Here is a 115,343-nt window from a genome sequence, read left to right on the forward strand (position 1 = left end):
ATTCATTTGTTGAAACGTGAAATTAATCATACTTACGTAAACCATGGAGGATTGACCAAATTGTTCAATAAAAAAAAGAAACGTTTTGTCGTTTTAGACATAAATGAATATGTTATCAGAGCCATTGTCATGAGTACTTCAAATGTGAGTGAAGGAGAGGTTTTTGAGTCTAGTATACCACCTGGAATTATTGATGGAGATGTCATTAAAGATGAAATGGCTTTGTTTGAATTATTAAAAGAGCTTATCCAAAAATGGGGGATAAAAAAGGCCGATGTTCGTTTTTTTGTTCCAGATAGCTCTATTATGATGAAGACATTTGAGCATCCGGGAGACATGGAATCCTCTAGGTTAAAAGGATATGTGGAAATGGAGCTTGGCCGTACAATACATCTTCCCTTTACGCAACCTCTTATAGATGTGTACGATGATACACCGAACGATGGAGAAGCTACACTTTTTGCAGCTCCCTCTGAGGAAGTGACTAAAATGGCAGGCATTTTAGATGATTTGTCTTTGCATCCAACTCATGCAGATATAAAAGCCCTCTCAACTATTCGCTTTTTGGATAAAAGTAAAAGTTTTGTAACAGGTAAGATTTATCTAATTACTGATTGGTCGATTAACGGTATAAATATTTCTATTTATACTCCTGGTAAGCTTGAATTTTTACGCTACCAATCGATAGAAACCTCAATACTAGATTGGAAACCTAGTGAGCAGACGGAGCAAAATCTAGAATTTTATTTTGATGGTGACTTGGAAGAATATCGTGCACAGCTGATCGATCAGATTGCAGAAATTGACCGTATATTAAACTTCTATCGTTTTTCTTTATATAAAGGAGAAAAAGAAGTAAATGAAATTATTATTTTAGGTGATTCTCCGGAAATGGATTATATTGTTTCGCAAATGCGTGTTAATTATGATACTCCTATTCGATTTGTAGATGATAGTAATGTTCAAGCGATTTACCCAAATCTGAAAGCAAAATATATATCTCTTATCGGACTTGTACATAAGGAGGCATTATAATGGTTCCTGAAATTAATTTATTGCCTCCAATAGAAAGACGAAAATCTAGTAATCTTTTAGTGATCATAGGAGCTATCTTAGTAGGATTACTCTTAATTTTTCTATGCATTCAATACTTTTCTTTAAAGAGTGATTTGAAATCTTTGAGTAGTAAGGAAACAGAGATTTCTGTGGAAAGGGACTTGCTGAGCTCTGAGGTTGATGTAATGCAAACAGGAAATCAAGGAAGTCTTTCTTCTTCCGTTACCTTTGTAGAGAGTGTTTCATACCCTGTAAGTCCTTTAATAGATGAAATTCAATCCTTACTAGTAGTAAATACTTATTTGCGTAATTATGAGTTTAATGAAGAAGGAGTTTTACTAAAGGCAGATTTTGAAACAATAACTGAGATATCTGCTTTTATTGAAAAGCTGTTAAATAGCCCTTATTTCCATGATGTTAAGGTTGAAAAACTTTCTAGCTTTGAGCCCTTAGGAGAACAGGATACGGAAAGTGAAACGATTGACTTTGATGCACAATGGAGAAATTCTGTGATTTTATATTTAGAAATCGAGAATGTTTATTTACGAGAAGGGGGTCCCCAAAAGTGAATGAATTAGTAAGTAATAAACAGACAGGATATCTTCTGTTAGTTGCTCTAATAGCAGTATTACTCGGTGCCTTATACTTTTTTCTCATCAATCCATTGAAGGAAGAAAAGGAATCTAAAGAAGTTATTATCAGCAATGTCCGTAATGAAATAGACTTGCTTAGTACGCAGCTAAATACATCGGTAGTGGAGGAAGAAAATACTTTTCTTTTAGAAAAAAAAGTTCCTCTTACACGTGAACTAGATAGGCTTGTTCAATCAATTGAAAAAGTTGAACTAATTAGCGAGGCAAGGATAGCGTCGATTGATTTTAATAATTATGATGAAATCGTGGCAGATTCTTCATTGGCAACTACTGAAACAGAGGTACCTTCAAATGAACCAGTTATAACAGAGGAGGAACTTTTAGATGGAGAGTTAGCGCCTGATACACCAGTCTCGCCAGTAGCTAATACTACACTCCCACCCCAATTAAAGTTAATCACATTTAAAATTACGGTGTTGGCGAAGGACTATGATCACCTAAGTACATTTATCAAAGAGATTGAAAGCTTAGAGCGTATTTATCGGATAGATGAAATTGAATTTTCACTAGCTGGAGAAGAAGAACTCTATGATAGAGATACTCAGGAGGCTGTAAGTGCAACTATTCAAGTCACCACATTCTATTATGGGGATGAATAATTTTACCTTCTTCTTGTTTAAATCTTATCTTCTCTCATTTTAATAGATAATAAAGCATGGATTGGAAGAATATATATGTCGATATCTCAAGTGTGTATTTATATAGCTGTATATATCTTTCCGGCCCTATTTTTGTTTGGTTTAGCATGTGTCGTAATGTCCCGGCAGTCAAGGCGGCTGGAAAATAGATTGGTAGCTGCCATTTTGACAACCTACAGTATCTTTTTTTTCATCGAGTTCTTTCGGCATCTTCTCCCCATTGAATATAGCTCTCCAATATCGGGGGTTGTTTTTAGCCTTATTGGTTTGTTAATAGTGGGGTTCTCCTTTCATTTGTATATCCATGTTGCCAACATACAAAAGCGGTTACATAAGTTTGGTTATCCATTTATCTTTTATTTCCCTCTTTTATTGATACTGGTTGTTCAAGTTCTTTTATTGGGAGAGCTTCCTTCTTTTATACATGAGCATAAAGGTATTTGGTATGTGCCTGTATTTAACGGTGTATATTACACCATGTTGACCTTTTCAGGTATCTTGAATATCTCGATGTTAGTAATTTTATTACTCGGGTTGCGTAAGGCGAAGAATATACAGCGACACAAAATGTTACATTTCTTGATAGTTTGCACGGTATTATCTCTTACAATAAAGATTGGGCTGGGATATCCAAATTTTGGAGAGTATATACCACCTTATCCGTTTCTCTACGAAGGAATCGTATTTTCTGTTTTTATCGCATTTTCCTTCCTGCATAATGATTTGTTACCGAATATATCGAGGCGTTACCGAACACTGTTCGATATTAGTCCTATTCCTATCATAATTGTAGATGGAAACTTAGATATATTAGAGATTAATAAACAAGGCAGATTCCTCCTTAATATGAGTGATAGTATAGATAAGAACTTGCTGAAATATGCTCAGACGGATCATAACAAAAATGTAGTTCGGAGGCTAATTTACGAACTTCAACAAACAGGAACGCTTCGAGATTACCCCTTAGCATTAGATAATCTATTTATGGATGGAATCTTACATTTTTCTATAGATGCTAAGTATGTAGTCACGGGTAAGGAAAGAACATACTACGCTATGCTTCGAGATGTAACTAGCGAGGTTGAAAAGGAAAAGATGATTATGCATATGGCCTACCATGATGTGCTTACGGATTTGCATAATCGGGCATTTTTTGTCACTCATATTAACAAGAGACTCATAGAGTTATCAAGAAGACCATCAATTGAGGCATATTTTATTTTGCTAGATTTAAATCATTTTAAAACGATTAATGATAGCTTTGGTCACAATATTGGGGATCAGGTGCTCCAATATACTGCGGAATTATTAAAAGATGCAGTAAGTGAAAGAGATTTAATAGCACGTTTTGGTGGCGATGAATTTGTATTATTTTTAGACAATTTTCCATCGCGTGAAGTATTTGACGCTTGGCTCTTGAGATTGCGTAGAACATTTAGCGAAAATAAATTTACATATAATAATATTCAGATTGAGATAACACCAAGTATCGGAGTATCCTTTTGCCCCGATCAAGGAGTAACTTTTGAGGATCTTTTTCACGAAGCTGACTTGAATATGTACGAAGATAAAGAAAGCTTAAAAAGCAGGAAATAGGGTGTTTGGATGGAAATAGTAATTGCAGTGTTGATTTTTGTATATGGATTGATTTTTGGCTCCTTTTACAATGTGGTTGGTCTAAGAGTACCTAAGGGTGAGTCTATTGTTCGGCCACCTTCTCATTGCACTATATGTAATAGAAATTTAACAGCAAGAGACTTAGTGCCTGTATTTTCTTATGTCTTTTTGAAGGGGAAATGTCGAGGTTGTGGAACTAAAATCCATTGGGTATACCCTGTTATTGAGCTTTCTACTGGCCTATTTTTTACCTTTGCTTATATTCAGCTTGGTTTTACATGGGAATTGCTTGTTGCTCTTTTGTTTATTTCGTTATTAATAATTATCACCGTTTCAGATATCGCGTATATGCTTATACCGGATAAAATCCTTTTGTTCTTTTTAATACCATTGGTGATTGGTAGGTTTTTTTCACCTTTAACGCCGTGGTGGGATAGCATTGTTGGAGCGGTCATTGGGTTCGGGATTTTATTTTTAATCGCTATTGTGTCGAAAGGAGGAATGGGCGGTGGTGATATTAAGCTGTTTTTCGTCATCGGCCTTGTGTTAGGAACAACTCCTACTTTAGTGACATTATTTTTAGCCTCTATTATTGGAACTGTGGTTGGGGTTATCACGCTTCGAATCTCTAAGCAAGGTAGAAAAACACCTATTCCATTTGGACCGTCTATTGCAGTTGCCGCTATTATTTCTTATTTTTATGCAGAGTCAATTGTCGATTGGTATATCAATTTGTTTTTTTAACTCGATAAATTTTAAGGACAGGCCGACAAAGGTCTTGTCCTTTTTTATATGGTGAATGGTAAAGTGGTCAAAAAGAGGTGATTGTATGCCATTTAGAAAAAAAAATCCTAAAAAAATGGTTTTGCTGGCAGGATTACAAGGACTTGTTATAGGTGTGGTAGGTGTTTTATTGTTTGGTTTATTTTTGAATATGGCTAACGATCGAAAGTTAGAGGGAGAGGGAAAAGAAAAGAACGAAACAGAGACCCCAGTAACCGGAAAGGAAAATGCACCCGAGGGAGATAAGATAGATGTATCTGCAAATCCATCGCTGACTTTCAAGGCTAGGCAATATGGAATGTTTTCCACGAAAGAAAGTGCAATTTCCTTTATGGCGGTTGAGCCATCCTTAGAAAGAGCAGGGATAGTTCAAGCAGAGGGACAGTTTTACATTTGGAGTGATTTATATGTGAATGAAGCTTCAGCAGTAAGTTCAGAGGCATTGCCTTCATTTGTAAAGAATTTCTATGTATCTACTAGTGCGTGTGAGAATCCAAAAGTTAAAAATTTAATGACTCTATTAACAGAAGAAAACTTATCTAAAAATTTTTTTGATTCTATTGCAAGCAAGGATAAATATCCTGAAGACCTAGCAACAATCGTGCAAGCGGTAACAACGTTTTCAGACAATCCTTCAGTCATCCGACTGCATGTTTTTACACATTATTTGGAACAAAATAATTGTGTAAAATTAAGTTTTGAAGCCTGAAAACAGTTCAAAATGAAATAGTCGCGTTTTTTATACAATTTTCATTTTCTCCATTATTTTGTATGCTTAGAAAAAGGAGGAGATACAATGAAAGTTATTGCAAACAATAAAATTATATTAGCTAGTGAGTCACCGAGAAGAAAGGAGCTTTTCTCTCGATTAGGAGTGCCTTTTGAGGTGAAGGCGTCAGGTATAAAGGAGGAAATCGAAGGGGAATTACCACCAGAGGAATTTGCTCTAGCAATTGCTACAAAAAAAGCTGATGAAATAGTACAACGAAATAAGGAAGCAATTGTGATTGCAGCAGACACAACAGTTTACTTAGGAGAAACGTTATTATCTAAGCCTGTAGATAATAATCAGGCGAGAGAGTTTCTTCGGGCTCTGTCCGGCAAAGAGCATAGGGTAATTACAGGTGTGTCTATTCGCGGAGCAGGTCTGTCAATCGGCTTTGCAGAAACGACAACCGTTACATTTTATGAGCTGACAGATGATCAAATTGATGCTTATGTTGCTACAGGAGATTCTCTTGATAAAGCGGGGGCTTATGGGATTCAGACGCTGGGTGGGATGTTTGTAGAAAAGATTAATGGAGACTACAATAATGTGGTAGGTCTACCACTCAGCCGATTGTTCCATGCACTTCTTACTTTAAACGTTATCCAAATAGATAAGGAGGATTTTCTATGACTGTAAATACTCCGCCTTCTTTGATGATTAGGGATGTACATATTGCCGATAGGCCTAGAGAAAGATTGATCAGACAGGGTGCAGAAAGCTTATCTAACCAAGAACTGCTAGCCATCTTGCTTCGTACAGGAACGAAGCAAGAGTCTGTTCTACACCTAGCCAATCGTGTACTTGGTTTTTTTGAACAAATTCAAGAATTAAAAAATGCTACGATGGAAGAAATGATGACAGTTAAAGGCATAGGCCAGGCAAAGGCTGTTCAGTTATTAGCGGCAGTTGAACTAGGAAAAAGATTGTCTCAGCAAAAAACAAATGAAAAGTTTACTATTAGGTCCCCGAAAGATGCAGCCACTTATTTGATGCCCGAGATGTCCTCCCTCACTCAAGAACACTTCGTAACTTTGTTTCTAAATGTCAAAAACCAAATATTACACAAGCAAACCATTTTCATCGGCTCATTAAATGCTTCCATTGTTCATCCAAGGGAAATATTTCGAGAAGCGGTAAAACGTTCAGCCGCCTCCATTATTTGTGCACACAACCATCCTTCAGGTAACCCGTCTCCTTCGACAGAAGACATCGATGTGACTAAGCGTCTCATGGAGGCTGGAAGGCTGATGGGCATTGAACTTCTTGACCATGTAATCATTGGAGATCATCAATTTATCAGCTTAAAAGAAAAGGGGTATATGTGACACTGTGCATTTTCCTTTCTTTCCGTTATAATAAGTGTTATTACTTAAAGAATAAGTGAAACTTGTTTGGGATAGAAAGGGAGTAAAAAATAGTGTTTGGATTTGGATCAAGAGACGTAGGAATAGACTTAGGAACAGCGAATACGCTTGTTTTCATTAAGGGGAAGGGCATTGTATTAAGAGAGCCCTCCGTTGTAGCTAAAAACGTACAAAATGGTGATATTGTAGCAGTAGGTAATGATGCTAAAAACATGATTGGCCGTACTCCTGGTTCTATAGTGGCGATTCGCCCAATGAAGGATGGGGTTATCGCTGACTTTGATACTACATCTGCAATGATAGAATACTACTTAAAAAATGCGATGAAGGCATCTGGAATGTCTTGGAGTAAGCCAAATGTCATGATTTGTGTTCCTTTTGGCATCACTTCTGTAGAACAACGTGCAGTTATTGATGCTGCAAAGCAAGCTGGAGCTCGTGAAGCTCTAACAATCGAAGAGCCGTTCGCTGCTGCGATTGGTGCTAATTTGCCAGTTTGGGAACCTACGGGAAGTATGGTCGTTGATATAGGTGGGGGAACTACAGAAGTTGCTGTTATTTCTCTAGGCGGTGTTGTTACTAGTGAATCTGTACGTGTTGGCGGAGACGCAATGGACCAAGCAATCACTAGCTATGTACGTAAAACTTATAATTTAACGATTGGTGAACGTACTGCTGAAGCTATTAAAATGGAAATCGGTTCTGCACGTGTGATGGAAGCAGAAGAAATGATGGATATTCGCGGACGTGATTTAGTAACAGGCTTACCAAAAACTATTGAAATTTCCTCCAAGGAAATTGCTAGTGCTTTACGCGAATCAATTGCTTCAATTATCGATGGAGTGAAAAAAACGTTGGAACAGACTCCTCCAGAATTATCTGCGGACGTTATGGAGCGTGGAATCATGCTAACTGGTGGTGGAGCATTGCTACGTAACTTAGACAAGGTAATTAGCGATCAAACGAATATGCCTGTATTTATAGCTGAAAATCCGTTAGATTGTGTTGCAATTGGGACTGGTAAAGCGTTAGATCATATGGGATTATTAAAACGTCAACAAACAAAAGGTTAAGGGGAAGTGAGATATGCCACAGTTTTTTTCAAATAAGCGATTAATCTTGCTACTTGTAGGGATGATTTTTCTTGTGGCACTCATCAGCTTTTCTTTGCGCGATCGAAATCATGCATCATTGCCAGAGCAATTGATCAAAGATGTAGTCGGTTTTGGACAAACAATGTTTTCCAAGCCGACTCAGTATGTTTCTGGTATTTTTAATAATGTAGATTCTTTACTCAATACATATGATGAAAACCAAAGATTGAAAGCAAGATTAGAAGATTATGCCTCCTTACAAGCAGATGTTAATTCCTTAAAACTTGACAATGAAAGATTACAAGAAATTCTAGACAAAAAGGACGATCTACGAGACTTCAATCCGATCCAATCGACGGTAATTGCTCGTAATCCCGATCAGTGGGAAGAAAAAATTATTATCAATAAAGGGGAAATTCATGGTGTCCAGCCTAATATGGCTGTGATGACTGCCAAAGGCCTTATAGGTAAAGTAATTTTAACTACTCCTTACACGTCAACCGTTGAACTTATGTCTACTCAAAATCCTAATTACCGGGTCTCAGCAGTTATTGCTAGCCAAGAGGGAGAGGTTTTTGGACTAATCGAAGGATATGATGAAACTAGAAAAGAATTAATACTGAAAAGAATTGATTCAGAGTTTAAAGTGGAAAAAGGGCAAAAAGTTACTACTTCAGGTTTAGGTGGAATATTCCCGAAAGGAATCATAATAGGTGAGGTGACTGAGGTTACCACCGATGATTACGGTTTAACAAAACTTGCTTATATTAAACCTTCGGCAAGCTTCTCTATATTGGAACATGTAATCATTGCTAAGCGTTCTATCAATCCGGTAGACGGTTCGGATGGTGACAATACAGAGGCTGACTTGACGGAAGAGGCAGGGGATGGCTCATGATAAGATATCTAGTAGTGATCATTTCGGTTCTATTATTTTATATGGAACCGATTTTTGGTCTTTTCTCACCGATTGAGCTGAACGATCAACTTTATACATTAGTTCCAAGATTTTTAATCATATACTTGATTTTTGTTTCCATTTATTACAATAGAAAAAGAGCAATGTTATATGGTTTATTGTTTGGCCTCTTGTATGATGTCTTTTTCATTGATATTATTGGATTATATTCTTTTATTTACCCTCTAATGTGTTTAGTGGCAAGCTTTATCGTAAAATTTATCCATCAACATCTGATAGTAGCTACACTTCTCTCATTAGTTTTGGTGGCAGTAGTAGAAACCTTACTGTTCTTTTTCTACACGGCCATCGGTATTAAATTCATGACATTTACAACTTTTTATCAACATAATCTCATCCCAACGATGATTGCGAATCTCATTTTTATTTTGATGTTCGGGTGGGCTTTTAAATATATTCTTCTATATCGGTTTAATCAAAAAGCATTACTTCTTCAAAAATAATTGTTTTTGGTTGACAGTAGATCTGAGGTGACTTGATTGACAAAAAAGCAGTTAATATCGATTAAAGGGACGAAAGAGGGCCTTGTATTACGTTTAGACGATCAGTGTTCATACACAGAACTTTTAGAAGAATTAACGAAAAAGGTTTCTGATGAAGGTTTTGAAGGCCAGGCAGAAGTACTCTTACAACTTGGATATCGATATTGTAATGACGAGCAGGCAAAAGAAATTATCAACTGTGTACAACAAACAGAGCATCTTCGCGTTTCGAAAATACAGAGCGAGGTTATGGCTGTTGAAGAATGTAATAGAAGATTAATAGAAAATCAATCAGAGACTTACGTCGGAATAGTACGTTCTGGACAAGTTATCAAAGCAGAAGGCGACCTCGTTGTCATAGGGGATGTCAATCCGAATGGACGAGTAGTTGCAGGTGGTAATGTTTTTGTACTTGGACGATTAAAAGGAATCGCGCATGCTGGTTCAAATGGTAACAGAGAGGCTGTCATCGCAGCATCTTGGCTAGAGGCAACCCATCTAATAATTGATAGTGTTATAGAAACGATGACAGATGAGTTAAGTGTCTTATCTGAGCAGCCTGAAATGGAATGTGCTTATTTACATACTAATGGCTCTATAGCTATCGATCGCTTACAGGAGCTAAGATTAATAAGACCAAATCTATCAACATTTAAAGGAGGAAGCTAATGTGGGAGAAGCAATCGTAATAACTTCAGGTAAGGGAGGAGTCGGTAAAACGACGACCACTGCTAACCTTGGTACTGCATTGGCTTTGCAAGGTAAGAAAGTTTGTTTAATGGACACAGACATAGGTCTAAGAAACTTAGACGTAGTTCTTGGACTAGAAAATAGAATTATTTATGATTTAGTAGACGTAGTAGAAGGTCGCTGTAAAATCCATCAGGCGCTTGTAAAAGATAAGCGTTTTGAGGACAAGTTATACCTGTTACCAGCAGCACAAACTACGGATAAAAATGCAGTGACACCAGAGCAAATGAAAAATCTTGTAACAGAACTAAAAAGAGATTATGACTATGTTCTCATTGATTGCCCTGCTGGTATTGAGCAAGGCTACAAAAATGCTATTGCCGGAGCAGATAAAGCAATTGTTGTCACTACACCAGAAATTTCGGCAGTGCGTGACGCAGATCGAATTATTGGTCTGTTGGAGCAAGAGGATTCCATCGATCCACCAAAATTAATCATCAATCGTATCCGGCAGCATTTAATGCAAAGTGGTGATGCTTTAGATATTAATGAAATCACTACACATTTATCCATAGACTTACTAGGAATTATAGCCGATGATGAGAATGTCATTACCTCATCTAATAAGGGAGAGCCAGTAGTAATGGATCCTTCCAACCGCGCAGCGCTTGGATACAGAAACATAGCTAGACGAATTCTAGGAGAATCCGTTCCGTTAATGTCAATGGATACACCTAAAAAAGGCGTCATTTCGAAGATAAAATCAATTTTTTCTAAATAAAAAATGACTAAGCTATTTATAAAGATTGTATAAGGCACTTTCTGTTCGATTTGAACAGAAAGTGCCTTGTTTACATTATCTATTTCTTATTTTTGTGTTACCTTGCCACTTCAAATTGAATCTGTTGGCTTGAATATAGTCCAGTCCGCTTATATTCCACTGTAGCTTGGAAGGTGTCTTTCATGTTCTTTGATTTCAAACTTTCAAGAAAAAATACCCTTACCTCTTTTATTCATGAAATGGGACAGATAGTCATATATTTTTTTAGGGGGAATGTTATGCTATCGAAAAAAAAATGGATGCTTGCAATTCTATTAGTATTTCTATTCATCGTTATGGACAAATTTGAAAAAAATGATGTGCTATCTACAAACTATTCAAATACACTTTTAGCACCTCAAAAGCCGACGGAAATTTATCAAAAAGTTAGGGAATGGATTACCCCAAATGAAGACGTGGTGACGGTTAGTGCACCCCTTTTAGAAAATCCAGTGCTTGAGTACAGTACCATCCAACCATATGGTCAAGGAGCAGTGCTTTCAATCAGTGCTTCCCAAAAAATTGGTGCTTCTGAAAATGGTTTAATTATATTTACCGGCTACACGAAAAAAACTGGGAAGACTATTTCTATTCTATATGACAATGGAGAAACGGTTACTTATGGATTTGTGGAAGAATTCTATCAACTACCATATACAACCGTAAATGCGGGAGACATATTTGCATCAGTGAAAAGAGACATTCTGTATGTTCAAGTAGAGAAGGATGGAGAAACTTTAGAGACAACGGATATTGTCGACTGGCTTGCAACAAATTATGAAGAGTAGGCTTTTCAGAATTCATCCTATTATGATTCCCTTTCTTTTATTTTTTTACCTTTCTGGCGAGATTGCAGTGTATGCAATTGTTTTTGGATCCTTAATCATTCATGAGCTAGGCCACCTAGTTGCGGCAAAAGCAGTTGGAGGAAGGGTTACGTCCTGTACTATACTTCCCTATGGTGGGGAGATAAAGATTGAGCAATTTGGAAAGTGGGGAAAAAGAGAACAGCTTATAGTTATTTTAGGAGGACCTTTCTTTACTTTGGTGGTTCTACTGGTAAGTAAGGTAGTCGATTTTCCACAAGTAGAGCTGTTAACCTATACTCAGCTAGTTATTCTTTGCTTAAATCTACTTCCGATATATCCTCTTGACGGAGGGCGAGTAATTAATTCATTATTTCCAAACTTTTATATCGAGTTAATCAGTTTTTCCTTATTGATCAGTTTGCTAATTTTTTACACAAGTTTGTACTATTTTCCTAAAGGATTATTTGTCTCGCTAATCTTTTTATTTATAGCATTGCAAAATTTATCTTTTTGGAGATTTAGAAGGTACAAGCTAGCATTTGATCGTATTACGAAAAATGCTTGACTCGATTTTTTATATGTGTTAACATTTTAATGTTATTGTTTGTAGCAGCACCCGTTGCTACAACCGCTCTGAAAAGGTTTTAAGTATTCAGTCTACTGAATCACCTTTTGGAAGGCGAGTCTTAGTCTAAGAGGAGGTGCAGGTAAATGTACGCAATTATTGAAACTGGTGGTAAACAAATCAAAGTTGAACAAGGGCAAGAAATCTACATTGAAAAATTAGATGTAAATGCTGATGAAGTTGTAACTTTTGATAAAGTATTATTCGTAGGTGGAAATGATGTTAAAGTTGGTGCTCCATTCGTGGAAGGTGCTAAAGTTACAGCTAAAGTTGTAAAAAACGGCAAAGCTAAAAAAATCATCGTTTTCAAATACAAAGCTAAAAAGAACTATCGTAAAAAACAAGGTCACCGTCAACCATACACTAAATTAGTAGTAGAATCTATTAGCTTATAATATGATTAAAGTGACTGTTACAAGAGATCAATCAGGTCTTATTCATTCCTTTGAAATGAAGGGACATGCTGATTTTGCCGAGCATGGGAAGGATTTAGTATGTGCTGGTGCTACTGCTGTATCGTTTGGTGCAGTAAATGCCATCATCTCACTTACAAAAATTAATCCTATTATTAAGCAAAAGGGTGACGGAGGGTATTTATACGTTGAAGTACCTAGCATTGAAAGCTCTGAGAAAGCTGCGAGTATGCAGTTGATATTGGAGTCAATGATTGTATCTTTACAAACGATTGAGCAAGATTACGCTAAGTATATAAAAATAACCTTCAAAAAGTAGGAGGTGGAACATATGTTAAGATTAGATCTTCAGTTTTTCGCATCGAAAAAAGGAGTAGGTTCGACTAAAAATGGTCGTGACTCTCAATCGAAACGTCTAGGCGCTAAACGTGCTGATGGACAATTCGTATCAGGCGGATCAATTTTATTCCGTCAACGCGGTACAAAAATTCACCCAGGTGAAAACGTTGGCCGTGGTGGAGATGACACACTTTTCGCGAAAGTTGACGGTGTAGTACGCTTTGAGCGTTTCGGCCGCGACAAGAAAAAAGTAAGTGTATATCCTGTAGCTCAAGAAGCTTAATTTACAAATAAGAGGACTGCATTTATGCAGTCCTTTTTTATTTTTAAAAATAGTTAAAAAGTATTCTTCGTTCTACGCAAAATAATTCCTTTCCTGTTATACTAGAAAGGATAGTAAACGTTGGAGCGTGTATACTAATATGAATCCTAAAAATATATCAATTAATGAAGTACTTCGTCATTCTATGCATGATTATTTAAACAATATGCATTTGATTCAAATGAATTTGGATATGGGTAGACAAGAAGAGGCTAAGCAATTAATTCGTATGTATTCACAGAAGTGCGCTCAATTCTTCGATTTAAACAACATAGGATTGTTAAAGACGAATGAATGGCTGCAGACGTTTCCGATAACGTATGGTCATATGACATTAGAGGTCCAAACAACTATAGAAAAATACGGTGCCAAAAAGTATGACACTGCTTTAAATGGTATATTGGATCAATTTGTACAATCTATTTATCCACGACTACAAGGATATCAGGAACAAATACTAAAAGTTCATATCAGTTCGACTGAATTACTAGAGATTTTAATTGAGGTTCAAGGAGATTGGACTCCTTATTCTTGGATAGACGATTCAGGAAATGAATTATTTAACATGGAAAGACTAAGCAACAGAGAAGGAAACCTGCAATTTAAGTTGGTTGCAAAGGAAAGATTGGAGTGAAATAAATGTTTGTCGATCACGTTAAGGTGTATGTAAAAGGCGGTGACGGCGGAGATGGTATGGTTGGTTTCCGTCGAGAAAAGTATGTCCCAATGGGTGGCCCCGCTGGTGGTGATGGAGGTAATGGTGGAGATGTAGTCTTTGAAGTAGATGAGGGACTGCGCACACTAATGGACTTCCGATATAAACGTCATTTTAAAGCAAATCGTGGAGTTCACGGTGGAAGTAAAAATATGCACGGAGCAAATGCGGATGATTTAATCGTAAAAGTTCCTCCTGGCACAATAGTTATGAATGAAGAAACTGGACAAGTTATTGCAGACCTTGTAGAGCATGGACAACAAGCAGTTATTGCCAAAGGTGGTCGTGGAGGACGTGGGAATTCACGTTTTGCAACTCCAGCAAATCCAGCACCAGAGCTATCTGAAAAAGGTGAGCCAGGTAATGAATTAAATGTAACATTAGAGTTAAAGGTTTTAGCGGACGTTGGACTTGTTGGATTCCCAAGTGTAGGTAAGTCTACATTATTATCAGTAGTATCAGCAGCTAAACCTAAAATTGCTTCTTATCACTTTACAACAATTGTACCGAACTTAGGCTTGGTTGAAACGGAAGATCATCGAAGCTTTGTAATGGCAGATCTACCAGGGCTTATCGAAGGAGCACATGAAGGCGTTGGACTAGGACATCAATTCCTTCGTCATATAGAGCGCACGAGAGTTATTGTTCATGTCATTGATATGTCTGGTATGGAAGGCCGCGAACCTTACGAGGACTACGTTACAATCAATGAAGAGTTAAAACAATATAATCTTCGCTTAACAGAAAGACCACAGATTATTGTAGCAAATAAAATGGATATGCCAGAGGCAGAAGAAAACCTTGAGCTATTTAAAGAGAAAGTAGGAAAAGATACAAAGATATTCCCTATCTCAGCTGTGTCTCGTCAAGGCTTGCAAGAATTACTATTTGCAGTAGCAGATATTTTAGAAGATGCACCTGAATATCCATTAGAGCACATGCAAGAAGAAGAGACAGAGACATCTGTAATGTACAAGCATGAGGCTTCTAAGGATGACTTTGTTATCTCAAGAGACGATGACGGAGCATTTGTATTATCTGGCGGAACTGTAGAAAGATTGTTTAAAATGACTGATTTCAGTCGAGAAGACTCTATTCGTAGATTCTCTAGACAGTTACGTGGTATGGGTATCGACGATGCACTTCGTGAACGTGGAGCGAAGGACGGAGATACTGTACGATTACTACAATTCGAGTTTGAATTTATCGAATAGGAGGAAGGGAACCGCATGAAGGATGTTACAAGCCAGCGCTTTTATCTTGTTAGAGAAGATGTGCTGACAGAAGCAATGCAAAAAACTTTAGAAGCAAAGCATCTTCTTCAATCGGGGAAAGTTTCCTCGATTTGGGATGCAGTGAAAGAAGTAGATTTGTCTCGTAGTGCTTTTTATAAATATCGTGACGCGGTTTTTCCGTTCCATTCGATTGTACAAGAAAGAATCTTAACTGTTTTTTTACAGCTAGAAGATCGAGAAGGAACGCTTGCGCGACTACTTTCCTTAGTGGCAGATTCTACATGCAATGTATTGACGATTCACCAGACAATTCCAATTCAAGGAAGAGCTAGTGTCACGTTATCATTGGATGTGACTGCTATGAATAAGGAATTGGACGAGTTTATAAACGAAATGAAGCGACTAGACTTTGTAGAATCAGCTGAAGTAATTAGCTCTGGTGCTTTGTAAGGAGTGTATGGTTTTGACAAATTTACAGATTGCCTACCTTGGACCGGAGGCTTCTTTTACTCACTTAGCAACACAGGCGTTATTTCCAACGGATTGTTTACTACCAATACGAACAATTCCAGAGTGTATTGAAATGGTTAGTAACGGACAGGTTGAGGTAGCAGTTGTTCCACTTGAAAATGCTTTAGAGGGCACGGTGCCTTTAACGATAGATTATTTATTTCATGAAGCTGAAGTAAACGTAATTGCAGAAATTTTGTCACCGATTGCTCAGCATTTGATGGTTCATCCAAATAATATGGAAAAATGGGAAAAAATATCAACTATTTACTCCCATCCACATGCATTGGCTCAGTGCCACAAATATTTGTACTATCGATTTGGTAAGGTGCCATTAGAGCAATCTTCCTCAACTGCAGCAGCAGCAAAGTATGTGTCGGAACGAGCAGATGAATGTATTGCTGCAATCGCAAATACATCCGCAGCAGCTGAATATGATTTAAAAATCGTTGAACATAATATTCATGATTTTCATTTTAACCATACTCGGTTCTTCGTGCTTTCGAAAAAGAAAAGATGTATAGAAACCAAAGGACATAATGGACAGGTTAAAACTACTGTAATGATCACACTACCAAAAGATGATCGATCAGGAGCTCTTCATCAAGTCCTTTCTGTATTTGCATGGCGTCAGCTTAACTTGAGTAAAATCGAATCTCGACCTTTAAAAACCGGACTCGGACAATATTTTTTCATCATAGACGTGCTCGAAGATGAGAAAGCTCCAATGATGATAGGGGCAATTGAAGAGTTGAAGGCTTTAGGTTGTGAGGTTAAATCACTTGGCTCCTATTATACATACGAAACAAAAGCGGAAGTACCCTCTGAATAAATTACCCTTTATTTAATAGACCAGAAATTTTATATATTAAGAATGCCATGAACTCTCTGTTCATGGCATTCTTGTTAAATACAAAGAAAAATGTTGGATATTGCTCTTTGCAAATAGAAGATGGTAAACCAAGCAAAGTAACCAACGAAAAACTTTTGAAAAGTATACGTATAAAACAAGTTTGTATTGATTTTCAAATTTTGAGGTTTCATTTTATTCAAAAATAAAAAGCTCCTAAACCAAACTAATTTAGAAACTTTACTATGTTCTTAAGCATTTTAAATCAAAAATCTAGTGGGCACTTTAAGAGGCTTCAACTACCCTTTAATTTTGCTCATCCATTATATACCCTTTTTTTCGAATAGCCTCTATTCCTCTTTCTAATATCTCCTCACTTGGGGCAGATAACCGATGAATGTGAACCCCTGAAGTTAGCTCTAGTAAAAAGGAAGCTTCTGTTTCTCGTACTTTTTTTAAAAATATTTCCACATCATGTCGATTGGAAACCATAATAGATGAGGTAATTTCGCCGTATACCGGGTGTTCTACAGTTACATTTTCTACTGTAACGCCAGCATCTACTAATGTTAATAACTCCTCCTCAGTCTCCTCTGATTTATGGATACATACTACACTTTTTTGGACAGAACCAAAGTCTTCGCGGTTAGGTAATAAAATGTACCCTTGGTTAGTAGACATAATAGGATGATTGGTGGCCTTCAGCAGGGTAATATCGTTTACTATTACCTGTCTACTCACATTTGCTAATTTAGCAAGCTCAGACCCTTTAATAGGTTGGTCTTGTTCCTTGAGATAAGAACAGATCCAAGTTCTACGCTCTGCCCCTTTTAATTTTTTCATAAGTAAATTCCTCCAACCTTGCATAACAGTATAGTTGCTATTCATAAGTTTATCATGAAGGGAACTATCAATGTTTTAAAATCTGTGACCAATTTTTGTTGTTACACATATTTTAAGGTGAAGGAAGGAGGAAGACTGTGCAAATTCATATTGTTAAAAAGGGTGATACCCTTTGGAAAATATCAAGAGAGTATGGAGTTTCTTTTGATGATTTAAAAAAGATAAATGCTCATTTAGCTAATCCCGAATATATTGTACCAGGAATGAAAATCTTCATACCAGAAGCGAGGAAGACAGAAAGTATGGTACATCCTTATGGGGAGAATCGCCCAAACAAGAAGGGGATGATGGGTGATGGAACAGCTCAGCCATACGATGGCAACCTTAAACAAATTCAAAAGGCTCAGCCCATACCAAAAGCGCAACCAATTCCACAAGCTGCACCTACACCAAAAGCTGTACCTATACCAAAAGCCCAACCTGCACAACCAATGCCACCAATTCAGCCAAGTGTACCTGCTCCAAAAGAAAAAATTATTCAAAAGTCGATACCTGTCCCCGTACCTGTACCAATTCCGATAATAGTACCTGAATCTAAACCAGCACCGCAGCCAAAACCAGTACCAGTACCAAAACCAGTTCCTGTGCCACAACCAGCGCCAAAGCCAAAGCCAGTACCTCAAGCAAAACCGGAGGTAAAACCACAGCCTAAGCCCGTACAACCAATTCCGATTCAACCAGTTCAGCCTAAGCTAATACCTGTTCCATGTCCACCAATGCAGCAGCATCCTATTATGTACCCTGTTCCTTGCCCGCCTATGCCTTGTCCACCTATGCCATGCCCGCCGGATCCATGTGCACACGTTCACCCGATGCATTATATGCAGCAAAATCACCCAATGGCTATTCAACCAACCCATTTTGCTCCAATGCAAATGATGCCATCGCCAGAATATGATATGCCTTCACCAAATAGTTGGATGCTTATCGAATCTTCCAATATAGACGTAGAAGAGCAGGTAGAATACAGTGTTATGCCTAGTCATCCTCGTATGCCGGCTGTAGAGACTCTAGCGACGCAGATGACAGAAATGATGGTGGAGGAACCTTCTTCTGCTTTAGAAATGGCTAACGATTATATGCAAAATGATTATTTTCAGCAATATCAACAGCAGAACGCTCAACAGGCATATATTCAACCGCATTATGAGCAAACCCCATGTGCATCATGTGGCGATTCACATATGAACTATGCTCAGCCACAAATGTATAGTCATAATCCGTATCACGGTGGTTATCCTTGTCCTCCACAACCATATTATCAACATGTATATCCGTGTCCACCATATCCGCATCAGCACTTTTAAATGTGGATACTTATATAAAGCAGATAAAGAAAAATGTATGGAAGTGGAAAAACGAAGATGGTATTTTTTCTGTAAAAAAATACACTTCGGGAGAGCAAGCTGCAAAAATTCGTTATATCCATGATGAGCTATACCGTTTAGAAAAACCTTTTGTATTACCTATAATTCCTTCAACACAGCAGGATTATATAATTCAGCCATGGTTTAAAAATAATCGTACAGTGAGTTATAAAGACAAAAAAGATAGATCTGAGACTTATTCTTTACTTAAGAGAATGCATAGCACTAGAAAAAAGATTGAATGGGAAAAGAGTAATTTGCTTTATCCTTTTAATTTAATTTCCAAGTGGCAAACTAGATTTCTAAAAGTAGATGAAATAGCTCCTTTTATAGAATCCTATATTGGTTTTAATAAGACAAAATTGCTAGTGCAATATGGGGATATGGCACTTCAAAACATTCGACCATTTAGTATGAAGAATCCGACACTATTGCATGGGGATGTCGTACATCATAACTTTTTAGCCAATGACTTTACTTATAAAATAATTGATTTTGACTTGGCGGTGTTAGGACCTAGGGAGACGGAGTACATCCTTTGGATTCATCGGGTTTTGCCTGAAATGGAGTATGATATTGAATTGTTCCTAAACGAGTTTCCTGAGTTAGAGAAAACTGTTGCAAAATATAAAGAAGCAATCATGTACCCAAATGAATTGTATAGAGAATGGTTGTATGCGTTTGCCTTGCCCGGCGAGAGGAAACAAAAGTTTATTAACCAGCTTATTCCGTATACGAACAAAGCTTTAACAAATTGGCCTAGTTTATGCTATAATTTAAGTCAGCTATAATAGTTTAATGGAGGATGGTCGCTCAAGCTATGGGCGGCCCTCTTTGTTTGTTATGCTATAATGATTGTATGGAAATGGTGGGAAGCAAAGTATGTATGATTACATAAAAGGGCAGGTCACTAGAGTGACTCCTGAATATGTTGTTTTAGAGCAACAGGGCATTGGCTATCAATTGTTTACGCCAAACCCATATGCATTTAGAAAAAGTGAAGAGATAATACAAGTTTTTACTTATCTTCATATAAGAGAAGATGCTCAGCAATTAATGGGTTTTCCTACACTTGCACAGAGAGAGCTGTTCCGAAAGTTAATACTTGTTTCTGGTATAGGTCCTAAGGGAGCACTGGCTATACTTGCAAGTGGGGAGCCTACTCATGTAATTCAAGCAATAGAAAGGGAAGATGAATCATTCTTAGTAAAATTCCCTGGAGTAGGTAAAAAAACAGCAAGACAAATGATATTAGACTTAAAAGGAAAGCTAAATGACTTAATCGATATTGAGTTAATGGAATTCGATAATGACGAACCTGGCCTATTTGTTGAAAATGAATCGGATCATGAATTGGAAGAAGCTATTCTAGCTCTAACAGCACTAGGATACTCTGAACGGGAGCTTTCAAAAATACGCCCATTACTTAAGTCAAATAATGATTTACATACAACGGACGAATTTATGAAAAAAGGATTGCAGCTATTATTTTCAGGTAAATAAGAAAGGAGGGGCTTTGAATGACAGAACGTGTGATTTCCAGTGATGTTTCTCCATATGATGAGCCATTTGAGCAATCACTTCGTCCACAGTTATTATCACAATATATTGGACAGGATAAAATAAAGCATAACCTGAGTATTTTTATCGAAGCGGCAAAAATGAGAAATGAGAGTCTGGATCATTGTCTTCTATATGGACCTCCTGGACTTGGTAAAACTACACTTGCCGCAGTTATCGCAAACGAAATGGATGTACAAATGCGGATGACAAGCGGTCCAGCTATTGAGCGACCGGGTGATTTAGCTGCGATAGTTAGTTCGCTTGAGCCGGGCGATGTACTATTCATCGATGAGATTCATCGATTAAATCGTTCTATTGAAGAAGTACTTTATCCTGCTATGGAAGATTTTTGCTTAGACATCGTTGTAGGGAAAGGGCCGGCTGCCAGAAGTGTACGCTTAGATCTACCACCTTTTACATTAGTGGGAGCAACGACAAGAGCAGGTGCATTATCTGCTCCGCTCCGTGACAGGTTTGGAGTACTGCTTCGTTTAGATTACTACGATGAAGAGGCGCTAACGGCGATTGTTGTAAGAAGTGCAGAGCTATTTAACGCTACAATCGATCATGAATCTGCGGGAGAAATTGCTCGTCGCTCAAGAGGGACTCCTCGTATTGCCAATCGTTTGCTAAAACGGGTGAGGGATTATGCGCAAGTTAGAGGAAATGGTAAAATTACTTTAAGTATTGCGAAAGATGCATTAGAGTTATTACAAGTGGATCCACTAGGTTTGGATCATATAGATCATAAACTCATGAACGCAATGATTGAGCGTTTTAGAGGTGGTCCAGTTGGATTAGATACGATTGCAGCTAGCATAGGAGAAGAATCTACTACAATAGAGGATGTATATGAGCCATATTTAATGCAAATTGGTTTTATTCAACGATCTCCACGTGGAAGAATTGTGACTCCACTAGCATATGAACACTTAGGAATACCATTGCCAACTGATACAAACAACTAAAAAAGGAAGTACTTATTAATGAGAGTAGAAGATTTTGATTTTGAATTACCAGAAGAGTTAATTGCACAAACACCATTAGCTGATCGCACGAGTAGTAAACTTTTAATAACGGACTATCCAAATAATAAGCTTGAACACAAAAGCTTTGCCATGATTATTGATGAATTGAATGAGGGTGATTGCCTAGTTTTAAATGATACGAAGGTTATGCCGGCTCGTTTAATGGGCGTCAAAGAGGACACAGGAGCAAATATTGAAGTACTATTATTGACTCAAATGGAGGGTGATGAGTGGGAAACACTTGTCAAACCAGCAAAACGAGTAAAAATTGGTACAAAAATTGTATTTGGAGAAGGCTTGTTGACAGCTGTATGTACAGGTTTAAAGGATCACGGAGGAAGAATTTTCCGTTTTGAATATGATGGAGTATTTTTTGAGGTATTGGACAAGCTTGGAGAAATGCCACTACCACCTTATATCCATGAAAAGCTAGATGATAAGGATCGTTATCAAACAGTTTACGCAAAGGAACAGGGTTCAGCAGCAGCACCAACAGCTGGACTTCATTTTACAACGGAATTATTGGAAGCAATAAAAGAAAAAGGTGTTAACATTGCTTTTGTGACACTTCATGTTGGTTTGGGCACATTCCGACCAGTAAGTGTGGATTCCATTGATGATCATGAAATGCATGCGGAATTTTACCGTATCACAAAGGAAACAGCAGATTTAATCAATGGAGTGAAGGCAGCTGGTGGAAAGATCGTTGCGGTGGGTACAACTTCCACTAGAACACTTGAAACTGTTGCTACTAGATTTAATGGTATTCTTCAAGAGGATAGTGGTTGGACATCTATATTCATTTATCCAGGCTATGAATTTAAATGTATTGATGGAATGATCACTAACTTCCATTTACCAAAGTCTACCCTTGTAATGCTAGTGAGTGCTTTAACATCAAAAGAATTTATACTATCTGCATACCAAGAAGCTATCGAGCAACGTTATCGTTTCTTTAGCTTTGGAGATGCGATGTTCATAAAAGGAAGGAATTATTAAATGGCAGCAATTACGTATGAGTTAATAAAAAAAGATAAACAAACAGGTGCTCGTCTTGGTATTGTACACACTCCACATGGATCGTTTGAAACACCGACATTTATGCCGGTTGGTACACAAGCTACTGTTAAAACAATGGCGCCCGAAGATATCAAAGAAATGGATGCGGGTATCATCTTAAGCAATACTTATCATCTATGGCTTCGTCCTGGCCACGATATTATTCGTGAAGCTGGTGGTTTGCACAAATTTATGAATTGGGACCGTGCAATTTTAACAGATTCAGGGGGCTTCCAAGTATTTAGTTTAAGCGATATGCGCAAAATAGAAGAAGAAGGGGTACATTTCCGTAATCACTTAAATGGGGACAAGCTATTTTTAAGCCCAGAAAAGTCAATGGAGATTCAAAATGCACTAGGTTCGGACATTATGATGGCTTTTGATGAGTGTCCGCCTTATCCAGCTACCTTTGAATACATGAAAGCTTCAGTAGAGCGTACATCTCGTTGGGCAGAGCGTTGCTTAACTGCACATACGAATACCGAAAAACAGGGCTTATTTGGTATTATTCAAGGTGGAGAATATGAGGAGCTTCGTAAACAATCTGCTAAAGACTTAGTGTCATTAGACTTCCCGGGATATGCGATTGGTGGATTGTCTGTAGGTGAACCAAAGGATGTCATGAACCGTGTTCTTGATTTTACTACTCCTTTAATGCCTGAGGACAAGCCTCGATACTTAATGGGAGTCGGTTCACCAGACTCACTTATTGACGGCTCTATTCGTGGAGTGGATATGTTTGACTGTGTATTACCAACCCGAATTGCTCGTAATGGTACTTTCTTTACACATAAAGGACGTCTAGTAATTAAGGGAGCAAAATTTGCTCGAGATTTTGGCCCAATAGATGAGAAGTGCGATTGCTATACTTGTAAAAACTATTCTCGAGCATACATTCGTCATTTATTTAAAGCAGATGAAACCTTTGGATTGCGTTTAGCTTCTTATCATAATCTACATTTTTTAATGAAATTAATGGAGAATGTTCGCCAGGCAATTAGAGAAGATAGACTGCTTGATTTTAAAGAAGAGTTTTTTGAAGAGTATGGGTACAACAAACCAAATGCAAAAAACTTCTGATTCTTGTATACTGTATAAAGAGGAAAAGGAGGGGAAATATTAGTGGATTTAGTAGGTTTATTACCAATTATTGCTATGTTCGTCGTAATGTGGTTCTTTATCATTCGACCAGCGCAAAAGAGACAGAAAACTACAGCTGAAATGCAAAGCAATCTAAAGCGTGGAGATCATATTATCACTGTTGGTGGATTACACGGAAAAGTAGATGCAGTGGATGACCAAACTATTTTTGTAGTAGTAGCAGATGGTACGCGTTTACAATTTGAACGCGTTGCAGTTGGACGAGTTGTAACGGATTCAACAATCTAAAAAAAATAAAGAGCTTACTCTTAGGAGTAAGTTCTTTTTTTATGGGCAATCTAATAGTGAGGTGAATTTTGTGAACGAGATTCTCATTATTATTTTCCGTACGATAGCATTATATTGGATCATACTAGCTATATTAAGAATGATGGGAAAAAGAGAAGTCGGTGAGTTGAGTATTTTTGACTTAGTCGTCTTTTTATTGATAGCTGAAGTTGGAGCAATAGCAATAGATGATCCAAGAAGTGAATTTATGCATGCTTTACTACCAATGTTGACGTTATTGATCATTCAGTTAATTGCTTCTTATACTTCCTTAAAAAGTAAAAAATTTAGAGATATGATGGAAGGCCATCCCTCTATTATTATGAAGGATGGAATTATTGTTGAAAAAGAGATGAGGAAACAAAGATATAATATGGACGATTTGCTTCAACAGCTTCGGGAGCAACAAATAGGCTCTATCCGTTCGGTTTCCTATGCGTTCTTAGAGCCCTCTGGAAACTTATCTGTTTTTAAGAAGGATGAGGAACAATTTATTTTCCCTTTGATTACTGATGGCGATATACAACTAGAACACCTTACACGAATTGGTAAAAGTAAGGAATGGTTACTAGAAGAGCTTGAAAAGAAAATGATTTTGGATCCCACCAAGGTGTTTTATTGTAGCTATGAGGACGATGAACTATATATTCAATTAAAGACATCATTTTAAAAAGATAGAAGAGGCTGGGACATAAGTAGATTCATGCTACGTAAAAATGTTGTGAGTAGATTCTTGTTATAATATTTAAACAAGAGGATACTTCATTCTGAGTGAATTTTGTTTTGTAGTGCCTGAAATTATGTACAGTTTTCACTTGATATCCTAGAAAATTCTAGTTTTTCGGAGCGAAGGCGGCGACTCCTAGGGGACAAGCGCGTGGGAGAGACTACGGGCTCGTCCCATGTCCCCACCCAGGAAAGCGTCCGCTGTAGCGGAGAACATTGACTATGAGCAGAAAAAAAGTCCAGAAAATTTACTAATCGGTAAATTTCCAGGACTATTAAATTTCTAAGGTGGGTTTTGTCCCAGATTCTTCTTAGTCACTTCATAATTTATTTATATTAAAATTTATTTTTAGTTGTTTTTGCAATTTTAAAGATGACACTAACTTCTTTTCGTTTAATTTGTCCAAATAGCAATAGACCAATAGTTAAGTAAACCAAAGTTATCAAACAATCTACTATTAATGGCTGACTCCCTATGGATATTACCATTGGACGGGTAATAATAGTGGCGATAAAAACTACATATGGCAATGCGAAGAAAGAGAATCCGATTTGGGCTTCTTTCTTTTCTTTAAGTGAAGCGATATGTAAAAACGAAGTGATGAGAACACCAAATCCTATCGCGACAATTGCTCCCTTTTCTTGAATGGATACCTGAGAGGCAAGGAAAAACAATAATAATAATTTCCCTACTCCACCATACAGAGAGTTTAAAAAAGCACTGTTCGAACTATTCAACGCCTGTAGGATGGAGAAGAGTGGGCTTTGAATATAGTAAAAGAAAAATATCGGTGCAAGTATTTTCATATAAACTGTTGCGTTTTCTACATGAAACAATTCATAGACAAGTTCGCCTCCATGTAGATAGAATAACGTAGCTGCATAACAACCAGTTAAAGTAGAGAACTTTAATGAAAGATGTATTCTCTCTTTTAATAAGCTATAATTTTTCCTTGCATAGGCGTCGCTAACAGCTGGTATAAGGACGATAGACAAGGCAAAAGGTATGAATGATGGGAAGAGCAACAAAGGAACTAAAACACCGGAGATGACACCATAAAGAGTTGTAGCGGCTACGGCACTAATTCCAGTAATGGCTAAAGCTTTAATAAAAATGATAGGCTCTAAAAACCAAGTGAACGATCCAAAAAGCTTACTGCCCGAAGAAGGCAGTGCAATTGCAAATAATGGTGATAAGGGATATGCTTTTTTAGATTTCTTATACGTCTGGCTTTTCTTCCATTTGTTATATCTCCACTTCAGATAAAGTAAAGAAGCGGCCTCTGCTAATAAGGCTAAGAACATGGCGTAAGCAGCAGCTTCCTGTGGAGTTGAGGAAGTTAAAAACAATGGTAATGCAAAGGTAATCAGTAAAATACGCACAATCTGTTCAATAAGTTGGGCTATTGCTGTTTCTTCAAGTCTCGCAATACCTTGCAAGAATCCCCTAAGAATTCCACCTGCTGCAGCAATCGGGACAATTGCAATTGAAACATAGAGAGTCATTGTAATAGCATCGTTCTTTAGCAAGTTACTAGAAATTAGAGGAGTAACAAAGATAAAGAGGGGAGTAAAAGCTATCATAGAGACTACTGTGACAATTACGGATGTTCTCATAACGGTAAAGTACTCTGAAATAGCGTTCCTCGTTCGTAACTCTGCTACTATTTTAGTAATAGCTATAGGTATACCCAGTTGGATCAGCGAAAGAAAGAATATGAATGCTGGATAAGCCGTGCTGTAAATTCCAACAGCCTCTTCTCCCGTCAATCGAACAAATTGCATACGATAAATAAAACCTAGGAACTTGGACAAAAAAATGGCAAACATTAATACAATAGACCCTCTTAAATAGGTTGACAATTAAACACTTCCTTCTCAAATACAGGAACTTCGTTTACAATAATAATATGCAAGCTACTTACCACATTATTCTATAAAGAGGTGCAGTATTTTGGAAAACTCATACAATCATATCTATACACACGTACTACCTGCTCTAGAGAGCAAAAAGAGTGAGTTTAAAGTTTATCAGTACGAAACTGTAACAGAAGCAGATATTTGGAAGTATTGTGTAGAAAAGAAATGGAGAAAGCTAGATGTTCTTTCCTTATCTCTTCATAAGATTGTTAATGACGTTCTTTCCATAACACCTGCCGAGTATATGACCTACGAACAAATTGAAAATTCTCGAACATCTAATTGGTTCTCGGAAATCAATCAAGAAGAATTACAAATCTTATTGAATCCTCAAACAGAGGAAAAATAAGCAAAGAGTCATTTGACAGTAAGGGGTATCGTGTTTCATAATAAACATGTTGCATTTTTTGGAATTAAAACAGATAGAATATTACGTAATTGTTTTTAGCAATAGTCTTTCTGACGAAGGAAGTCTGTGGTTATTTTTAGGAGGAAGTACATATGAAAACAAGAGGACGCATAGTTGCGTTTCTACTGCTTCTAGTGATTTTTGCCGGGACTATAAGCCCGACAGTTAGTGGAGTATTAAACAATATTAAATTAGGTCTAGACTTACAAGGTGGATTTGAAGTTCTTTATCAAGTAGATGAACTCAACAAGGGACAAAAAATCACAGAGGAAGTAGTAGCTGATACTGCATCTGCTCTTACAAGCAGAATTGATGTTCTAGGAGTAAGTGAGCCTAGTATTCAGATTGAAGACGGAAATAGAATTAGGGTTCAGCTCGCTGGAGTAGAAAATCAGGAATCAGCGCGGGAATTACTTTCTACTCAGGCTAATCTGTCTTTCCGAGACTCAGAAGATAATATCATGCTAGATGGTATGGACTTAAAAGAAGGCGGAGCAAAATCTGCCTTTAATCAACAAGGACAACCGATTGTTACATTAGAATTAAAGGATGCAAATAAATTTGCAGAAGTAACTGAACAAATAGCTGCTAAACCAGCACCTGACAATGTGCTAGTTATTTGGTTAGATTTTGAAGAAGGAGTTGACTCCTACGCTGCTGAGGTGTTGAAGGAAGAACAAAAATTCATTTCCAACCCTCGTGTTACACAACGAATCAGTTCAGAAAGCGTAGAAATCTCTGGAGCATTTTCAGTGGATGAAACTAAAAACCTTGCGGGAATTCTAAATGCAGGAGCACTACCAGTTAAGCTTACCGAAATTTATTCAACTTCTGTTGGAGCTCAATTCGGTGAACAGGCATTGGATAGCACAATTCTAGCAAGTATCATTGGTGTTTCAGCTATATTCTTGTTTATGATTTTCTATTATCGCCTTCCAGGTTTTATTGCGGTAATTTCATTGGTTGTTTATATTTTCTTAATCTTAGTAGTTTTTGATTGGATTAATGGGGTACTTACGCTGCCAGGTATCGCCGCAATTGTTCTCGGGGTAGGTATGGCGGTTGATGCCAACATTCTTACCTATGAACGTATAAGGGAAGAGTTGCGTGTAGGTAAGTCAGTGAAGAAATCTTTTGAAAGCGGAGCAAAGGAATCATTTACTGCTATCTTTGATGCTAATATCACGACACTTTTAGCTGCAGTCGTATTATTCTATTTTGGTACAAGCTCAGTAAAAGGTTTTGCAACGCTTTTAATCATTAGTATATTGGTTGTATTCATTACAGCTGTTTGGGCTTCACGTATTTTATTAGGTCTTTTAGTGCATAGTGGGTATTTTGACAATAAACCAGGTTGGTTTGGGATTCCGAAAAAACGTATTCATGCTCCTGAAGAAGAAGTAGATACATTAGATTTAACAACAAAGTTTGATCGTATAGATTTTGTTCATAATCGTAAAATTTTCTATATCGCTTCTATTGTGTTAACGGTAGCAGGGATTGTTATTTTAAGTGTATTCAAATTGAATCTTGGAATTGACTTTTCATCTGGTACACGCGTTCAAATTGAGTCAAATACTCCATTAACGCAGGAAATAGTATCGGAGAAATTGGATTCTATCGGGTTATCTACTGAGGATATTGTAATTTCAGGAGAAAATGCTGATGGAGCTGTAGTTCGATATAAAGACGAATTTTCTCAAGAAGAAATTAAGACTTTAAAAGCAGATATAAACGAACAATTTGGTGCAGAACCACAAGTAAGTACTGTGTCATCTACGGTTGGTAAGGAACTTGCCGCAAATGCAATGAAAGCTTTGCTATTCGCTGCTATTGGAATTGTAATTTATGTGGCGTTCCGATTTGAGTGGCGCATGGGTGTTGCTGCCATTGTTTCCTTATTACATGATGCATTCTTAATGATCGCGATATTTAGCATTCTTCGTTTAGAAGTCGACATTACATTTATTGCAGCTGTTTTAACTATTGTAGGTTACTCGATTAACGATACAATTGTAACGTTTGACCGAATTCGAGAAAATCTTCACCGTAGTAAAGCAATTACTACTGAGGAAGAGCTTGCGACAATTGTAAATAAATCACTTCGTCAAACATTAGGACGTTCAGTAAATACTGTGTTAACCGTTGTTCTTGTAGTAGTGGCACTATTATTGTTTGGTGCAGAAGGTATTAGAAACTTCTCTATTGCATTATTGATCGGTTTAGTTGCAGGGACGTATTCATCACTGTTTATCGCAACTCAATTATGGTTTGATCTAAAAGCTAAAGAGCTTCGTAAAACAGGTGGTATAAAAGTAGAAAAAGAAGAGAAAAAATGGGGTTCAGACGAGCCTGTGGTATAACAGTAAAAAGAGCAGAGTATTCATTCTCTGCTCTTTTTTTCTTTTTAATATGGAAAGGCAAATGATTTATGTAGAATTCTAGGCTATTGGAAAAAGAAGGACTGACTTTGAAATGTTAGTTACTCAGACACTTTTGTTAAAGTAAAAATATTAATCCCTCAAGGTTTTTACGTTATAATAAAACTTAAGGAAGTGAAATAAAATGATACAATCTCAAAAAAGATGGAGAATCTCTAGACCTAATGATGATTTGGTTACAACCTTTGAACAAGAACTCACGATTCCAAGAGTCTGTGCTAAAGTACTAGTATCTAGAGGGTTTAATAGCGTAGAGGAAGCTAAAAGCTTTATATATATTACTGAAGATAACGTTCATGATCCTTTTCTCTTTGAAGGAATGGAAAAACTGGTAGAAAGAGTCCATCAAGCGATAGATGCTGGAGAAAGAATTATGATTTACGGTGACTATGATGCAGATGGAATAACAAGCACAACTGTCATGATGAAAACATTGGAAGCTATGGGTGCAGATGTTATCTTTAAAATTCCTAACAGATTTATAGATGGTTATGGACCAAGCGAGCGCTTATTCCAACAGGCCTTTGATGAAGGGGTCAAACTTATTATTACAGTAGACAATGGAATATCCGGCATACAGCAAATTCAGTTTGCTAAAAACTTAGGAATGGATGTAATAGTAACGGATCACCATGAACCTGGTGAGGTGCTTCCCAAGGCAGATGTAATTATTCACCCTGGTTTACAAGATACAAAATATCCTTTCTCGCATTTGGCTGGTGTAGGGGTGGCATTTAAAGTTGCTCATGCTTTACTAGGTGAAATACCGAAAGAATTATTTTACCTAGTAGCCATTGGGACAATTGCCGATCTCGTATCGTTAAAGGGTGAGAATCGTTATTTTGTCCAACAGGGTATTAAGCAGATGAAGAAAAATGATTCTGTTGCAATTGAGGCTTTGGCAAATGTAAGTGGAGTTGAAACAAGCGCTATAAATGAGGAAACTATCGGTTTCGCTTTTGGACCGCGTATCAATGCTGTAGGGCGTCTTGGAGAAGCTTCCCCGGGAGTTGAGTTGTTTTTAACAGAAGAACCAAATAAAGCACTTGCTCTAGCTAATATGTTGAACGATAAAAATAAAGAACGACAAGCTATTGTAAAGCAAATCACGGATGAAGCGATTGAATTAATCGAACAACAAAACTTAGACTTAAAAGGTCCAAGTGTTATTGTAGTTGGTAAAGAGGGATGGAATCCTGGCGTATTAGGAATTGTTGCATCAAAATTAGTGGAAAAATATTATCGTCCTTCAATAGTTCTTGGGTTTGACGTAGAAAAACAAATTGCTAAAGGTTCTGCACGTAGCATCGAAGGATTTCATATGTACAATGAGCTAGCTAAGAATAGCGATATAGTAACTCATTTTGGTGGTCATCCGATGGCAGCAGGTATGACCTTCCCTCTCGAACATGTAGAAGAATTTAGAAACAGACTTAATGAACAAGCGACGGCGTGCCTGACTGAGGAACAGTTAATACCTGTTGTATCAATTGATGTGCCACTGGAAATGCATGAAATATCCACGGAATCCATTCAATCCATTCAAATGCTTTCTCCTTTTGGTATGGGTTTTGCTAAACCTGTATATTGTTTAGAAAATATAGAAGTGAACTCAGTAAGGAAAATTGGCTCTGCCCAAAACCATGTGAAGATGGAGCTAATGCAGGGTGCTGTTTTGTTAGACGCTATCGGATTTGGAAAAGGTGATCTTGCTGATGAGATTGCACCGGCAACCAAATTATCCTTTATTGGAGACTTGCAAATCAACGAGTGGAATGGGCGAAAAAAACCACAGCTTATGATTCAAGATGCAAAAACGAATCAGTGGCAGTTGTTTGATATAAGAGGCATTCGCCAGGTGAATAGATGGCTGCCTACTATACCAGAGGGAAATACTACCTTTGTCTGCTTTAACAAAGAATCTTTAGCTCATTTTGAATCTATTATTTCTGGCAAAATATGGTTTCACAATAACGTAATAGAAGAAGGCATTGTTTCCGATTGTATTTGTTTACTAGATCTACCATTAGAGGAGCAAGATTTAATAAACTTGTTAGAACACCATGATTGGCAACGAATTTATGCTCACTTTTTTGCAAACGAGTCTACTTATTTTGAAGGATTACCAACCCGAGAACAATTCAAATGGTATTTTTCTTTCATTGCTAAAAGGAAAAATTTTGCTTTAAAACAGCATATTCACGAACTATCCAAACATACTGGATGGAGTCCAAACACAATAAATTTTATGTCAAAGGTGTTTTTTGAGTTAAATTTTGTTAGAATAGAGGGTGGCACATTGGTATTGAATGAAAATCTCCCTAAAAGAGATTTATCTGAAGCGCCAGCCTATCAACAGCGTACAAAGCAGATAAGTTTAGAGCAAAAGCTTTTGTATGCACCATATAAAGAGCTGAAACAATGGTTTGAAGAGCGAAGAGCAGCACAAACCGTTCCTGAGGAGGAGCAAAAATGGATTTAAAGAAATATGTAACAATTGTAGAAGACTGGCCTAAACCAGGTATTCGATTCAAGGATATTACAACAATTATGGACAATGGAGAAGCATACAAATATGCGACTGACCAAATTGTTGAATATGCAAAAGAAGTGGATGCAGATATTATTGTTGGACCAGAAGCACGTGGATTCATCATTGGATGCCCTGTTGCTTATGCTTTAGGCATAGGTTTTGCACCAGTTCGTAAGGAAGGCAAGCTCCCTCGGGAAGTAATTCGTGCTGAATACGGATTAGAATATGGGAAAGATGTTTTAACTATGCATAAGGATGCAATTAAACCTGGTCAGCGTGTACTTATTGTAGATGATTTACTTGCAACAGGTGGAACGATTGAAGCAACCATTAAGTTAGTAGAAGAACTTGGCGGTGTAGTGGTTGGTTGTGCATTCTTAATAGAGTTGTCTTATTTAGAAGGACGCGACAAATTAAAAGACTACAATATTCGTACGTTAATGCAATACTAATATTATTCATTTTCTATATAGACATAATTTGTGTATAATAAGAAAGTAATCGACTATACAGTTTAAGGGTGGACTTTACAAGTCCCTCTTTTTTTTTATAAAATATAGCCTATATACTATTTTTGAAAATTAACGAAAACAGGTGAGTTAGCATGGCAAAAGATCAGGTGAAGACAGCAGAAGATGTTTTTGAAACACTTTCTACTTATATGAATAAGGAACATGTTGACTTCGTTAAAAAAGCATACGAGTTAGCAGAACATGCCCATCGAGAACAATTTCGTAATTCTGGCGAACCGTATATTCTTCATCCCATACAAGTAGCAGGTATTCTTGCTGATCTTCAAATGGATCCGGAGACTGTTGCTGCTGGCTTTTTGCATGATGTAGTAGAGGATACCGAGTATACAAGAGATGATATTGTTCGAGAGTTTAACGAAGAAGTTGCTCTTTTGGTTGAAGGAGTGACCAAGCTAGGTAAAATTAAATATATGTCTAAAGAAGAACAACAGGCAGAAAATCATCGCAAGATGTTCATAGCAATGGCGCAAGATATTCGGATCATCCTGATTAAACTTGCTGACCGTTTACATAATATGCGTACTTTAAAGCATTTACCCGAAGAAAAACAACGTAGAATTTCAAATGAGACGCTAGAGATTTTTGCACCACTTGCTCATCGTTTAGGGATATCCGCAGTGAAATGGGAATTAGAGGATACAGCTTTACGATACTTGAATCCGCAGCAGTATTATAGAATTGTCAATTTCATGAAGAAAAAACGCACGGAGCGTGAATCATACTTAAAAGATGTAATGAATGATATTTGTAAACAGTTGGACGAGATGGAGGTAGATGCAGATATATCCGGAAGACCAAAGCATATATACAGCATCTATCGAAAAATGGTAGTCCAAAACAAACAATTCAATGAAATCTATGATTTACTAGCAATGCGAATCATCGTCAATAGCATTAAAGACTGCTATGCGGTTTTAGGTGTGATTCATACGCTTTGGAAGCCAATGCCAGGTAGGTTTAAAGATTATATTGCGATGCCAAAGCAGAACCTATACCAATCCTTACACACTACAGTAATTGGCCCTAATGGAGAGCCATTAGAGGTTCAGATCCGTACAGAGGAAATGCATAATATTGCTGAGTATGGGGTTGCTGCACACTGGGCCTACAAAGAGGGCAAAAAGGTGGAGACTGGTAAGCAAACAATAGATTCAAAACTTACATGGTTTAGGGAGATACTTGAGTTTCAACAAGAGTCATCCAACGCAGAAGAGTTTATGGAATCTCTGAAATTTGATTTGTTCTCAGATATGGTCTACGTTTTTACCCCTAAGGGGGACGTCATCGAATTACCTGCTAGTTCTGTTCCTATTGATTTTGCTTACCGAGTACATTCGGAAGTTGGCAATAAAACAATTGGTGCTAAGGTAAACGGAAAAATGGTTCCTTTAGATACAAAGCTAAAAACAGGAGATATTATAGAGGTTCTGACCTCTAAGCAGTCCTTTGGTCCGAGCAGAGACTGGATTAAAATTGCTCAATCCTCTCAAGCAAAAAACAAGATTAAGCAATTCTTTAAAAAACAGCTTAGAGAAGAAAACATTATCAAAGGTAAAGAGTCAATTGAAAAAGAAATCAAGGCACAGGAATTTGAAATAAAAGAGGTCTTGACTCTCGAAAATATCAAACGAGTTTGTGAAAAATATGCATTTGCTGGGGAAGAGGACTTATATGCCGCTGTGGGCTTTAATGGAATTACCGCCCAGCAAGTCGTTAACCGATTAGCAGAAAAAATGAGAAAAATACGCGACCAAGAGGAAGCGTTAGAAAAAATTAATACAGAAATGAACACTCCACCTACCAAGAAAACGACAGAATCAGGAGTAGTCGTCAAGGGGATAGACAACCTTCTAATACGACTTTCTCGTTGCTGCAGCCCCGTTCCTGGGGACGCTATTGTTGGATTTATAACCAAAGGGAGAGGTGTATCTGTTCACCGAGCAGATTGTCCGAATGTCCAAAATGACAATGCTCATTCACGCATTATAGAGGTTGAATGGGAGCAAACTGATTCACCTACCAAGAAGGATTACCAAGTTCATATAGAAGTGTCTGCATTTGATCGGACAGGTCTTCTTAATGAAGTTCTTCAAGTAGTAAACGAATCTAAAACGAATATTGTTGCAGTAAGTGGCAAATCGGATAATGATATTGCCTCCATTCATCTGTCTATTCTTATTTCTAATATTGCTCATCTTCATAAAGTGGTAGATCGTATTAAGCAGCTGCCAGATGTGTACTCTGTTCAGCGTATTATTAATTAAAGCTAACAACAGCGTATTATTAAAGGAGTTATGGTATATGAAGGTTTTGTTGCAGCGATGTAAAGATGCAAGTGTTACTGTTGACGGTGAAGTGACTGGTAAGATAGACAACGGTTATTTGTTGTTAGTAGGAATCACGACTACAGATACTGAAAAAGAAATAGAATATTTAGCGAACAAAATTGAAGGCATTCGTCTCTTTGAAGATGAAGAAGGCAAAATGAATCTTTCGATTAAGGAAGTAAATGGTTCTATTCTTTCTGTCTCACAATTTACCCTATATGCTGATACTAAGCGTGGCCGTAGACCAAGCTTTATAGAAGCCGCTCGGCCAGAAATTGCAAAGCCCCTTTGGGAGCTATTTAATGAAAAGCTACGTTCAAAAGGTTTTGTAGTAGAAACCGGCACATTCGGTGCAATGATGGACGTGGCATTTACAAATGATGGTCCTGTGACAATCATGCTAGAAGCATAATTTAAAAGCAGTGCTACTATTTTTAAGTGGCACTGTTTTTATTTTGGTATCGCATTATCTTACTACAATCCTCGTTTATAGGATTAGTAAGGTTTTTGCTTGTCCAACAGGAGGAGGGAGATAGATAAGACATCACACACGATGCGCAAGCGGCGGTGATGGCGTTCCCCCTGCGGAAAGCGTCCGCTTTAAGCGGAAATCAGCTGTACGCTTCAAAAGCCATATATGAAAAAGGAGGGAAGTCATGACATGAGTCACTACTTCCCTCTCTAAAATAGCATTTATAGTTATTTTGCTGTTTCTTAACAATTTTTATTTCAATTGACTATCAAAATAGTCAATAATCCCGTTGTATATTCCGTGTGTTGCCTGTTCTCTAAATCTCTGGGTAGTGACATTCTGTTCCTCTGTTGGATTGCTCAAATACCCTAACTCTATTAAAATAGCAGGCTGTTTATTTTCTCTCAATACTAGATAATTGCCTGGTTGAGTCCCTCTATCCTTCAGAGAAATCATATCTCCAAGACCATCATGGACATGCTTTGCTAGCTCTTTCTGATAGCTATTCATGTAATAGGTTGTAAAACCTCGAACAGAGCTATTATCGATAGCGTCATAGTGTAGGCTTATAAATGCGTCGGCTCCAACTTGATAACCTATTGAAACTCTTTTTCGTAAATCTACATATTCATCTGATTGTCGGGTCATCCTAACATTAGCGCCTGCTGCTTGAAGCTTGGAAGAAAGTAACTCTGCAGTTTTAAGGGTAATATCTTTTTCATCTGTTCCAAGAGCACCTGTTGTCCCACGGTCGTTGCCTCCGTGCCCAGGATCGATAACGATAGTAACTCCATCTAGAGTTCCTTTTTTTCGCTTAGAATTTTCCTTCTTTTCCCCTTCTTTAACCGTACTTTGTGAAGTGGAGTCCCCTGTATTTGAAACTACCCAGCTTGCAAGGTAGCCGATTTTACCGTTTCCTAAATCCACCTTATACCAATCATCAATAGTTTCTAAAACAGCAAATGATTCGCCGGCAGAAGCTCTTTTTAAAACCTCGCTATTAGTGCTTTTATCCGAACGGATATTAGTTCCACTATATAGAACAGTTATCGTATCCGATGCTGGAATAGAGGAATTAGATTTTACAGCATTAGAGAAATTCCCGTAAAAACTATAGAGCCATCCTTTTTTTCCATTTTTAAGCTCTACTTGAATCCATTGATGATCTGTTGCAAGCACCTTAAATTCATCGCCTTTGTTCACTTGTCCAATCTTTTTAGAAGACAAATCTGGATTGGCTCGGACATTTAATACATCAACTGAAATAACAAAGGTTCTTTTCTCAGTTGTGCTGGATGGTGTAGAAGTTTCCACTGGTGTTTGATCAACTATTGTAACGTATGTATTATTTACCCATCCTTTTTGCCCGTTGAAGTCAATTTCAATCCATTCTTTCTCCGAACGAGATGTTAAATATTTGTCTCCTTCGTTTAGTTGTCCAATGACAGCTGAGGATACTGAAGGTGCTGTGCGGACATTTAATCGGTTTACCTTGGAAACAATTTGCTTGTTAGCTAAATCTGATGTTTCCTCAGTTGTATACCAACTTGCAACCCATCCAGATGTATTTTTGTATTTTACTTTTAACCAATCGTTTTCTTTAGAGATTATTGTCAACTTTTCGTTCTTTTGTACCGATCCAATTGCATCGTAAGTGAGGCCTGGACCAGATCTGACTTTTAAAGAATCCACATTGACCACAGCTTGCTGTTCTTGAGCTTGGACCTCCATCTTTACATTAGGGATTATTAGTACAACTAAAAGCAGAAATATTGCCAATTTGTGGACTAATTTGTTATTCATTGGATCACCTCTAACTATATTGTAAATAGTCAAATAAAAAATTACTACCTTTTCTTTAAAAAGGTTGACTTATTTCATTTACGTCATTATGATAAAGTATAATTAAAAAATATAACAAACCGATGACCGAAAAAGTAACTGTTTGAACGGGATGACAAGAGAGGGAAAGACGTGGCTGAAATCTTTCCTACATACGCCTACAGTGAACAACATTCGAGAGGATTTTTGTCGAAAGAGTTTTCTTTAGTAGGCAAAAACGGATCTGGCCGTTATCCAGCGTTGAGAGGGTTAATAGATGTATTAACCAACTAGGGTGGAACCGCGGAAGCTTATAAAAGCTCTCGTCCCTTGCTATATGCAAGGGATGAGAGCTTTTTTTTATATGGATTTGAGAGGAGTCTATGGAAATGGATATTAAATTACCAAGAGGAACACAGGACATTTTGCCATCAGATACAGCAAAATGGCAGGTAGTAGAGGAATTAATAAGAGAGCAATGTCGTATGTACCACTACAAAGAAATCAGGACACCTGTTTTTGAACATACAGAGCTTTTTACAAGAGGTGTAGGAGATACAACGGATATTGTTCAAAAAGAGATGTATACATTCCAAGATAGAGGAAATCGTTCCCTAACATTAAGACCAGAAGGTACAGCATCTGTAGTTCGGTCGTTCGTTGAACACAAGATGTTTGGCTATCCGGACCAACCAGTAAAGTTATATTATATGGGGCCAATGTTCAGATATGAGCGTCAGCAAGCAGGTAGATATCGTCAGTTTGTTCAGTTTGGTATGGAGGCAATAGGTAGCTCAGATCCAGCGATTGATGCAGAAGTAATCTCACTAGCAATGTCCATCTATAAAAGAGCAGGCTTAAAAAGCTTAAAACTAGTGATTAACTCATTAGGTGATACTGAAAGTCGTATCGCTCACCGCGAGGCTTTAGTTAATCACTTTGAGCCACATATTGAAGAGTTTTGCTCAGATTGCCAAAATCGATTACAAAAAAATCCACTTCGAATTTTAGACTGTAAGATAGACCGAAACAATCCATTGATGGAAACGGCTCCTTCATTAACAGATTATTTAAATGAAGAATCTGCAGCTTATTTCGCAAAAGTAAAAGAATATTTAACAATGTTGAATATTGATTTCGAGGTAGATCCTAATTTAGTACGTGGGCTAGACTATTACAATCACACTGCATTTGAAATTATGAGCACTGCAGAAGGATTTGGTGCCATTACTACACTTGCTGGTGGGGGAAGATATAACGGACTAGTAGCAGAGCTTGGTGGTCCAGATTCTCCAGGAATTGGCTACGCAATGAGTATTGAACGACTATTACTTGCAATGGAAGCAGAAAAAATTGAGTTTCCAGATACTACATCATTGGACGTTTACTTAGTAGCAATGGGTGAGGAAGCAAAGAAAAAGGTAACAGAGCTTACATTTGAGCTTCGTAAGCATAAAATCTCTGCTGATATGGACTATTTGGAACGCAAAGTAAAGGCTCAAATGAAATCAGCTGACCGCTTAAAAGCGAAGGCAGTTATTGTAATTGGTGAGGATGAACTAGAAAAACAAAGTGTCATGTTAAAGGATCTATCTACAGGAACTCAACAGCTTGTACCTTTTACATCCTTAATAGATGAAGTAAAAAAGTTAACGGAGGCAAAATAACAATGAGTAGAACGCATACAAGTGGACAACTAAACGAACAACATATAGGAGAATCCGTTCAATTAATCGGATGGGTTCAGAAAAGAAGAGACTTAGGTGGATTAATATTTGTTGATATGAGAGATCGTTCTGGCATTGTGCAAGTAGTATTTAACCCAGAGATTTCAGAATCAGCAATCCAGGTAGCAAATACTTTAAGAAACGAATTTATCATTGAGGTAAAAGGGAATGTTGTAGCGCGAGCAGAAAATCAAATTAATCCTAATATTCCTTCTGGTGCTATCGAGGTTCAAGCATTAGAGATTTCAATTATTAACGAAGCAAAAAATCCTCCTTTTTCTATCGAAAATCAAACAGATGCAGGGGAAGATATTCGTTTAAAATACCGTTACTTAGATTTAAGAAGACCTGTTATGTATGACACATTTAAAATGCGTTCAGATATTACGAAAACTGTTAGAAGATTTTTAGATGATGAAGGCTTCTTAGAAGTAGAAACACCAATTTTAACAAAATCTACGCCAGAGGGAGCGCGAGATTATTTAGTGCCAAGTCGAGTGCATGATGGAGAATTTTATGCGCTGCCTCAATCCCCTCAGCTATTCAAACAATTGCTTATGGTGGGTGGATTTGAAAAATATTATCAAATTGCTCGTTGCTTCCGTGATGAAGATTTACGTGCTGACCGTCAGCCAGAATTCACTCAAATTGATATGGAAATGAGCTTCCTATCAATGGATGAAATTTTAGAAATGAATGAGCGCATGATGCAAAAGATAATGAAAGATGTTAAAGGTGTAGAGGTTAGTATACCATTCGCTCGAATGGACTATGACGAAGCAATGGCTAGATTTGGATCAGATAAACCAGATGTTCGATTTGGTTTAGAGTTAACAGATCTTTCAGATCAAGTAAAAGATAGTGCCTTTAAAGTATTTACTTCAGCAGTTGAAGCAGGTGGCCAAGTTAAAGCTATCAACGTCAAGGGAGCAGCCGATAACTATTCTCGAAAAGATATTGATGCGTTAGGAGAATATGCTTCTCGCTATGGTGCTAAAGGTCTTGCTTGGTTAAAAGTTGACGAGGAGGGCATAAAAGGTCCTATTGCTAAATTCTTTGAAGGAGAAGCGGCTAGCACACTTATTAAAACTTTAGATGCTAATGCGGGAGATTTATTGTTATTCGTAGCAGACAAAAAGTCTGTAGTAGCTGATGCCCTTGGAGCGTTACGTTTGAAATTAGGTAAGGATTTGAATCTTATCGATGAAAGTCGTTATGCTTTCCTATGGGTAGTAAACTGGCCATTATTCGAATATGACGAAAAAGAAGGACGTTATTATGCTGCACACCACCCATTCACACGTCCGGCTGATGAGGACCTACCTTTAATGGAAACAGATCCAAGTCAAGTAAAAGCACAAGCATATGACCTTGTACTAAATGGCTATGAACTTGGTGGAGGATCCCTGCGTATATATTCAAGAGAAGTACAAGAAAAAATGTTTGAGATTCTAGGATTTTCTGACGAAGAGGCAAAAGCTCAGTTTGGGTTCTTAATGGAAGCATTCGAATACGGAACACCTCCACATGGTGGAGTAGCCTTCGGGTTGGACCGTTTGGTCATGCTGCTATCTGGAAGAACAAATCTTCGTGATACGATTGCCTTCCCTAAAACAGCTAGCGCAAGCTGCTTACTGACTCAAGCACCAAGCCCAGTAGCAGAAGCACAGCTAGATGAATTGCACTTAAAATTAAATAAGTAAGAACAATAATAATTAACCACCTTTTATGTATGTTAGGTCATACAATAAAAGGTGGTTTTTGAATAAATTGAATCTAGGAGAGGTTATAAAATAATTTAGAAGGAGCTAACATATACTCTATATAAATGATTGATAATTGGAAGGATGATCGAAGTTATAGAAAAAGCATTACTCTTTATTATTTTATTAAGACTTCTTTCAGGAAGTGTAGAAATCACTGCAGCAATGTTTATGCTGAAATTTAATAACTTGGAAAAAGCATTCTATATTAATTCCATGCTAGCTCTAGTCGGACCATGTATTTTAATCGTCACAACTGGTATAGGTTTAATGGGCCTAGCGGATAAAATATCTATGACTCGAATAATATGCTTATTTGCGGGTATTTTATTGATACTGTTCAGCGTGAATTCTAAATAGAGTTTGAAGAATTTAGTTTATAGTTTTGACAAAAAAATGAGCACCTGGATTGCCTCTACTTAAAGATAGAGGGAGTAGGTGTTATTTTTTTTGCTATGTTAAAGTTTGCGATGGATACCAAGCTAATATAACTTTAGGGGAGTTACAGGTATTAGCTAATAATTGTCATGAATGGTTATATTAATTAAATTAAATAAGTGACTCCGTAAAAAAATAATAAAAAGACCGATAATGCGAATGCAAATTATCGGTCTTTGTCGTTTTTATAGTATTGACGTATAATCTTCTAGGCAATTTCATTCTCTGTCTTCTCGATCTCCTCTATTTTAACTAGCTTAAAGACAAGAAACATAAGTAGTATGCCAAGAACACCACAGCCGATATAAAATGGATTTAAATAGTTTTTCATGACAAGTGAAAGTATAGGTGGTCCTGCTGCAACCCCTATAAAACGAGCTGAACTATAAAAAGAAGAAATGGTGCCTCGCTCTTCTTTTTTTATATTTTCTGTGATAATTGTGTCTAAGACAGGGAGTATGGCTCCAATAGCTATACCAAGTATACTTGTAACTATTAACAACAGAATGAGTTGTTCCTTGACAAAACCAATAAACACGACACTAGCCGAACTAATAATAAGAGATATGATCATCATTCGTTTAATCGTTTTGAGCTTTCCTTCAATTTTTCGGCCAGTAAGAAAAGAAGATATACATAAAAACAAAAGGGGGATTGCTAACACAAAACCTTTCTTAACACCTTTAATATCATGAATTTTTTCTAGTATTTCTGATAAGTAAAACAATACTCCGAATAATACGAACATCGCAAAGATACCATTTAAAAATACCGAAGTCAGCCACTTACCCTCTGCTTTAAAGGTTTCCTTTACTTTACTTAAAAATTCTTTTATTTTGTCTGGCTCTTCATTGTCCCCTTTAGGAACTTTGACAAAGAAAAATATTAAAACGAAAGCAATGGCACTAAAAATAGAGATTGAAAAGAATGGAAAAAACCATAGTATTGCTGCAATCGCCGAGCCTATAATAGGACTTAACACTTTCCCAAGCGTATTAGATGTTTCAATAATACCTAAGGTGGAGCTAGTTTTTTCTGAATCATCTTTAAAAAGGTCTCCGACTAGTGGTAATACAATCGGCATTGCTCCTGCCGCACCCATCCCTTGTAGAATTCTACCAATAATAATAGTTGTGTAAGGATTCTCCATTTTCCAAGAGGCAAAACCAGCAATTAGTCCACCTATTAAAGCAAGAAGTAAGCAGGGCAAAATAATTTTCTTTCTTCCTAATCGATCCGATAAATAACCAGCCACTGGAATGAGAATAATAGCAGCAATGGAGTAACTAGTTATAATCATACTCGATTGAAAAGAACTGATATCCACCTTTTTTTCTAAGATTGGCAAAACTGGAATCAGCATAGAGTTCCCTAACGTCATAACTAAAGGAATGGAAGATATGCTTATAATACACATCTTGCTTACTGTATTATTTTCATCTTTCTTACCCAACCTACACACCTCAATTTTAATTATCAATTAAGGGTATGTTCTCCTTGAGGAATTGTTTTATGCATTCATCAAAACAAATGTCCTCTAACAGTTAATTATTATGTATAAGGAAAAATCATTAACTTAAAATAAGGAATAGTAGGCCTGAATGCCAAAGTAAATTCCAAACCCAATCATTGATAATGATGAAATAATGGACACCGTTTTTAGAAGAGAAGTTGATAATAATTTTCTTGAACCACTTGAGATAGTAGCCATTGTTAAATCTACAAGTGTAATACCTAATAAGATAGTAATACTATATAAAATAACTTCTAGTCCAGATAACGAGCCACTAGCGCCACCGACTAGTATGGAGCCATAAATCCCAAGCCAAAATAAAATAGTCAAAGGATTCAATAATGCCATGAGTAGCCCCGATAAAAAAGAATGTCTTAAACGTACTACTTTTCGATATTTTGCATCCATAGATATATTATTGACCGTAAGTAAATTCTCAATGCCGGTATACATTAGAACAAAAAAGCCAAAAGACCATAAAAAAGTTTTCATCATTGGACTGTCGATAAATTGTCCCACTCCAAAATACACCATAAGCATATAAAGTATATCTGTTGCAATGGCACCCAAACCAAAAAACCATGCATGAAAAAATCCGTTCTTTATACCGGTATTAAGTAGGGTAGCCTTTACAGGGCCAATGGGTGCCGCTAAAGAGACACCAAGAATAAAATACGTCATTAGTGAATTCACAAATAGACCTCCGTTAAATGTCTTGTCTATGAATAATATTCACATGTAGGGTCATCTAGGACTAGTTTTCAATAGAATTTTTAAGTGGTGACTTTAATCATAAATTAAAGGAAATAATTATGAGTATGAAAATTTTACTATAAATCATTATTCAGAATAGTTAAATTATAGTGTGGTGTTTCATTTGAAATTCATTAATATCTGTGATAATATATAAGTAATACGAATCCTGATGTGTTCGCAAAATGCCAATCAGTTTTGACCGAACAATTATATCGTCGGGAGTCTAACTTTTATTGTTGATGACATGCCCTCTAGTCTAGGGACTTCAAAGACAGTAAAGAGGACACCCACCTGCTCTGTGCGGGTTCAAAACGATAAGCTCTATTAGTCGGCACGATTGGGATTCGTCTATCTTTAAACAGTCAGCCTCCTGCATCTTTGTAGGAGGTTTTTTTCTGCGCTTTGAGGTCGGCACGTGACCCAATTCTTCAATTGTATTCAATAATAGTAATCTCTATTTGAGCAAAAAAGAACAAGAAATGAATATATCTTTTTGTAATACGTTTACCTATCGTTAGACCTCACATTACAATCATCGACTTAAAAGTTGCATTTAGTTTATAATATGGGGGCATGGGTACAACAGCAATAAATTTAGAATGTACTAGCGTAGGCATAATGATTTTGTTAATATTTGAGAAGTGAAAAGATAAAACCAACTAATCTGATATAAATGGAGTGTTTAGTATGTTACATCAATTTTCTAGAAATGAACTTGCTATCGGTAAAGAGGGTGTAGATTTCTTAAAAAATACAACTGTTGCAATTTTAGGAGTCGGAGGCGTCGGTTCATTTGCAGCAGAAGCATGTGCTCGCAGTGGAGTGGGGCGTATTATTTTAGTTGATAAGGATAACGTGGATATTACGAATATCAATCGTCAATTAGTAGCCTATATGTCTACTATCGGGCGGTCAAAATCCGAAGTGATGAAAGAGAGAATAGCAGATATTAATCCAGAATGTGAAGTAATTGACATGCATATGTTTTATACCGAAGAAACTTATGAACAATTTTTTACGATGAATATTGATTATGTAATTGATGCATCTGATACTATTGTATATAAAATTCATCTAATGAAGGAATGTTTAAAACGAGGCATTAAAATTATTTCTAGTATGGGAGCAGCAAACAAAACGGATCCAACTCGATTTAAAATTGTAGATATCTCTAAAACACATACCGATCCAATAGCAAAAGTGATTCGTACTAAGCTTCGTAAGGAAGATCGAATTACAAAAGGTATCCCAGTAGTCTTTTCGGATGAAAGTCCTATCGTAGTAAGAGAAGATGTAGTAGAGACAGTAGGAAAACCAGATGCAGCAATTCGTAAAGCAAAAATGCCACCATCATCTAATGCTTTTGTACCGTCTGTGGTTGGATTAATCTGTGCTAGCTGGGTAATAAATGATATCACGAAAAATATTACAGTGAATCGAGTGCAGTAATTGGTTGCAGTTTTTTCCACATCACTTATACTAAAACTAATCACATTTCAAACGAGGTGGAAACTTATATGACAGAAACAACAAATCAAGAAGAGCCAAAGAAAAAAATGACTCTTCAAGAAGCTGTGAAACAAAAGCTTGAAGAAAAGAAAAATCAAGCTGGTGGCGGCAAAGCAAAAGGAAACGGCCCAGCAGCCAACCAAAAAATGAAAAGCCAGCAAACCAAGAAAGTAAGTAATACACGCAGAAAAATGGGTGTGTAATTACTAAATTCGAAGGTGCGCACCTTTTAAGTTTGCGAACAAAAAACGCTACCGATTTTTTCGGTAGCGTTTTTTCATGGTAAAGCAGTATAATTTCTCTATTTCTCACATTGCCATCAGGCACAAAAGCTATTCTTCTACTTTTCCTTCTTAAATTTCTCTAATTTATTATAAATCGCAGAAAGACGTTTCTCTTCTCCTGCATCTATTGGATCGTAGAATCTCGTTCCGACTAAATTATCTGGAAGATAGGTTTGATTTACCCAACCGCCAAAGGTTCCTATTTTATGATCATGAGGGTATACATAGCCACCATGTCCAAGCTCCTTGGCTCCAGAGTAATGATTATCCTTTAAATGACTTGGGATTTCGCCTGTTTTACCTGAATGTATACTACTAATAGCCTTATCAAGCGCTACATATGCCGAATTGGATTTCTCTGATAAGCACATTAAAACTACTGCATTGGCAAGGGGAATACGTGCCTCAGGAAGTCCGAGTCTTTCTGCGGATTGTATAGCGGCTAATACTTGTGGACCTGCTGCAGGATTGGCAAGTCCAATATCTTCATAGCTCATTACTAATAATCTTCTACTAACAGCTACCAAATCTCCGTTTTCTAATAGATGGGCAAGATAATATAATGCTGCGTCCGTATCACTACCCCGAACTGATTTTTGTAGTGCAGATAACAGATTATAAAAGTGTGAACCTTTTTTGTCTCCAAATACGCCTACACGATCGATAAGACTATCCAGAGTGCCATTCTCCACTACAGTCACGCCATTTTCTTCAAAGCTGGCAAAAACGGTAGATTCTAATAGAGTCAATGCCTTTCGAGCATCTCCATTAGAGGCATCCGCTATCTTTAGCCGTTGATCATCGGTGATTTTAATAGGAGTTTTGCCTAGTCCTTTGTCAGGATCCTCTAAGGCTCTTTTTAGAAGAACATCTACATCCTCAGTAGTAAGACGCTTTAACTGCTTTATTTCTCCACAGCGAGAGCGAATCGCTGGATTTACATCGTGGAAGGGATTTTCTGTTGTAGCCCCGATAAGAATTATAGAACCGTTTTCAACATGGGGCAAAAGTGTATCCTGCTGTAGCTTGTTGAAGCGATGAATTTCATCTAAAAACAAAATTACTTTTCCGCTAATCCTAGCATCTGCTACGACATCCTCGACATCTTTTTTTCCGGCCTTAGTTGCATTTAATGCAATAAAGGGTAGTTTGGTTGTCCCAGCAATCGCAAAAGCTAAAGAGGTTTTGCCCACACCAGGATCTCCATACAGAAGCATAGATGGTACATGACCATTCATTATCATTTTATATAGTGCAGTATCCTTACCGATTACATGCTGTTGACCAGCAATTTCATCTATTGTTTGAGGTCTCATTCGATAAGCTAAAGGTTCATTTTGCAAAATGATCTCTCCTTTTTATTCGTATTTGAAATTCTGTTTTTGAAGAGAGGATTAATTGTAAATAAATCATTTGAGTGACTTTGATCTGGCACCTGGATTACATTTAAGACACTCAAGTGCGAATGTCTATTACATATTGATTGTACTCGAACGTGTTCGTCAAAAGATAATCATTTACTTATCAGTGCAGGTACAAGCGAATGTGCTTTGGTTATACAAAACGTACATTTGTTCCTTTATTATATAGAAGATGAGACAAAAAGTCATTTTGAAGTCGTTAGCCCTATGAGTTATGCTATACTAGGGAAAGAATTTTTTTACCTATGAAGTTAATCTAAATAGAAACAATCTAAGTCCTATAAATACTTTTATAGTGAAATATAAGAATGAATGGATAAAAGAAAAATGAGGTGGGACAGTTGAAATTTTCAACAAAGGGCCGTTATGGTCTTACAATTATGGTGGCGCTAGGTAAGCAATACGGAGAAGGACCTCATGCGCTACGTCAAATTGCCTCTGAGCATTCCTTATCGGAAGCATACTTGGAGCAAATCGTATCTCCATTGCGCAATGCTGGATTGGTTAAAAGTGTTAGAGGAGCTTATGGAGGCTATATGCTTTCTAAAGCGCCAAATGAAATTACTGCAGGCGATGTCATTCGTGTGCTTGAAGGTCCCATTCAAATAGTTGAAGGAATCGAAGAGGAAGCTCCACCGCAGAGAGAGTTATGGATGAGAATTCGTGATGCGGTCAAGAATGTCCTCGATACAACTACTATTGAAGACCTAGCAAAATATTCGGAAGAAAACCCTGATACAAAAGGGTATATGTTTTATATATAAGGAGTTAAGAGTTCATCATGAATAGAATATATTTAGATCATGCTGCTACAACGCCAATGGCAGAACAAGTGGTCAACACATTTGTAGAAGAAATAAACCAAGTATACGGAAATGCATCTAGTATTCATCAAACAGGTAGAAGCGCTAGGAAAAAACTAGACGATGCTCGAGCAATTCTAGCTCACTCTATTGGCTGCCATGAAACAGAGATAACTATTACGAGTGGTGGGACAGAAGCTGACAATTATGCGATATTTGGGACAGCATATGCCCGTAAAGATGTAGGTAAGCATATTATTACTACACAAATAGAACATCACGCTGTTTTGCATGCCTGTGAACAACTTGAAAAAGAGGGCTTTGAAATAACCTACCTACCCGTAGACAGTTCAGGCTTAATCAGTATTGAATACTTGAAAAAATCATTACGAGAAGATACTATTTTAGTTTCTGTAATGTTTGCAAACAATGAAGTAGGAACGATTCAGCCAATTAAAGAAATTGGAAATCTCCTAAAGGATCACCAAGCATACTTCCATACGGATGCCGTACAGGCCTACGGCAGTGTCAAAATAGATGTACAAGAGTTCCATATTGATATGCTAAGCGTATCAAGTCACAAAATTAATGGACCTAAAGGAATTGGTTTTTTATATCAACGAAAAGATATTTATTTAAAGCCATTATTCTATGGTGGACAGCAGGAACGAAAAAAACGAGCAGGCACCGAAAATGTCCCTGCAATTGTTGCATTTGCCAAAGCGGTTGAGCTTAAACAGCAAAATATAGAGGATAACAATTCGCATTATCGTAAGCTAAAGGATGCTTTTGTCAAACAGTTGGAGAAAAATGGAGTAGATTTTAAAATCAACGGGACGCAGAACGAGGTTCTAACCCATGTTGTGAACTTAAGTATTCCGAAAACAGATGTAGAGACATTCCTCGTCCAATTAGATTTAGCAGGAATCGATGCCTCAAGCGGCTCAGCTTGTACAGCAGGCTCTATAGATCCATCCCATGTGCTAGTTGCTATGTACGGAGAGAGCTCTCCAGAACTAAGAAACTCAGTACGTTTTAGCTTTGGGCTAACCAATACTAAAGAAGAAGCTGTAGAAGCAGCTAACAAAATAAGTAAAATTATTCTTGGATAACTGAAATGAGTGAGTAATGATGAAGAGAAAAGAAGATACAAGAGTTGTAGTCGGTATGTCAGGAGGAGTTGATTCCTCCGTTGCTGCCTATCTTTTAAAAGAACAAGGTTATGATGTAATCGGGATTTTCATGAAAAACTGGGATGATACAGATGAAAATGGAGTTTGTACGGCAACAGAGGATTATGAAGATGTTATTAAAGTATGTAACCAGATTGGTATACCTTATTATGCTGTTAATTTTGAAAAACAATATTGGGATAAAGTATTTTCATATTTCTTAGAGGAATATAAAGCGGGACGAACACCAAATCCTGACGTAATGTGTAACAAAGAAATAAAATTCAAAGCATTTTTAGAGCATGCATTGGCACTTGGGGCTGATTATCTTGCAACGGGTCATTATGCTCAAGTAGAAGTGCGAGACGGCCAAACGAGGATGCTAAGAGGCAGAGATAATAATAAGGACCAGACCTATTTCTTGAACCAATTGAATCAAGAACAGCTTGAAAAGGTTATGTTCCCAATTGGACATTTAGAAAAGAAAAAAGTGCGGGAAATTGCTCTGGAGCAAGGACTTGCGACAGCTACTAAAAAGGATTCCACTGGAATTTGCTTTATAGGTGAGAGAAATTTCAAAGAGTTTCTAAGTCAATATCTACCAGCTAAACAAGGTACGATGGAAACAATGGACGGAAAAGTGATGGGCAAACATGATGGCTTAATGTACTACACTATTGGCCAACGTCATGGCTTAGGCATTGGTGGTTCAGGTGATCCTTGGTTTGTTATAGGAAAAGACTTGAAAAGAAATGTTTTATTAGTTGGACAAAATATCAATAATGATGCCTTGTTCTCTACAAGCCTTACTGCTACTGATTTATCCTTTACAACTACATTAGACAAGCCAGCATCTTTTGATTGCACAGCTAAATTCCGTTATCGTCAAGAAGATGTAGGAGTTCATGTAGAGCTACTGGCTGACAATCGTGTTCGTGTAATATTCGATCAACCAGTTCGTGCGATAACTCCTGGTCAAGCAGTTGTTTTCTATCAAGGGGATGAATGCCTTGGGGGAGCAACAATTGACGAAGTATTTAAAGATGGTCTTAAACTGGATTATGTAGGTTAATGGAGGTAATGGATTTGAATTATAATGAACTAGGAATCCAAGCGATTCAAGAAGAAAATTATGAAAAAGCAGCAGAGTTATTTACAAAAGCAATTGAAGAAAACCCAGAAGAGTCAATTGGTTATATTAATTTTGGCAATTTACTAGCTTCTATGAATGAGAACGAACGTGCGGAGCGTTTCTTTCAAAAAGCAATTACTTTAGACGAAAATGCTGCAACTGCTTACTATAGCTTAGCAAACTTGTATTTTAATGCTGAACGCTTTGAAGAGGCTGCCAAGTTATATGAAAAAGCAATTACAAATGGTATAGAAGGCCCAGATGCTTATTTTATGCTTGGTAAAAGCTTTCAAAAAGTGGACCAAACTAAGCTTGCCCTTCCATATCTTCAGAGAGCATATGAATTGGACTCCCAAGATATTCAGATTAAGCTAACATATGGCATAGCACTTGCAAGTATAGAAATGTTCGATGTGGCAGAACCAATCTTCAAAGAAATTTTAGCATTAGATCCAGAAAATGCAGATGCTCATTACAATATGGGGGTATTATATGCCGTGTCTACTTCAGACACAGAAAGTGCCCTTAAGCATTTGAAAGAAGCTTTTACCATTCAACCAAACTATGATCAAGCAAGATATGTGTACGATATGATTTCTCTACGTAATTAAGAAAAAGTTAGGAGGCGGTTGTGATGACAAATGAAATGATTAATAATGAAAAGCAATTTATTGCTGGTCGACCAATCGTCTCTATTTTTCATAATCCCCAAAACCTATTCTCCATCATTAAATTAAAAGTAAAATCAACAAATACCGTATATAAGGAGAAAGAAATAATTGTAACTGGTTATTTTCCTCCATTGGTTTTGGAAGAGGCATATAAATTTACTGGTTATATTAAAAATCATCCTAAGTATGGGGTTCAGTTTCAGGTAGAAACTTTTCAAAAAGAAGTTCCTGCTACTGAGACAGGTATAGTCCATTATCTTTCAAGTGATATGTTTCCTGGAATAGGGAGAAAGACTGCTGAGCAGATTGTGAAAAAGCTTGGAGAAAATGCTATCAATCGAATTTTAGATGACCCTTCTGCATTGGATATTATTCCAAGGTTGGCAGAGGAAAAGAAGCAGACAATCAGAGCTACCTTAGAGCAAAATCTAGGCTTGGAAAAAGTAATGATTCAGCTAAATGAATGGGGCTTCGGTCCGCAAATAGCGATGAAAATCTATCAGGTCTATAGAGAAGAAACAATCTCTAAACTAACTGATAATCCATATCGTTTAATAGAGGATGTGGAGGGTGTTGGTTTTGTTCGTGCTGATGAGCTAGGCTATAAGCTTGGGATAAAAGGAAATCATCCGGACCGCATAAAAGCTGCTATCTACCATTTACTTCAATCATCTTCACTGAGTGAGGGACATGTTTTTCAATATGCTGAGCAACTTCTTGAAGACGTTAAAAGAATGCTTGAAAATGCCCAAAGAGAAGAAATCTCTTATGATGCTATAACCAAATGCTGTATTGAACTCGCAGAGGAAAGCCGTATTGTTGGGGAAGTTAACCGATTTTATATTCCTTCTCTATATTTTTCAGAGGTGGGTATCAGTTCGAAAGTGGAAACCTTGCTAACAGAAAAGGACCTTCATCATTTTCCGTTGTCGGAGATTAAAAAGCATTTAGGGGCATTAGAGGAGCGCTTAGGTGTTCAATATGCAAAAACACAAATTAAGGCGATTGAAACAGCTCTGAACTCTACTATAACTCTTTTAACGGGAGGGCCTGGAACCGGGAAAACGACTGTTGTCAGAGGAATCGTAGAGCTCTATGCAGAGCTACATGGACTTTCCTTAGATCCAAAAGAATGGGCGAAAGAACAAAAGCCGTTTCCTATTGTCCTGGCAGCTCCTACAGGGAGAGCTGCAAAGCGTTTAAGTGAATCGACCGAGCTACCAGCTATGACGATTCATAGACTACTCGGTTTTAATGGGCAAGAAGATAATGATACAGAAGGCAAAGAGATTGAAGGTAGATTAGTAATTATCGATGAGACTTCCATGCTAGACACGTGGCTAGGGCATCAGCTCTTAAAGGCAATCCCCAAAGACGCTCAAGTCATATTTGTAGGTGACCAAGATCAGTTGCCACCTGTTGGTCCGGGTCAGGTATTAAAGGATCTACTGGCTTGTAAAAGGATACCTACAGTGGAGCTTGTCGATATTTATCGTCAATCTGAAGGGTCCTCAATTATTGAGCTAGCACACGAGATGAAAAAAGGAAGTGTGCCTGCAACTCTAACTGCGAAAACTAAGGATCGCTCATTCATCAAGGCTTCTCCGGAACAAATTCCTAAAGTAGTAGAACAAGTCTTGAAAGCAGCATTATCGAAGGGACAATCCATCCGAGAAATTCAGGTTCTAGCTCCTATGTATCGTGGACCGGCTGGGATTGACACGCTAAATAAGATGATTCAAGAAATGGTCAATCCAAATCCAGACGGTACAAGAAAAGAGATGACCTTCGGAGAAACTATTTATCGGATAGGAGATAAAGTACTTCAGCTGGTCAACCAACCAGAAAGTAATGTCTTTAATGGTGATATGGGTGAGGTAGTGGCTCTTTTTAAAGCAAACGAAACAGTGGAAAAGAAAGAGATGCTAGTCGTATCATTTGATGGCAATGAAGTAACATATGAAAAAAATGATTTGAATCAAATTACTCTTGCCTATTGTTGCTCTGTCCATAAGTCACAAGGCAGTGAATTCCAAACGGTTATTATGCCGGTTACTAGAAGCTATATGAAAATGCTTAGACGCAATTTGTTGTATACAGGTATAACAAGAGCAAAAAACTTTTTAATTCTTTGTGGCGATCCGGAAGTTTTTACTTTTGGAGTGAAACGAACGGATGATTTACAGCGTTTAACAACGTTAAAGGAACGTCTTGCGGACGAAGAAACAGTAGAAGATGCAAAATCAATAGCTGAAGAAATAGAAGCAAAAGAAGTTACAAGTCAATCTACGCATGATGATTTAGTCACTACTTATTTATCCTCAGACAATTATCATTCGATTGACCCAATGATTGGCATGAAGGGTATAAATCCCTATCAGTTCTTAGATTCGGATTGACAGAGGACAAATAGTTACTTATAATCAGAATTGTATATATGAAAATGTAGACGGAGAAAGTACTATTGTTAGCTGATTAGAGAAGGGTTCCATGGCTGAAAGAATCCCCAGATTATAACAATTAGGAAAGCTACTTCTGAGTGCAGCTAATACCTGCCGTTTAACCGCGTTAAGGTTTCTTGAGAGACATGGCAGAAATACACTGCTATGTAACTAGGGTGGTACCGCGAAATAATAGCTTTCGTCCCTTTTAGGGATGAGGGCTTTTTTTATTTTATTTTTTTAGGAGGAATGAAAGATGAAACAGTTAACAGGTGCACAAATTAGACAAATGTATTTAGATTTCTTTATCGAAAAAGGCCATACACAAGAGCCTTCAGCGCCACTTGTACCCATTAATGATCCATCATTATTATGGATAAATAGTGGTGTTGCAACTCTAAAAAAATATTTTGATGGACGAGTGATTCCTGATAATCCCCGTATCACCAATGCACAAAAATCAATCCGTACGAATGACATTGAAAATGTGGGAAAGACGGCAAGACACCATACCTTCTTTGAAATGTTAGGGAATTTCTCAATTGGAGAATATTTCAAAAAGGAAGCTATCCAATGGGCGTGGGAATTTCTAACTGATGAAAAATGGATGGCTTTTGAACCCGAAAAACTATCAATTACGATCCATCCTGAGGATGAAGAAGCATATGTTATTTGGAGAGATGAGATCGGCATTCCAGAAGAAAGACTTATTCGATTAGAAGGGAATTTCTGGGACATTGGAGAAGGTCCAAGTGGTCCAAACTCCGAAATATTCTATGACCGAGGTGAGTCCTATGGCAATGATATAAATGATCCTGAGCTATATCCAGGAGGAGAAAATGAACGTTATTTAGAAATTTGGAATTTAGTTTTCTCTGAGTTTAACCATAACCCTGATCATACGTACACTCCACTTCCAAAGCAAAACATTGATACAGGCATGGGCTTGGAGCGTATGGCTAGTGTGGTGCAAAATGTTCCAACCAACTTCGACACAGATTTATTTATACCTATCATTCGACAAACAGAACAAATTTCTGGAAAAGAATATAGACTAAATAGTGTAGACGACGTTGCATTCAAAGTAATTGCAGATCACATTCGAACTGTTGCTTTTGCGATTGGAGATGGGGCTTTACCTTCAAATGAGGGAAGAGGTTATGTACTTAGAAGGCTACTACGCAGAGCAGTTCGTTTTGCAAAACAGCTAGGAATCGACCAACCATTTTTATTTGAACTAGTGCCTGTTGTAGGAGAAATTATGCAAGATTTCTATCCAGAGGTTACAGAAAAGAAAGATTTTATTATGCGAGTTATTAAAACGGAGGAAGAAAGATTCCACGAAACGTTACATGATGGACTTAGCATTTTAGAAAAGGTTATCGCAGAACAACGAGCTAAGGGAGAATCATTTATTCCTGGTACTACAACCTTCACGTTGTATGATACTTATGGATTTCCTATTGAATTGACCGAAGAATACGCAGAGGAAGCTAATATGACGGTTGACCATGAAGGGTTTAGAGCGGAAATGGAAGCACAGCGTTCTAGAGCACGTGCTGCTCGTCAAAACGTAGATTCCATGCAAGTTCAGTCAGAGGTATTTAGTAACCTTCAAGATGCTAGCGAATTTATAGGCTATGATACTCTTAGTGTAACAACAAAAGTTTCTTCTATAGTTTTGGGGAAAGATCTTGTAAAATCTGCACATGAAGGCGAAGAGGTAAAAGTTATATTAACGCAAACGCCTTTCTATGCTGAAAGTGGTGGGCAGATCGCAGATCATGGTGTAATCGAAAATGATAACTTCCGAGGCTTTGTAAAAGATGTCCAAAAGGCTCCAAACGGACAGAATCTTCATACTATAGTAATTGAATCAGGAGAAATGATTGTTGAAGCAGAGGTTGTGGCAACAGTGGACCAAAAGCTAAGAGGCCTGACGATTAAAAATCACTCTGCTACACATATTTTGCATCAAGCACTAAAAGATGTGTTAGGAAGCCATGTAAACCAAGCGGGCTCATACGTTGGACCCGACCGACTTAGATTTGACTTTTCTCACTTTGGACAAGTTACAAAGGAAGAACTTGAAACAATTGAGCGTATAGTTAACGAGAAGGTGTGGGATAATATTCCGGTAGTAACTGGCTACCATAATATCGATGAAGCTAAAAGTATGGGCGCAATGGCTCTTTTTGGTGAAAAATACGGGGATATAGTTAGAGTCGTTCAGATGGGAACTTATTCTTTAGAGCTTTGCGGTGGTGTACATGTTAAAAATACATCAGAAATTGGCTACTTCAAAATTCTCTCTGAAAGCGGTATTGGAGCAGGAACGCGACGAATTGAAGCTGTTACTGGAAAAGGCGCATTTGAGGTTGTCAAGGAAGAGGAACAACTTCTTTCGGAAGCAGCATCATTATTGAAAGCTCAGCCAAAGGATATAGTTATGAAGGTTTCCCAACTACTATTAGATTTAAAAAATATACAACGAGAAAATGAATCCTTATCTGCAAAAATTGCAAATAGTGAAGCAGCATCTGTGTTGTCATCAGCACAAACAATTAACAATGTTACCGTGTTATCTGTTAAAGTAGAAGCAAAAGATAACAATCAACTGCGACAAATGATGGATGATCTAAAACAAAAAATGGATAAAGCTGTAATAGTTCTAGGAGCAGTGGATGGGGAAAAAGTGATGATTTCTGCAGGTGTGACAAAAGATTTAGTGGGCGGGAACTACCACGCTGGAAATATCGTCAAACTAGTAGCAGAACAATGTGGCGGTAAAGGTGGGGGGCGTCCAGACTTCGCAATGGCTGGGGCTAAAGACGCAAGCCAACTTGAAACCGCACTTAACTCAGTTTACGAATATATCAAATCAGTTTAAACTTATCCGAAAATAGGGTATACTTAACAAATAACTAAGCAAACTTCATTACCAAATTGAAAGCGAGGTGCTGATCATGAGCTCATTTGATAAAACAATGAAATTTAATTTCCCAGAGGAATCGATGGAACAAGAAGTAAAACATGTGATGCTTCAGGTCCACTCTGCGTTAGAGGAAAAAGGGTATAACTCTATCAATCAAATTGTTGGCTATTTACTTTCTGGTGATCCAGCTTATATTCCTCGCCATCAAGATGCTCGAAATATGATCCGTAAATTAGAACGTGATGAAATTTTAGAGGAGTTAGTCAAGTTCTATATTAAAAAGAATAATGAGGCGTAATTATGAGAATAATGGGTTTAGATGTCGGTTCTCGCACCGTGGGTGTTGCTATAAGTGACGCTCTCGGGTGGACAGCCCAGGGCATAGAAACAATCAAGATTAACGAAGATGTGCAAGAATTTGGGATAGAGCGGATTGATGAATTGGTAAAACAACATCAAGTAAGTGAATTCGTGGTAGGTTTTCCTAAAAACATGAATAACTCGATTGGTCCCCGAGCAGAGGCATCAGAGCAATTTGCCAAGCTGTTAACTGATAAATACAACTTTCCTGTTACATTATGGGATGAACGATTGACAACGATGGCTGCAGAACGTATGTTAATAGATGCGGATGTTAGTCGAAAAAAACGCAAGCAAGTTATTGACAAGATGGCAGCTGTAATGATTTTACAGGGATATCTTGATAGAAAAAACAGATGAGGTGACCACAAATGGACCACGGACAAGAAAATATCACAGTAGTTGATGAAAACGGGAACGAACAGCTTTGTAACGTACTATTTACATTTGAATCAGAGGAATTTGGTAAATCTTATGTACTTTATTATCCAATCGGTGCTGAAGAGGATGAAAACGAAGAAATCGAAATTCATGCTTCTTCCTTTACTCCAAATGAAAACGGAGAAGACGGAGATTTACTTCCTATCGAAGATGATGCTGAGTGGGATATGATTGAAGAAATGTTAAATACGTTTTTAGATGAAACAGAAGAAGACGAAGACTAATTCAAGCTTAAAAAGGATGGACTGAGTATTCTCAAGCCATCCTTTTTCTTTTTGTACAGCATCATGTATAATAAGGGAGAAAAAAGGGGCAAGCCCGTGGAAAACAAATCTAAAAAAGAGATAATGTTTAATCGAATGAAAAACAAAAAAAAAGAAGTAAAACTTGTTAGAAGAATTGTATTAGTAATCGCCTTATTCATTATACTAGTTGGAGCTATTGGCGGATACATAGGTTATAACTATGTTAAAGGAGCACTTTCACCGATGGATCCAGATTCGACGGAAAAAGTAACGGTGGAAATTCCTATTGGGTCTGGCATTGATAGCATTTCTTCTACACTTGAAAAGAATGGTATTATTAAAGATGCTAGGATATTTAAATACTATGTAAAATTTAATAACCAATCTGATTTTCAGGCTGGCACGTATGATTTATCTAAGGATATGACTTTAGATGAAATTATAGAAAGCCTAAAAACTGGTAAAATATACAGAGAACCACTATTTTCTTTAACAATTCCAGAAGGTTTAACTTTAGAACAAATTGGAGAAGTAATTGAAAAGAAAACAGGGAACTCTTCAAAGGAATTTTTTGAACTAGTTACTAGTGATGAGTTTGTTGAAAGAATGATGGCAAAATATCCTGCATTGCTTACAGAAGAAATTAAAGGCGAAAACGTCCGTTACGCATTAGAAGGTTATTTATATCCATCGACTTATCCTTTTTTCGAAGAAAAACCGACTAATGAAGAGATTGCAGAAATGTTATTAGCACAGACAGATAGAACTATGGCACCTTATTATGAGTTATTACAAGCAGAAGAAAAATCTGTTCACTGGCTTTTGACTTTTGCTTCATTGTTAGAAGAGGAAGCTACTGCTCAAACAGATCGTCAGAAAATTTCTAGTGTGTTTTACAACCGATTAGAGATTGATATGCCATTACAAACAGATCCAACTGTGCTTTATGCTCTAGGCAGTCATAAAGAGCGCGTTTTATATGAGGACTTAGAATATGAAAACCCATATAATACTTACACAAATAAAGGATTACCGCCTGGTCCAATTGCAAATGCCGGGAAGTCCTCCATTGAAGCTGCTTTGGACCCAGAAGATACTGAGTATTTTTATTTCCTAGCTGATAAAGAAGGAAAAAATTATTTCTCCGTCACATATGAGGAACATCTTCAAAAAATTGACGAACATTTAAAATAATAAGCATGCAGGAGAAGGAAGGTTATCGCTTTCCTTCTCCTGCTATGTTATTATTAGATGGGTTTTTTCATTGACCCTGTAATATTAAACAGTTGAATATACTTGTCTATAGGAGTAGAATTTCGAGAAAGTACAAAGACCCTATACACTACATAAGGAACCAACCTGGCATCTAAAAGGAGTAACAAAGCAATGAACATTAGTGAAGACTTTATGAAAAATCTTATTAAACCGAGAGAGTCCATATTAATTGAAATGGAGCAATATGCACTAGAAAACCATGTTCCGATAATGCAACTGTCGGGGATGGAAGCATTACTACAGCTTCTCTCTCTTCAAAAGCCTTCCTCCATTTTAGAACTAGGAACAGCGATTGGTTATTCCTCTATGCGCATGGCTATGAAGCTAGAAGCTACTGAAATTGTTACTGTAGAGCGTGATGAGCATAAGGCAGAACTCGCGAAGGAATATATAAAGCGAGCCAATTTGGATAATCGCATTCAAGTAGTTATTGGTGATGCGTTAGAAATAAATGACGAAGATTTAAATAACCAAAGGTTTGATGCAATATTTATAGATGCTGCAAAAGGACAATATAAAAAATTCTTTGAAAAGTACGCACCTTTGTTAAACGATAGAGGTGTTATTTACTGTGATAACATTTTGTTAAATGGCCTTTCAGAGCTTCCGATGGAGGATGTTCCTAGAAGGAAAAGAACGATGGTGCGCAATCAGCATCAGTTTTTAGAATGGCTATTGCAGCACCCAGATTATGATACAGCATTCTTCCCAGTAGGAGATGGAATGCTAGTCAGTATAAAGAGGTGACATTTATGGATAAAACAGAATTATTAGTGACTCCAAAAAATATTGAGCATATCCGCGAGCTAATTCAGGCAGGAGCAGATGCTTTTTTAGTTGGTGAGCAGTATTTTGGCTTAAGGTTAGCAGGGGAGTTTTCTGTTGAAGAAATAGCTGAGGCGACTAAACTAGTAAGAGAACATAATAAAAAAATCTATGTTGCAATGAATGATATATTCCATAACGATAAAGTAGATGAGTTAGGTCCATATTTGCAAAAAATGCAAGAAATCGGTGTAGATGCAATAGTATTTGGTGATCCAGCAGTAATCATTGCCAAAAGAGAAGCAGAAGTAACTATACCTCTTCATTGGAATACTGAACAAACAGCAACTAACTTCTTTACCGCAAATTATTGGGGAAAACGTGGAGCAACACGAGCAGTGTTGGCTCGCGAGCTTAGCTTGGAAGAAGTTATTGAAATTAAAGAAAACGCTGAAGTAGAAATTGAGGCACAAGTACATGGAATGACATGTATGTTTCAATCAAAACGTTCATTAATCGGAAACTACTTTCTTTTTCAAGATAAAGCAATGGAAGTGGAAAATCGCTCTCAAAACAATAATATGTTTTTACATGATAAAGAGCGTTCGAATAAATATCCTATTTACGAAGATCAAAATGGAACACACATCTTTAGTCCAAATGATATTTGTATGATTGATGAGCTAGATGAATTTTTGGATGCAGAAGTGGATAGTTTGAAAATTGATGGTATTTTTCACGAGGCGTCTTATGTCACAGAAGTAACTGGCTACTACCGTCAGGCAATTGATGCATATTACGAATCACGAACTGCATACAAGGAACTTAAAAAAGAATTACTCAAAAAAATCGAAGCTATTCAACCGCCGCTTAGACCTTTGGATACCGGTTTCTATTTTAAAGAAACAGTATATTAATTGCTTAGCTCGTAGCTGAATTGTATTTTCAGTTTAGAAAGGAAAGAATACATGTGATAAGCACCAGAATAGATCATATTAGTGAATTAGTCGACGGTAAACGTGTTATTACCAAAAAGCCTGAGTTATTGGCGCCAGCAGGAAGTCTAGAAAAGTTAAAAATTGCTGTTCATTATGGAGCAGATGCAGTTTTTATAGGTGGTCAAGAGTTTGGTTTGCGCTCGAACGCAGGTAACTTTTCTATTCAAGAAATGCGCGAAGGGGTGGAATTTGCCAAACGCTATGGGGCAAAAATCTATGTAACGACTAACATTTTTGCTCATAATGAAAATATGCAAGGACTTGAGACATATTTAAAGTCTATAGAAGATGCGGGAGTTACAGGAATTATTGTAGCCGATCCATTAATCATAGAAACATGTAGAAATGCGGCTCCTAAGCTTGAAATCCATTTAAGCACTCAACAATCGCTTTCAAATTGGAAGGCGGTTCAATATTGGAAGGAAGAGGGCTTACATCGCGTTGTTTTAGCTCGTGAGACTAGCGGTGAAGAGATTAAACTAATGAAAGAAAAAGTGGATATAGAAATTGAGACATTCATCCATGGTGCTATGTGTATTGCTTATAGTGGTAGATGTACACTTTCTAACCATATGACTGCTCGTGATTCTAACAGAGGTGGTTGTTGTCAATCATGTAGATGGGATTATGATTTATATGAGACAGATTCAAATAGTGAGGAAAAAGCGTTGTTTGAGGAAGAAGATATTCCTTTTGCAATGAGTCCGAAAGACTTGAAGCTTGTTGAATCTATTCCTAAGATGATCGAAATGGGTATTGATTCCCTCAAAGTGGAAGGACGCATGAAGTCTATTCACTATATTGCCACGGTTATTAGTGTATACCGTAAAGTAATCGATGCGTATTGTATTGACCCGGCGAACTTTGTAATGAAGCAAGAATGGTTGTACGAGCTTGAAAAATGTGCAAACCGAGAAGCAGATACAGCTTTCTTCGAGGGAGAGCCAGGCGTTGAACAACAAATGTATGGAGTTCACGACAAAAAACTAGGATATGATTTTGTAGGATTAGTGCTTGATTATAACGAGGAAACACAAGTTGTGACGTTACAGCAAAGAAACTATTTTAAGCCTGGAGATGAAGTAGAGTTTTTTGGTCCTGAAATTGATAACGTACGTCTAGTAATCGAAGAGATTAAAAACGAAAAGGGTCAGAAATTGGATGCGGCAAGACATCCTTTGGAAATTGTTCAATTTTATTGCCCTGTAAAATTATATCCAAACAACATGATGAGAAAGGGGTTAAAATAATGGCTAAACGCACTCCGCTTATCATTGGTATCACTGGTGGTTCCGGTTCCGGAAAAACTAGCGTTACCCACGCAATTAGTGAAGTTTTTAAAGACCATTCTGTAGTAGTTATTGAACAAGATTATTATTATAAAGACCAAAGCCATTTGGCATTTGAAGAAAGACTAAATACAAATTACGATCATCCCTTCGCTTTTGACAATGACTTGCTTATTCAGCATGTAAACGATTTGTTAAACGACAAAGCTATTGAAAAACCAATTTATGATTATGCTCAGCATACTCGATCAAGTGAAACAATCTTAATCGAGCCAAAGGATGTTATCATTTTAGAAGGAATTTTAGTGTTAGAGGACGAGCGTTTAAGAAATTTGATGGATATAAAGTTATTCGTAGATACAGATTCCGATTTACGCATTATTCGAAGAATATTACGTGATATTCATGAAAGAGGCCGTACAGTAGAATCTGTAGTAGAGCAATATTTAACGGTAGTTCGTCCGATGCATAATCAATTTATCGAACCAACTAAAAGATATGCAGACGTAATCATCCCTGAAGGTGGTCAAAATGAGGTGGCCATCGATTTAATGGTTACAAAAATAAAAACTATTCTTGAAACTAATGCTATTGTATAATATGATGATGAAAGATTTACAAATATTTCATTAAATTCATATCAAATTAACTTAATGCATATGAATAGGAAATGTATGTTTATAAAGAGGGTATTTAAAGGAGTGTATGGAAGTGTCAACTGAGAAACAATTTCCGATGACCGTTGCAGGTAAGCTTAAACTAGAAGAAGAACTAGAAGTATTGAAAACGGTAAAACGTAAAGAAGTAGTAGAACGTATTAAAATTGCTCGTAGCTTTGGGGATCTATCTGAGAATTCAGAATATGATTCTGCTAAAGAAGACCAAGCATTCGTAGAAGGAAGAATTTCTACCATTGAATCCATGATAAGAAACGCTGTTATCATCGAAGAGGAAGGCAATAATGATATCGTTTCTTTAGGAAAAACGGTTACTTTCGTTGAAATACCAGATGGTGATGAAGAAAGCTATACAATCGTTGGATCTGCAGAAGCCGATCCTTTAGAAGGACTTATCTCAAACGATTCACCAATTGCTAAAGGCCTTTTAGGAAAGAGCACTGGAGATAAAGTGAAAATCATTACTCCGGGTGGAGAAATGGACGTAGAAATCATCTCTATTTCATAATTGGAAGATATTTTATACAAGAGGGGGTAAACAATTTATGTTTGCCCCTTTTTTGCCGTCTTGATAGTATTAAAGTTGATAGACAAAAGTGGGTAATTAAAATGAAACTTAAACCTTTTATTCGCGTCTATTAAATTATAGTTCTCTATCTTTAAAAGGAGGAAGAGTATGCCAGACCAAAACCAAAGAGTTAATTCGCGCTTAAACAATCGAAAGAAAAAAAACAATACAATTTTGAATGTGTTAATCGGAATAGTACTTCTGTTAATTATTGTAGTTATAGTTAATTTAGTGACAAGTGATGATGACAAAAACAACAGTGCAACAGGGAAAGAGGATACTGAATCTGTTTCAGATATCAAAGACTCTGAAGAAGTGCCAGAACAAGATAAAGAATTGACTACGGAAGAAATTGAAGAAGATAGTGAACAAAATGAGCCCACAACGGAAGACAATGATTCAGCTAATGAACCAGATTCTTCTACCAATAGCTCTCTTGTAACGACAGAAGAATCAGGAGATCCCAATGTTGAATCTGTTATGGTAGACTCGTCCTGGGAGCCCATCGGCACGTCACAAGCGGGTGAACATGTTTCAAGCTATGACAAGGATTCGGTAGATTGGAAGGAAAAGGTCGATGCTCTAGCTTACGCTGCAAACTTAGATCCTTCTAGTATGTATGTTAAATTCCTAGGCAATGGAGGTAGCCCTCAAAAGTCTATAGGAACTGTTACATCTAAGGATGGTTCTGAAATTTATCGAATATCGTTAGAATGGGTTGAAGGACAGGGATGGAAGCCAACTAAAAAAGAAAAGCTCAAAGCTGTAAAATAACATTATAAATTGGGAGCGGTACTTGACTAAAGTGCCGCTCTCCTTTACTTTAAAAGAAGTACTTTTTGAAAGGGGTTATTATTATGAAGATTGCAGTAATCGGAGCAATGGAAGAAGAAGTGGAACTATTAAGAAATACGATTGAGAATTCAGAGACTAAAGAAATTGCAAATAGTGAATTTACAACTGGTACATATAAAAATCATGAGATTATATTGTTGAAAAGTGGAATTGGTAAAGTAAATGCAGCGATGTCTACAGCTATTCTCTTGAATGAGTATAAGCCCGACTATGTGATCAATACAGGTTCAGCGGGTGGATATGACCCTCATCTAGAAGTAGGAGCAATAGTCATCTCAGATGAAGTGAGATATCACGACGTAGACGTTACTGCTTTTGGATATGAAATAGGACAAGTACCTCAGCTACCACCTGCATTTAAATCCGATGAGCGTTTAATGAAGCTTGCAGAAGATGCTGTAAATGAAATTGGTGAACACCAAGCAGCTACTGGCTTAATTGCGACAGGTGATACATTTATGCATAACCCAGACAAAGTTGAAATTGTTCGAAACTACTTTCCTAAGATGAAAGCGTGTGAAATGGAAGCGGCAGCTGTTGCACAGGTTTGTCACCAATTTTCAGTGCCTTTTGTGGTAATTCGTGCATTATCTGACATTGCCGGTAAAGAATCATCAATCAGTTTTGATGAGTTTTTACCTGTAGCAGCAAAGCATTCGACAGAAATAGTATTACAAGTAATTGGGAACATTTAAGTTGTCATTATTTTGACAAACTAAGGCATAGAATACATATAATTTGCATTTCCATTATATGCTATGATGAAGGTATCAAAACGCTTTCACATCAGTCTAGGGGGAGATCAAATGGTTTTTATTATGGCTATGTCTGTTTTAGTTACAGCTGTTTTAGCATTTGTAATGATTGCAGAAACAAGTGAAGATTAAGTTCCTCTAAGCTCTTTTGGTGTTTGATGCATCAAGAGAGTTTTTTTCATGAACATAATATTGATATAATTTGACGAGTGCACGCTTTTCTATTCGTGAGACATAGCTTCTGGATATTTTTAATTGTTTGGAAATCTCTTTTTGTGTCATCGGCTCATGACCTAATAGTCCATACCGACGCACGATGATATCAAGCTCTCGTTTTTCTAACTGAGATAAGTGTTTATATAATCGATTTGTATCCTCCTCTTCAACAAGCTGTTCGTCAGAGCTTTTGTCTAGCCCTTGCAGTAAATCAGTTATTTCTAAGGAATGACCATCCTTATCCATTCCGATTGGCTCATGTAAAGAAATATCCTTTTGTACTTTTTTTAATGAACGTAAGTACATTAGAATCTCATTTTCAATACAGCGTGCTGCATAAGTAGCTAATTTTGTTTTTTTGGTAGGTGTATAGCTATTTACGGCTTTCATCAGACCAATTGTTCCTATTGATATATAGTCGTCTAAAAGCTCGTGTTTAGGGTGAAATTTTTTTACTACATGCGCTACAAGACGCATATTACGCTCTATTAGTTCATCTCTTGCTGTAAGGTCTCCATCTAGAAAACGTTGAATCATTACTTGTTCTTCTTCCGGGGAGAGTGGTTGATGGAACGCCTGCCCTTTCAAATACCCTAGCACAAGTGGCAAATCGATGACAATGTTTATAAATGCGGTTAGAAGACCAGAAATCTTTTTCACCTCCATCTAGTTATACATTCAATATATGTGCAAATCCGACAAAATATGAAAAAAACGACTGCATTTGCAGTCGCTTCTAGAAAATATTATTTCTTGAAATTGTATTAAACTTTTCTCAATGTAAAAGTGCTAATCATTAAAAGTGCAAGTATAATAAATAAGAACATAAAGGTAACAGGTGGAACTAAGTCGATTGCAAAATAGGAAAGAGTCAGAATAACTCCGGCTACGGTAATCGGAAGACCTGTAAAAAATCCATTTGACTCTGAAATATTGAAGCGTGCCAATCTAAAAGCTCCACACGCGATGTATATAACAGTTATAATCATTCCTGCAACACTAAAATTTTGTAATACTAATGAGTACATTAAAAGTGCGGGTGCTATTCCAAAAGAAATAATATCGCTCATAGAATCTAATTGTTTGCCTAGCTCGGATTCCAAGTTGAATCTCCTAGCTACCATTCCGTCAAAACGATCTAATAAACCTGCTATAAATATAAATAATACGCTAAAAGAGTAGTATTCATTTACTGTAGCCATAATAGCTGCTCCACCAAACGCTAGATTGCCAATCGTAATCATATTGGCAGCTTGTGTTTTCAGTTTTTTTAATGTTTGAGTCATAGCATTTTGTAAATACATTGCAAATCACTCCTTTACAAATAACATATTTGTTCATTATACTTCGAGTAAACAAAAATTGTAAGTAAATCTTTATAGGGAGACCAAAATGAAAGAAAAATTATACCAATCTATGATTGAATTAACAAATGGTAGATGGTCATCATCTTTAATCAAAGGTTTTGCCCAGTCTAATCTTAGCAAAAAAGTTATACCCGCTTACATTAAATATTTTAATATAGATATAGATGAAATACCATGTCATGTCCATGAATTTTTGACATTACATGATTTTTTTATTCGTTCATTAAAAAAAGATAGTAGAATGATAGATCAAAGTGAGTCTGGAATAATAAGCCCTGTCGACGCAACCATTGAAACTTTTGGTGATATAACGTATGATGGAATTTTTCATGTTAAGGGAAAAGCGTATACGCTTTATGATATGCTCGGCTCCACAAAAATAGGTAAAGAATATGAGAATGGTAAGTTTATGATCTTATATCTTAGTCCTGCTGAATATCATCGCATTCATGCCCCGGTAGACGGTAAGGTTACTCGGCAATATTTGCTAGGAAAGAAATCTTTTCCAGTCAACAAATGGGGCTTAGCATATGGAAAGGAAACAATTAGTGGAAACTATCGTTTGTTGACTGAGCTCCAGATGCCCAATGAAAAGCACTGCTTCCATGTTAAGGTGGGGGCTATGTTTGTGAATTCCATCGAACTAACAAACAAAGGCACCGAATGGAGAAAAGGAGAGGAAGTGGGATATTTTTCCTTTGGCTCGACTGTTGTCTTATTGTTTCAAGAAGGCAGTATCGAGTTCTCCAAAGAAATTGGTCCAGGAAAGTTTGTTCAAATGGGTGAGAAAGTCGCAAATATGCTATAATCGTTAAAGAAAAAGTGTCGAATTGGAGTGTTCGTCTTTGTATTCAAATTTTATACCAAGTGAGTTCGTTAGAAGTGTATTTCATATAACACCTGAAATGTTGAAGGAAAAAGGTGTTAAAGCAATTATTACAGATTTGGATAACACATTAGTAGAATGGGATCGTCCAGATGCAACCCCTAAACTAATTGAATGGTTTTCTGCGATGAAAGAAGCTGGAATTCAAGTAACCATTGTTTCAAATAACAATGAATTACGAGTGAAATCGTTCGCAGACCCATTAGGGATTCCTTTTATATATAAAGCGAGAAAGCCTTTAGGAAAGGCTTTTCGTCATGCGCTGAGTATAATGTCTGTAAAAAAAGAGGAGGTTGTAGTTATCGGAGACCAACTCTTAACAGACGTTTTCGGAGGAAATAGACAAAAGCTCCATACTATTTTAGTAATACCGGTTGCAAAATCAGATGGATTTGTTACCAAGTTTAACCGGATGGTTGAAAGAAGAATTTTTAGTTACTTGGACAAAAAAGGACAAGTTACATGGGAGGAAGAAGCGTGACAGAAGCACCAAAGTGTATCGGTTGTGGAACAGTTATCCAAACCGAAGTTGTAGGAGATCCGGGATACGCTCCTGTTTCATCCCTAGAAAAAGAAGATATTATTTGCCAACGTTGTTTTCGATTAAAGAATTACAATGAATTACAGCCTGTATCATTAACTGACGATGACTTTTTAAGAATATTAAATGGCTTAGGCACGCAAAAAGGTTTGATTGTTAAAGTTGTTGATATATTTGATTTTAACGGAAGCTGGCTACCAGGCTTACATCGTTTTGTCGGGAACAACCCTATACTATTAGTCGCAAATAAAGCAGATTTATTACCTAAATCAGTTAAGAAAAATAAAGTAATCAATTGGATGAAACAAGAAGCTAAGAAATTAGGCCTTTCTCCGATCGACGTTTTGTTTGTTAGTGCTCATAAAGGTACGGGAATGCCTGAAGCTATGGACGCAATTGAACATTATCGTAAAGGTGAAAATGTCTATGTTGTAGGATGTACTAACGTCGGGAAGTCTACTTTTATTAACAGAATTATTAAGCAGGCCACTGGAGAAGATGCAGTAATCACTACGTCACATTTTCCCGGAACAACTTTAGATATGATTGAAATACCTTTGGATGACAAAAAAGCACTTTATGATACGCCGGGGATTATTAATCATCATCAAATGGCTCATTACTTAGATCCGACTGAACTTAAATTCATCACGCCTAAAAAAGAAATAAAGCCTAAAGTTTTTCAGCTTAATAACGAGCAAACTCTTTATTTGGGTGGATTATCCCGTTTCGATTTTATTAAAGGCGATCGTTCAGCATTTACTTGTTATATAGCAAATGATATTCCAATTCATCGTACTAAGCTGGATAACGCTGAAAACTTATGGAAAGAGCATCGAGGAGAGTTATTGTCACCTCCTTCGGAGAAGTTTACAGATTTACTACCTCCATTAGTTCGCCATGAATTCAAGATTAAAGAAGACAAAACAGATATCGTGTTTTCAGGACTTGGATGGATTACTGTGCAAAAAGGTGGAGTAATTGTAGCGGCTCATGCACCTGCAGGAGTAGAAGTGTCCATTCGTCCATCTCTTATATAGGGGGAAATACTATGAAGAAATGGTTTGCAGTTATAGGAAATCCGATTGCTCATTCGTTATCTCCATATATGCATGATTATTGGCTTTCGTCACAAAATATTAATGCTAGCTATATTCCCATACAAGTCGAGGATGGAAAGCTTGAGCAGGCTGTACAATCTTTAAAGCTACTAGGCTGTAGTGGTTGGAATGTTACAGTGCCATATAAGGAGGCAATTATTCCTTTTTTGGACCAAATAGATGAGTCAGCCGTAGGAATCGGTGCAGTTAATACAGTAGTAAAAACAGAGAGTGGACAATTTGTAGGCTATAATACCGATGGCTTAGGATTTATACGTTCTTTGGGCCAGACCGAGAACACAAATCGTATATTAATTCTTGGTGCGGGAGGAGCAGCGAGAGGTATCGTTTATGCCTTTAAGCAGCTTGGCTATCAAAAACTATCTATTGCGAACCGTACGAAAACCAACGCAGAAAAACTCGTACATGAGCTCCAATTTGGACAAGCTATAACTTTTCAAGAGGCAGAGGAACAATTGCAAACATTTGATATTGTGATTCAAACTACACCTCTTGGCATGAAAAATAACACTAAAACGCTTCCCATAAATTTAAAGGGGATAAAAGGGAATGCAATTGTTGCTGATATTGTATATAATCCTTTAGTTACCCCTTTTTTAGAGGAAGCAGAAAAATATAATGTTCGAACAATTAATGGACTAGGTATGCTTGTACATCAAGGTGCCCTAGCCTTTTCATATTGGAACGGAAGTTATCCGAATACCAATGATATGATTCAACGATTGACAGAGCAATTAGGAGGATAATATGTTAACAGGTAAGCAAAAAAGATTTTTACGTAGTCAAGCGCATCACCTTTCACCAATATTCCAAGTAGGTAAGGGTGGCGTTAATGATGCAATGACAAAGCAAATAAGTGAAGCTTTAGAAGTGCGTGAATTGATCAAGATCAGTATCTTACAAAACTGTGAGGATGAAAAGCAAGAAGTTGCAGAAGCTCTTGCAAAAGGTGCTAGAGCAGAGCTTGTTCAGTTAATTGGTTTAACGGTAGTTCTTTATAAGCCTTCTAAAAACAATAAACGAATTGAGCTTCCTAAAGCGAGTAAGGCATGAAAAAAAAAGTAGGGATATTGGGAGGAACATTTAATCCTCCACATATTGGCCATCTAATCATTGCTAACGAAGTGTTTCATGCACTGGGTTTACATGAAGTGAGACTAATGCCAAATGCAATTCCCCCTCATAAGTCAAAAGATATACGCATTACCTCTGAACAACGCTTAAAAATGCTAGAAATTGCTGTTACTGATATTGCTTATCTGGCTATAGAAAAAATAGAGCTTATTCGAGGTGGAACCTCTTATACATTTGACACTATGAAAATTTTAGCAGAACGGGAAGCAAATACTGATTTCTATTTCATCATTGGTGGGGACCAGGTAGAATATTTACCAAAATGGCATCGTATAGACGAGCTATTAAAAATAGTTCAACTTGTTGGTGTTGCAAGACCAAGCACCTCTATAGAGACTGCATATCCTATTACTACACTAGATATACCCCAAATCGATATATCTTCTTCTGTCATACGAAAACGTTTGGAAAACGGAGAAACGACGAGGTTTCTTCTCCCGGATAACGTAAGAGATTACATTGAAAAGGAGAAGCTTTATGAGATTTGAACATATTCTAGAGCAAATGAAAAATCGTATGCCGGAGCGACGTTATATCCATACAAGAGGTGTTGCAGAAACTGCTATTCAACTAGCGGGTAAATACGGAGCAGATACTGAAAAGGCAGAAATTGCCGGAATTTTACATGACAGTGTGAAATATGCCGAAAAAGAGTGGTTGAAAAGTATAATCATATCTGAAAACATGGATGCAAAATTATTAGAATTTCACCATGAATTATGGCATGCTCCGGTAGGAAGCTACGTAGCGAAAAAAGAATTTAATATCGATGATGAGGACATACTAAATGCCATAAAATTTCATACCACTGGCAGAGCTGGAATGTCTGATTTAGAGAAGATAATTTATATTTCCGATATGATAGAACCTAGTCGTAATTTTCCAGGAGTAGAGGATTTACGAAAAATAGCGAATATAGACCTAGAAGAGGGCATGCTAAGTTGTGTGCAGCATAGTATGGCATTTCTAATAAAAAAAAGACAGCCGGTTTTTCCGGATTCATTTCATTGTTATAATGACTTGATACAAAAGAGAGGAAAAGTGAAAGAATGACTTCAAACAAAACATTAGTCGAGATTGCTTATAAAGCTGCCGATGACAAAAGAGCAGAGGATATTGTTATATTAAATATGCAAGGAGTATCATTACTTGCTGATTATTTTCTTATTTGCCACGCTAACTCTGATCGTCAAGTTCAAGCGATTGCAAAGGAACTTTTTGACCAAGCGAGCAAAGAAGGATACAACGTTAAACGCATGGAAGGCTTTGATGAAGCACGTTGGGTATTAGTGGATATGGGCGATGTAGTAGCTCACGTATTTCACAAGGATGAGCGTTCTTATTACAACCTAGAGCGCCTATGGGGAGATGCTCCTATGATCGAAGTAGGGCAAGATGCTTAATGTCTACTTATGATCAGTTTGCCTTTATCTACGATTCGTTGATGTCAGATATACCATATGACAAGTACGCCGAATGGGTGCAGGGTAAAGCACCAGTTTCGGAAAATAAACGACTAGTTGATATAGGCTGCGGCACAGGAGTACTAAGTGTAAAGTTTGCAAAAGCTGGCTATGAGGTTATCGGCATTGATTTATCTGAATCAATGCTGACTGTAGCCCAAAACAGAAGCCTTGAGGAAAACGTTAACATTTCTTTTTTGTGCCAATCTATGGCTGAGATAGATGGGATAAACGATGCAGATATAGCAGTAATAGCTATAGATTCTATCAACTATCTAGAGACCTTAGAAGAGACAGAACAGACCTTTGCTCGAGTGTATGATTGTTTAAATGATGGAGGTCAATTGTTTTTTGATATCCACTCATTATTTAAAATGGATAATATATTCCCAGAAGGACCTTTTACTTACGAGGATGACCAGGTGGCATATATTTGGCATACAGAGCAAGGCGAGGAAGCTCATTCTATCTATCATGATATAACCTTTTTTGTACGTGGAGAATCTGGCTACTATGAGCGATTTGAGGAATCTCATTATCAGCGCAGCCACCCTTTAGAAATATATTTCGACTTACTCCAAAAGAGTGGGTTTTCTAACGTCTCTGTTTCAACCTCTATTTTTGGCGAACAGTCAGAGGATGAAGTAGAGCGGTATTTTATTCATGCAATAAAATAATACTTTTCAAAAAGAGGTAAATTTAGTATATTTTGTATAACTCCATATATTTACCTCTTTTCGAAAGAGGATGATTGCATTGAATTCCAAATTTAAATTGATACACATTAAGAAATTTCTGCTCCCAATAATAGTTTTAACCTTTCTCCTGTTTATTTTAATCCAAAAGCAATTTAACTCAGCAAACCCCTCCGCTGAGGAAATTCAACCTTCCCTATTAACTAAATCTAATTTCCCTGAAGAAGAAACAACTGAATACGAAGAGAATACCACTATTTTTGTCGAGATTAAGGGCGCTGTTTCAAGGCCTGGAGTCTATGAGCTAGAAGTTGGTGACCGTGTTTTAGAGGCTATCTCACTTGCTGGAGGTTATAAGCCAGAAAGTGATAGTAAAATGATTAATCACGCTCAAAAAGTGGAGGATGAAATGATTATTTATGTTCCTGAGTTAGGTGAAGTAATGGAAGACTCATTTAACATCTCCTCATCCAATTCTTCTGACCAATTAGTTAATATTAACAAAGCAGATGTACAAAGTTTAACTACTCTCCCAGGAGTTGGCCCATCTAAGGCTGCAGCTATTATTACCTATAGAGAGGAGAGTGGGGGCTTTAAGGTAAAAGAAGACTTGTTAAAGGTGACAGGAATAGGTCAGAAGACTTTTGAGAAAATAGAACCCCATATCAAAGTGAATTAAATGACCATATTGAAGTTTAGCCACTAAAGCACTAAACTTAAAGAAGTACTAGTATGGGAGGTATTTATATGGAGCGAATCACTTGGGACCAATTTTTCATGGCACAAAGCCATTTACTTGCTTTAAGAAGTACATGTACTCGGTTAGCAGTTGGAGCAACGATTGTTCGAGATAGACGTATTATGGCTGGAGGCTATAATGGTTCAATCTCTGGTGGAGAACATTGTATTGATCATGGATGTTATGTAGTGGACAATCATTGCGTTAGAACAGTACACGCTGAAATGAATGCGTTATTACAATGCGCAAAATACGGTATTACTGTAGGCGGCGCAGATTTATATGTTACTCATTTTCCATGTTTACCATGTACAAAATCGATTATTCAAGCAGGCATTTCAAGATTATATTATGCACAAGACTATAAAAACAACGACTATGCGATTGAATTACTTAACAAAGCTGGAGTAGAAATTATTCATGTTCCTTTCGATGAACGCAAAATTGATTTTTTGAGTGATGAAAAGGTAAACCTATATATGGAGCTAATTGTAAAGCTTAAGGAGAAGGGCGCAAGTGAAGAAGAATTATTGCCATATGAAAGGAAGGTGGCTGAATTATTTGGATTGGAGCAATCCGAGGTAATGTAATATATTTTGCAATGTCGATTTTACTGGCCACTATAGCTGCTTTTGAATCGACATGGCTATTGTTCTTTTTTGTAATCCTATTTTACTGGTTTCTTTATAAGCAAATTCCTATTCTTTTATCTTCTAGTATAATAGCTATTGGGATTTGTACATTTTTCCTTGTAGAACTCGTTAATCCTGAAAATATAACTAAAAACGATGTAAACACTATCACATGGACAGATAATTATCGTATTAATGGTGGCTTTATAAGAGGTTTTGCAGCTTCTGATTCCGGTCAAAAGTGGTATGTACAGCTTAAAATATCAGATGAGCAGGACAAGGTTTTTTTCTCAAACTATTCTCTAACTGGATGGGAGCTTCAAGTCAAGGCTAACTCACCGTTGGATCAACCCCTAGCTCATCGATATGCGTTTGACATGGAATCTTATATAAAAAGCCATGGAGCGGTTGGTCAATTAAATATTGATGAATACGAGCTGGTAAGTAAAAAATATAGTTTTCGAGTTTATATGGCTGAGCAACGATATAGGATTAAGCAGCATATTCAAAGGACCTTTCCAAATTCTCTTCAAGCGGAGGCTGAGGCTCTATTAATTGGCAGTAGAGAAAGTATGCCACCTGAACTTCAAGATGCCTATCAAACATTAGGAATAACTCATTTATTTGCTATCTCAGGCCTCCATGTAGCATTAGTAGTGCTACTTCTTCATGAAGTATTAATACGTCTCGGAGTACGAAGAAAAACAGCTAATTGGTTATTAATCATTGTTTTACCGCTTTATGGGCTTATTGCTGGTGGAGCGCCTTCAGTGTGGAGGGCGGTATCTGTGACAGAAATTCTTTTAATAAGCGGTCTTTTCAAAAAAAAGCTTGTCATTTCTGACGCATTTTCTTATAGCTTTATTGGTTTTCTTCTTTATTCTCCATGGATAATTTATCAAGTAGGATTTCAGCTATCCTACTTAGCTGCTTTTTCTTTAATATTTTCCGCGAGCATGTTAAAACTAGGGCGCTCTTATATAACTCAATCATTTATCTTAACAGCTGTTTGTCAGCTTATAGTTTATCCTATTTTAATATATCAATTCAACGAAATTTCTCTATCCTCTTTTATAGCCAATCTTTTGTTTGTCCCTCTATTTTCATTTATTGTACTTCCTATCAATATTATTTTACTTTTAATCACCTTTCTTTCTCCATCTATATGTAATCTTGTTTTTTTATTCTACGAACCAATTCGCCTATTACTGGACGATTTTATCCTCTATATAGGATCGTTTCCATATCAGGTTTGGAATCCTATTCAACCGAAAGTTTGGTATGTAGTAATAGCATATGTGAGTGTCATTACTTTTTTTATTCAATTGGAAAGAATGAAATCTATAAAGAATGGCTTGCTCGTTCTTTTTACCCCAATCATTTTATTGCAACTAGCGCCATATTTAGATTCTTCGACTCGAATTACCTTTTTAAATGTAGGACAAGGAGATTCTATTGTTATTGAAATGCCTTATAGAGAAGCAGTCATTATGATAGATACTGGAGGTGTGCTTAGATTCGACCAAGAGGCTTGGAAAGAGTCTAATAATAAGTACGAGGTTGGAAGACAAGTTGTTGTTCCCTTTTTAAAGGGAAGAGGGATAAGGAAAATTGATACAATGGTGTTATCACATGCAGATGCAGATCATATGGAGGGCGCCGAGGAGGTGATTCAAGAAGTTAAAGTTGGAGAAATACACATTACACCTGGCTCCTATGAAAAAGCTATTATGCATGATTTAAGAGAGGAAATAAACTTAAAGCAAATACCTGTCATAGAAAAATTTACAGGTGAGAGAATTGAATCTTCTTACTATAACCTATCTTATTTATATCCGATGGATAACATATATGAAGGAAATAATGATTCATTAGTTTTATCTATGAGTAACGATTATTTTAAAGGGCTTTTTATTGGAGATTTAGAAAGAGAGGGAGAAATAGTATTAAGTTCTGCTTATCCTGACATCCTCCAGGATCAGACTGTACTTAAGTTAGGACATCATGGTAGTAAAACATCTAGCACGCAAACTTTTTTGGAAGTGGCTAATCCTCATTTGGCAGTTATTTCAGCAGGCTTTAACAATAGATATGGGCATCCGCATTCTGAAGTTTTGGAACGATTGCATACTTTAAAAATTCCATTTTTGCAGACCGGTATAGATGGAGCTATAGAGATAATTATATCAAAAGAGGGAGAAGTAACTATTTCTACTCATTAAAATTTGAAAGAGAAAAGGGTTTTGTCTGTGAAAGACAAAACCCTTCTCGTGTATTATCGAGAAACAAACTCGATAACTACTGCAATAATAAACATAATGGCAAAAAATCCAAAGGAGACTACAAAACCTACGCCAGAGTCGATTGCGTCATTACGTTTCGACTGTACATTTTGTTCAAATTCATTCATTGTTAACCCTCCTATTTCCACATAATTATAAAGGATAGTGCTCAAAAAATCTACACACAAACTTTCTTATTTCCCTTTAATTATATAATGTCACAAAGTTTTCACCATATTTACGCTATAATATATATATCTAAAAGTAGTAAGGAGCACCAACATGATTTCAGAAAAGTGGATGGAAATTTCAAAAGGAAATATTTCAAATGTATATTTATTATACGGAACAGAAGCATATTTCATAGAAGAAACTATAAAAAAATTGAAAAATAAACTTGAGGATGAAGGAGAGCCAGAGATTATCTACTTTGATTTAGAGGAAAGCAATGTAGAGCAAGTTTTATATGAGGCAGACACACTTCCTTTTTTCTCAGATAAAAAATTAATTATCGCGAAAAATACATTCTTCTTAAAAGCTACGGAAAAGGGAAAAGAGAAAATCATTCATGATACGGCATTGCTGGAGAACTGGCTAAAAAATCCTTCTCCCTCCGCTATAGTAGTTTTTGTAGCTCCGTATGAGAAGCTGGATGAACGGAAGAAAATCACAAAGGCGATGAAGCAGGCTTCTAATGTAATAGAGGCAATGAGTTTACAAAATCATGATTTAAAAAGCTGGGTTTTACATGAAGCTTCAAATGAAGGGAAAAGTATATCAGAGGAAGCGGTAAACCGTTTAATTGAAAATGGAGGAACAAATTTAGTTCACTTAAAAACGGAAATCTCTAAAATTGCCACTTTTATTGGCGAGGAACAAGAAATCGATGAGGAAACTGTTAAGTCATTACTGGTTCGTACCCTTGAAGAGGATGTTTTTACACTGGGGAATGCTTATTTAGCAGGCCGAAAAAGTGAAGCAATTGAGATTTATCATGACTTATTGAAGCGAAAAGAAGACCCTTTAAAGTTAAATGCGCTTATAGCTACTCAGGTGAGATTAATGATACAAGTAAGCCATTTGAAGAAAAAAGGCTATCATGCCCAACAAATTGCCACTCAATTGAAGGTACATCCTTATCGTGTGAAGCTATTGTTCGATAATCCATTACTTCATCAAGAGGAGAAGTTGATTCACACATTAAATGATTTAGCTACTGTTGATCTTCAGTTGAAAACTTTAAGTACAAATAGAGATCGTATTTTAGAATTGTTTTTATTGAAGTAGTAGAATCTGTCTGGTTTTGGCCTGCTCCAAACGCTAATCTTGTTTTTTAGCACATGTCATCTAATTCTCAAGAATATAGATTTTTGAAATCAAACTAATTGTCGAATAATAAATATAAAAAAGCAAAAAATAAAGACTGACCGAGTTTGAATTCGGATCAGTCTTTTTTTATTACGCTTTTTTCATTAATTGAGCTTTCTTACGAGAAGCTGCGTTTTTATGAATTAAACCTTTAGAAGCTGCTTTTTCAACTTGTTGAATTGCAGTTTTAATAAGTTCTTTTGCGTTTTCATCGTTATTAAGTGCAGCAGTGTCAGCTTTTTTTACAGCAGTACGCATAGCTGATTTTGCTTTTGCATTTTGAGCGTTTAAAGTCTCGTTTTTCTTAACACGCTTGATTGCAGATTTAATGTTTGGCATACCTTTCACCTCCTAATAAGGTCTGAGATGATACATTTTTTTGTTGGTAACAGTTTATACAACAAGCATTATTTTAACAAACGAAAAAACAAATTGCAATATATAAATGCAAAGAATATTTACTTGACACTTTGAACAAACTATTTTAGAGGTGATTATAATGTGGGGAAGAACAGATTTAATCGATGAATCGGAAGAAATGGTGAAACACCGTACAGAAAGTCAGAAAGCTAAATTAGACAATTCAGAAGGTATTAAATTTGATGAGGGTCGCAATGGAGCGGTACTTATTACTTCCATTGAAGTGAACGAAGAAGGTGAAAAACAGATTGGTAAGAAACAAGGGAAGTATATTACCTTGACTGATCTGACCCTTAGTCCACACGATGAGAAGAGTTTTGAAAACATGGCGAGGACTTTCATTGATCATCTTCGAGATATGCATAAAGAGTTTAGTTTAACAGATGAATCCAAAATATTAATAATTGGACTTGGAAATGCGACAGTTACACCCGATGCTATTGGACCAAAAGCAATTGAATACCTACAAAATTCTTCTTTGACTAATAATGAAAAAGTGAAAGTTGTTATGTATGCTCCAGGTGTAACTGGTCAAACCGGTTTTGAGACAAGCGATTTTGTCAGTGCCATAAGCGAAGCATTTAAGCCTGATCTTATTCTTGTGATGGATGCTTTAGCTGCAAGAAATAGCGAACGTCTTTGTAAGACTATACAAATTACAAATACAGGTATACACCCTGGTTCTGGTGTAGGAAACCAGCGCAAGGAAATATCAAAGGAAGTTTATGGTGTTCCTGTTACAGCAATTGGAGTACCAATGGTTGTAGACGGTCCAGTGTTATATGCAGATGCAGTTGAGCAAGTCATTCATCACGTGGCAGCACGCGTGGAGGAGAAGGGAAAACCTTCTTCTGCCCTATCTGTTACTCCAATGGTTTCAAATAAGACAAACATCGATAAAAAAGTGCTTGAGCCTATTTTTGGAGAATGGGTTGGTTGGTCTACTGAAGAGAAAAGACAATTATTTGAGGAAGTTTTTGTTGGAAAAAATCCTTCTTTATTTGTTACACCAAAAGAAACTGATTTATGGGTAGAACAGTATGCATATATGCTTTCCACAGGCATTGAAACATGGATTACAAGTAAATAGGTCGTTCTAAAATTCCTTCTCTTCTCATACGATTGTGTGAGGAGAGTGGAACCTATGACTAATACCTTAAAGAAGCTGACTAGCATTTTATTACTCTTATTTTTAGCCCCTATCATCATTGCAATAATCCAAACACCTCTTATGACCGAAACGACAACGGAAAAAGTAACTGAAAAGAAAAAAGAGGAAATACCTGTTGTATATGCAGCGCAAATTGAAACACCCCCTGTTACTCAGACACAAACGGTAGCAGAAATTTTGCCACCTCGAAAAGCTTTCGTCTATTTTACACATTGGCAAGAAGCATTTAAACCAATATTAGCTGCAAGTGGAGAAAAGATCGAGATATATCATCAAGAAAAGAATATTACTAACTTTCAAGAACAAATTACGGCTCAATTTGCTTTTCATCAAGTAGAAACAGAATTCCTTTCACTTGAAAATCCATCTGAAACTAAAAACTATAATTCTGTAAGACCTTTTGTGAAAGATGCATTATCCCAAAGTAACTATGATATTATTTTAGATATTCATAGAGACTCTGCAAAGGCTGCAACCACTACTTTACAGGTGGGAGAAGAGAGCTATGCCAAGCTTATGTTTGTCGTTGGAGGAGAACATGAAAATTATAAATGGAATCTCCAGCTAGCAAATAAGTTAACAGAAGAGCTAAATACATTGGTTCCGGGAATTGCTAGGAAAGTAACTGTTAAAGTCGGTGATGGTGTAGATGGAGTATATAATCAGGATCTCAATAAAAACTCTGCGCTCATTGAGCTTGGTGGAATTGACAGTACAGAAGTGGAGTTAAATAGGTCAATTGCTATATTAGCGAAAGCTATTTCAAATATTCTTAATGAACAAGTAGTATCTTAGCGTAGTGGAATTGCTTAGCTATATTTAAAAGTTGAAAGGGCTAATGAGGCACCAGTTTGAAATTCATCCCATAATGGATCTTAAGAAAAACATATAGATAAAAATATGCCGTGAACTCAAGTGTTCTCGGTATTTTTTTATGGAAAATAAATGTGTCGCTTTTGATGTAGTTTTTTGCATTATGAAGTAATCAATTTAGAATTAGCAAACTAATTATTCGATAGGTTGCGTTAATAGCTTAAACTTAATAGATTTTGCTGAATACAATAAATATAGGGATGCTTTTACGCTAGCTATATTAACAGATGGTTGTAAATCGCAAGCCTATCTATCCTTTTAAAAAAAGGTGATTACAAACTTAAAGTGAATTGAGGTGAATAAAATATGGTGGTATCACTTGAAGAACTGATAAAACGCTCCATTAATCGGATGGGAGCTGTTCATCCTTCTCTAAAGGAATATACAATTGAGCTAATAAAACGTTGTTACAGTGAAGGTATCCATATACAAATATCCTCTGGATTTCGTTCCAAAGAAGACCAAGCATATATTTATGGTCAAGGAAGACCGAACTTCATTTGGAATGGCAAAAAATACGGCTCAAAGGGTAGTATAATCTCCAATGCTGCCCCAGGGACGTCCATTCACAATTATGGACTGGCTATTGATTATTTTTTAGTTACTGATGACGGAAACAAATCAATATGGACAGTTAATGAGAATTGGAAACGTGTTGCAGAAATCGCAAAGTCTATGGGCTTTGAATGGGGTGGAGATTGGACAAGCTTTAAGGATTACTCGCATTTGCAATATAACAAAGGTTTATCCATTGCTCAATTGAAGGCCGGGCAAAGGCCTATCTTTCCTTTGATTAAGGTAGATGATAAGGAAGTTACAGACACTGCTAAAATCATGTGGGGTAAAACTGAGCTTAAAAAAGGTCAAATAGGTAAGCTCACAATTCTGAAGCCCATTAATCTGTGGACAGAAAAAGAGGGAAAGCTAGTAGAGGTCCGAATTTTAAATCCAGGAGAGGAATATCGGGTTTATAATTATCGAGAGTTACATGGGGGTCAATATAATGTCGGGGATAACCATTGGGTAACAAAAATGGATGGATATATTAAATATGAAACACCATCCAAGGCAGTTCTAGAACAATTAAATGGGAAATGATAATAGCCTCGCTCACTTAACGTGGGTGGGGTCTCTTAGTTTCATAATTCTATATTTACATTAACAACCACGAAGAAATGGTATTTATGTTATTTGGGAAGAGAATCTTTTTTTGGATGCTATAGTGAAAAGAATTCGAGAGAGTATGTCTATCTCAACCTAAGGCATTAATAACAAATTTAAATAAGTTCTACCATAGAGGTACGCTATTCTCTTATATTTGCGTTTTATGGAGTTATAAAAAATAAGTTGATAGAATGGTCCAACTAATTTTTATGATCTTGTAATGATTTAAAAATGGCTTTAAATAGAGTCGTATAATTGTTATTTTCTATTTAGATTTTGGTCTATGTTAGGTGCATCGGTATAGAGTAAAAGAGGCAGTTCAAATAAACATGTCTTAAGTAACCCTAAAAAAATAATGCAGAGGAAGGGTAAGTCGAGATCACTCGCGGTTGATTATGTCTTAACTGTTCGCTCCTTCCAGTAAAGTCAGCGCTTGTCACTACAATCTACCAAGTGACAAATGTTCGTATTTTAATGATAAAGTGCTGTTTATGAAATTTAACTTTAAAATATTTCATTTATTTATTCTTAATATGTAGGTAAGTTGTCCTAAACAAATCAAGCTGCTATCGAATAAACTGCTTAAGGACTAAAGATACTAAGAAAGTCACTAGAAAGGTTGATAATACAAAATTATGAAAACCATTATTTTTATAGGTAGTAATAAATCGGGTTCAAGTAGGGAGGCAATAAAAGCTGCTGAGAGGCTAGGTTTTTTTACTATATTGTTAACAGATAGGGAATTGCAATTTAAAAACAGGCCTGATTTTCCCGATGTTCATCAATTGGTCTTTGTTGAATTGACCAATTATAATTTGTTAAAGGAAAATATAAAAGCAATACAATCACAAGGGAAAAGAATAGAAGCTATATTGAGTTTTATTGATCCTTACGTCCATGTAGCGGCTCAACTCTCAAAAGAATTTGAATTGACTGCTGTGCCCCCGGAACCTTTATGAAAATGGAGGATAAGCTTTTAACACGTGAACTATTAAAAGATCTTCCTGTCTCCCCCTATTTTGCAAGGATTGTAAAAGATGACTCTTTAGAAGACTTTATCGATAGACAAAAAGAGTCATTTCCTCTCATTGTAAAAACACCCGTATCATCTGGTTCTAAAGATGTTTTATTTGTCAAAGATGAAGAAGAATTAGTTCTCTCCATTAATAATCTATTTAAAAAAGGAAGTAATGAAGTATTATTAGAGGAATATTTAGATGGACCTCAATATTTGATTGAAGCTTGTGTTTACAATGGTGAAGTTCATATCATTGCAGTCCTTGAACAAGAAATTTCTTTCTTAGAACGTTTTATTGTTACTGGTTATTCTTTGTTAGGGGAAATGGATGAAGCCTTTTATAACGATATATATAAAACTGTGTGTTTGATTTTAGAGCGTTTTGAAATGGATAATGGATCTTGTCATTTAGAAATGCGATTAATTAATAATGAATGGAAATTAATTGAAATAAATCCTCGTATTTCTGGTGGCGCAATGAATAGAATAATTGAACTAGCATATGGAATTAATTTGGTTGAAGAGACAATAAAAATATTTTTAGGACAAGAGCCTAACTTCGAAAAAAAATACAGCAGGTTTGTGTATGCTCAGTATTTAACGAGTCATTCTACAGGGAAATTAATAAAGGTCACAGGAAAAAATCGCAGTTCCCGGCTACCGGGAGTAGAGGAAGTTTTTATAAAGCCTAAAAAAGGGAAAATACTCCATCCACCTCTATCCATGGGCGATCGCTATGGTTATGTATTGGCTTCTTCAGACAATAAAGAGGAAGCAATGAGCATTGCGAAAGAGGCCGCAAAAGAAATTCGTTTTTATATTGAACCAGTATAACTTTTGGAGTGAATAATAATGATTAGTAACGGAGAAACAAACTCATATGAGGGCGAATCAACCAGTAACATTAAATCCATATTGAAAACAGTCTACGAAATGCAAGTCAAGGCAAAATTACCAATCTTTAAAGGTATACTTCACGATACCATTCCAATTGTTTTTAATTCTTCTGACGCTACTGAACCTTATTTTGCTTACGGTATAACCTCAACTTGTCAAACCTCATTTAGAACTTGCTTTTTCCGTATTGAAGACCTAGTCCACTCGATTGTCCACTTATCATTATTATATCCAATTGATATAGAAGGAAATTATACTGATACTATACGCATGCCATATGGTTTAGAAAAAACGCAAATTAATGTGATTGTATCCGTTCAAGATTTTTGCAGTATCCAGTGCATCAATCCGAATCTAATTAATCGTCAAAGTATAATAATTGGAGATAAATGGTGATAAGTAAAATAAATTTTTTATAATAATTATCAGTGATATTTTGTAAAAGGAGTTGAGAAAGACATCATGACTTTAATCGGTATGATGCATCATAGAGCGGAACCAGAGAAAGTAAAGAAGGCATACGCCTATTCGGTTGTAGCTAAAGCAGAAGGGGTGGAGTTTTTTTACTTTACACCAGGGAAAGTGGATATAAAAAACCAAAAAATAATGGGTAAATATTATGAAAATGGTATGTGGATTGAAAAGGAATACCCTTTTCCAGACGTTATTTATAATGCGAGTTATCCTTTAAGTAAAAAAGCAGAGAGAATAGTCGACTATTTATCTGAAAGCATCCCATTTACAAGTCATTCAATTGGAAGTAAATTAAGTGTCTATAAAAGGGTGACGAAAGGTGAGGAATTTAAACAATACCTGATTCCTACACTCGAACTAACAAGTGTCAAAGATTTACTAGATATGATTAATTTATATTCAAAGATTATTATGAAACCTACTTCTGGACACCAAGGCGAGAGTGTTCTCTTTATTGAAAAAGAAGAGGATGAATTCAAAATTAATGACGCGGGCAAAATCTCAATATATACGAAAGAAGAGTTGCTAGACTTTGTATCACATAAAATCCAAGAACAAGAATATATAGTTCAGAGGTTTATATCATGCCAGATAAAATCAGGCCATGTATACGACTTACGTTTGCATGTTCAAAAAAATGGAGAAGGCAAATGGGTCATAACATCGATATACCCCCGTATTGGACCATTAGGAAGTATTACATCAAATTTAGGTAGTGGCGGTTATACTGCTTATCTGGACCGTTTTTTGCAAAAAGAGTTTAATGATGACTGGTTTAATATTAAAAGAGAACTTGAGCATTTTTCGTTAAGCTTTTCTAACCATTTTGATGCATTATACGATGGTTCTCCACTCGATGAATTAGGAATCGATGTTGGAATCGATGAAAACCAAAGACTATGGTTATTTGAAGTAAATTGGCGACCAGGAATTCCAATAATATTTAATAGTGAATTAGACGTAGCAAGAAATACGATTCATTACGCCAAGTATTTAGCTCTTAATAAAAAGAAATATTTTTGAATAGAGGTTTAGAGAAGTCAAGCTGCCTGTATTTTTTGAAAAGCACATTTATTATAAGACTGTGTACAACATTGAAGAACTACACTAGCTAAAAGAAGACAGTTAGGCTTAAGAAAGTGATTTTAAAAGAAAAGGGGATAACTAGAGTCTTAAAAATACATTTTTAAAAACAAAATTAAAGCTTCTCTTCAACTAAAATGTGCTTAGTTGAAGAAGAGTTTTAAAAATAATAATCATTTTAAAACTGTATTTTGAATACCCCAAAAAGAACATTTGTATAATATAATCTCGAAGTGCATTTATTTTTGTTGTTAACACATGATCGAAAATTTCAGTGAGTTAACCTAATGATTGAAAAAGTTAGTTATCCTAATTCTAATAAAATACTTACTCATTCCTGTACATTCGCCCCTGTTATATATATTTTTGTTGCCCAATATAGCCTCAATTATGCTTATTAAAGAATGTAATTTTCCATAGAATGAAATACCTCCATTCTTTCAAAACATTGAAATATAAGGGTTTTAAGCTTGTTGTTGTTGTAATATACATTCTTTTCATAGTATAATTCATAATAGTTTAATTAGGAGTGAACATGCATGAATAATGAAGAAAGATTGGCACGACAGAAAAAAATCCGTAATTTCTCGATTATCGCCCATATAGACCATGGGAAGTCGACACTTGCGGACCGTATTTTAGAAAAAACGAAAACATTAACATCTCGTGAAATGAAAGACCAATTGCTTGACTCTATGGATCTTGAAAGAGAACGAGGAATTACGATCAAATTAAATGCAGTACAGCTTAAATACTTGGCACAAGATGGGGAAGAATATATTTTCCACTTAATTGATACTCCTGGACATGTCGATTTTACATATGAGGTATCTCGAAGCTTAGCAGCCTGTGAGGGTGCTATATTGGTTGTCGATGCTGCACAAGGTATTGAAGCTCAAACATTGGCAAACGTATATCTAGCTCTTGATAATGATTTAGAAATTTTACCAGTTATCAATAAAATAGATTTGCCCGCTGCTGATCCAGAACGTGTGAAAAAGGAAGTTGAAGAGGTAATTGGTTTAGATGCTTCTGAAGCTGTGCATGCATCAGCAAAAGCTGGAATTGGTATAGAAGAGATTTTAGAGCAAATTGTGGAGAAGGTTCCTGCACCAACAGGTGACCCGGAAGCCCCACTACAAGCACTAATTTTTGATTCTCTTTATGACCCTTACCGTGGTGTAATTGTCTATATCCGAATCATGCAAGGAACAGTTAAACCGGGAGACCGCATTAAAATGATGTCATCTGGCAAGGAATTCGATGTGGTTGAGACTGGAGTATTCACACCAAGAACGACACAACGTGATGAACTGACAGTAGGGGATGTTGGCTTCTTAACAGCTTCTATGAAGGATGTCGGTGATTCAAGTGTTGGGGATACCATTACTTTAGCGGATAATCCAGCTACAGAGGCATTAGCTGGCTATCGAAAAATGAACCCGATGGTATTCTGTGGATTATACCCAATTGATAATTCAAAGTATAATGACCTTCGTGATGCTTTAGAAAAGCTACAGCTGAATGACTCTGCATTAGAATTCGAACCAGAATCCTCTCAAGCTTTAGGATTTGGTTATCGTTGTGGTTTCTTAGGACTATTACACATGGAAATTATTCAAGAGCGTATTGAAAGAGAGTTCAAAATTGACCTTATTACTACAGCACCAAGTGTTATCTATAACGTAAAACTAACTAGCGGTGATACACTTAAAGTAGATAATCCTTCTATGATGCCAGATGTTCAAAAGGTTGACTCCATCGAGGAGCCTTATGTAAAAGCTTCTATTATGGTTCCAGAAGATTACGTAGGATCAGTTATGGAGCTTTGCCAACGTAAACGTGGTAACTTTATTACAATGGACTTTCTATCATCTGCACGTGTAAATATTATTTATGAAATTCCACTTTCAGAAATAGTGTATGATTTCTTTGATTCGTTAAAATCTAGCACTAAAGGATATGCTTCCTTTGACTATGAGCTTATCGGCTACAAGGAATCTAAGCTTCAAAAGATGGATATTTTATTGAACGGCGAAAAAGTAGATGCATTAAGCTTTATTGTTCATAAGGATTTTGCATACGAGCGTGGAAAGCTTATTGTAGAAAAGCTGAAAGCCTTAATCCCAAGACAGCAGTTTGAAGTACCTGTTCAAGCAGCAGTGGGACAGAAAATTATAGCTCGTTCTACTATCAAATCTATGGGTAAAAATGTTTTAGCTAAATGTTACGGCGGAGATATTTCTCGTAAGCGTAAGCTACTTGAAAAACAAAAAGAAGGTAAAAAGCGTATGAAACAAGTTGGATCTGTGGAAGTACCGCAGGAAGCCTTTATGGCAGTTCTGAAAATGGATGAGCCAAATAAATAAGTTTCCGTTAACCTAACCATGGAGAGGCGTATCAGCTCTCCATGGTTTTATATTTATTGGGGAGTTTCCTGGAACTCTATCTTAATCAATTCTCCCGTAGAGGTAGTATATTCAATACTTACAAAAACACCAAACTCTTTGCTGCCATCCTTTATCCAGAGCTTAAATCTCTCAATTGTTGAATTTTCTTTTGTTTCTCTTCCTTCGTACAAGTAGTCAATAATAGACGCATTTGGATATTTTGACTGAGTCTCCTTTACTGCAAGATTCCCCCATTTAGCATAGGCTGGAACTGCTTCTTGAGCATTTACATTGGTTGATAAACTAATCGGAACAGAGACTCCAGCTATAAGTATTCCGAGGGTGAAATAGATTTTTCTAAGCATTTAACTTCAGCTCCTTTTTCTATAAGATGAGCATATTATTTAAAGTCATTCTTCCTATAAGAAGTAAACAAATAGCTTAGTTAGAATAATTTGCTCAATTCATCTAGCGAGTACGCTAATTTCAATAGTTTGAAGGAACATAGAATATAAGCTATAATTTATGTATACAAAGATTGAAAACGTGAAAATTTTAATGCTTTGATAAATATCATGGGGAAGGAGGCACTGTTTGCCTCCTTCTTCGTATTTTATAAAAGAACATAGAAAGAAGGCTTAGAATGGTTCGTGGAGTGTATATACATATCCCTTTTTGTCATCAAATATGTAATTATTGTGACTTTAATAAATTTTATTTTCATAATCAGCCAGTCGATGAGTATATCGAGTCGTTAGGAAAAGAAATGGCACTTTGGCAAGACGATTTAGCGAAAGCTAAGATAGAGACAATTTTCCTTGGAGGAGGAACACCTACTGCCTTGTCGCTTGAACAGTTAGAACGTTTGCTTACTCTGATACATCAATATATTCCGCTTGAACACGTAAAGGAATTTTCTTCGGAAGCAAATCCAGATGAGCTAACTCTGGAGAAAATGCAGCTAATGCGAAAATTTGGTGTGAATAGATTAAGTATGGGAGTGCAAACTTTCAATCAGGACTTGTTAAAAATCTTAGGAAGAACACATTCTAATAATCACGTTTATGATGTTATTCAATACGCAAAACAGACGGAGTTTCCTTCTATAAGTATTGACTTGATGTATGGTTTACCTAATCAAACCATGGAGCAGTGGAAGGAATCACTCCAGGAGGCATTCCGTTTGAAGATTCCTCATATTTCAGCATATTCCTTACTCGTAGAGCCAAAAACAATATTTTATAATCTCCTTTCAAAAGGCAAACTTTCCTTACCAGGAGAGGATTTAGAGGCTGAAATGTATGGCTATTTAATGGATGAAATGAAGAGAAATGGATACAAACAGTATGAAATTAGCAACTTCTCATACGAGGGAAAGGCTTCAGAACATAACTTACTGTATTGGAATAATGATGAATATATTGGTTTGGGAGCAGGTGCACATGGATATGTGAACAGTATTAGATATTCTAATCATGGCCCCCTAAAAAAATATATGCAGCAGCTAGAGATAGGTGAAAAGCCTGTAATGATGCAAAAAGAAGTGACTTATGAAGAGAAAATGGAAGAAGAAATGTTCCTCGGACTTAGAAAGAACCAGGGAGTTTCCCTATCCAATTTTGAAAAACGGTACGGTAAAAGTCTTTACGAGGCTTACGGTAACGAAATAGAGGAGCTTCTAAAAAAGGAACTTATAGAAATAAAAAATGATTACGTATTTTTAACTAATCGAGGAAGATTTGTTGGCAACGAAGTATTTCAATATTTTCTAAAATAATTAATACTTAATCGTTGACAGTTTTCTTTAGATTTGATAAGTTTTATATGAGTATTAGCACTCTCTATAGATGAGTGCTAACAGAGGTGATGATCATGCTAACTAACAGGCAATTGTTAATATTGCAAGTAACGGTAGATGATTTTATTGAAACTGCTCAGCCAGTTGGATCTCGTCAACTTTCGAAGAAGGAGGAAGTACCTTTTAGTCCTGCTACTATTCGAAACGATATGGCGGATTTAGAAGATATGGGTTTCTTAGAGAAAACACATACTTCTTCTGGCCGCGTACCTTCAGAAAAGGGCTATCGTTATTATGTGGATAATTTATTAACTCCACAGCTTATTTCCAAAGATGAGATCAAACAAATTCGTTCTATTTTTGAAGAAAGAATGGTAGAGACAGAGCAAATAATTCGAAAGTCAGCAAACATTTTGTCTGAGCTAACGAACTATACCTCTATTATGTTAGGCTTAGATGTTAGAAAGCATCGGGTCAAACGGTTATCTATTGTGCCATTAACGGATGATTCTGCAGTTGCTATTATTGTTACCGACAGTGGACATGTGGAAAATCGTGTATTTTCTATACCTGAAAATTTTACTGCTTCAGATATTGAGCGTATGGTCAATATCATTAATGAGCATCTAGTTGGAGTTCATTTACACGAACTACAATCTAAGCTAGAGATTGTGACTCAATCAGTGCTTCGTCAAAATAGTGGACGTTTAAACGCTCTAGTTGGATCTTTAAACAAAGCTATGACTATTGAGCACGAGGATAAAGTTTATTATGGCGGTAAAATGCAACTTTTAAGCCAACCAGAATTTAATGATGTAGAAAAAGCAAAAAGTATCATGTACTGGATGGAACACGTCAATGAGTTCCCCGGACTATTCCATTTGAACAAAAAAGGCATCAATATCAGTATTGGTTCTGAAAACAATCAATTTGGAATGGACAATTGTAGTATCATTACAGCCTCTTATGATATTGGAGAGGAACAAAGTGGCTCTATTGCTATAATTGGCCCCACAAGAATGGACTATAGGCGTGTAGTATCGTTATTAGACGTGATAAGTGGGGACTTGTCTAGAGAGTTGTCTAGGATATTACGTGGTCAACATGGATAAAGGAGAGTTGCTGCTAAATGGAAAACAAAAACGAAAATGTAAATGAAGAAGTAAAAACAGAACAAGAGACTGTTACTCAAGAAGTAGTAGACGAAACGACAGAGGCGACTGAAAATAATGAAGCTGTCGAGGTAGAAGAAGTAGATGAATTAACTCTTCTCAAACAACAATTGGAAGAAGAGCAGGATCGAGTTATTCGTATTCGTGCAGACTTTGAAAATTACAAACGACGTGTTCAATTAGACAAAGAAGCAGATTATAAATATCGTGCCCAAGCATTGTTGAATGATCTTTTGCCGGTTTTAGATAATCTAGAGCGTGCTCTAGCAGTAGAACCAAAAACAGAAGAGGCAGTTTCTTTAGCTAAAGGTGTAGATATGGTTTACCGCTCTCTAGTGACTGCAGTTGAAAAAGAAGGCTTAGAAGCAGTGAAAGCTGAGGGAGAGCCTTTTGATCCGAATTTACATCAAGCAGTTATGCAAGAGAAGGATGACACGAAAGAATCTGGCATTGTCCTTCAAGAATTACAAAAAGGTTATAAATTGAAAGATAGAATACTACGTCCATCAATGGTTAAAGTAAACGAATAGTAAATTCAAACAGATTTTTATTGGTGCCATTTTGGTCACCAATTATATTATAAATTGCATATAAACAGTATTTATTAGGAGGAAAATTGTATGTCAAAAATTATCGGTATTGACTTAGGAACAACAAACTCATGTGTATCTGTACTAGAAGGTGGAGAACCAAAAGTAATTCCAAATCCAGAAGGAAATCGTACGACACCATCTGTAGTTGCTTTTAAAAACGGCGAAAAACAAGTTGGGGAAGTAGCAAAACGTCAATCTATTACAAATCCAAATACAATTTCTTCAGTTAAACGTTTAATGGGTACAAGTGAAAAGGTTTCTGCTGAAGGAAAAGAATACACTCCACAAGAAGTTTCTGCTATGATTCTTCAATATTTAAAAGGATTCGCTGAAGAATATCTAGGAGAAAAAGTAACTAAAGCTGTAATTACTGTACCTGCATACTTTAACGATGCTGAGCGTCAAGCTACAAAAGACGCTGGTCGTATTGCAGGACTAGAAGTAGAACGTATTATCAATGAACCTACTGCAGCAGCTCTAGCATATGGTTTAGATAAAATGGATCATGATGAAAAAATTCTTGTTTATGACCTTGGTGGAGGTACTTTCGACGTTTCTATCCTTGAACTTGGTGATGGAGTATTTGAAGTATTAGCTACTGCAGGGGACAACCGTCTTGGTGGGGATGACTTTGACCAAATAATCATGGATTACTTAGTACAAGAATTTAAAAAAGAAAATGGTATTGATCTCTCTAAAGATAAAATGGCGGTACAACGTTTGAAAGATGCAGCTGAAAAAGCGAAAAAAGATCTTTCTGGCGTTACATCAACACAAATCTCACTACCGTTTATCACTGCTGGAGAAGCTGGTCCACTTCACTTAGAATTGACAATGACTCGTGCAAAATTCGATGATCTTACTGCTCAATTAGTAGAGCGTACAATGGTACCAACTCGACAAGCATTAAAAGATGCTGGATTATCTTCATCTCAAATTGATAAAGTTATCTTAGTTGGTGGATCTACTCGTATTCCTGCTGTACAAGAAGCTATTAAGAAAGAAACAGGTAAAGAACCACATAAAGGTGTAAACCCAGATGAAGTAGTAGCAATGGGAGCAGCAGTACAAGGTGGAGTTTTAACTGGTGACGTAAAAGATGTAGTACTTTTAGACGTAACACCACTTTCTTTAGGGATTGAAACAATGGGAGGAGTATTCACGAAGTTAATCGATCGTAATACAACAATTCCGACATCTAAATCACAAACTTTCTCAACTGCTGCTGATAACCAACCAGCTGTAGATATTCATGTGTTACAAGGTGAACGTCCAATGGCAGCAGACAACAAAACTCTTGGCCGCTTCCAACTTGCTGATATTCCACCAGCACCACGTGGAGTACCACAAATCGAAGTTACATTTGATATCGATAAAAATGGTATCGTAAATGTTAAAGCTAAGGATCTTGGAACTCAAAAAGAACAAACAATTACTATCCAATCAAACACTTCATTATCTGACGAAGAAATTGATCGTATGGTAAAAGAAGCGGAAGCAAACGCTGAAGCAGATAAAGTTCGTAAAGAAGAAGCGGAAGTTAAAAATGAAGCAGACCAACTAGTATTTATGACTGAAAAAACTCTAAAAGATCTTGAAGGTAAAGTTTCAGATGATGAGAAAAAATCAGCAGAAGATGCAAAAGAAGAGCTTAAAGCAGCTTTAGAAGCTGGAAACTTAGAAGACATTAAAGCTAAAAAAGACAAGTTAAATGAAATCGTTCAACAACTTACAATGAAGCTTTATGAACAAGCACAAGCTGATGCAGCTGCTAATGGACAACAAGAAGGCGGACCATCTGATGACGGCGTAGTCGATGCAGAGTTTGAAGAAGTAAACGACGATAAAGACAAGTAATGTCGACCAGAAAAAGTCAAAGACCGTTTTCGGCTTTGGCTTTTTCAATGTCTGTAATATGGAGAAAAACGCTAATTGTTTTGCTATTACGAAATTGTCCATGTTACAATTATCTTTATGTGTAAGTTAACAGAGCAGGAGAGTGAACTATGAGCAAACGTGATTATTACGAAGTACTTGGTGTAGCCAAGAGTGCATCTGGGGACGAGATAAAAAAGGCATATCGTAAATTGTCTAAGCAATATCACCCAGATTTAAACAAGGAAGCTAATGCAGAAGAGAAATTCAAGGAAATCTCCGAAGCGTATGAAGTTTTAAGTGACGACCAAAAACGTGCACAATATGATCAATTTGGTCATGCGGGACCAAACCAAGGATTTGGTGGTGGTTTCAGTGGTGCAGATGGTTTTGGATTTGAAGATATATTCAGTTCATTCTTTGGGGGCGGAGGAACACGTCGTCGAGACCCAAATGCGCCAAGAAAAGGGAACGATCTTCAATACTCTATGACTATAGAATTTGAAGAAGCAGTTTTTGGTATGGAAAAAGAGATTGAAATATCTAAAGAAGAAACTTGTGATACATGTAGTGGTACTGGAGCTAAACAAGGTACTCATCCTGAAAAATGTTCGCACTGTAACGGAAATGGTCAAGTGAATGTCACTCAAGACACTCCTTTTGGTCGAATTCAAACGAAGCGTGCATGTAACTACTGTGAGGGTACTGGGAAAATCATCAAAGAGAAATGCTCAACCTGTCATGGTAGAGGAACAGTTAATAAGCGCAAAAAGATTAAAGTTACTGTACCAGCTGGTGTAGATGATGGGCAACAGCTACGTGTAAGTGGTCAAGGTGAGCCAGGAGTAAACGGTGGTCCTGCTGGTGACCTTTATGTAGTATTCCGTGTAAAAGCCGATCCTCGCTTTGAGCGTGATGGCGACGATATTTATTACGAGCTACCTTTAACCTTTGCTCAAGCGGCACTAGGAGACGAAGTAGAGATTCCAACTGTTCAAGGAAAAGTTAAGCTTAAAATTCCTGCAGGTACACAGTCTTCTACAACATTCCGTCTTAAAGGAAAAGGTGTGAAAAATGTACATGGCTATGGTGTCGGTGATCAACATGTTATCGTAAAAGTAGTTACACCTAAAAAGCTTACAGAAAAACAAAAACAATTACTACGTGAATTTGCGGAAATCAGTGGAGATATTCCGGAAGAACAAGGTAGTTCATTATTTGATAAAATCAAAAGAACAATAAAAGGCGAATAAGGAGTTGGAGCAAGTGAAATGGTCGGAGCTATCTATTCACACTACTAATGAGGCAGTGGAAGCGGTAAGCAATATTTTGCATGAGGCTGGTGCAAGTGGAGTAGTTATTGAGGATTCAGAAGAATTGGTTAGAGATAGAGAAGATATCTTTGGAGAAATCTATAGCTTAAATCCAGATGATTTTCCGGTAGATGGTGTGCGAATAAAAGCTTATTTAGCCGAAACAAGCTTTTTATTGGAAACAGTAGAAGAGATTAAGGTTGCGATCAACAACTTGCTAAATTTCAATATCGACTTAGGACATAATATAATCACAGTAACAGAAGTTGACGAGGAAGATTGGGCAACGGCTTGGAAAAAATATTACCATCCTGTAAAAATCTCTAATCGATTTACTATTGTCCCAACATGGGAAGAATATGAAAGAGTTAACTCAGACGAGTTAATTATTGAGTTGGATCCTGGTATGGCCTTTGGTACAGGTACACATCCAACGACTGTTATGTGCTTGCAAGCACTCGAGAAAACAGTTCAGCCAAATACTTCAGTAATTGATGTTGGAACTGGCTCAGGAGTTCTGTCAATAGGAGCAGCAAAGCTAGGGGCTTCTTCGATTCATGCTTTAGATCTTGATGAGGTAGCAGTAAAATCTGCAAAAGAGAATATTGCCATTAACAGAGTGGATGATATCGTTCAAGTTACTCATGGGAACCTACTTGATAATGTAACTGAACAAGCAGATATTGTTGTCGCAAATATACTAGCCGAAATTATTATGACCTTTACAGATGATGCCTATTCTATTGTTAAGCCTGGTGGACTATTTATCACTTCAGGTATTATTGCGACAAAGAAAGAAGATGTAAGAGAATCTTTACAGCAGTCAGGCTTTAAAGTGGATGAAGTCATGATGATGGAAGACTGGGTTACAATTATTTCTAGAAAGCCTGTAAAGTAAAGGGGTAATTATCTTGCAACGTTATTTTACAAAAGAGCCTGTAGGCGAAAACAATACTGTTACTATAACTGGAGAAGACGCGCATCACATGATTCAGGTGATGCGTATGTCTCCTAGTGACCATGTATATATAGTAAGTGAAAAAGATACTTATATTATGTCGATTGTACAAGGGACCTCTAAAGAAGTATTGCTAGAAGTCGTTGAAAAGCTGAAAGTTACAAACGAAATGCCTTTGCAAGTTTCAATTGTTTGTGGGCTACCTAAAGGAGACAAACTGGAACTTATAACTCAAAAGGGAACCGAGCTTGGTATGCATTCACTTTTCCCATTTGAAGCAAAGCGATCTATTGTAAAATGGGATAAAGCAAAAAACGATAAAAAGATTGGCAGACTTCAAAAAATTGCTAAAGAAGCAGCAGAGCAATCGCATAGATCTTTTATTCCACAGATACATAATCCTGTAACGATGTTGGAACTTTTAGAAATTGCTAAACAGTATGATGTTAAATTTGTAGCAGATGAAGAAGATGCTAAACTAACAGAACGACAAAAGTTTGCCGACCAATTAAAAAAGGTGTATGATAAACAATCGATACTGATTGTTTTTGGTCCAGAGGGTGGATTGGACAGACAAGAGGTAAGGCAATTATTAGAAAATGATTTTAAACCTATTGCACTTGGACCTAGAATTTTAAGAACAGAAACGGCGCCATTATATGCGCTTGCTGCAATTTCCTATGAATATGAATGAAAGAGGTGTAAGGATATGTCATCCGTTGCATTCCATACATTAGGCTGTAAAGTAAACCATTACGAAACAGAGGCTATTTGGCAACTGTTTAAGGATAATGGTTATGAACGTACGGATTTTGAAAAAAAATCTGATGTGTATGTAATAAATACTTGTACTGTAACGAATACAGGAGACAAAAAAAGCAGACAGGTCATTAGACGTGCTATTCGTCAAAATCCTGATGCTGTTATTTGTGTTACTGGATGTTATGCTCAAACTTCCCCTGCTGAAATTATGGCTATTCCAGGAGTAGATATTGTTGTCGGTACTCAAGAACGTACGAAAATGCTTGGTTATATTGAACAATATAAAATGGAGCGTAAACCGATTAATGCAGTAGGAAACATTATGAAAAATCGTGTATATGAAGAGCTAGATGTGCCTTCATTTACTGACCGTACTCGTGCATCCTTGAAAATCCAAGAAGGTTGTAACAATTTCTGTACATTTTGTATCATTCCATGGGCTCGTGGTTTGATGAGATCCAGAGACCCTCAAGAAGTAGTAAGACAAGCCCAGCAACTAGTTGATGCAGGGTATTTAGAAATCGTGTTAACTGGTATTCATACTGGTGGATATGGAGAAGATTTAAAGGACTATAATTTAGCTCAATTATTACGAGATATTGAGATGAATGTTAAGGGCTTGAAGCGTTTAAGAATTAGTTCCATTGAAGCAAGTCAGCTATCAGACGAAGTGATTGATGTATTAAAAGAATCTAAGATTGTAGTGAGGCATTTGCATATTCCTATACAATCGGGTTCCGATACGGTTCTTAAAAGAATGCGTCGTAAATACACGATGGAATTCTTCGCTAATCGCTTGGATCGCCTAAGAGATGCTCTTCCCGATTTAGCGATCACTTCAGATGTAATTGTAGGATTCCCAGGAGAAACGGAAGAGGAATTTATGGAAACATATAACTTTATCCGTGACCAAAGATTCTCTGAATTGCACGTTTTCCCATATTCAAAACGTACTGGTACACCAGCAGCTAGAATGGAAGACCAAGTAGATGAAGAGATTAAAAATGAACGTGTTCATCGCCTAATAACACTGAATGACCAATTGGCGGTAGATTATGCTTCTCGTTTCGAAGATGAGGTACTTGAAATTATTCCTGAGGAAGTAGTAAACAATGAATCAGGAGAGTCATTTGTAGAAGGATATACAGATAATTACTTAAAAGTTATTATTCCAGGTACGGAAGAGTTAATAGGTAAATTAGTGCGCGTAAAAATAACCCGGGCTGGATATCCACAAAATGAAGGACAGTTTGTACGAATATTAGAAGAAGTAAAAGAACTAGTGTAACATTCATACTAAGCTTCTAACCTTAGACAAAGTACCCTGAGAGTTCAATTCTCGGGGTACTTTGTCATTTTTGAAGATAATTGAGTTCATATCTCCCCTGAACTCTAAGGGTTAGTAGTATCTACGAAAAGTCAGACGGTCAAACTGCTCAATCGGTAGCATGTGTTCAAGGTCATTGATTTGGTTTATTGTCCTCATGATATTTAACACGTTAAACCTTAATGTCATAGTAGATTTAGAAATTCAACACTTATTGATGTGCAAATGCTAGTCACTGAAGTGGAAGGAGCTAAGAATCCTACGAGGACAGCGCGCGGATCCGTTGCATTCAGACTTGCCCGTGAAAAGCAAGACGCTTGGAACTAAAATCGACGATTACATATTATGTAGTAAAAATAAAAAAACTATTTGTTTTGTTTACAGTCTGAAGCTAGTATGGCTTTCACACTAGCTTTTTTTTGTTTTTATCAGTAATATTAAGAGGTACGTACAACTGGAAGGAGTTTATATGATGACACAAAACATAGCCGCATTAATAGATCATACTCTATTAAAACAAGACGCAACAAAAACACAAATTGAAAAACTTTGCGAGGAAGCGAAACAATATAACTTTGCTTCTGTTTGTGTAAATCCTTCATGGGTAAAATTAAGCGCATCTTTATTAAAAAATTCACCTGCTAAAGTTTGTACAGTTATTGGCTTTCCATTAGGAGCTACTACTAGTGAAGTTAAAGCTTTCGAAACAACTAATGCTATCGATAACGGTGCTGAAGAAATTGATATGGTTATCAATGTAGGTGCTTTAAAGGATGAAGATTATGATTATGTCCAAAAAGACATAGAAGCAGTAGTTAATGCTGCAAAAGGCAAGGCAATAGTGAAGGTAATTTTAGAAACTTGCTTGTTAACGGATGAACAAATTATTAAAGCTAGTGAGTTATCTAAAACTGCTGGGGCAGATTTTGTCAAAACTTCTACTGGTTTTTCTACTGGAGGAGCAACAGTCAGCGCAGTGAAAATCATGCGTGAAACAGTTGGACCAGACCTTGGTGTCAAAGCTTCTGGTGGAGTTCGAAGCCTTGAAGATCTTGAAGCGATGGTAGATGCAGGAGCTACTCGAATAGGGGCAAGTTCTGGTATTGAGATTGTAAACGGATTAGAAAGTAAATCTGATTATTAATTAATGCCAAAGTATTGACCAAGACTTTATTATACGGTATAATTTTTTAGTACATAACACTTGGTTATGTACTGACGTGTGTTCGGAGGGAGGGAAAGAGAGATGTCAAAAACTGTCGTTCGCAAAAACGAATCGCTTGAAGATGCTCTTCGCCGCTTCAAACGTACTGTATCTAAAAGTGGTACAATTCAAGAGGTTAGAAAGCGCGAGTTTTATGAAAAACCAAGCGTGAAACGTAAAAAGAAATCAGAAGCTGCACGTAAACGTAAGTGGTAATTTAATCCCAACCATCCCTACGTTCAAAACACGTACTGTATGATTAAAATTTACAATTATGTAAACCGAGAAAATTTATTTTCTCGGTTTATTTTAATTTATTGAAACTTTTTTGATTTTCAACCGTAAACAGTAATATACATATAGAAGAAGGGAGGTTTAAGTGTGAGATTAGCGCGGCTGTTTATTTCTTTTTGCTTATTACTTGCCGCATTTGCAATGGTTGTACCCTCTTTTTCAGCAGACACTCAGACTGTCTATAAGGTTCCTATATACGAAGAAGTAGAAGACGGCTTATATGCTTTCTTAAAAAGGTCTATAAAAGAAGCGGAGGAAGCAGAAGCAGATGCTATAATTTTTGATATAAATACTCCTGGTGGATTCGTAGACTCGGCAGAGAAAATCGTGAATTTGTTAGATTCAACACCTATTAGGAAAATAGCCTATATTAATTCGCAGGCATTATCGGCTGGAGCCTATTTAGCTCTACACACAGACGAGATTTATATGTCACCTAATGGGTCGATGGGAGCAGCAGCAGTTATTGATAGCGCCGGAAATGCTGCTGACATGAAGGCAACTAGTGCCTGGAAGGCTAAAATGAGAAATGCAGCTGAAAGAACCGGCAAAGAACCTATTTATGCTCAAGCGATGGCAGACGAGTCTGTTGATCTTCCTGAGTACAGAGCGGGAGAAGGACAATTGTTAACGCTTTCAGCAAGAGAAGCAATAGAAGTCGGTTATTCAGAGGGAACGGTTGCTACTTTTGATGAATTGCTTAAAAAAAGCAATTTAACAGGAGCGAAAGTAGTTGAAACAAAGGAAGCTTTTGTAGAAACGCTAGCAAGAATTGTAACTAACCCAGTAGTAGTGCCGATTTTATTATCTCTTGCCAGCTTAGGGCTAATCCTAGAGTTATATTCTCCAGGTTTTGGAGTACCTGGAACGGTAGGTTTACTTTCTTTAGGTCTATTCTTTTACGGGCATCTTGTAGCAGGATTAGCAGGATATGAAACCTTTGTTTTACTGGCACTGGGAATCCTGCTAGTAATAGCCGAATTCTTTATTCCTGGTGGGATTATTGGTATATTAGGTTTAGTAGCTATATTATTTAGCATAATATTAGCAGGTGGTAATCTTTTTTATATGAGCGTTGCGGTTTTAATAGCAATAACAGTAGCTATAATAGGAATGGTGATTATTGTGAAATTCTTCGGAAAAAAGGTTAGGTTATTAAACAAAATGATTTTGACGGATGCAACTACTACTGAAAAAGGATATGTGTCCAATCATAATCGTTTAGATTTAGTTGGAAAAATAGCTGAAACGATGACACCGCTTAGACCTTCTGGGACTATACGTATTGAGAACGAGCGCATCGATGCTGTATCCGACGGAAGTTTTATCGGAAAGGATAAGCAAGTGGTTATTATTAAGGTTGAAGGCTCTCGAATAGTTGTTCGAGAAGCAAGAGAAGGGGAGGCAACACAATGATTAGTGGTAGCATGATAGGTACAATAGTAATAATTGTCATAGCTTTCATCCTATTATCGGTATTTTTAACATTTTTCCCGATAGCATTATGGATTTCAGCTATTGCAGCAGGAGTTAAAATTAGTATTTTTACACTAGTAGGTATGAGATTACGTCGAGTAATTCCATCTCGTATTGTAAATCCTCTTATTAAAGCACATAAGGCTGGATTGAATGTAACTATCAATCAGTTAGAAAGCCATTACTTAGCTGGTGGTAACGTTGACCGAGTTGTCAATGCGCTTATCGCTGCACATCGTGCAAATATTGAGTTATCATTTGAACGTGCAGCAGCAATTGATTTAGCAGGCCGTGATGTACTAGAAGCAGTACAAATGTCCGTTAACCCGAAAGTAATTGAAACACCATTTATTGCAGGTGTTGCGATGAATGGTATCGAAGTAAAAGCAAAAGCACGTATTACAGTTCGTGCCAATATTGACCGTTTAGTCGGTGGTGCTGGTGAAGAAACAATTGTAGCTCGTGTTGGTGAGGGTATCGTTAGTACAATTGGTTCGAGTGTAAGCCATGAACGCGTATTAGAAAACCCGGATTTAATTTCACAAACAGTTCTGTCTAAAGGGCTAGATTCTGGTACAGCATTTGAAATTCTATCGATTGATATTGCGGACGTTGATGTCGGCAAAAACATCGGTGCTGAATTACAAACAGAGCAAGCAGAAGCAGATAAAAAGATTGCTCAAGCTAAAGCAGAAGAACGTCGTGCAATGGCAGTAGCCTCAGAACAAGAGATGAAAGCGAAAGTTGTAGAGATGCGCTCTAAAGTCGTAGAGGCAGAAGCAGAAGTGCCACGTGCAATGGCTGAAGCTTTACGCGAAGGTAATATGGGTGTTATGGATTATATGAATTATAACAACATCAAAGCAGATACTGGTATGAGAGACTCTATCAGCAAGGTTGGAAATGATAAACCTTCCACTGATGAGTTAAAAGACTAGTATTAGCGCAGAAAGGAGGACTTCTCCTTGGAAGGTTTAATACTACCCTTAATAATTATTATTCTTACTTCATTGTTTGGAAGAAAGAAGCAGGAAGAAAAACCTGCACCTAAGCCTGCACAGCCCAATATACAAAGGGCTCCACAGCAAAAGCCGGTTGCTCAAAATCCTTTTAAAAGCTTAGGGGAATTAGCGAAAGAGTTTCAACAGGAGCAACAAACCAAAATGGAAAGAAAACCTCTTTCTGTACCTAAAGAAATACGGGTAGATGCTCCTCCGGTTATAGAAAAGGTCGGAAGGGAAATAGGAAGAGACCAAGGTGTTCCGAGGTCAACTGGCCGTCTTTCCGTGCATCAAGTCAGCCAACAAAATGCCACTAAAAAGTCGGTTGTTCAAAATATTATGCCCGATACAAAAGAAGAGCTTATGCGTGCTATAGTTTTATCGGAGATATTAGCTCCTCCAAAATCAAAAAGATAAATCATGAACACCCCTTTACATGCATAAATTCATGTAAAGGGGTGTTTTTTATCAAACAATTATTTCCACTCCACGCGAGTATTATGATTGATAATTTTGATGACATTATTTTAGATTATGAAATTTCGCTTCTTCGATTATCAGATACGGAGTTAGTCTGTTCCTACAATCATCATCTACTAGAAATACAAGCTGAACGATTATTTATAAAGTCGATGTCAATGGAACGCCTTCATCTTCAGGTAGATAAACTCCAGTGCTTTAAACTTACTAGGAAGGACAACGGCTAATGTCAAAACAACTAGTACGTATCCAATTAGCAAGCACCACTGATCAGTTTGTTTTGTTTCAGAAATTATTGTCTCACGATATCGAAGTGTATCGAGTTTATAGCACGGAGGATAGTTTGTTCTTCTCCATTCAGAAAAAAGATTTGAAGCAATTTAGGAAAATACGAAAAACGATGAAACTTCCTGTAAAGCTAAAGGACGAAACAACAAGCGGCACCATTTCCATATATTCTTATTCCATTATTGGGGTAATCTTTTTTTTCATAATACCGCTGATCTTTGCACAATTTATATGGAAGGTCAACATTGATTCATATACGCCAGAGAGTAACATCATGATAACGGAACAGCTAAAGGAAATGAAAATTAAAGAAAGGATGCTTATTTCTTCATTACCATCTGAACAAGAAATTAGGCAGAAACTTCTACTGAAGCATAAGGAATTTTCTTGGATTCATTTTACTCAATCTGGTTCAACTTTAACAGTCACCCCTATGCTTGCCCCGGTAACAAATGAGCGAAAAGTAAAAAATGCACCGCCATCTCATCTTATCGCTAAAAGAAGTGGAGTAATTACAGACTTTGAATTAGTAAAAGGGGTACGAGCGGTAGAAAAAAATACTTCAGTTAAAAAAGGTGATATTCTTGTTAATGGATTTGTTACTCAAGGTGACAAACGGATAATTACAAGTGCTGAGGGTAAAGTGTACGCAAGCTATTGGATAGAGCTTAACTTTGAACTTCCAAGAAAGGTCACTATCATAAAGCCTACAACCCGAGAAGTGCTCATTCAAAAAAAGACAGATGATAAGAATGACTTTTGGAAGGAAATAGCTATGCCACGGTTTTTGCAGCCTTATTTTAAAGCAGGGTATGTACAAGGTAGTGAGGTGGTTTCGTATGATCTAAATGAGGAATCAGTTAAACATCTAGTACGTCCTTTATTATTTCAAAAAATCATGAATGAATTACCTATTGGCACTCAAATATTAGAAGATAAAGTTTTACAGATGTCTATTGAAAATGATAAAGTGAAAGGGAAGATATTATTACTAATAAATGAAAATATTGCAACACCACAAGTTATACCCCAAGGAGACGACACATGAGCCAACAAAAACAACTAGACATTAATCTGCAAGACCCAACCGAAGCAGTTATGCTGCTAGGTATTTCAGATAAAAATATTAAGCTTATTGAAGAAGAGCTAAAGGTGCAGTTGATTACTAGAGGCGAGTTGATACAAATTGCTGGAGAAGAACAAAATGTGGAAGATGCAAGACAGTTAATCATACAGCTACTACTTGTAATTAGAAAAGGTATTAATATTAACCTTCGTGATGTTTCAACTGCAATTGAAATGAGCATTAATGGAACTATTGAGTATTTCGCAAGCCTCTATGATGAAGAGATTGCTCGGAATACAAAAGGGAAAGCAATTCGAGCGAAGACAATTGGTCAAAGAGAGTATATTCAAGGTATTAGACATTCTGATTTGACATTTGGAATCGGGCCAGCGGGAACTGGGAAAACCTATCTTGCTGTAGTAATGGCAACCCAAGCCTTAAAAAATGCACACGTTAAGAGAATCATTTTAACACGTCCAGCAGTCGAAGCAGGTGAAAGTCTAGGATTTCTACCTGGAGATCTAAAAGAGAAGGTAGACCCTTATTTACGCCCGTTATATGATGCTTTGCATGATGTGTTAGGTACAGAACAAACAGATCGCCTAATGGAAAGAGGAACTATAGAAATTGCTCCTCTTGCTTATATGCGTGGGAGAACCTTAGATGATGCATTTGTGATTTTGGACGAAGCTCAAAATACAACAAAAGCTCAAATGAAAATGTTTTTAACCCGCCTAGGCTTCGGATCTAAAATGGTGATTACTGGAGATAAAACCCAAATCGATTTACCGAAGGGTGCCGAGTCAGGCCTAATTGTTGCTGAAAAAATTCTTCATAAAGTTTCAGGAATCCATTTCCAATATTTAGAGCAAGGGGATGTAGTACGTCATCCTCTAGTAGCTAAAATTATTTCTGCATATGAAGAAAATCAATAATATATTAAAACAGCTGTCAATAATAGACGGCTGTTTTTTGTTTACTGATTCACATACGTTTTCCTAAAGATATATATTTACATTCATGCTAACCTTTTTTAAAGCTATAACACTCTTAATAGATTAATTGTCCAATTGTTTTGTATATAAGGTATAATAAAGAGAATAGTAGAGCAAGGGGATGAATGGATGAAGTCGTTAATAATGAAATGGAAAAGATGGCGAGAAAATAAATACCTCCCTATAATTATTATCCTTCTAACTTCTATCAGTATGTTCCTATTAATAAAAGGAAGCGTACAAGAAAATACATACGATATATCTTTAATGAATTTAGCCCCTGAAACTATTCGATCCGTAAAAACAATGGAAGATCCTGTGAAGACGGAGGAGGAAAAAGAAAAGGCGGCTGCTGAAGTATCTCCTGTATACCAATTTCAAGAAGAAACGGCAGAAAATCAATCCACAATTGCCGAATCTATCTTTGACAGTGTATTAGATGTAAAAGGAGAGATTTCCCCGGAAGAACCTGAATCAGCAGTTGAAAGTTTACAAAAACTAAAAAAAGAGATGAACGTGCTAACAGAAAATGATAGCTTTGTGCCTTTGACAGATGATGCTTTAAACATATTACTAAAGCAAAATCCCGCTACGCTTAACGAGGCGAAAGAAAAGCTGCCGGTTTTAGTAGAAGAGACTTTAAATGAACCAATCCGAACGGAAAACTTGGCCATAGAAAGAGATAAAGTCGTTCAAAAAGTACGTACTACATTTAATTTTCCTGATGACGTAACGAATGTCCTCATATCAATTGCTCGTGGCTCCATCATAGCGACAGAAATAAAAAATGATGAATTAACCGATCTACGTATAGAACAAGCTAAGGCCAGTGTTGAGCCTACAAGAATTTTACAAGGTCAAATACTTGTACAAAAAGGTGAAATCGTTAGTAAAGAGGTATATCGTCAACTAGAGTTATTAGGTATGCTGACAAACAAATCATCCTATAAGCCATACATAGGTGTATCGCTATTTGTTTTACTTACGATGTGGGTTCTTTTTGGACAAACAATTCGTGTAAAAGAATCTAACCTTCACAACGCAAAAAATCTGATTGTTGTGGCTTTTAGTGTTATTGTATCCGTGTTGATGATGAAAGTGCTACAATCAGTAGCGTACAATTTTGATATCATTATTGCATTTTTGTTCCCGACTGCTATGGTATCCATGTTAGTTTATATATTAGTCAATGAACGAGCAGCCTTTATTTCTAATTTTGTCGTAGCTGCTTATGCTGGTATTATTTTTCAAGAGGGATATACGAATATTTTTCAAATGGAAGTGGCGTTATACATACTTTTTGGTGGGATAGCGGGCATTTTTGCTATGCAGCATATGTATAACAATTCACAGATTCTGCGTTCAAGCTTAATAGTGGCCTCAGTTAATTTAACGTTTATATTATTTTATTTGTTGATGACCAAAACCACTTATGAGTTTACAGATATTGCATTCTATATCGGGGCAGCATTAGTTTCTGGAGTGTTATCAGGTGCACTTACTCTTGGTATTTTGCCTTTTTTTGAGTCAGCTTTTGGTATACTTTCCACTATGAGGTTGATTGAACTTTCTAGTCCAAATCATCCCTTGCTAAAGAAAATACTGACAGAAACACCTGGTACGTATCATCATAGCCTAATGGTGGCAAACTTAGCAGAAGCGGCCTGTGAGGCTATAGGGGCAAATGGCTTACTTGCTAGAGTTGGTTGCTATTACCACGATATCGGTAAAACTAATCGTCCAGGCTTTTTTATAGAAAACCAAGTGAATGGTTATAATCCGCACGATAATCTATCGCCGGAGGCAAGCAAGGATATTATTATTTCTCATGCTGTAGAAGGAGCAGACATTTTGAAAAAAAATAAGCTTCCTAAAGAAATTATTGATGTTGCTGAGCAGCATCATGGCACTAGCCTATTAAAATTCTTTTATCATAAAGCAAAAGAAATGAATCCGAATATTGAAGAAGGATCTTTTAGGTATCCAGGTCCAAAGCCACAAACAAAGGAAATAGCTATTATTTCTGTAGCTGATAGCGTAGAAGCTGCTGTTCGCTCAATGAAGGAACCGAATGCAGAAAAAATACACCGCCTAATCCAATCAATTATTAAAGATAAGGTAATTGATGGACAATTTGATGAATGCGATTTATCATTCAAGGAAATAAAGAAAATTGAGGAAAGTTTCTGTTCAACGATGAATGGTACATTCCATTCCAGAATAGAATACCCCAAATAATCAGTAAGGAGTAAACAAACATGCTAGTAATGGATTTAATGGACGAAACAAATACATTATCCGAAGAAGCAGTTGCATTAGTTGAGAAAGTACTTCAATCAGCAGCAGATCAATTACATGTAAAAGATGGAAGCGAAGTTAGTGTCACTTTTGTAACTAATGATGTAATTCAAGAAATCAATAAAAACTATCGAAACAAAGACATGCCTACAGATGTAATCTCATTTGCAATGGAAGAAATGGGTGAAGGAGAAATAGAAATAAAAGATGCAGACCTTCCTACATTGCTTGGAGATATAGTTATTTCAGTAGAACGTACAACGGAGCAAGCAGAGTCGTATGGACATTCTTTTGAAAGAGAGCTTGCCTTCTTAGCTGTTCATGGATTTTTACATTTGCTAGGGTACGATCATGGAACAGAAGAAGAGGAAAAGGAAATGTTTGGTTTACAGGAAAATATTTTACAAGCTTTTGGTTTAAAGCGTGAAGGCCATGAACTTTCATAAATTTGGTAAGTCATTCGTCTATGCTACGCAAGGAGTATTACAGGCTGTTAAAACAGAACAAAACTTTCGCTTACATTTACTGGCAGCAGGTATAGTTTCGTTAGCGGGTATATTCACCGGGCTCTCTAAATGGGAGTGGATCATTGTTGTCATGCTCATTTTTGGGATGTTCATGATAGAATTGGTTAATACGGCGATTGAAAGGGTTGTAGACCTTGTATCACCTGACTATCATCTATTAGCCCAGCAGGCAAAGGATATTGCTGCTGGAGCTTGTCTAGTCTATGCCATCTGCACAGTAATTATAGGTTTAATCATATTTATACCGAAATGGTCGGTAATCTTATTTTAAAAGGTGTGTTCATCATGGATAAAGAGAAATTATTAGAAGCATCTATAGCAGCGAGAAATAAAGCATATGTTCCTTATTCAAAATTCCCAGTAGGTGCAGCTCTACTAACTGTTGACGGTGAAATCATATTAGGTTGCAATATTGAAAATGCGTCGTTTGGATTAACAAACTGTGCAGAAAGAACAGCAATTTTTAAAGCCGTTTCTGAAGGCAAAAAGAACTTTGCAGCTATTGCTGTTTCCGGTGACACCGAGGGCCCAATTTCTCCCTGTGGAGCTTGCAGACAAGTTTTAGCTGAATTTTGCGATGTGAATATGCCAGTATTTTTAACAAATTTAAAAGGAAATGTAACAGAAACAACGGTATCTGAGTTATTACCAGGAGCTTTTACAACGGAGGATTTAGATTATGCAGCAAAACAATGAAGGTTTTAAATCAGGTTTTATATCAATTATTGGACGTCCAAATGTAGGGAAATCTACTTTTTTAAACCGTGTTATCGGTCAGAAAATAGCAATTATGAGTGATAAGCCTCAAACCACTCGCAATAAGGTACAAGGAGTTCTTACATTAGATGAAAGTCAAATGATTTTTATCGATACGCCCGGTATTCATAAACCAAAGCATAAACTTGGAGATTTTATGTTAAAGGTTGCTAAAAACACATTACGCGAGGTTGATGTAATATTATTTATGGTAAATGCTACAGAGCCAAGAGGTAAAGGTGACGAGTTTATCATAGATTTGCTTGAAAAAAATGAAACACCTGTATTTTTAGTTATTAACAAAATTGACCAGGTGCATCCAGATGATTTGATAGGAATCATTGAGTCTTATAAAGACAAATATGATTTTGCTGAGATCGTTCCAATTTCCGCTCTTCAGGGTAATAATGTGGAAAGGTTGCTAGAGACGATTCAATCGTATTTGCCGGAAGGTCCACAATACTATCCAGCTGACCAAGTAACAGATCATCCAGAGAGATTTATTATTTCTGAGTTAATACGAGAAAAGGTATTACATTTAACAAGGGAAGAGATTCCACATTCAATTGCAGTAGTGATTGATAAAATAAAAAAAGAAGAAGACACAGATAAAGATATGATTCGTGTAATGGCTACAATTATTGTAGAGCGAGATTCCCAAAAAGGTATTGTAATTGGTAAAAAAGGTGCTCTTCTTAAAGAGGTTGGAACAAGAGCGCGTCATGACATAGAAATGCTATTAGGAACCAAAGTATTTCTAGAACTATGGGTGAAGGTGCAAAAGGATTGGCGCAATAAATCCGCCCACTTAAGAGACTATGGGTTTAGAGAAGACGAATATTAAGAATAGGACTTATAGAGCAAGCTTAGAAGGAAGGGAAGGCTTTTGCTTCAAAAGGTAGAAGGGATTGTCTTACGAACCTCATCTTACGGAGAAACAGATAAAATAGTAACTATTTTCTCACGAGAATTAGGGAAAAGGGCAGCTATGGCTCGTGGTGCTAAAAAGCCGACGAGCCGGCTCTCTTCTATTTCTCAGCCATTTACTTATGCATATTTCTTAATTCAGCAAGGAAGAGGTATGGGATCTCTGCAGCAAGGAGAAATTATTGACTCAATGCGTGTAATCCGGGAAGATATTTTTACCACCGCCTATGCAAGCTTTATCATGGAGTTAGTTGATAAGTTAATAGATGATGAGTCACCAAAACCGCATGTATTTACGATTTTACAGCAAGCGTTAGAGGCTATAACTGAAGGCTATGACCCAGAGGCAATTAGCTTGTTTGTAGAATGGAAGATGTTACCTGTTGCGGGCATATATCCTGTACTTCATCAATGTTCCAATTGTGGATCTACAGATGGAGAATTTGCATTTTCCTTCGCTCAGATAGGTTTCTTATGTCATCGTTGCTTTTCCATTGATTCATACTTAATTCGGTTAACCCCAGCTCAGGTTAAGCTAATCAGAACGTTTTATACGGTCCCCATAAATCAGGTTGGTAAGCTTTCCTTAAAAAAAGAAACAAAAGGATTTATAAAAAAATTGTGCGAACAATTTATAATGAGCAAGTAGGAGTACGTTTAAAATCTCAAGTGTTTTTGGATCAAATGGAAAAGACCCCAGAGTTCTATAATAACCCTCAAAAGGATTCTTCTTCGGAAGAGTAATTTCGAAGGAGCATTTTTTTGTAAAAATAAGAAAAAGGAGAGAAAGTGAATTTTTCACTTTCTCTCCTTTTATGCATTAATTAGAATTGTAATTGCTCTTCAATATATGCTTTTACATCTGCTATTGGCATTCTAGTTTGTTCCATAGAATCGCGGTGACGAACTGTAACTTGGCCATCTGTTTCTGAATCGAAGTCGTATGTGATACAGAATGGTGTGCCAATTTCATCTTGGCGACGGTAACGTTTACCAATTGATTGTGACTCATCATAGTCCACCATGAAATGCTTGCTAAGATGAGAGAATAAAGCAGTAGCGCCTTCAGAAAGTTTTTTAGATAAAGGTAAGATTGCGGCCTTAATAGGAGCAAGAGCAGGGTGGAAGCGCAGAACTGTACGTTGATCGTCGCCTTCTAGTTGCTCTACATCATAAGCTTCACATAAGAATGCTAAAGTTACACGATCAGCTCCTAAAGATGGTTCGATACAATAAGGGACATATCTTTCATTTGTTATTGGATCGATATAATTGAAGTCCTCACCAGAGTGTTCCATATGCTGCTTCAAATCGAAGTCTGTTCTGTCAGCAATTCCCCAAAGCTCTCCCCATCCAAATGGGAATTTATATTCGATATCTGTTGTTGCATTGGAGTAATGTGATAACTCCTCGTCAGAATGGTCTCTTAGACGTATGCTATTCTCAGAAACACCTAAATTTAAAAGCCATTCTTTGCAATAATTGCGCCAGAACTCAAACCATTCCATATCCTCGCCAGGCTTACAGAAGAATTCTAATTCCATTTGTTCAAATTCTCTAGTACGGAAAGTGAAGTTACCAGGAGTGATTTCATTACGGAAACTCTTACCTACTTGGGCAATACCAAATGGCATTTTTTTACGCATAGAACGCTGCACATTTTTGTAGTTTACAAAAATACCTTGAGCAGTTTCTGGACGTAAGAAAATTTCATTAGTAGACGATTCTGTTACTCCTTGGAAAGTTTTAAACATTAAGTTGAATTGACGGATCTCTGTATAATCATAAGCACCACAAGAAGGGCAGACAATCTCATGTTCTTTCATAATCTCTTCCATTTTTTCAAAGGAAAGACCGTCTACAACCATTTCTATTCCTTTTTTATCTAATGCATCTTCAATAATTTTGTCTACGCGGTGGCGTGATTTACATTTTTTACAGTCAATCATAGGATCATTAAAGTTGCCAATATGTCCTGAAGCAACCCAAGTTTTTGGATTCATCAGAATTGCTGCATCCAAACCAACGTTATATGGTGATTCTTGAACGAATTTTTTCCACCAAGCTTTTTTTACATTATTTTTTAGTTCTACTCCTAAAGGACCATAATCCCATGTGTTTGCCAAACCTCCATATATTTCAGAGCCTGGGAATACAAAACCTCTTTGTTTTGCTAAACTAACTACATTTTCCATTGAAAATTCCATTTGACATACCTCCTATTTGATAAATATTCTTTTAAAGTAAAATGAGTACAAAAAAACTCGTCTCCGGGCTACAATAGCCCGGGGACGAGTTTATAACCCGCGGTTCCACCCCGATTGATTGTTTGTACAATCCACTTTAAAAGCTTAAGCTCCGAGCTGCCGTTTCCTGTAGGTGTGGTCTTACACTATCACCACTCGCTAAAATAACAGTACTTATAATGCTCTTCAACGCTTTAATATTATTGATGATTGTAACATATGCTTCTTTATTTAGCAATGTGATGCATAATGGTATATAATTATTTAGAATAAGTATAATTTTGAGGCGGTGAGTCCAATCGAACTCAACAAACGGCAGGTCGAAATTTTGGACATTGTAAAAGGGAATGGGCCTATTACAGGTGAACAAATAGCAGAACGACTTAGTTTAACAAGGTCTACACTTAGACCGGATCTCGCGATTTTAACGATGGCTGGTTTTTTAGATGCTCGTCCACGTGTTGGATATTTTTATTCTGGTAAAAAAACCAGTCAGGCTATTTCAGATAATATTGCACAGATGCTAGTAAAGGATTTTCAATCTATCCCCGTTGTTGTTGAAGAAGGTATGTCAGTTTACGATGCAATATGTCAAATGTTTTTAGAGGATGTTGGATCGTTGTTCGTGGTAGATAAAAAGTCTGTATTGTCGGGAGTTCTTTCAAGGAAAGACTTTTTACGTACAAGTATTGGAAATCAAGATCTAACCAAAATGCCGGTACATATGATTATGACAAGAATGCCTAATGTGACGTATTGTTTAAAAGAAGATACATTGATAGAAGTAGCTAATAAACTAATGAGTCGACAAATCGATTCTTTACCAGTTGTTAAAGAAACTAAAGATGGTTTAGAGATTGTCGGGAGAATAACAAAGACAAATATTACACGAGCTTTCTTATCTTTAGCCGATGACCATGATTTATGAGGAGTGAAAAAATGAAAATGTTAAACCTGTTTATCGTCTCAGACTCTATAGGAGAAACGGGTGAATTAGTTGCAAAGGCTGCAATCAGCCAATTTAGACCTGGCTTGCAACATACAAAGCTAAAAAGATTTACCCATATTGACTCCATGGACCACATTAAAGAGATAACTGCTTTGGCTAAAGAACAGAACGCTTGTATTTTATATACATTAGTTCAGCATGATATGAGAGAGGCAATTGTGACGTATTGCAAGAAGTACGATTTGCAATGCGTAGATTTAATTGGGCCTGTTATCAGTCTGCTCGAAAAAAAATTAGATGAAAAGCCATTTGAAGAGCCTGGTCTTGTTCGCAAACTAGATGAAGACTATTTTAAAAAAATAGAAGCAGTGGAATTTGCTGTCAAGTATGATGATGGAAGAGATCCTAGAGGGCTTTTACAAGCTGATATAGTATTAATTGGTGTCTCAAGAACTTCTAAAACTCCATTATCTCAGTATTTAGCTAATAAAAGATATAAAGTGGCTAACGTACCACTTGTGCCCGAGGTAGAGCCACCAGAGGAACTTTTTCAAATAGATCCATTGAAGTGCTTTGGATTAGTTATTACTCCGGATAAACTTAATTCGATTAGAAGAGAAAGACTTATCGCTATTGGTTTGAAGGATGATGCGAGCTATGCGAAGATAGAACGTATAAATGAAGAGATTGAACACTTTGAACGTATCGTCAATCGAATTGGATGTCAGGTAATAGATGTGACTAATAGGGCAGTAGAAGAAACTGCTAATCTAGTCATAAATCAAATCCAACAAAAATAATTTGAAATATTAAAGACCGATTCACGAATGTGAAAAGGTTTTTTTATGTACGAAAGCGAATAAAGTATAGATTAATATATTGAAATGTTTTATAATAATTCTTTGTGGAAAAAAGAATTATTTCGTATTTTTGTGTAATTATTTTGTCGATTCTTGCAGGATTTTTCTTAAGTCTCTCGAATTAATACTAAGTAGCAAGTAAAGATGGTGAAATAATGACGAATCGTATAGAAGAAGAAGTAATCGAACAAGTTAGAAATAACACAGATATTGTAGATGTAATCAGTGAGTATGTTCAACTTACGAAGAGAGGTAGAAACTTCTTCGGCCTTTGTCCTTTTCATGGTGAACAAACCCCATCTTTTTCAGTCACACACGAAAAGCAAATTTTTCATTGTTTTGGCTGTGGAGCCGGAGGAAATGTAATTACGTTTTTAATGGATATTGAAAATCTCTCATTCCATGAAGCTGTTAGTAAGCTTGGTAGTCGTCTCGGTATGGAGATTGAACATAAGTCAGCTCATAGTATAGAGGAAAAAGCACCAGTCTCTAAAGAAGTATCTCTTATGAAAAAAGCGCATGAGTTTGCTAGCGAATATTTTCATCATCTGTTACTTCACACGGAGGAGGGAGAAAATGCATTACATTACTTACAAGAAAGAGGGTTTTCTACCGAGCTTATAGAAAAGTATAAAATAGGCTGGTCACTACCTAGCTGGGATGCTCTTACTACCTTATTAGAGAGAAAAGGTATGGATTTACAAGAAATTGAGAAAACTGGACTTATTATAAGAAAAGAAAATGAGCTGAAGTATTTTGACCGGTTCCGCGGAAGAATTATGTTCCCTGTTTTCGATGAAACCGGACACGTAGTGGCGTTCTCTGGAAGGATACTACACAAGAAAGAAAACGAAGCAAAGTATCTAAATAGTCCAGAGTCTCCTATTTTTCAGAAAAGCCAAATTCTCTATAACTTAGATAAAGCAAGACTTGATATACGTAAGCAACGCAATGTGATTATTTTTGAAGGCTTTTTAGATGTTATTTCAGCATCAAAAGCGGGTATAACAAACGGTGTTGCAACAATGGGAACCGCTTTAACGTCTCAACATATAACCAAGCTCAAGAGATTAACTACCAATGTCACTCTTTGCTTCGATGGTGATAAAGCTGGAATGGAGGCTGCTCGTAAAGCTGCAACATCTCTTCAAGGCCAAAGTATTCAAACTGAGGTTGCAATTATTCCTGATGCAATGGATCCTGATGACTATATAAAAAATTATGGAGAAGTAGCCTTTAGGGAAAAAATTATTGACAAACCTCATTCTTATCTTTCATTTATGATGATTGTGTCAAAGAGGGACAAGAATTTTAATAACGAAAATGATACGCTTCAGTATATTCAAGAGATATTGGAAATACTGAGTGATAGAAACTCTACTGTAGAGCGAGATCTCTATATTCGTCAGCTGTCTCAAGAGACAAACGTATCAGAAGAAGCGATATATCAACATTTGCGCAAAATACAGGGGAAAAAAGCAAAAGAAACTAAAAGCAATCATTCTCTTCCTATTGCGTCTCCTCAAGAGCTGCCGAAAAAGAAACGAACCATTTCAGCGGATGAAAGAGCGGAAAGAATATTGTTGGCACATATGCTTCACAACCCTCAAGTAATTGATATTGCAATAAGTAACATCAATGATGGCCCATGTTTTATAAGAGATGCATATGAAGCTGCATATGTTCGCTTAATGGGTTATTACGAAGATTATCCCGATGGTGATTATCAAAGGTTTTTAGAAGTTTTAAATGATGGTGAACTAAGAAAAATAGTAATGGAAGCAGCGCTCTCAGAACGTGATCCAGAGCATGAAACGGAAGAAGTCATGGACTGTTTGCGCCATATTAGAAAATACCGGATTGAGCAGCAAATAGAACGTAAGCTACATGAAGCTAAAGAGGCTGAAAAAATGTCGGATATAACTAAAGCTCTCCAGCTGGCACAAGAGGCCATTCAGTTAAAGAAATCTTTAGTAGATTTTCAATAAATAATCATCCGGTAGTAAAAGGAGGAATTCTTATGGCGGACAAGTCTGAACGTACAAAAGAAACGGATATCGAATTATCATTAGAAGATGCAAAAAAACAATTAATCGAACTAGGTAAAAAAAATGGTGAGGTAACTTACCATGATATAGCCGACAAACTTGCTTCTTTCGATTTGGAATCAGATCAAATCGAAGAGTTCATTGAGCATTTAGAGGGCAAAGGAATTGAACTTGGTCGTAAAGACGGAGATGAAGAGGATTTAGATCGTTTGATGAAAGGGAAAGAAGAAGAAACCTTTGATCTCAATGATTTAAGTGTTCCACCTGGCGTTAAGATCAATGACCCTGTTCGTATGTATTTAAAAGAGATTGGCCGAGTAGATCTGTTGAAGGCTTCGGAAGAAATCGCACTTGCTGAAAGAATCGAGCAAGGAGATGAAGAAGCTAGAAAACGTCTAGCAGAGGCAAACCTACGCTTAGTTGTTAGTATTGCTAAACGCTATGTGGGACGAGGAATGTTATTCTTGGATCTAATTCAAGAAGGTAACATGGGTCTTATTAAAGCAGTAGAGAAGTTTGACCACCGTAAAGGGTTCAAATTTAGTACTTATGCAACTTGGTGGATTCGACAAGCGATAACTCGTGCAATTGCTGACCAAGCTCGAACAATTCGTATTCCAGTGCACATGGTTGAAACAATTAACAAGCTAATTCGAGTTCAACGTCAGTTACTACAAGATTTAGGACGTGAGCCTTCACCGGAAGAAATCGGAGAAGAGATGGATCTTCCAGCAGAAAAAGTACGTGAAATCTTAAAAATAGCACAAGAACCAGTTTCCTTAGAAACACCTATTGGGGAAGAAGACGATTCTCATTTAGGAGATTTCATTGAAGATGCTGATGCACAATCACCTTCTGATCATGCAGCATACGAACTTCTTAAAGAGCAATTAGAAGATGTGTTAGACACTTTAACAGACCGTGAGGAAAATGTATTACGTTTACGCTTTGGATTAGATGATGGGCGTACGAGAACTCTTGAGGAAGTTGGCAAGGTTTTCGGCGTAACACGTGAACGTATTCGACAAATTGAAGCGAAGGCTTTAAGAAAGTTACGTCATCCTTCTAGAAGCAAACGCTTAAAAGATTTCTTAGAATAATAAAGAGGCATCCTAAAAAGGATGCCTTTTTTACAGTAATAAAATACGAAATATTTCCAAAAGTTGCAATCAACCTGATACATAGAAAGATATAAACTCAAAGTCTTCAAACACAGATTATCCAATTGGCATAAGGAAGAGAATGGAAAAGAGGATTAGTATGTCAGTTCAAAAAAAGCAAATAATACTGAATGAAATAGCTTTCTGGAAGCAAAATAAACTTCTCCCGGAGCATTACTGTGATTTTCTTACTGCTCTTTATGCACAAGGGGAGAAAGAAGAAATAGAAGTAAACAATCAAGCAGTTTTGGAAAAGGAAAAGAAAAAAGCATCTTTAAAAATGAATGGAGTTATTTTTCTTATAGGACTAATCACTTTAGCGATCTTAACCGCACTATTAACTATGACTTCAAACATACTACCGATTATATTTGCTGGAGTTGCTGTGAAATTATTTGTCTACATTGCTATTAAACTAGCAAAAAATAACTCTCTTTTAACCCCACTCTTATTTGTTTTTTCTGCATTGCTTTTGCTAGGGGTTACTTTCAAAATTTGGGAAGCCTACTTTATAAGTGAACCAAATATATTATTATTTATGATTATCGCTAATTGTATTTTATGGCTTCTTTCTGGAGTATTTTTGAAGCTAATTTACTTCACTATCTCCGGTATAGTGGGAATAATCTTCATACTAGTTTATATAGCTTATATATATATCGTATAGATAATTTCTGTATTAATTGGAAATCTGGTAATTTTGAGTTTGTTTTTAATTTTAATAGGAAGCCAAACCTTCTTGCCTGTAAATAAGCAGGAAAGGCTTGGCTTTCTATTTTTTTGTACCAATTCTTATAATAAATCTTTCAATTTATTGTGTAATAATTATTACTAGTGACATAGAATCGCTTTTTAATATGCTAATTTCCGCAATCTTTTGTATAATAAAAAAGTAAGCGTTTTTATTTACAAAGGGGATGGAATAAAATGAATTTTGATTTAACTCAGGA

Annotated in this window: 116 protein-coding genes, 1 other RNA gene, 2 pseudogenes and 3 other annotated features (1 of these 122 only partly in view); of the genes and pseudogenes, 107 read left to right on the forward strand and 12 right to left on the reverse strand. The window is 36.7% G+C overall.

Going from position 1 to position 115,343, the window contains the following annotated elements; translation table 11 throughout:
* The first annotated feature begins 60 nt into the window (after positions 1 to 60).
* From pilM to pheA, 22 genes are all read left to right on the forward strand, one after another.
* Positions 61 to 1,035, forward strand: a complete 975-nt coding sequence (pilM, locus tag D0S48_RS00250; RefSeq protein ID WP_151109316.1) for a type IV pilus biogenesis protein PilM — start codon at positions 61 to 63, stop codon at positions 1,033 to 1,035.
* Positions 1,035 to 1,625 carry a PilN domain-containing protein gene (locus D0S48_RS00255; protein ID WP_151109317.1) on the forward strand — a complete coding sequence of 197 codons (591 nt, stop codon included), beginning with the start codon at positions 1,035 to 1,037 and terminating at the stop codon, positions 1,623 to 1,625. The genes pilM and D0S48_RS00255 overlap by 1 nt, the downstream gene beginning before the upstream one ends.
* The gene (locus tag D0S48_RS00260) at positions 1,622 to 2,308 is read left to right on the forward strand and encodes a potassium transporter (protein WP_151109319.1); all 687 of its coding nucleotides are present in this window, start codon (positions 1,622 to 1,624) and stop codon (positions 2,306 to 2,308) included. The genes D0S48_RS00255 and D0S48_RS00260 overlap by 4 nt, the downstream gene beginning before the upstream one ends.
* A gap of 75 nt (positions 2,309 to 2,383) precedes the next feature.
* Positions 2,384 to 3,943 carry a sensor domain-containing diguanylate cyclase gene (locus tag D0S48_RS00265; RefSeq protein WP_151109322.1) on the forward strand — a complete coding sequence of 520 codons (1,560 nt, stop codon included), beginning with the start codon at positions 2,384 to 2,386 and terminating at the stop codon, positions 3,941 to 3,943.
* A 9-nt stretch (positions 3,944 to 3,952) separates the two neighbouring features.
* Positions 3,953 to 4,708 carry a prepilin peptidase gene (locus D0S48_RS00270; protein ID WP_144535703.1) on the forward strand — a complete coding sequence of 252 codons (756 nt, stop codon included), beginning with the start codon at positions 3,953 to 3,955 and terminating at the stop codon, positions 4,706 to 4,708.
* An 85-nt stretch (positions 4,709 to 4,793) separates the two neighbouring features.
* Entirely contained in the window at positions 4,794 to 5,456 is a 663-nt protein-coding gene (locus tag D0S48_RS00275; RefSeq protein ID WP_151109324.1) for a hypothetical protein, read from the forward strand.
* Between the two features lie 87 nt (positions 5,457 to 5,543).
* Positions 5,544 to 6,146, forward strand: a complete 603-nt coding sequence (locus tag D0S48_RS00280; protein WP_151109326.1) for a Maf family protein — start codon at positions 5,544 to 5,546, stop codon at positions 6,144 to 6,146.
* Positions 6,143 to 6,841: a RadC family protein gene (gene radC / locus D0S48_RS00285; RefSeq protein WP_151109328.1), complete on the forward strand. Its 699-nt coding sequence runs from the start codon at positions 6,143 to 6,145 to the stop codon at positions 6,839 to 6,841. Before D0S48_RS00280 ends, radC begins: the two co-directional genes overlap by 4 nt.
* Before the next feature lie 92 nt (positions 6,842 to 6,933).
* Positions 6,934 to 7,953: a rod shape-determining protein gene (locus tag D0S48_RS00290; protein WP_144535710.1), complete on the forward strand. Its 1,020-nt coding sequence runs from the start codon at positions 6,934 to 6,936 to the stop codon at positions 7,951 to 7,953.
* Between the two features lie 13 nt (positions 7,954 to 7,966).
* The gene (gene mreC / locus D0S48_RS00295; protein WP_151109330.1) at positions 7,967 to 8,872 is read left to right on the forward strand and encodes a rod shape-determining protein MreC; all 906 of its coding nucleotides are present in this window, start codon (positions 7,967 to 7,969) and stop codon (positions 8,870 to 8,872) included.
* Positions 8,869 to 9,396 (forward strand): rod shape-determining protein MreD, encoded by a 528-nt coding sequence (mreD, locus tag D0S48_RS00300; protein WP_151109332.1) that lies wholly within the window; start codon positions 8,869 to 8,871, stop codon positions 9,394 to 9,396. Before mreC ends, mreD begins: the two co-directional genes overlap by 4 nt.
* Before the next feature lie 36 nt (positions 9,397 to 9,432).
* Positions 9,433 to 10,104 (forward strand): septum site-determining protein MinC, encoded by a 672-nt coding sequence (gene minC / locus D0S48_RS00305; RefSeq protein WP_144535716.1) that lies wholly within the window; start codon positions 9,433 to 9,435, stop codon positions 10,102 to 10,104.
* 1 nt (position 10,105) lies between these two features.
* Positions 10,106 to 10,906, forward strand: a complete 801-nt coding sequence (minD, locus tag D0S48_RS00310) for a septum site-determining protein MinD (RefSeq protein ID WP_144535718.1) — start codon at positions 10,106 to 10,108, stop codon at positions 10,904 to 10,906.
* 278 nt (positions 10,907 to 11,184) lie between these two features.
* A complete protein-coding gene (locus D0S48_RS00315; RefSeq protein WP_186318046.1) occupies positions 11,185 to 11,733 on the forward strand; it encodes a M23 family metallopeptidase in 549 nt (182 codons plus the stop codon).
* Positions 11,699 to 12,319 (forward strand): metalloprotease, encoded by a 621-nt coding sequence (locus D0S48_RS00320; RefSeq protein WP_191963846.1) that lies wholly within the window; start codon positions 11,699 to 11,701, stop codon positions 12,317 to 12,319. Before D0S48_RS00315 ends, D0S48_RS00320 begins: the two co-directional genes overlap by 35 nt.
* A gap of 51 nt (positions 12,320 to 12,370) precedes the next feature.
* Positions 12,371 to 12,451: a sequence feature (ribosomal protein L21 leader region), on the forward strand.
* A gap of 14 nt (positions 12,452 to 12,465) precedes the next feature.
* Entirely contained in the window at positions 12,466 to 12,774 is a 309-nt protein-coding gene (gene rplU / locus D0S48_RS00325; protein WP_142538629.1) for a 50S ribosomal protein L21, read from the forward strand.
* A gap of 1 nt (position 12,775) precedes the next feature.
* Positions 12,776 to 13,111: a ribosomal-processing cysteine protease Prp gene (locus D0S48_RS00330; RefSeq protein WP_151109338.1), complete on the forward strand. Its 336-nt coding sequence runs from the start codon at positions 12,776 to 12,778 to the stop codon at positions 13,109 to 13,111.
* 12 nt (positions 13,112 to 13,123) lie between these two features.
* On the forward strand, positions 13,124 to 13,414 hold the full coding sequence (gene rpmA / locus D0S48_RS00335) for a 50S ribosomal protein L27 (RefSeq protein ID WP_144535725.1): 291 nt from the start codon (positions 13,124 to 13,126) through the stop codon (positions 13,412 to 13,414).
* A gap of 139 nt (positions 13,415 to 13,553) precedes the next feature.
* Positions 13,554 to 14,087: a Spo0B domain-containing protein gene (locus tag D0S48_RS00340; protein WP_151109340.1), complete on the forward strand. Its 534-nt coding sequence runs from the start codon at positions 13,554 to 13,556 to the stop codon at positions 14,085 to 14,087.
* 5 nt (positions 14,088 to 14,092) lie between these two features.
* The gene (obgE, locus tag D0S48_RS00345; RefSeq protein WP_144535728.1) at positions 14,093 to 15,382 is read left to right on the forward strand and encodes a GTPase ObgE; all 1,290 of its coding nucleotides are present in this window, start codon (positions 14,093 to 14,095) and stop codon (positions 15,380 to 15,382) included.
* A 15-nt stretch (positions 15,383 to 15,397) separates the two neighbouring features.
* Positions 15,398 to 15,853 carry an ACT domain-containing protein gene (locus tag D0S48_RS00350; RefSeq protein WP_144535730.1) on the forward strand — a complete coding sequence of 152 codons (456 nt, stop codon included), beginning with the start codon at positions 15,398 to 15,400 and terminating at the stop codon, positions 15,851 to 15,853.
* Between the two features lie 13 nt (positions 15,854 to 15,866).
* Positions 15,867 to 16,745 (forward strand): prephenate dehydratase, encoded by an 879-nt coding sequence (pheA, locus tag D0S48_RS00355; RefSeq protein WP_225321659.1) that lies wholly within the window; start codon positions 15,867 to 15,869, stop codon positions 16,743 to 16,745.
* Positions 16,746 to 17,069: 324 nt separating this feature from the next.
* On the opposite strand, the gene D0S48_RS00360 is transcribed toward pheA, so the two are convergent.
* Positions 17,070 to 17,606: a transcription repressor NadR gene (locus D0S48_RS00360; RefSeq protein ID WP_151109344.1), complete on the reverse strand. Its 537-nt coding sequence runs from the start codon at positions 17,604 to 17,606 to the stop codon at positions 17,070 to 17,072.
* 137 nt (positions 17,607 to 17,743) lie between these two features.
* Here D0S48_RS00360 and D0S48_RS00365 point away from each other — a divergent pair, with 137 nt between their 5' ends.
* The 8 genes from D0S48_RS00365 to D0S48_RS00400 all read left to right on the forward strand — a co-directional run bounded on the left by D0S48_RS00365 (position 17,744) and on the right by D0S48_RS00400 (position 24,781).
* Positions 17,744 to 18,973 carry a LysM peptidoglycan-binding domain-containing protein gene (locus D0S48_RS00365; protein ID WP_151109346.1) on the forward strand — a complete coding sequence of 410 codons (1,230 nt, stop codon included), beginning with the start codon at positions 17,744 to 17,746 and terminating at the stop codon, positions 18,971 to 18,973.
* Between the two features lie 2 nt (positions 18,974 to 18,975).
* Positions 18,976 to 19,824, forward strand: coding sequence for a hypothetical protein (locus D0S48_RS00370; RefSeq protein WP_144535738.1), 849 nt, complete (start codon positions 18,976 to 18,978; stop codon positions 19,822 to 19,824).
* Positions 19,825 to 19,915: 91 nt separating this feature from the next.
* Positions 19,916 to 20,536 carry a Holliday junction branch migration protein RuvA gene (gene ruvA / locus D0S48_RS00375; protein WP_151109348.1) on the forward strand — a complete coding sequence of 207 codons (621 nt, stop codon included), beginning with the start codon at positions 19,916 to 19,918 and terminating at the stop codon, positions 20,534 to 20,536.
* Positions 20,537 to 20,553: 17 nt separating this feature from the next.
* Positions 20,554 to 21,564 (forward strand): Holliday junction branch migration DNA helicase RuvB, encoded by a 1,011-nt coding sequence (ruvB, locus tag D0S48_RS00380; RefSeq protein WP_151109350.1) that lies wholly within the window; start codon positions 20,554 to 20,556, stop codon positions 21,562 to 21,564.
* An 18-nt stretch (positions 21,565 to 21,582) separates the two neighbouring features.
* Positions 21,583 to 22,623 carry a tRNA preQ1(34) S-adenosylmethionine ribosyltransferase-isomerase QueA gene (queA, locus tag D0S48_RS00385; RefSeq protein WP_151109352.1) on the forward strand — a complete coding sequence of 347 codons (1,041 nt, stop codon included), beginning with the start codon at positions 21,583 to 21,585 and terminating at the stop codon, positions 22,621 to 22,623.
* Positions 22,624 to 23,763 carry a tRNA guanosine(34) transglycosylase Tgt gene (gene tgt, locus D0S48_RS00390; RefSeq protein ID WP_151109354.1) on the forward strand — a complete coding sequence of 380 codons (1,140 nt, stop codon included), beginning with the start codon at positions 22,624 to 22,626 and terminating at the stop codon, positions 23,761 to 23,763.
* A gap of 42 nt (positions 23,764 to 23,805) precedes the next feature.
* Positions 23,806 to 24,072, forward strand: coding sequence for a preprotein translocase subunit YajC (gene yajC, locus D0S48_RS00395; RefSeq protein ID WP_225321660.1), 267 nt, complete (start codon positions 23,806 to 23,808; stop codon positions 24,070 to 24,072).
* Positions 24,073 to 24,142: 70 nt separating this feature from the next.
* Positions 24,143 to 24,781, forward strand: a complete 639-nt coding sequence (locus D0S48_RS00400; protein WP_151109356.1) for a DUF421 domain-containing protein — start codon at positions 24,143 to 24,145, stop codon at positions 24,779 to 24,781.
* 392 nt (positions 24,782 to 25,173) lie between these two features.
* Here the strand turns inward: D0S48_RS00400 and D0S48_RS00405 are convergent, their stop codons facing one another.
* Positions 25,174 to 26,700: an oligosaccharide flippase family protein gene (locus tag D0S48_RS00405; RefSeq protein WP_144535748.1), complete on the reverse strand. Its 1,527-nt coding sequence runs from the start codon at positions 26,698 to 26,700 to the stop codon at positions 25,174 to 25,176.
* A 91-nt stretch (positions 26,701 to 26,791) separates the two neighbouring features.
* Here D0S48_RS00405 and D0S48_RS00410 point away from each other — a divergent pair, with 91 nt between their 5' ends.
* The 6 genes from D0S48_RS00410 (at position 26,792) to dtd (ending at position 35,412) form a co-directional block, all read left to right on the forward strand.
* Complete coding sequence (locus D0S48_RS00410) at positions 26,792 to 27,106, forward strand: post-transcriptional regulator (RefSeq protein WP_144535750.1); 315 nt, start codon at positions 26,792 to 26,794, stop codon at positions 27,104 to 27,106.
* 152 nt (positions 27,107 to 27,258) lie between these two features.
* Positions 27,259 to 29,529 carry a protein translocase subunit SecDF gene (gene secDF, locus D0S48_RS00415; protein ID WP_144535752.1) on the forward strand — a complete coding sequence of 757 codons (2,271 nt, stop codon included), beginning with the start codon at positions 27,259 to 27,261 and terminating at the stop codon, positions 29,527 to 29,529.
* 202 nt (positions 29,530 to 29,731) lie between these two features.
* Positions 29,732 to 32,089: a single-stranded-DNA-specific exonuclease RecJ gene (gene recJ / locus D0S48_RS00420; protein WP_144535754.1), complete on the forward strand. Its 2,358-nt coding sequence runs from the start codon at positions 29,732 to 29,734 to the stop codon at positions 32,087 to 32,089.
* Positions 32,080 to 32,592: an adenine phosphoribosyltransferase gene (locus D0S48_RS00425; protein WP_144535756.1), complete on the forward strand. Its 513-nt coding sequence runs from the start codon at positions 32,080 to 32,082 to the stop codon at positions 32,590 to 32,592. The genes recJ and D0S48_RS00425 overlap by 10 nt, the downstream gene beginning before the upstream one ends.
* A 152-nt stretch (positions 32,593 to 32,744) precedes the next feature.
* A complete protein-coding gene (locus D0S48_RS00430) occupies positions 32,745 to 34,937 on the forward strand; it encodes a RelA/SpoT family protein (RefSeq protein WP_144535758.1) in 2,193 nt (730 codons plus the stop codon).
* Positions 34,938 to 34,974: 37 nt separating this feature from the next.
* Positions 34,975 to 35,412, forward strand: coding sequence for a D-aminoacyl-tRNA deacylase (dtd, locus tag D0S48_RS00435; RefSeq protein WP_144535760.1), 438 nt, complete (start codon positions 34,975 to 34,977; stop codon positions 35,410 to 35,412).
* 312 nt (positions 35,413 to 35,724) lie between these two features.
* Here the strand turns inward: dtd and D0S48_RS00440 are convergent, their stop codons facing one another.
* Positions 35,725 to 37,275, reverse strand: a complete 1,551-nt coding sequence (locus D0S48_RS00440; RefSeq protein WP_151109358.1) for an N-acetylmuramoyl-L-alanine amidase family protein — start codon at positions 37,273 to 37,275, stop codon at positions 35,725 to 35,727.
* A gap of 113 nt (positions 37,276 to 37,388) precedes the next feature.
* Positions 37,389 to 37,627: a binding site (T-box leader), on the forward strand.
* Between the two features lie 55 nt (positions 37,628 to 37,682).
* Here D0S48_RS00440 and hisS point away from each other — a divergent pair.
* The 3 genes from hisS (at position 37,683) to D0S48_RS00455 (ending at position 41,143) form a co-directional block, all read left to right on the forward strand.
* Positions 37,683 to 38,960, forward strand: coding sequence for a histidine--tRNA ligase (gene hisS, locus D0S48_RS00445; protein ID WP_144535764.1), 1,278 nt, complete (start codon positions 37,683 to 37,685; stop codon positions 38,958 to 38,960).
* 2 nt (positions 38,961 to 38,962) lie between these two features.
* Positions 38,963 to 40,723: an aspartate--tRNA ligase gene (aspS, locus tag D0S48_RS00450; RefSeq protein ID WP_144535766.1), complete on the forward strand. Its 1,761-nt coding sequence runs from the start codon at positions 38,963 to 38,965 to the stop codon at positions 40,721 to 40,723.
* 144 nt (positions 40,724 to 40,867) lie between these two features.
* Positions 40,868 to 41,143, forward strand: a complete 276-nt coding sequence (locus D0S48_RS00455) for a YqhV family protein (protein WP_144535768.1) — start codon at positions 40,868 to 40,870, stop codon at positions 41,141 to 41,143.
* Between the two features lie 286 nt (positions 41,144 to 41,429).
* Here the strand turns inward: D0S48_RS00455 and D0S48_RS00460 are convergent, their stop codons facing one another.
* On the reverse strand, positions 41,430 to 42,638 hold the full coding sequence (locus D0S48_RS00460; protein WP_151113630.1) for an MFS transporter: 1,209 nt from the start codon (positions 42,636 to 42,638) through the stop codon (positions 41,430 to 41,432).
* A 159-nt stretch (positions 42,639 to 42,797) separates the two neighbouring features.
* On the reverse strand, positions 42,798 to 43,427 hold the full coding sequence (locus tag D0S48_RS00465) for a LysE family transporter (RefSeq protein ID WP_144535770.1): 630 nt from the start codon (positions 43,425 to 43,427) through the stop codon (positions 42,798 to 42,800).
* A 223-nt stretch (positions 43,428 to 43,650) separates the two neighbouring features.
* Here D0S48_RS00465 and ssrS point away from each other — a divergent pair.
* From ssrS to D0S48_RS00480, 3 genes are all read left to right on the forward strand, one after another.
* Positions 43,651 to 43,838: non-coding RNA, 6S RNA (gene ssrS, locus D0S48_RS00470), on the forward strand.
* 339 nt (positions 43,839 to 44,177) lie between these two features.
* Positions 44,178 to 44,939: a tRNA threonylcarbamoyladenosine dehydratase gene (locus D0S48_RS00475; protein WP_151109360.1), complete on the forward strand. Its 762-nt coding sequence runs from the start codon at positions 44,178 to 44,180 to the stop codon at positions 44,937 to 44,939.
* 68 nt (positions 44,940 to 45,007) lie between these two features.
* Positions 45,008 to 45,202 carry a hypothetical protein gene (locus tag D0S48_RS00480; RefSeq protein WP_144535774.1) on the forward strand — a complete coding sequence of 65 codons (195 nt, stop codon included), beginning with the start codon at positions 45,008 to 45,010 and terminating at the stop codon, positions 45,200 to 45,202.
* 137 nt (positions 45,203 to 45,339) lie between these two features.
* Here D0S48_RS00480 and D0S48_RS00485 read toward each other — a convergent pair whose 3' ends face one another.
* Positions 45,340 to 46,626 carry a replication-associated recombination protein A gene (locus tag D0S48_RS00485; protein ID WP_151109362.1) on the reverse strand — a complete coding sequence of 429 codons (1,287 nt, stop codon included), beginning with the start codon at positions 46,624 to 46,626 and terminating at the stop codon, positions 45,340 to 45,342.
* Between the two features lie 419 nt (positions 46,627 to 47,045).
* On the opposite strand from D0S48_RS00485, the gene cymR reads away from it, so the two are divergent.
* The 18 genes from cymR to D0S48_RS21050 all read left to right on the forward strand — a co-directional run bounded on the left by cymR (position 47,046) and on the right by D0S48_RS21050 (position 64,218).
* Positions 47,046 to 47,468, forward strand: a complete 423-nt coding sequence (gene cymR / locus D0S48_RS00490) for a cysteine metabolism transcriptional regulator CymR (RefSeq protein ID WP_144535777.1) — start codon at positions 47,046 to 47,048, stop codon at positions 47,466 to 47,468.
* Positions 47,469 to 47,485: 17 nt separating this feature from the next.
* Positions 47,486 to 48,619, forward strand: a complete 1,134-nt coding sequence (locus D0S48_RS00495; RefSeq protein ID WP_151109364.1) for a cysteine desulfurase family protein — start codon at positions 47,486 to 47,488, stop codon at positions 48,617 to 48,619.
* Positions 48,620 to 48,635: 16 nt separating this feature from the next.
* Positions 48,636 to 49,751, forward strand: coding sequence for a tRNA 2-thiouridine(34) synthase MnmA (gene mnmA, locus D0S48_RS00500; RefSeq protein WP_151109366.1), 1,116 nt, complete (start codon positions 48,636 to 48,638; stop codon positions 49,749 to 49,751).
* Positions 49,752 to 49,765: 14 nt separating this feature from the next.
* On the forward strand, positions 49,766 to 50,422 hold the full coding sequence (locus D0S48_RS00505) for a tetratricopeptide repeat protein (RefSeq protein ID WP_186318049.1): 657 nt from the start codon (positions 49,766 to 49,768) through the stop codon (positions 50,420 to 50,422).
* 23 nt (positions 50,423 to 50,445) lie between these two features.
* A complete protein-coding gene (locus tag D0S48_RS00510) occupies positions 50,446 to 52,881 on the forward strand; it encodes an SF1B family DNA helicase RecD2 (RefSeq protein ID WP_144535785.1) in 2,436 nt (811 codons plus the stop codon).
* 38 nt (positions 52,882 to 52,919) lie between these two features.
* Positions 52,920 to 53,133: a binding site (T-box leader), on the forward strand.
* A gap of 46 nt (positions 53,134 to 53,179) precedes the next feature.
* A complete protein-coding gene (alaS, locus tag D0S48_RS00515; RefSeq protein WP_144535787.1) occupies positions 53,180 to 55,813 on the forward strand; it encodes an alanine--tRNA ligase in 2,634 nt (877 codons plus the stop codon).
* 76 nt (positions 55,814 to 55,889) lie between these two features.
* On the forward strand, positions 55,890 to 56,156 hold the full coding sequence (locus D0S48_RS00520; protein ID WP_053588802.1) for an IreB family regulatory phosphoprotein: 267 nt from the start codon (positions 55,890 to 55,892) through the stop codon (positions 56,154 to 56,156).
* A 2-nt stretch (positions 56,157 to 56,158) separates the two neighbouring features.
* Positions 56,159 to 56,578, forward strand: coding sequence for a Holliday junction resolvase RuvX (gene ruvX / locus D0S48_RS00525; RefSeq protein WP_144535789.1), 420 nt, complete (start codon positions 56,159 to 56,161; stop codon positions 56,576 to 56,578).
* An 11-nt stretch (positions 56,579 to 56,589) separates the two neighbouring features.
* Entirely contained in the window at positions 56,590 to 56,883 is a 294-nt protein-coding gene (locus tag D0S48_RS00530; protein WP_144535791.1) for a DUF1292 domain-containing protein, read from the forward strand.
* A gap of 96 nt (positions 56,884 to 56,979) precedes the next feature.
* A complete protein-coding gene (gene mltG, locus D0S48_RS00535) occupies positions 56,980 to 58,098 on the forward strand; it encodes an endolytic transglycosylase MltG (RefSeq protein ID WP_151109368.1) in 1,119 nt (372 codons plus the stop codon).
* A gap of 192 nt (positions 58,099 to 58,290) precedes the next feature.
* Positions 58,291 to 58,926: an O-methyltransferase gene (locus D0S48_RS00540; protein WP_144535795.1), complete on the forward strand. Its 636-nt coding sequence runs from the start codon at positions 58,291 to 58,293 to the stop codon at positions 58,924 to 58,926.
* Positions 58,927 to 58,931: 5 nt separating this feature from the next.
* Positions 58,932 to 59,861: a peptidase U32 family protein gene (locus D0S48_RS00545; RefSeq protein WP_151109370.1), complete on the forward strand. Its 930-nt coding sequence runs from the start codon at positions 58,932 to 58,934 to the stop codon at positions 59,859 to 59,861.
* Positions 59,862 to 59,917: 56 nt separating this feature from the next.
* Positions 59,918 to 61,192 (forward strand): peptidase U32 family protein, encoded by a 1,275-nt coding sequence (locus tag D0S48_RS00550; RefSeq protein ID WP_151113632.1) that lies wholly within the window; start codon positions 59,918 to 59,920, stop codon positions 61,190 to 61,192.
* The gene (udk, locus tag D0S48_RS00555) at positions 61,192 to 61,830 is read left to right on the forward strand and encodes a uridine kinase (RefSeq protein WP_144535799.1); all 639 of its coding nucleotides are present in this window, start codon (positions 61,192 to 61,194) and stop codon (positions 61,828 to 61,830) included. Before D0S48_RS00550 ends, udk begins: the two co-directional genes overlap by 1 nt.
* 112 nt (positions 61,831 to 61,942) lie before the next feature.
* Positions 61,943 to 62,416, forward strand: a complete 474-nt coding sequence (gene greA / locus D0S48_RS00560; RefSeq protein WP_144535801.1) for a transcription elongation factor GreA — start codon at positions 61,943 to 61,945, stop codon at positions 62,414 to 62,416.
* Between the two features lie 168 nt (positions 62,417 to 62,584).
* A complete protein-coding gene (locus D0S48_RS00565) occupies positions 62,585 to 63,250 on the forward strand; it encodes a YrrS family protein (protein ID WP_151109372.1) in 666 nt (221 codons plus the stop codon).
* 83 nt (positions 63,251 to 63,333) lie between these two features.
* Positions 63,334 to 64,026 carry a 5'-methylthioadenosine/S-adenosylhomocysteine nucleosidase gene (mtnN, locus tag D0S48_RS00570; protein ID WP_144535805.1) on the forward strand — a complete coding sequence of 231 codons (693 nt, stop codon included), beginning with the start codon at positions 63,334 to 63,336 and terminating at the stop codon, positions 64,024 to 64,026.
* 66 nt (positions 64,027 to 64,092) lie between these two features.
* Positions 64,093 to 64,218, forward strand: coding sequence for a hypothetical protein (locus D0S48_RS21050; protein ID WP_255475375.1), 126 nt, complete (start codon positions 64,093 to 64,095; stop codon positions 64,216 to 64,218).
* A 6-nt stretch (positions 64,219 to 64,224) separates the two neighbouring features.
* Here D0S48_RS21050 and sigK read toward each other — a convergent pair whose 3' ends face one another.
* Positions 64,225 to 64,953 (reverse strand): RNA polymerase sporulation sigma factor SigK, encoded by a 729-nt coding sequence (gene sigK / locus D0S48_RS00575; RefSeq protein ID WP_144537143.1) that lies wholly within the window; start codon positions 64,951 to 64,953, stop codon positions 64,225 to 64,227.
* 113 nt (positions 64,954 to 65,066) lie between these two features.
* Complete coding sequence (pssA, locus tag D0S48_RS00580) at positions 65,067 to 65,606, reverse strand: CDP-diacylglycerol--serine O-phosphatidyltransferase (protein WP_144535807.1); 540 nt, start codon at positions 65,604 to 65,606, stop codon at positions 65,067 to 65,069.
* 88 nt (positions 65,607 to 65,694) lie between these two features.
* Here pssA and D0S48_RS00585 point away from each other — a divergent pair, with 88 nt between their 5' ends.
* From D0S48_RS00585 to D0S48_RS00640, 12 genes are all read left to right on the forward strand, one after another.
* On the forward strand, positions 65,695 to 66,477 hold the full coding sequence (locus tag D0S48_RS00585; RefSeq protein ID WP_151109374.1) for a phosphatidylserine decarboxylase: 783 nt from the start codon (positions 65,695 to 65,697) through the stop codon (positions 66,475 to 66,477).
* A 37-nt stretch (positions 66,478 to 66,514) separates the two neighbouring features.
* Positions 66,515 to 67,036: a YqeG family HAD IIIA-type phosphatase gene (locus D0S48_RS00590; protein ID WP_144535811.1), complete on the forward strand. Its 522-nt coding sequence runs from the start codon at positions 66,515 to 66,517 to the stop codon at positions 67,034 to 67,036.
* Entirely contained in the window at positions 67,033 to 68,136 is a 1,104-nt protein-coding gene (yqeH, locus tag D0S48_RS00595; RefSeq protein WP_144535813.1) for a ribosome biogenesis GTPase YqeH, read from the forward strand. Before D0S48_RS00590 ends, yqeH begins: the two co-directional genes overlap by 4 nt.
* 11 nt (positions 68,137 to 68,147) lie before the next feature.
* Positions 68,148 to 68,963, forward strand: coding sequence for a shikimate dehydrogenase (aroE, locus tag D0S48_RS00600; protein WP_151109376.1), 816 nt, complete (start codon positions 68,148 to 68,150; stop codon positions 68,961 to 68,963).
* Between the two features lies 1 nt (position 68,964).
* Complete coding sequence (gene yhbY, locus D0S48_RS00605; protein WP_144535817.1) at positions 68,965 to 69,270, forward strand: ribosome assembly RNA-binding protein YhbY; 306 nt, start codon at positions 68,965 to 68,967, stop codon at positions 69,268 to 69,270.
* On the forward strand, positions 69,267 to 69,839 hold the full coding sequence (locus tag D0S48_RS00610; protein WP_151109378.1) for a nicotinate-nucleotide adenylyltransferase: 573 nt from the start codon (positions 69,267 to 69,269) through the stop codon (positions 69,837 to 69,839). The genes yhbY and D0S48_RS00610 overlap by 4 nt, the downstream gene beginning before the upstream one ends.
* Positions 69,829 to 70,404 (forward strand): bis(5'-nucleosyl)-tetraphosphatase (symmetrical) YqeK, encoded by a 576-nt coding sequence (gene yqeK, locus D0S48_RS00615; protein WP_151109380.1) that lies wholly within the window; start codon positions 69,829 to 69,831, stop codon positions 70,402 to 70,404. Before D0S48_RS00610 ends, yqeK begins: the two co-directional genes overlap by 11 nt.
* A complete protein-coding gene (gene rsfS, locus D0S48_RS00620) occupies positions 70,401 to 70,754 on the forward strand; it encodes a ribosome silencing factor (protein ID WP_144535823.1) in 354 nt (117 codons plus the stop codon). The genes yqeK and rsfS overlap by 4 nt, the downstream gene beginning before the upstream one ends.
* The gene (locus tag D0S48_RS00625; protein WP_151109382.1) at positions 70,754 to 71,491 is read left to right on the forward strand and encodes a class I SAM-dependent DNA methyltransferase; all 738 of its coding nucleotides are present in this window, start codon (positions 70,754 to 70,756) and stop codon (positions 71,489 to 71,491) included. The genes rsfS and D0S48_RS00625 overlap by 1 nt, the downstream gene beginning before the upstream one ends.
* Before the next feature lie 79 nt (positions 71,492 to 71,570).
* Positions 71,571 to 72,188, forward strand: a complete 618-nt coding sequence (locus D0S48_RS00630; RefSeq protein ID WP_191696850.1) for a helix-hairpin-helix domain-containing protein — start codon at positions 71,571 to 71,573, stop codon at positions 72,186 to 72,188.
* Positions 72,189 to 72,256: 68 nt separating this feature from the next.
* Positions 72,257 to 72,838, forward strand: a complete 582-nt coding sequence (locus D0S48_RS00635) for a ComE operon protein 2 (RefSeq protein ID WP_151109386.1) — start codon at positions 72,257 to 72,259, stop codon at positions 72,836 to 72,838.
* A gap of 11 nt (positions 72,839 to 72,849) precedes the next feature.
* Entirely contained in the window at positions 72,850 to 75,102 is a 2,253-nt protein-coding gene (locus D0S48_RS00640; protein WP_151109388.1) for a DNA internalization-related competence protein ComEC/Rec2, read from the forward strand.
* Positions 75,103 to 75,155: 53 nt separating this feature from the next.
* Here the strand turns inward: D0S48_RS00640 and D0S48_RS00645 are convergent, their stop codons facing one another.
* Entirely contained in the window at positions 75,156 to 75,290 is a 135-nt protein-coding gene (locus D0S48_RS00645; protein ID WP_144535833.1) for a YqzM family protein, read from the reverse strand.
* A 154-nt stretch (positions 75,291 to 75,444) separates the two neighbouring features.
* On the opposite strand from D0S48_RS00645, the gene holA reads away from it, so the two are divergent.
* On the forward strand, positions 75,445 to 76,449 hold the full coding sequence (gene holA, locus D0S48_RS00650; protein ID WP_151109390.1) for a DNA polymerase III subunit delta: 1,005 nt from the start codon (positions 75,445 to 75,447) through the stop codon (positions 76,447 to 76,449).
* 171 nt (positions 76,450 to 76,620) lie between these two features.
* On the opposite strand, the gene rpsT is transcribed toward holA, so the two are convergent.
* Positions 76,621 to 76,869 (reverse strand): 30S ribosomal protein S20, encoded by a 249-nt coding sequence (rpsT, locus tag D0S48_RS00655; protein ID WP_144535837.1) that lies wholly within the window; start codon positions 76,867 to 76,869, stop codon positions 76,621 to 76,623.
* A gap of 160 nt (positions 76,870 to 77,029) precedes the next feature.
* Between rpsT and gpr the strand changes: the two genes are divergently transcribed.
* The 7 genes and pseudogenes from gpr (at position 77,030) to lepA (ending at position 85,999) form a co-directional block, all read left to right on the forward strand.
* Positions 77,030 to 78,040 (forward strand): GPR endopeptidase, encoded by a 1,011-nt coding sequence (gpr, locus tag D0S48_RS00660; protein ID WP_151109391.1) that lies wholly within the window; start codon positions 77,030 to 77,032, stop codon positions 78,038 to 78,040.
* A gap of 54 nt (positions 78,041 to 78,094) precedes the next feature.
* Positions 78,095 to 78,916 (forward strand): stage II sporulation protein P, encoded by an 822-nt coding sequence (spoIIP, locus tag D0S48_RS00665; protein WP_151109393.1) that lies wholly within the window; start codon positions 78,095 to 78,097, stop codon positions 78,914 to 78,916.
* Positions 78,917 to 79,300: 384 nt separating this feature from the next.
* Positions 79,301 to 80,092, forward strand: coding sequence for a M15 family metallopeptidase (locus tag D0S48_RS00670; protein WP_151109395.1), 792 nt, complete (start codon positions 79,301 to 79,303; stop codon positions 80,090 to 80,092).
* A 701-nt stretch (positions 80,093 to 80,793) separates the two neighbouring features.
* Positions 80,794 to 82,010: pseudogene (locus tag D0S48_RS00675) on the forward strand (ATP-grasp domain-containing protein).
* A gap of 18 nt (positions 82,011 to 82,028) precedes the next feature.
* Positions 82,029 to 82,469, forward strand: a complete 441-nt coding sequence (locus D0S48_RS00680; protein WP_151109397.1) for a CotY/CotZ family spore coat protein — start codon at positions 82,029 to 82,031, stop codon at positions 82,467 to 82,469.
* Between the two features lie 66 nt (positions 82,470 to 82,535).
* Positions 82,536 to 83,570 carry a YheC/YheD family endospore coat-associated protein gene (locus D0S48_RS00685; RefSeq protein ID WP_151109399.1) on the forward strand — a complete coding sequence of 345 codons (1,035 nt, stop codon included), beginning with the start codon at positions 82,536 to 82,538 and terminating at the stop codon, positions 83,568 to 83,570.
* A 599-nt stretch (positions 83,571 to 84,169) separates the two neighbouring features.
* Positions 84,170 to 85,999, forward strand: a complete 1,830-nt coding sequence (lepA, locus tag D0S48_RS00690) for a translation elongation factor 4 (protein WP_144535845.1) — start codon at positions 84,170 to 84,172, stop codon at positions 85,997 to 85,999.
* 53 nt (positions 86,000 to 86,052) lie between these two features.
* Here the strand turns inward: lepA and D0S48_RS00695 are convergent, their stop codons facing one another.
* A complete protein-coding gene (locus tag D0S48_RS00695) occupies positions 86,053 to 86,385 on the reverse strand; it encodes a DUF3889 domain-containing protein (protein WP_151109401.1) in 333 nt (110 codons plus the stop codon).
* Between the two features lie 278 nt (positions 86,386 to 86,663).
* On the opposite strand from D0S48_RS00695, the gene hemW reads away from it, so the two are divergent.
* From hemW to recO, 21 genes and pseudogenes are all read left to right on the forward strand, one after another.
* Positions 86,664 to 87,797 carry a radical SAM family heme chaperone HemW gene (gene hemW / locus D0S48_RS00700; RefSeq protein WP_151109403.1) on the forward strand — a complete coding sequence of 378 codons (1,134 nt, stop codon included), beginning with the start codon at positions 86,664 to 86,666 and terminating at the stop codon, positions 87,795 to 87,797.
* 95 nt (positions 87,798 to 87,892) lie between these two features.
* Complete coding sequence (hrcA, locus tag D0S48_RS00705) at positions 87,893 to 88,930, forward strand: heat-inducible transcriptional repressor HrcA (protein ID WP_144535851.1); 1,038 nt, start codon at positions 87,893 to 87,895, stop codon at positions 88,928 to 88,930.
* Between the two features lie 17 nt (positions 88,931 to 88,947).
* Positions 88,948 to 89,520 carry a nucleotide exchange factor GrpE gene (gene grpE, locus D0S48_RS00710; protein WP_151109406.1) on the forward strand — a complete coding sequence of 191 codons (573 nt, stop codon included), beginning with the start codon at positions 88,948 to 88,950 and terminating at the stop codon, positions 89,518 to 89,520.
* 90 nt (positions 89,521 to 89,610) lie between these two features.
* A complete protein-coding gene (dnaK, locus tag D0S48_RS00715) occupies positions 89,611 to 91,440 on the forward strand; it encodes a molecular chaperone DnaK (RefSeq protein ID WP_151109408.1) in 1,830 nt (609 codons plus the stop codon).
* 149 nt (positions 91,441 to 91,589) lie between these two features.
* Positions 91,590 to 92,711 (forward strand): molecular chaperone DnaJ, encoded by a 1,122-nt coding sequence (gene dnaJ, locus D0S48_RS00720; RefSeq protein ID WP_144535857.1) that lies wholly within the window; start codon positions 91,590 to 91,592, stop codon positions 92,709 to 92,711.
* 13 nt (positions 92,712 to 92,724) lie between these two features.
* On the forward strand, positions 92,725 to 93,669 hold the full coding sequence (gene prmA / locus D0S48_RS00725) for a 50S ribosomal protein L11 methyltransferase (RefSeq protein WP_151109410.1): 945 nt from the start codon (positions 92,725 to 92,727) through the stop codon (positions 93,667 to 93,669).
* 13 nt (positions 93,670 to 93,682) lie between these two features.
* Positions 93,683 to 94,423, forward strand: a complete 741-nt coding sequence (locus tag D0S48_RS00730; RefSeq protein ID WP_151109412.1) for a 16S rRNA (uracil(1498)-N(3))-methyltransferase — start codon at positions 93,683 to 93,685, stop codon at positions 94,421 to 94,423.
* A 15-nt stretch (positions 94,424 to 94,438) separates the two neighbouring features.
* Complete coding sequence (gene mtaB / locus D0S48_RS00735) at positions 94,439 to 95,779, forward strand: tRNA (N(6)-L-threonylcarbamoyladenosine(37)-C(2))-methylthiotransferase MtaB (protein WP_144535863.1); 1,341 nt, start codon at positions 94,439 to 94,441, stop codon at positions 95,777 to 95,779.
* 511 nt (positions 95,780 to 96,290) lie between these two features.
* Complete coding sequence (deoC, locus tag D0S48_RS00740; RefSeq protein WP_144535865.1) at positions 96,291 to 96,962, forward strand: deoxyribose-phosphate aldolase; 672 nt, start codon at positions 96,291 to 96,293, stop codon at positions 96,960 to 96,962.
* 102 nt (positions 96,963 to 97,064) lie between these two features.
* On the forward strand, positions 97,065 to 97,238 hold the full coding sequence (gene rpsU, locus D0S48_RS00745) for a 30S ribosomal protein S21 (protein WP_004227078.1): 174 nt from the start codon (positions 97,065 to 97,067) through the stop codon (positions 97,236 to 97,238).
* Positions 97,239 to 97,457: 219 nt separating this feature from the next.
* Entirely contained in the window at positions 97,458 to 98,732 is a 1,275-nt protein-coding gene (locus tag D0S48_RS00750; protein WP_144537145.1) for an NfeD family protein, read from the forward strand.
* A gap of 11 nt (positions 98,733 to 98,743) precedes the next feature.
* Entirely contained in the window at positions 98,744 to 99,730 is a 987-nt protein-coding gene (gene floA, locus D0S48_RS00755; protein ID WP_186318093.1) for a flotillin-like protein FloA, read from the forward strand.
* A gap of 27 nt (positions 99,731 to 99,757) precedes the next feature.
* Positions 99,758 to 100,210, forward strand: coding sequence for a hypothetical protein (locus D0S48_RS00760; RefSeq protein WP_144535869.1), 453 nt, complete (start codon positions 99,758 to 99,760; stop codon positions 100,208 to 100,210).
* Positions 100,211 to 100,499: 289 nt separating this feature from the next.
* Entirely contained in the window at positions 100,500 to 101,609 is a 1,110-nt protein-coding gene (locus tag D0S48_RS00770; RefSeq protein WP_151109414.1) for a sporulation protein YqfD, read from the forward strand.
* Positions 101,606 to 102,562, forward strand: coding sequence for a PhoH family protein (locus D0S48_RS00775; protein ID WP_144535874.1), 957 nt, complete (start codon positions 101,606 to 101,608; stop codon positions 102,560 to 102,562). The genes D0S48_RS00770 and D0S48_RS00775 overlap by 4 nt, the downstream gene beginning before the upstream one ends.
* Before the next feature lie 189 nt (positions 102,563 to 102,751).
* The gene (locus tag D0S48_RS00780) at positions 102,752 to 104,860 is read left to right on the forward strand and encodes an HD family phosphohydrolase (RefSeq protein ID WP_151109416.1); all 2,109 of its coding nucleotides are present in this window, start codon (positions 102,752 to 102,754) and stop codon (positions 104,858 to 104,860) included.
* 20 nt (positions 104,861 to 104,880) lie between these two features.
* The gene (gene ybeY, locus D0S48_RS00785; protein ID WP_144535878.1) at positions 104,881 to 105,366 is read left to right on the forward strand and encodes an rRNA maturation RNase YbeY; all 486 of its coding nucleotides are present in this window, start codon (positions 104,881 to 104,883) and stop codon (positions 105,364 to 105,366) included.
* The gene (locus D0S48_RS00790; RefSeq protein ID WP_151109418.1) at positions 105,353 to 105,718 is read left to right on the forward strand and encodes a diacylglycerol kinase family protein; all 366 of its coding nucleotides are present in this window, start codon (positions 105,353 to 105,355) and stop codon (positions 105,716 to 105,718) included. The genes ybeY and D0S48_RS00790 overlap by 14 nt, the downstream gene beginning before the upstream one ends.
* A gap of 14 nt (positions 105,719 to 105,732) precedes the next feature.
* Positions 105,733 to 106,143: a cytidine deaminase gene (locus D0S48_RS00795; RefSeq protein WP_151109419.1), complete on the forward strand. Its 411-nt coding sequence runs from the start codon at positions 105,733 to 105,735 to the stop codon at positions 106,141 to 106,143.
* The gene (gene era, locus D0S48_RS00800) at positions 106,127 to 107,047 is read left to right on the forward strand and encodes a GTPase Era (protein WP_144535884.1); all 921 of its coding nucleotides are present in this window, start codon (positions 106,127 to 106,129) and stop codon (positions 107,045 to 107,047) included. Before D0S48_RS00795 ends, era begins: the two co-directional genes overlap by 17 nt.
* A gap of 42 nt (positions 107,048 to 107,089) precedes the next feature.
* A pseudogene (gene recO, locus D0S48_RS00805) lies at positions 107,090 to 107,874 on the forward strand (DNA repair protein RecO).
* Between the two features lie 80 nt (positions 107,875 to 107,954).
* Here recO and D0S48_RS00810 read toward each other — a convergent pair.
* On the reverse strand, positions 107,955 to 109,337 hold the full coding sequence (locus D0S48_RS00810) for a glycine--tRNA ligase (protein ID WP_151109421.1): 1,383 nt from the start codon (positions 109,335 to 109,337) through the stop codon (positions 107,955 to 107,957).
* Positions 109,338 to 109,665: 328 nt separating this feature from the next.
* Here D0S48_RS00810 and D0S48_RS00815 point away from each other — a divergent pair, with 328 nt between their 5' ends.
* The 6 genes from D0S48_RS00815 to D0S48_RS00840 form a co-directional block, all read left to right on the forward strand.
* Positions 109,666 to 110,304 carry a transcriptional regulator CcpN gene (locus D0S48_RS00815; protein WP_151109423.1) on the forward strand — a complete coding sequence of 213 codons (639 nt, stop codon included), beginning with the start codon at positions 109,666 to 109,668 and terminating at the stop codon, positions 110,302 to 110,304.
* Positions 110,305 to 110,315: 11 nt separating this feature from the next.
* Positions 110,316 to 111,125, forward strand: a complete 810-nt coding sequence (locus tag D0S48_RS00820; RefSeq protein ID WP_144535892.1) for a pyruvate, water dikinase regulatory protein — start codon at positions 110,316 to 110,318, stop codon at positions 111,123 to 111,125.
* Between the two features lie 215 nt (positions 111,126 to 111,340).
* The gene (gene dnaG, locus D0S48_RS00825; RefSeq protein ID WP_151109425.1) at positions 111,341 to 113,173 is read left to right on the forward strand and encodes a DNA primase; all 1,833 of its coding nucleotides are present in this window, start codon (positions 111,341 to 111,343) and stop codon (positions 113,171 to 113,173) included.
* Positions 113,174 to 113,205: 32 nt separating this feature from the next.
* Complete coding sequence (gene rpoD / locus D0S48_RS00830) at positions 113,206 to 114,333, forward strand: RNA polymerase sigma factor RpoD (protein ID WP_144535896.1); 1,128 nt, start codon at positions 113,206 to 113,208, stop codon at positions 114,331 to 114,333.
* 160 nt (positions 114,334 to 114,493) lie between these two features.
* Complete coding sequence (locus D0S48_RS00835; RefSeq protein WP_151109427.1) at positions 114,494 to 115,060, forward strand: hypothetical protein; 567 nt, start codon at positions 114,494 to 114,496, stop codon at positions 115,058 to 115,060.
* 260 nt (positions 115,061 to 115,320) lie between these two features.
* A protein-coding gene (locus tag D0S48_RS00840; RefSeq protein WP_144535900.1) for an acyl-CoA dehydrogenase family protein crosses the window boundary here: on the forward strand, positions 115,321 to 115,343 show its 5' end (the start). 1,117 nt of this gene lie beyond the right edge of the window; only the first 23 of its 1,140 coding nucleotides appear in the window; its start codon is at positions 115,321 to 115,323; its stop codon lies off the right edge, out of view.

The sequence above is a fragment of the Psychrobacillus sp. AK 1817 genome, from assembly GCF_008807035.1.
GTDB lineage: Bacteria > Bacillota > Bacilli > Bacillales_A > Planococcaceae > Psychrobacillus > Psychrobacillus faecigallinarum.

What these genes read in the sequence shown, in the direction of transcription:
- D0S48_RS00255 (WP_151109317.1), top strand. Translation starts at nt 1,035, where the DNA reads ATGGTTCCTGAAATTAATTTATTGCCTCCAATAGAAAGACGAAAATCT.
- D0S48_RS00265 (WP_151109322.1), top strand. Translation starts at nt 2,384, where the DNA reads ATGTCGATATCTCAAGTGTGTATTTATATAGCTGTATATATCTTTCCG.
- D0S48_RS00270 (WP_144535703.1), top strand. Translation starts at nt 3,953, where the DNA reads ATGGAAATAGTAATTGCAGTGTTGATTTTTGTATATGGATTGATTTTT.
- D0S48_RS00275 (WP_151109324.1), top strand. Translation starts at nt 4,794, where the DNA reads ATGCCATTTAGAAAAAAAAATCCTAAAAAAATGGTTTTGCTGGCAGGA.
- D0S48_RS00280 (WP_151109326.1), top strand. Translation starts at nt 5,544, where the DNA reads ATGAAAGTTATTGCAAACAATAAAATTATATTAGCTAGTGAGTCACCG.
- radC (WP_151109328.1), top strand. Translation starts at nt 6,143, where the DNA reads ATGACTGTAAATACTCCGCCTTCTTTGATGATTAGGGATGTACATATT.
- mreC (WP_151109330.1), top strand. Translation starts at nt 7,967, where the DNA reads ATGCCACAGTTTTTTTCAAATAAGCGATTAATCTTGCTACTTGTAGGG.
- mreD (WP_151109332.1), top strand. Translation starts at nt 8,869, where the DNA reads ATGATAAGATATCTAGTAGTGATCATTTCGGTTCTATTATTTTATATG.
- D0S48_RS00315 (WP_186318046.1), top strand. Translation starts at nt 11,185, where the DNA reads ATGCTATCGAAAAAAAAATGGATGCTTGCAATTCTATTAGTATTTCTA.
- rplU (WP_142538629.1), top strand. Translation starts at nt 12,466, where the DNA reads ATGTACGCAATTATTGAAACTGGTGGTAAACAAATCAAAGTTGAACAA.
- D0S48_RS00330 (WP_151109338.1), top strand. Translation starts at nt 12,776, where the DNA reads ATGATTAAAGTGACTGTTACAAGAGATCAATCAGGTCTTATTCATTCC.
- rpmA (WP_144535725.1), top strand. Translation starts at nt 13,124, where the DNA reads ATGTTAAGATTAGATCTTCAGTTTTTCGCATCGAAAAAAGGAGTAGGT.
- D0S48_RS00340 (WP_151109340.1), top strand. Translation starts at nt 13,554, where the DNA reads ATGAATCCTAAAAATATATCAATTAATGAAGTACTTCGTCATTCTATG.
- obgE (WP_144535728.1), top strand. Translation starts at nt 14,093, where the DNA reads ATGTTTGTCGATCACGTTAAGGTGTATGTAAAAGGCGGTGACGGCGGA.
- D0S48_RS00350 (WP_144535730.1), top strand. Translation starts at nt 15,398, where the DNA reads ATGAAGGATGTTACAAGCCAGCGCTTTTATCTTGTTAGAGAAGATGTG.
- D0S48_RS00360 (WP_151109344.1), bottom strand. Translation starts at nt 17,606, where the DNA reads ATGAAAAAATTAAAAGGGGCAGAGCGTAGAACTTGGATCTGTTCTTAT.
- ruvA (WP_151109348.1), top strand. Translation starts at nt 19,916, where the DNA reads ATGTATGATTACATAAAAGGGCAGGTCACTAGAGTGACTCCTGAATAT.
- ruvB (WP_151109350.1), top strand. Translation starts at nt 20,554, where the DNA reads ATGACAGAACGTGTGATTTCCAGTGATGTTTCTCCATATGATGAGCCA.
- queA (WP_151109352.1), top strand. Translation starts at nt 21,583, where the DNA reads ATGAGAGTAGAAGATTTTGATTTTGAATTACCAGAAGAGTTAATTGCA.
- tgt (WP_151109354.1), top strand. Translation starts at nt 22,624, where the DNA reads ATGGCAGCAATTACGTATGAGTTAATAAAAAAAGATAAACAAACAGGT.
- secDF (WP_144535752.1), top strand. Translation starts at nt 27,259, where the DNA reads ATGAAAACAAGAGGACGCATAGTTGCGTTTCTACTGCTTCTAGTGATT.
- recJ (WP_144535754.1), top strand. Translation starts at nt 29,732, where the DNA reads ATGATACAATCTCAAAAAAGATGGAGAATCTCTAGACCTAATGATGAT.
- D0S48_RS00425 (WP_144535756.1), top strand. Translation starts at nt 32,080, where the DNA reads ATGGATTTAAAGAAATATGTAACAATTGTAGAAGACTGGCCTAAACCA.
- D0S48_RS00430 (WP_144535758.1), top strand. Translation starts at nt 32,745, where the DNA reads ATGGCAAAAGATCAGGTGAAGACAGCAGAAGATGTTTTTGAAACACTT.
- dtd (WP_144535760.1), top strand. Translation starts at nt 34,975, where the DNA reads ATGAAGGTTTTGTTGCAGCGATGTAAAGATGCAAGTGTTACTGTTGAC.
- D0S48_RS00440 (WP_151109358.1), bottom strand. Translation starts at nt 37,275, where the DNA reads ATGAATAACAAATTAGTCCACAAATTGGCAATATTTCTGCTTTTAGTT.
- hisS (WP_144535764.1), top strand. Translation starts at nt 37,683, where the DNA reads ATGGATATTAAATTACCAAGAGGAACACAGGACATTTTGCCATCAGAT.
- aspS (WP_144535766.1), top strand. Translation starts at nt 38,963, where the DNA reads ATGAGTAGAACGCATACAAGTGGACAACTAAACGAACAACATATAGGA.
- D0S48_RS00455 (WP_144535768.1), top strand. Translation starts at nt 40,868, where the DNA reads ATGATCGAAGTTATAGAAAAAGCATTACTCTTTATTATTTTATTAAGA.
- D0S48_RS00460 (WP_151113630.1), bottom strand. Translation starts at nt 42,638, where the DNA reads ATGTGTATTATAAGCATATCTTCCATTCCTTTAGTTATGACGTTAGGG.
- D0S48_RS00475 (WP_151109360.1), top strand. Translation starts at nt 44,178, where the DNA reads ATGTTACATCAATTTTCTAGAAATGAACTTGCTATCGGTAAAGAGGGT.
- D0S48_RS00480 (WP_144535774.1), top strand. Translation starts at nt 45,008, where the DNA reads ATGACAGAAACAACAAATCAAGAAGAGCCAAAGAAAAAAATGACTCTT.
- D0S48_RS00495 (WP_151109364.1), top strand. Translation starts at nt 47,486, where the DNA reads ATGAATAGAATATATTTAGATCATGCTGCTACAACGCCAATGGCAGAA.
- mnmA (WP_151109366.1), top strand. Translation starts at nt 48,636, where the DNA reads ATGATGAAGAGAAAAGAAGATACAAGAGTTGTAGTCGGTATGTCAGGA.
- D0S48_RS00510 (WP_144535785.1), top strand. Translation starts at nt 50,446, where the DNA reads ATGACAAATGAAATGATTAATAATGAAAAGCAATTTATTGCTGGTCGA.
- alaS (WP_144535787.1), top strand. Translation starts at nt 53,180, where the DNA reads ATGAAACAGTTAACAGGTGCACAAATTAGACAAATGTATTTAGATTTC.
- D0S48_RS00520 (WP_053588802.1), top strand. Translation starts at nt 55,890, where the DNA reads ATGAGCTCATTTGATAAAACAATGAAATTTAATTTCCCAGAGGAATCG.
- ruvX (WP_144535789.1), top strand. Translation starts at nt 56,159, where the DNA reads ATGAGAATAATGGGTTTAGATGTCGGTTCTCGCACCGTGGGTGTTGCT.
- D0S48_RS00530 (WP_144535791.1), top strand. Translation starts at nt 56,590, where the DNA reads ATGGACCACGGACAAGAAAATATCACAGTAGTTGATGAAAACGGGAAC.
- D0S48_RS00540 (WP_144535795.1), top strand. Translation starts at nt 58,291, where the DNA reads ATGAACATTAGTGAAGACTTTATGAAAAATCTTATTAAACCGAGAGAG.
- D0S48_RS00545 (WP_151109370.1), top strand. Translation starts at nt 58,932, where the DNA reads ATGGATAAAACAGAATTATTAGTGACTCCAAAAAATATTGAGCATATC.
- udk (WP_144535799.1), top strand. Translation starts at nt 61,192, where the DNA reads ATGGCTAAACGCACTCCGCTTATCATTGGTATCACTGGTGGTTCCGGT.
- D0S48_RS00565 (WP_151109372.1), top strand. Translation starts at nt 62,585, where the DNA reads ATGCCAGACCAAAACCAAAGAGTTAATTCGCGCTTAAACAATCGAAAG.
- mtnN (WP_144535805.1), top strand. Translation starts at nt 63,334, where the DNA reads ATGAAGATTGCAGTAATCGGAGCAATGGAAGAAGAAGTGGAACTATTA.
- D0S48_RS21050 (WP_255475375.1), top strand. Translation starts at nt 64,093, where the DNA reads ATGAAGGTATCAAAACGCTTTCACATCAGTCTAGGGGGAGATCAAATG.
- pssA (WP_144535807.1), bottom strand. Translation starts at nt 65,606, where the DNA reads ATGTATTTACAAAATGCTATGACTCAAACATTAAAAAAACTGAAAACA.
- D0S48_RS00585 (WP_151109374.1), top strand. Translation starts at nt 65,695, where the DNA reads ATGAAAGAAAAATTATACCAATCTATGATTGAATTAACAAATGGTAGA.
- aroE (WP_151109376.1), top strand. Translation starts at nt 68,148, where the DNA reads ATGAAGAAATGGTTTGCAGTTATAGGAAATCCGATTGCTCATTCGTTA.
- yhbY (WP_144535817.1), top strand. Translation starts at nt 68,965, where the DNA reads ATGTTAACAGGTAAGCAAAAAAGATTTTTACGTAGTCAAGCGCATCAC.
- D0S48_RS00610 (WP_151109378.1), top strand. Translation starts at nt 69,267, where the DNA reads ATGAAAAAAAAAGTAGGGATATTGGGAGGAACATTTAATCCTCCACAT.
- yqeK (WP_151109380.1), top strand. Translation starts at nt 69,829, where the DNA reads ATGAGATTTGAACATATTCTAGAGCAAATGAAAAATCGTATGCCGGAG.
- rsfS (WP_144535823.1), top strand. Translation starts at nt 70,401, where the DNA reads ATGACTTCAAACAAAACATTAGTCGAGATTGCTTATAAAGCTGCCGAT.
- D0S48_RS00625 (WP_151109382.1), top strand. Translation starts at nt 70,754, where the DNA reads ATGTCTACTTATGATCAGTTTGCCTTTATCTACGATTCGTTGATGTCA.
- D0S48_RS00635 (WP_151109386.1), top strand. Translation starts at nt 72,257, where the DNA reads ATGGAGCGAATCACTTGGGACCAATTTTTCATGGCACAAAGCCATTTA.
- D0S48_RS00640 (WP_151109388.1), top strand. Translation starts at nt 72,850, where the DNA reads ATGTCGATTTTACTGGCCACTATAGCTGCTTTTGAATCGACATGGCTA.
- D0S48_RS00645 (WP_144535833.1), bottom strand. Translation starts at nt 75,290, where the DNA reads ATGAATGAATTTGAACAAAATGTACAGTCGAAACGTAATGACGCAATC.
- holA (WP_151109390.1), top strand. Translation starts at nt 75,445, where the DNA reads ATGATTTCAGAAAAGTGGATGGAAATTTCAAAAGGAAATATTTCAAAT.
- rpsT (WP_144535837.1), bottom strand. Translation starts at nt 76,869, where the DNA reads ATGCCAAACATTAAATCTGCAATCAAGCGTGTTAAGAAAAACGAGACT.
- gpr (WP_151109391.1), top strand. Translation starts at nt 77,030, where the DNA reads ATGTGGGGAAGAACAGATTTAATCGATGAATCGGAAGAAATGGTGAAA.
- spoIIP (WP_151109393.1), top strand. Translation starts at nt 78,095, where the DNA reads ATGACTAATACCTTAAAGAAGCTGACTAGCATTTTATTACTCTTATTT.
- D0S48_RS00670 (WP_151109395.1), top strand. Translation starts at nt 79,301, where the DNA reads ATGGTGGTATCACTTGAAGAACTGATAAAACGCTCCATTAATCGGATG.
- D0S48_RS00680 (WP_151109397.1), top strand. Translation starts at nt 82,029, where the DNA reads ATGATTAGTAACGGAGAAACAAACTCATATGAGGGCGAATCAACCAGT.
- D0S48_RS00685 (WP_151109399.1), top strand. Translation starts at nt 82,536, where the DNA reads ATGACTTTAATCGGTATGATGCATCATAGAGCGGAACCAGAGAAAGTA.
- lepA (WP_144535845.1), top strand. Translation starts at nt 84,170, where the DNA reads ATGAATAATGAAGAAAGATTGGCACGACAGAAAAAAATCCGTAATTTC.
- D0S48_RS00695 (WP_151109401.1), bottom strand. Translation starts at nt 86,385, where the DNA reads ATGCTTAGAAAAATCTATTTCACCCTCGGAATACTTATAGCTGGAGTC.
- hemW (WP_151109403.1), top strand. Translation starts at nt 86,664, where the DNA reads ATGGTTCGTGGAGTGTATATACATATCCCTTTTTGTCATCAAATATGT.
- hrcA (WP_144535851.1), top strand. Translation starts at nt 87,893, where the DNA reads ATGCTAACTAACAGGCAATTGTTAATATTGCAAGTAACGGTAGATGAT.
- grpE (WP_151109406.1), top strand. Translation starts at nt 88,948, where the DNA reads ATGGAAAACAAAAACGAAAATGTAAATGAAGAAGTAAAAACAGAACAA.
- dnaK (WP_151109408.1), top strand. Translation starts at nt 89,611, where the DNA reads ATGTCAAAAATTATCGGTATTGACTTAGGAACAACAAACTCATGTGTA.
- dnaJ (WP_144535857.1), top strand. Translation starts at nt 91,590, where the DNA reads ATGAGCAAACGTGATTATTACGAAGTACTTGGTGTAGCCAAGAGTGCA.
- mtaB (WP_144535863.1), top strand. Translation starts at nt 94,439, where the DNA reads ATGTCATCCGTTGCATTCCATACATTAGGCTGTAAAGTAAACCATTAC.
- deoC (WP_144535865.1), top strand. Translation starts at nt 96,291, where the DNA reads ATGACACAAAACATAGCCGCATTAATAGATCATACTCTATTAAAACAA.
- rpsU (WP_004227078.1), top strand. Translation starts at nt 97,065, where the DNA reads ATGTCAAAAACTGTCGTTCGCAAAAACGAATCGCTTGAAGATGCTCTT.
- D0S48_RS00750 (WP_144537145.1), top strand. Translation starts at nt 97,458, where the DNA reads ATGGTTGTACCCTCTTTTTCAGCAGACACTCAGACTGTCTATAAGGTT.
- floA (WP_186318093.1), top strand. Translation starts at nt 98,744, where the DNA reads ATGATAGGTACAATAGTAATAATTGTCATAGCTTTCATCCTATTATCG.
- D0S48_RS00770 (WP_151109414.1), top strand. Translation starts at nt 100,500, where the DNA reads ATGTCAAAACAACTAGTACGTATCCAATTAGCAAGCACCACTGATCAG.
- D0S48_RS00775 (WP_144535874.1), top strand. Translation starts at nt 101,606, where the DNA reads ATGAGCCAACAAAAACAACTAGACATTAATCTGCAAGACCCAACCGAA.
- D0S48_RS00780 (WP_151109416.1), top strand. Translation starts at nt 102,752, where the DNA reads ATGAAGTCGTTAATAATGAAATGGAAAAGATGGCGAGAAAATAAATAC.
- ybeY (WP_144535878.1), top strand. Translation starts at nt 104,881, where the DNA reads ATGCTAGTAATGGATTTAATGGACGAAACAAATACATTATCCGAAGAA.
- D0S48_RS00790 (WP_151109418.1), top strand. Translation starts at nt 105,353, where the DNA reads ATGAACTTTCATAAATTTGGTAAGTCATTCGTCTATGCTACGCAAGGA.
- D0S48_RS00795 (WP_151109419.1), top strand. Translation starts at nt 105,733, where the DNA reads ATGGATAAAGAGAAATTATTAGAAGCATCTATAGCAGCGAGAAATAAA.
- era (WP_144535884.1), top strand. Translation starts at nt 106,127, where the DNA reads ATGCAGCAAAACAATGAAGGTTTTAAATCAGGTTTTATATCAATTATT.
- D0S48_RS00810 (WP_151109421.1), bottom strand. Translation starts at nt 109,337, where the DNA reads ATGGAATTTTCAATGGAAAATGTAGTTAGTTTAGCAAAACAAAGAGGT.
- D0S48_RS00820 (WP_144535892.1), top strand. Translation starts at nt 110,316, where the DNA reads ATGAAAATGTTAAACCTGTTTATCGTCTCAGACTCTATAGGAGAAACG.
- dnaG (WP_151109425.1), top strand. Translation starts at nt 111,341, where the DNA reads ATGACGAATCGTATAGAAGAAGAAGTAATCGAACAAGTTAGAAATAAC.
- rpoD (WP_144535896.1), top strand. Translation starts at nt 113,206, where the DNA reads ATGGCGGACAAGTCTGAACGTACAAAAGAAACGGATATCGAATTATCA.
- D0S48_RS00835 (WP_151109427.1), top strand. Translation starts at nt 114,494, where the DNA reads ATGTCAGTTCAAAAAAAGCAAATAATACTGAATGAAATAGCTTTCTGG.